The sequence below is a fragment of the Ferribacterium limneticum genome, assembly GCF_020510625.1.
GTDB classification, from domain to species: domain Bacteria; phylum Pseudomonadota; class Gammaproteobacteria; order Burkholderiales; family Rhodocyclaceae; genus Azonexus; species Azonexus limneticus_A.
The window spans coordinates 3,202,501-3,316,054 of record NZ_CP075191.1; the positions used below are offsets into that span (position 1 = coordinate 3,202,501).

Annotated in this window: 115 protein-coding genes, 4 tRNA genes and 1 rRNA gene (1 of these 120 cut by a window edge); 45 read left to right on the forward strand and 75 right to left on the reverse strand. The window is 57.8% G+C overall.

What is annotated here, in order from left to right; all coding sequences use genetic code 11:
- Positions 1-57: 57 nt before the first annotated feature.
- The 4 genes from KI617_RS15370 to KI617_RS15385 form a co-directional block, all read right to left on the reverse strand.
- Positions 58-134: transfer RNA gene (locus KI617_RS15370), tRNA-Ile, on the reverse strand.
- Positions 135-193: 59 nt separating this feature from the next.
- Positions 194-1,731: ribosomal RNA gene (locus KI617_RS15375) — 16S ribosomal RNA — on the reverse strand.
- Between the two features lie 283 nt (positions 1,732-2,014).
- A tRNA-Met gene (locus tag KI617_RS15380) sits at positions 2,015-2,090 on the reverse strand.
- A 67-nt stretch (positions 2,091-2,157) separates the two neighbouring features.
- On the reverse strand, positions 2,158-2,778 hold the full coding sequence (locus KI617_RS15385) for a ParA family protein (RefSeq protein WP_226447717.1): 621 nt from the start codon (positions 2,776-2,778) through the stop codon (positions 2,158-2,160).
- 68 nt (positions 2,779-2,846) lie between these two features.
- Between KI617_RS15385 and KI617_RS15390 the strand changes: the two genes are divergently transcribed.
- Complete coding sequence (locus KI617_RS15390; protein ID WP_226447719.1) at positions 2,847-3,674, forward strand: IclR family transcriptional regulator; 828 nt, start codon at positions 2,847-2,849, stop codon at positions 3,672-3,674.
- A 5-nt stretch (positions 3,675-3,679) separates the two neighbouring features.
- Here the strand turns inward: KI617_RS15390 and KI617_RS15395 are convergent.
- Positions 3,680-3,753 (reverse strand) — tRNA-Thr (locus tag KI617_RS15395).
- A gap of 45 nt (positions 3,754-3,798) precedes the next feature.
- Between KI617_RS15395 and KI617_RS15400 the strand changes: the two genes are divergently transcribed.
- The 11 genes from KI617_RS15400 to KI617_RS15450 all read left to right on the forward strand — a co-directional run bounded on the left by KI617_RS15400 (position 3,799) and on the right by KI617_RS15450 (position 13,807).
- Complete coding sequence (locus KI617_RS15400) at positions 3,799-5,556, forward strand: GGDEF domain-containing protein (RefSeq protein ID WP_226447721.1); 1,758 nt, start codon at positions 3,799-3,801, stop codon at positions 5,554-5,556.
- A gap of 48 nt (positions 5,557-5,604) precedes the next feature.
- Complete coding sequence (gene pseB, locus KI617_RS15405; protein ID WP_226447723.1) at positions 5,605-6,600, forward strand: UDP-N-acetylglucosamine 4,6-dehydratase (inverting); 996 nt, start codon at positions 5,605-5,607, stop codon at positions 6,598-6,600.
- Positions 6,597-7,739, forward strand: a complete 1,143-nt coding sequence (gene pseC, locus KI617_RS15410) for a UDP-4-amino-4,6-dideoxy-N-acetyl-beta-L-altrosamine transaminase (protein ID WP_226447725.1) — start codon at positions 6,597-6,599, stop codon at positions 7,737-7,739. The genes pseB and pseC overlap by 4 nt, the downstream gene beginning before the upstream one ends.
- 112 nt (positions 7,740-7,851) lie before the next feature.
- Positions 7,852-8,475, forward strand: a complete 624-nt coding sequence (locus KI617_RS15415) for a pseudaminic acid biosynthesis-associated methylase (protein ID WP_226447727.1) — start codon at positions 7,852-7,854, stop codon at positions 8,473-8,475.
- 19 nt (positions 8,476-8,494) lie between these two features.
- Complete coding sequence (pseF, locus tag KI617_RS15420) at positions 8,495-9,202, forward strand: pseudaminic acid cytidylyltransferase (protein WP_226447729.1); 708 nt, start codon at positions 8,495-8,497, stop codon at positions 9,200-9,202.
- On the forward strand, positions 9,199-10,224 hold the full coding sequence (gene pseG / locus KI617_RS15425; RefSeq protein WP_226447731.1) for a UDP-2,4-diacetamido-2,4,6-trideoxy-beta-L-altropyranose hydrolase: 1,026 nt from the start codon (positions 9,199-9,201) through the stop codon (positions 10,222-10,224). The genes pseF and pseG overlap by 4 nt, the downstream gene beginning before the upstream one ends.
- A 14-nt stretch (positions 10,225-10,238) precedes the next feature.
- Entirely contained in the window at positions 10,239-11,294 is a 1,056-nt protein-coding gene (locus tag KI617_RS15430; RefSeq protein ID WP_226447733.1) for an N-acetylneuraminate synthase family protein, read from the forward strand.
- Positions 11,291-11,752 (forward strand): acyltransferase, encoded by a 462-nt coding sequence (locus KI617_RS15435; RefSeq protein WP_226447735.1) that lies wholly within the window; start codon positions 11,291-11,293, stop codon positions 11,750-11,752. The genes KI617_RS15430 and KI617_RS15435 overlap by 4 nt, the downstream gene beginning before the upstream one ends.
- Complete coding sequence (locus KI617_RS15440; RefSeq protein WP_226447737.1) at positions 11,749-12,435, forward strand: WbqC family protein; 687 nt, start codon at positions 11,749-11,751, stop codon at positions 12,433-12,435. Before KI617_RS15435 ends, KI617_RS15440 begins: the two co-directional genes overlap by 4 nt.
- Positions 12,432-13,097, forward strand: a complete 666-nt coding sequence (locus tag KI617_RS15445) for a class I SAM-dependent methyltransferase (protein WP_226447739.1) — start codon at positions 12,432-12,434, stop codon at positions 13,095-13,097. The genes KI617_RS15440 and KI617_RS15445 overlap by 4 nt, the downstream gene beginning before the upstream one ends.
- Positions 13,094-13,807, forward strand: coding sequence for a PIG-L deacetylase family protein (locus tag KI617_RS15450; protein ID WP_226447741.1), 714 nt, complete (start codon positions 13,094-13,096; stop codon positions 13,805-13,807). Before KI617_RS15445 ends, KI617_RS15450 begins: the two co-directional genes overlap by 4 nt.
- Before the next feature lie 51 nt (positions 13,808-13,858).
- Here KI617_RS15450 and KI617_RS15455 read toward each other — a convergent pair whose 3' ends face one another.
- Positions 13,859-15,973: a tetratricopeptide repeat protein gene (locus tag KI617_RS15455; RefSeq protein ID WP_226447743.1), complete on the reverse strand. Its 2,115-nt coding sequence runs from the start codon at positions 15,971-15,973 to the stop codon at positions 13,859-13,861.
- A gap of 186 nt (positions 15,974-16,159) precedes the next feature.
- Between KI617_RS15455 and KI617_RS15460 the strand changes: the two genes are divergently transcribed.
- The 8 genes from KI617_RS15460 to KI617_RS15495 all read left to right on the forward strand — a co-directional run bounded on the left by KI617_RS15460 (position 16,160) and on the right by KI617_RS15495 (position 21,729).
- Positions 16,160-16,975, forward strand: a complete 816-nt coding sequence (locus tag KI617_RS15460) for a flagellin N-terminal helical domain-containing protein (RefSeq protein WP_226447745.1) — start codon at positions 16,160-16,162, stop codon at positions 16,973-16,975.
- A gap of 92 nt (positions 16,976-17,067) precedes the next feature.
- A complete protein-coding gene (locus KI617_RS15465) occupies positions 17,068-17,421 on the forward strand; it encodes a flagellar protein FlaG (protein WP_226447747.1) in 354 nt (117 codons plus the stop codon).
- Positions 17,422-17,451: 30 nt separating this feature from the next.
- A complete protein-coding gene (gene fliD, locus KI617_RS15470; RefSeq protein ID WP_226447749.1) occupies positions 17,452-18,792 on the forward strand; it encodes a flagellar filament capping protein FliD in 1,341 nt (446 codons plus the stop codon).
- Between the two features lie 8 nt (positions 18,793-18,800).
- Positions 18,801-19,217: a flagellar export chaperone FliS gene (gene fliS, locus KI617_RS15475; protein WP_226447751.1), complete on the forward strand. Its 417-nt coding sequence runs from the start codon at positions 18,801-18,803 to the stop codon at positions 19,215-19,217.
- A gap of 51 nt (positions 19,218-19,268) precedes the next feature.
- Positions 19,269-19,508 carry a flagellar protein FliT gene (locus KI617_RS20565; protein ID WP_226451894.1) on the forward strand — a complete coding sequence of 80 codons (240 nt, stop codon included), beginning with the start codon at positions 19,269-19,271 and terminating at the stop codon, positions 19,506-19,508.
- Complete coding sequence (fliK, locus tag KI617_RS15485) at positions 19,505-20,593, forward strand: flagellar hook-length control protein FliK (RefSeq protein WP_226447753.1); 1,089 nt, start codon at positions 19,505-19,507, stop codon at positions 20,591-20,593. The genes KI617_RS20565 and fliK overlap by 4 nt, the downstream gene beginning before the upstream one ends.
- Positions 20,574-20,867: an EscU/YscU/HrcU family type III secretion system export apparatus switch protein gene (locus tag KI617_RS15490; RefSeq protein WP_226447754.1), complete on the forward strand. Its 294-nt coding sequence runs from the start codon at positions 20,574-20,576 to the stop codon at positions 20,865-20,867. Before fliK ends, KI617_RS15490 begins: the two co-directional genes overlap by 20 nt.
- On the forward strand, positions 20,800-21,729 hold the full coding sequence (locus KI617_RS15495; protein WP_226447756.1) for a flagellar brake protein: 930 nt from the start codon (positions 20,800-20,802) through the stop codon (positions 21,727-21,729). Before KI617_RS15490 ends, KI617_RS15495 begins: the two co-directional genes overlap by 68 nt.
- On the opposite strand, the gene fliE is transcribed toward KI617_RS15495, so the two are convergent.
- From fliE to KI617_RS15510, 3 genes are read right to left on the reverse strand one after another with little or no spacing between them, the layout of a single operon-like run.
- A complete protein-coding gene (gene fliE, locus KI617_RS15500; RefSeq protein ID WP_226447758.1) occupies positions 21,726-22,049 on the reverse strand; it encodes a flagellar hook-basal body complex protein FliE in 324 nt (107 codons plus the stop codon). The genes KI617_RS15495 and fliE overlap by 4 nt on opposite strands.
- A gap of 49 nt (positions 22,050-22,098) precedes the next feature.
- Positions 22,099-23,460, reverse strand: a complete 1,362-nt coding sequence (locus KI617_RS15505) for a sigma-54-dependent transcriptional regulator (protein WP_226447760.1) — start codon at positions 23,458-23,460, stop codon at positions 22,099-22,101.
- Positions 23,453-24,625 carry a sensor histidine kinase gene (locus KI617_RS15510; protein ID WP_226447762.1) on the reverse strand — a complete coding sequence of 391 codons (1,173 nt, stop codon included), beginning with the start codon at positions 24,623-24,625 and terminating at the stop codon, positions 23,453-23,455. The genes KI617_RS15505 and KI617_RS15510 overlap by 8 nt, the downstream gene beginning before the upstream one ends.
- Before the next feature lie 182 nt (positions 24,626-24,807).
- Between KI617_RS15510 and fliF the strand changes: the two genes are divergently transcribed.
- The 13 genes from fliF (at position 24,808) to fliR (ending at position 35,474) form a co-directional block, all read left to right on the forward strand.
- The gene (gene fliF / locus KI617_RS15515) at positions 24,808-26,517 is read left to right on the forward strand and encodes a flagellar basal-body MS-ring/collar protein FliF (protein WP_226447764.1); all 1,710 of its coding nucleotides are present in this window, start codon (positions 24,808-24,810) and stop codon (positions 26,515-26,517) included.
- Positions 26,507-27,511 (forward strand): flagellar motor switch protein FliG, encoded by a 1,005-nt coding sequence (fliG, locus tag KI617_RS15520; RefSeq protein ID WP_226447766.1) that lies wholly within the window; start codon positions 26,507-26,509, stop codon positions 27,509-27,511. The genes fliF and fliG overlap by 11 nt, the downstream gene beginning before the upstream one ends.
- A 14-nt stretch (positions 27,512-27,525) precedes the next feature.
- A complete protein-coding gene (locus KI617_RS15525; protein WP_226447768.1) occupies positions 27,526-28,221 on the forward strand; it encodes a flagellar assembly protein FliH in 696 nt (231 codons plus the stop codon).
- Positions 28,206-29,624, forward strand: a complete 1,419-nt coding sequence (fliI, locus tag KI617_RS15530; RefSeq protein ID WP_226447770.1) for a flagellar protein export ATPase FliI — start codon at positions 28,206-28,208, stop codon at positions 29,622-29,624. Before KI617_RS15525 ends, fliI begins: the two co-directional genes overlap by 16 nt.
- Positions 29,625-29,630: 6 nt before the next feature.
- A complete protein-coding gene (gene fliJ, locus KI617_RS15535) occupies positions 29,631-30,083 on the forward strand; it encodes a flagellar export protein FliJ (protein ID WP_226447772.1) in 453 nt (150 codons plus the stop codon).
- Between the two features lie 21 nt (positions 30,084-30,104).
- A complete protein-coding gene (locus tag KI617_RS15540) occupies positions 30,105-31,166 on the forward strand; it encodes a flagellar hook-length control protein FliK (protein ID WP_226447773.1) in 1,062 nt (353 codons plus the stop codon).
- A gap of 29 nt (positions 31,167-31,195) precedes the next feature.
- On the forward strand, positions 31,196-31,759 hold the full coding sequence (locus KI617_RS15545) for a flagellar basal body-associated FliL family protein (protein ID WP_226447775.1): 564 nt from the start codon (positions 31,196-31,198) through the stop codon (positions 31,757-31,759).
- A gap of 6 nt (positions 31,760-31,765) precedes the next feature.
- Positions 31,766-32,782 carry a flagellar motor switch protein FliM gene (gene fliM / locus KI617_RS15550; protein ID WP_226447777.1) on the forward strand — a complete coding sequence of 339 codons (1,017 nt, stop codon included), beginning with the start codon at positions 31,766-31,768 and terminating at the stop codon, positions 32,780-32,782.
- The gene (gene fliN, locus KI617_RS15555) at positions 32,775-33,218 is read left to right on the forward strand and encodes a flagellar motor switch protein FliN (RefSeq protein ID WP_404826733.1); all 444 of its coding nucleotides are present in this window, start codon (positions 32,775-32,777) and stop codon (positions 33,216-33,218) included. The genes fliM and fliN overlap by 8 nt, the downstream gene beginning before the upstream one ends.
- A 119-nt stretch (positions 33,219-33,337) precedes the next feature.
- Positions 33,338-33,682, forward strand: coding sequence for a flagellar biosynthetic protein FliO (gene fliO / locus KI617_RS15560; protein WP_226447779.1), 345 nt, complete (start codon positions 33,338-33,340; stop codon positions 33,680-33,682).
- On the forward strand, positions 33,675-34,424 hold the full coding sequence (fliP, locus tag KI617_RS15565) for a flagellar type III secretion system pore protein FliP (protein WP_226451896.1): 750 nt from the start codon (positions 33,675-33,677) through the stop codon (positions 34,422-34,424). The genes fliO and fliP overlap by 8 nt, the downstream gene beginning before the upstream one ends.
- Positions 34,421-34,690, forward strand: a complete 270-nt coding sequence (gene fliQ / locus KI617_RS15570; RefSeq protein ID WP_226447781.1) for a flagellar biosynthesis protein FliQ — start codon at positions 34,421-34,423, stop codon at positions 34,688-34,690. Before fliP ends, fliQ begins: the two co-directional genes overlap by 4 nt.
- A 1-nt stretch (position 34,691) precedes the next feature.
- Complete coding sequence (fliR, locus tag KI617_RS15575) at positions 34,692-35,474, forward strand: flagellar biosynthetic protein FliR (protein ID WP_226447783.1); 783 nt, start codon at positions 34,692-34,694, stop codon at positions 35,472-35,474.
- Positions 35,475-35,482: 8 nt separating this feature from the next.
- On the opposite strand, the gene KI617_RS15580 is transcribed toward fliR, so the two are convergent.
- Genes KI617_RS15580 through flgB form a run of 12 tightly spaced genes read right to left on the reverse strand, consistent with a single transcriptional unit; the run spans position 35,483 to position 46,180 of the window.
- Entirely contained in the window at positions 35,483-35,956 is a 474-nt protein-coding gene (locus KI617_RS15580; RefSeq protein ID WP_226447785.1) for a hypothetical protein, read from the reverse strand.
- Positions 35,953-36,876 carry a flagellar hook-associated protein FlgL gene (flgL, locus tag KI617_RS15585; protein WP_226447787.1) on the reverse strand — a complete coding sequence of 308 codons (924 nt, stop codon included), beginning with the start codon at positions 36,874-36,876 and terminating at the stop codon, positions 35,953-35,955. The genes KI617_RS15580 and flgL overlap by 4 nt, the downstream gene beginning before the upstream one ends.
- A gap of 15 nt (positions 36,877-36,891) precedes the next feature.
- A complete protein-coding gene (gene flgK, locus KI617_RS15590; protein WP_226447789.1) occupies positions 36,892-38,907 on the reverse strand; it encodes a flagellar hook-associated protein FlgK in 2,016 nt (671 codons plus the stop codon).
- Positions 38,908-38,958: 51 nt separating this feature from the next.
- Positions 38,959-39,957 carry a flagellar assembly peptidoglycan hydrolase FlgJ gene (gene flgJ, locus KI617_RS15595; RefSeq protein WP_226447791.1) on the reverse strand — a complete coding sequence of 333 codons (999 nt, stop codon included), beginning with the start codon at positions 39,955-39,957 and terminating at the stop codon, positions 38,959-38,961.
- Positions 39,958-39,962: 5 nt separating this feature from the next.
- On the reverse strand, positions 39,963-41,057 hold the full coding sequence (locus tag KI617_RS15600) for a flagellar basal body P-ring protein FlgI (protein WP_226447793.1): 1,095 nt from the start codon (positions 41,055-41,057) through the stop codon (positions 39,963-39,965).
- A gap of 23 nt (positions 41,058-41,080) precedes the next feature.
- Complete coding sequence (locus KI617_RS15605) at positions 41,081-41,740, reverse strand: flagellar basal body L-ring protein FlgH (protein WP_226447795.1); 660 nt, start codon at positions 41,738-41,740, stop codon at positions 41,081-41,083.
- A gap of 9 nt (positions 41,741-41,749) precedes the next feature.
- Positions 41,750-42,532 (reverse strand): flagellar basal-body rod protein FlgG, encoded by a 783-nt coding sequence (gene flgG / locus KI617_RS15610; protein ID WP_226447797.1) that lies wholly within the window; start codon positions 42,530-42,532, stop codon positions 41,750-41,752.
- A gap of 20 nt (positions 42,533-42,552) precedes the next feature.
- Positions 42,553-43,296 carry a flagellar basal body rod protein FlgF gene (locus tag KI617_RS15615; protein WP_226447799.1) on the reverse strand — a complete coding sequence of 248 codons (744 nt, stop codon included), beginning with the start codon at positions 43,294-43,296 and terminating at the stop codon, positions 42,553-42,555.
- A gap of 19 nt (positions 43,297-43,315) precedes the next feature.
- A complete protein-coding gene (gene flgE / locus KI617_RS15620) occupies positions 43,316-44,632 on the reverse strand; it encodes a flagellar hook protein FlgE (RefSeq protein ID WP_226447801.1) in 1,317 nt (438 codons plus the stop codon).
- Positions 44,633-44,647: 15 nt separating this feature from the next.
- Entirely contained in the window at positions 44,648-45,328 is a 681-nt protein-coding gene (locus tag KI617_RS15625; protein WP_226447803.1) for a flagellar hook assembly protein FlgD, read from the reverse strand.
- A gap of 15 nt (positions 45,329-45,343) precedes the next feature.
- Entirely contained in the window at positions 45,344-45,757 is a 414-nt protein-coding gene (flgC, locus tag KI617_RS15630; protein WP_226447805.1) for a flagellar basal body rod protein FlgC, read from the reverse strand.
- 9 nt (positions 45,758-45,766) lie between these two features.
- Positions 45,767-46,180 carry a flagellar basal body rod protein FlgB gene (gene flgB, locus KI617_RS15635; protein WP_226447807.1) on the reverse strand — a complete coding sequence of 138 codons (414 nt, stop codon included), beginning with the start codon at positions 46,178-46,180 and terminating at the stop codon, positions 45,767-45,769.
- A gap of 152 nt (positions 46,181-46,332) precedes the next feature.
- On the opposite strand from flgB, the gene flgA reads away from it, so the two are divergent.
- The 3 genes from flgA to KI617_RS15650 all read left to right on the forward strand — a co-directional run bounded on the left by flgA (position 46,333) and on the right by KI617_RS15650 (position 47,825).
- Positions 46,333-47,010, forward strand: a complete 678-nt coding sequence (gene flgA / locus KI617_RS15640) for a flagellar basal body P-ring formation chaperone FlgA (RefSeq protein ID WP_226447809.1) — start codon at positions 46,333-46,335, stop codon at positions 47,008-47,010.
- Between the two features lie 63 nt (positions 47,011-47,073).
- On the forward strand, positions 47,074-47,361 hold the full coding sequence (flgM, locus tag KI617_RS15645) for a flagellar biosynthesis anti-sigma factor FlgM (RefSeq protein ID WP_226447811.1): 288 nt from the start codon (positions 47,074-47,076) through the stop codon (positions 47,359-47,361).
- Positions 47,361-47,825, forward strand: a complete 465-nt coding sequence (locus KI617_RS15650) for a flagella synthesis protein FlgN (RefSeq protein ID WP_226447813.1) — start codon at positions 47,361-47,363, stop codon at positions 47,823-47,825. Before flgM ends, KI617_RS15650 begins: the two co-directional genes overlap by 1 nt.
- A 77-nt stretch (positions 47,826-47,902) precedes the next feature.
- Here KI617_RS15650 and motD read toward each other — a convergent pair whose 3' ends face one another.
- From motD to motA, 24 genes are all read right to left on the reverse strand, one after another.
- Positions 47,903-48,682: a flagellar motor protein MotD gene (gene motD, locus KI617_RS15655; RefSeq protein WP_226447815.1), complete on the reverse strand. Its 780-nt coding sequence runs from the start codon at positions 48,680-48,682 to the stop codon at positions 47,903-47,905.
- The gene (locus KI617_RS15660) at positions 48,682-49,422 is read right to left on the reverse strand and encodes a flagellar motor protein (RefSeq protein WP_226447817.1); all 741 of its coding nucleotides are present in this window, start codon (positions 49,420-49,422) and stop codon (positions 48,682-48,684) included. The genes motD and KI617_RS15660 overlap by 1 nt, the downstream gene beginning before the upstream one ends.
- A complete protein-coding gene (locus tag KI617_RS15665; RefSeq protein WP_226447819.1) occupies positions 49,422-50,168 on the reverse strand; it encodes an RNA polymerase sigma factor FliA in 747 nt (248 codons plus the stop codon). Before KI617_RS15665 ends, KI617_RS15660 begins: the two co-directional genes overlap by 1 nt.
- On the reverse strand, positions 50,168-51,058 hold the full coding sequence (locus KI617_RS15670; RefSeq protein ID WP_226447821.1) for a MinD/ParA family ATP-binding protein: 891 nt from the start codon (positions 51,056-51,058) through the stop codon (positions 50,168-50,170). Before KI617_RS15670 ends, KI617_RS15665 begins: the two co-directional genes overlap by 1 nt.
- Positions 51,051-52,511 carry a flagellar biosynthesis protein FlhF gene (gene flhF, locus KI617_RS15675; protein ID WP_226447822.1) on the reverse strand — a complete coding sequence of 487 codons (1,461 nt, stop codon included), beginning with the start codon at positions 52,509-52,511 and terminating at the stop codon, positions 51,051-51,053. The genes KI617_RS15670 and flhF overlap by 8 nt, the downstream gene beginning before the upstream one ends.
- Positions 52,508-54,592 (reverse strand): flagellar biosynthesis protein FlhA, encoded by a 2,085-nt coding sequence (gene flhA, locus KI617_RS15680; RefSeq protein ID WP_226447824.1) that lies wholly within the window; start codon positions 54,590-54,592, stop codon positions 52,508-52,510. The genes flhF and flhA overlap by 4 nt, the downstream gene beginning before the upstream one ends.
- The gene (gene flhB / locus KI617_RS15685; protein WP_226447826.1) at positions 54,593-55,726 is read right to left on the reverse strand and encodes a flagellar biosynthesis protein FlhB; all 1,134 of its coding nucleotides are present in this window, start codon (positions 55,724-55,726) and stop codon (positions 54,593-54,595) included.
- A 179-nt stretch (positions 55,727-55,905) separates the two neighbouring features.
- Positions 55,906-57,828, reverse strand: a complete 1,923-nt coding sequence (locus tag KI617_RS15690; protein WP_226447828.1) for a chemotaxis protein CheA — start codon at positions 57,826-57,828, stop codon at positions 55,906-55,908.
- 11 nt (positions 57,829-57,839) lie between these two features.
- Entirely contained in the window at positions 57,840-58,700 is an 861-nt protein-coding gene (cheZ, locus tag KI617_RS15695) for a protein phosphatase CheZ (protein WP_226447830.1), read from the reverse strand.
- A gap of 9 nt (positions 58,701-58,709) precedes the next feature.
- The gene (gene cheY, locus KI617_RS15700) at positions 58,710-59,105 is read right to left on the reverse strand and encodes a chemotaxis response regulator CheY (RefSeq protein ID WP_011286501.1); all 396 of its coding nucleotides are present in this window, start codon (positions 59,103-59,105) and stop codon (positions 58,710-58,712) included.
- A 24-nt stretch (positions 59,106-59,129) separates the two neighbouring features.
- Positions 59,130-60,065 carry a chemotaxis protein gene (locus KI617_RS15705; protein ID WP_226447832.1) on the reverse strand — a complete coding sequence of 312 codons (936 nt, stop codon included), beginning with the start codon at positions 60,063-60,065 and terminating at the stop codon, positions 59,130-59,132.
- Between the two features lie 17 nt (positions 60,066-60,082).
- Complete coding sequence (locus KI617_RS15710; protein ID WP_226447834.1) at positions 60,083-61,051, reverse strand: chemotaxis protein; 969 nt, start codon at positions 61,049-61,051, stop codon at positions 60,083-60,085.
- A gap of 135 nt (positions 61,052-61,186) precedes the next feature.
- On the reverse strand, positions 61,187-61,492 hold the full coding sequence (locus tag KI617_RS15715; protein WP_226447835.1) for an STAS domain-containing protein: 306 nt from the start codon (positions 61,490-61,492) through the stop codon (positions 61,187-61,189).
- Between the two features lie 77 nt (positions 61,493-61,569).
- Positions 61,570-62,628: a protein-glutamate methylesterase/protein-glutamine glutaminase gene (locus KI617_RS15720; RefSeq protein WP_226447837.1), complete on the reverse strand. Its 1,059-nt coding sequence runs from the start codon at positions 62,626-62,628 to the stop codon at positions 61,570-61,572.
- A 60-nt stretch (positions 62,629-62,688) separates the two neighbouring features.
- Complete coding sequence (cheD, locus tag KI617_RS15725) at positions 62,689-63,294, reverse strand: chemoreceptor glutamine deamidase CheD (protein WP_226447839.1); 606 nt, start codon at positions 63,292-63,294, stop codon at positions 62,689-62,691.
- A 12-nt stretch (positions 63,295-63,306) separates the two neighbouring features.
- A complete protein-coding gene (locus KI617_RS15730; RefSeq protein ID WP_226447841.1) occupies positions 63,307-64,209 on the reverse strand; it encodes a CheR family methyltransferase in 903 nt (300 codons plus the stop codon).
- Between the two features lie 2 nt (positions 64,210-64,211).
- On the reverse strand, positions 64,212-67,049 hold the full coding sequence (locus KI617_RS20465; protein ID WP_319004119.1) for a methyl-accepting chemotaxis protein: 2,838 nt from the start codon (positions 67,047-67,049) through the stop codon (positions 64,212-64,214).
- Positions 67,050-67,088: 39 nt separating this feature from the next.
- Complete coding sequence (locus KI617_RS20470) at positions 67,089-69,467, reverse strand: methyl-accepting chemotaxis protein (protein ID WP_319004120.1); 2,379 nt, start codon at positions 69,465-69,467, stop codon at positions 67,089-67,091.
- Positions 69,468-69,498: 31 nt separating this feature from the next.
- The gene (locus KI617_RS15755) at positions 69,499-69,999 is read right to left on the reverse strand and encodes a chemotaxis protein CheW (protein ID WP_226447843.1); all 501 of its coding nucleotides are present in this window, start codon (positions 69,997-69,999) and stop codon (positions 69,499-69,501) included.
- A 22-nt stretch (positions 70,000-70,021) separates the two neighbouring features.
- Positions 70,022-72,373: a chemotaxis protein CheW gene (locus KI617_RS15760; RefSeq protein ID WP_226447845.1), complete on the reverse strand. Its 2,352-nt coding sequence runs from the start codon at positions 72,371-72,373 to the stop codon at positions 70,022-70,024.
- Between the two features lie 88 nt (positions 72,374-72,461).
- Positions 72,462-72,827, reverse strand: coding sequence for a response regulator (locus KI617_RS15765; protein ID WP_226447846.1), 366 nt, complete (start codon positions 72,825-72,827; stop codon positions 72,462-72,464).
- A gap of 18 nt (positions 72,828-72,845) precedes the next feature.
- Positions 72,846-74,063 (reverse strand): methyl-accepting chemotaxis protein, encoded by a 1,218-nt coding sequence (locus tag KI617_RS15770; RefSeq protein WP_226447848.1) that lies wholly within the window; start codon positions 74,061-74,063, stop codon positions 72,846-72,848.
- Between the two features lie 32 nt (positions 74,064-74,095).
- Positions 74,096-75,046, reverse strand: coding sequence for a flagellar motor protein MotB (motB, locus tag KI617_RS15775; RefSeq protein ID WP_226447850.1), 951 nt, complete (start codon positions 75,044-75,046; stop codon positions 74,096-74,098).
- A gap of 25 nt (positions 75,047-75,071) precedes the next feature.
- Positions 75,072-75,929, reverse strand: a complete 858-nt coding sequence (motA, locus tag KI617_RS15780; protein WP_226447852.1) for a flagellar motor stator protein MotA — start codon at positions 75,927-75,929, stop codon at positions 75,072-75,074.
- Between the two features lie 183 nt (positions 75,930-76,112).
- Between motA and KI617_RS15785 the strand changes: the two genes are divergently transcribed.
- Positions 76,113-76,646 (forward strand): NUDIX hydrolase, encoded by a 534-nt coding sequence (locus tag KI617_RS15785; protein ID WP_226451897.1) that lies wholly within the window; start codon positions 76,113-76,115, stop codon positions 76,644-76,646.
- A 9-nt stretch (positions 76,647-76,655) separates the two neighbouring features.
- Here KI617_RS15785 and KI617_RS15790 read toward each other — a convergent pair whose 3' ends face one another.
- The 11 genes from KI617_RS15790 to KI617_RS15840 form a co-directional block, all read right to left on the reverse strand.
- On the reverse strand, positions 76,656-77,303 hold the full coding sequence (locus KI617_RS15790) for a TonB family protein (protein WP_226447854.1): 648 nt from the start codon (positions 77,301-77,303) through the stop codon (positions 76,656-76,658).
- A gap of 108 nt (positions 77,304-77,411) precedes the next feature.
- A complete protein-coding gene (locus KI617_RS15795) occupies positions 77,412-77,513 on the reverse strand; it encodes a DUF3149 domain-containing protein (protein WP_404826734.1) in 102 nt (33 codons plus the stop codon).
- 68 nt (positions 77,514-77,581) lie between these two features.
- Positions 77,582-78,091, reverse strand: a complete 510-nt coding sequence (locus KI617_RS15800) for a FixH family protein (RefSeq protein WP_226452035.1) — start codon at positions 78,089-78,091, stop codon at positions 77,582-77,584.
- Positions 78,092-78,104: 13 nt separating this feature from the next.
- On the reverse strand, positions 78,105-79,529 hold the full coding sequence (gene ccoG / locus KI617_RS15805) for a cytochrome c oxidase accessory protein CcoG (RefSeq protein WP_226447859.1): 1,425 nt from the start codon (positions 79,527-79,529) through the stop codon (positions 78,105-78,107).
- Between the two features lie 134 nt (positions 79,530-79,663).
- Positions 79,664-80,563 (reverse strand): cytochrome-c oxidase, cbb3-type subunit III, encoded by a 900-nt coding sequence (gene ccoP, locus KI617_RS15810; RefSeq protein ID WP_226447861.1) that lies wholly within the window; start codon positions 80,561-80,563, stop codon positions 79,664-79,666.
- 15 nt (positions 80,564-80,578) lie between these two features.
- Positions 80,579-80,755, reverse strand: a complete 177-nt coding sequence (locus tag KI617_RS15815; protein ID WP_226447863.1) for a cbb3-type cytochrome oxidase subunit 3 — start codon at positions 80,753-80,755, stop codon at positions 80,579-80,581.
- A 5-nt stretch (positions 80,756-80,760) separates the two neighbouring features.
- The gene (gene ccoO / locus KI617_RS15820) at positions 80,761-81,396 is read right to left on the reverse strand and encodes a cytochrome-c oxidase, cbb3-type subunit II (protein ID WP_226447865.1); all 636 of its coding nucleotides are present in this window, start codon (positions 81,394-81,396) and stop codon (positions 80,761-80,763) included.
- Between the two features lie 16 nt (positions 81,397-81,412).
- Positions 81,413-82,840 carry a cytochrome-c oxidase, cbb3-type subunit I gene (gene ccoN / locus KI617_RS15825; protein ID WP_226447867.1) on the reverse strand — a complete coding sequence of 476 codons (1,428 nt, stop codon included), beginning with the start codon at positions 82,838-82,840 and terminating at the stop codon, positions 81,413-81,415.
- Between the two features lie 292 nt (positions 82,841-83,132).
- On the reverse strand, positions 83,133-83,324 hold the full coding sequence (gene ccoS / locus KI617_RS15830) for a cbb3-type cytochrome oxidase assembly protein CcoS (protein WP_226447869.1): 192 nt from the start codon (positions 83,322-83,324) through the stop codon (positions 83,133-83,135).
- Entirely contained in the window at positions 83,324-85,762 is a 2,439-nt protein-coding gene (locus KI617_RS15835) for a heavy metal translocating P-type ATPase (RefSeq protein WP_226447871.1), read from the reverse strand. The genes ccoS and KI617_RS15835 overlap by 1 nt, the downstream gene beginning before the upstream one ends.
- A 57-nt stretch (positions 85,763-85,819) precedes the next feature.
- Positions 85,820-86,587: a 3-hydroxyacyl-CoA dehydrogenase gene (locus KI617_RS15840; RefSeq protein ID WP_226447873.1), complete on the reverse strand. Its 768-nt coding sequence runs from the start codon at positions 86,585-86,587 to the stop codon at positions 85,820-85,822.
- Between the two features lie 148 nt (positions 86,588-86,735).
- On the opposite strand from KI617_RS15840, the gene KI617_RS15845 reads away from it, so the two are divergent.
- A complete protein-coding gene (locus tag KI617_RS15845) occupies positions 86,736-87,704 on the forward strand; it encodes a diguanylate cyclase (RefSeq protein WP_226447875.1) in 969 nt (322 codons plus the stop codon).
- Positions 87,705-87,772: 68 nt separating this feature from the next.
- Here KI617_RS15845 and KI617_RS15850 read toward each other — a convergent pair whose 3' ends face one another.
- Positions 87,773-88,126 carry a hypothetical protein gene (locus KI617_RS15850; RefSeq protein WP_226447877.1) on the reverse strand — a complete coding sequence of 118 codons (354 nt, stop codon included), beginning with the start codon at positions 88,124-88,126 and terminating at the stop codon, positions 87,773-87,775.
- 321 nt (positions 88,127-88,447) lie between these two features.
- Positions 88,448-88,523: transfer RNA gene (locus tag KI617_RS15855), tRNA-Thr, on the reverse strand.
- A 258-nt stretch (positions 88,524-88,781) separates the two neighbouring features.
- On the opposite strand from KI617_RS15855, the gene murJ reads away from it, so the two are divergent.
- Together murJ and KI617_RS15865 are read left to right on the forward strand one after the other, a co-directional pair.
- Positions 88,782-90,329 (forward strand): murein biosynthesis integral membrane protein MurJ, encoded by a 1,548-nt coding sequence (murJ, locus tag KI617_RS15860; RefSeq protein WP_226447879.1) that lies wholly within the window; start codon positions 88,782-88,784, stop codon positions 90,327-90,329.
- Positions 90,330-90,347: 18 nt separating this feature from the next.
- A complete protein-coding gene (locus tag KI617_RS15865; protein ID WP_226447881.1) occupies positions 90,348-90,977 on the forward strand; it encodes a YbhB/YbcL family Raf kinase inhibitor-like protein in 630 nt (209 codons plus the stop codon).
- 87 nt (positions 90,978-91,064) lie between these two features.
- Here KI617_RS15865 and KI617_RS15870 read toward each other — a convergent pair whose 3' ends face one another.
- The 3 genes from KI617_RS15870 to KI617_RS15880 all read right to left on the reverse strand — a co-directional run bounded on the left by KI617_RS15870 (position 91,065) and on the right by KI617_RS15880 (position 94,876).
- Entirely contained in the window at positions 91,065-92,912 is a 1,848-nt protein-coding gene (locus KI617_RS15870; RefSeq protein WP_226447883.1) for a TolC family outer membrane protein, read from the reverse strand.
- A 154-nt stretch (positions 92,913-93,066) separates the two neighbouring features.
- Positions 93,067-94,194, reverse strand: coding sequence for a HAMP domain-containing sensor histidine kinase (locus KI617_RS15875; RefSeq protein WP_226452036.1), 1,128 nt, complete (start codon positions 94,192-94,194; stop codon positions 93,067-93,069).
- Between the two features lies 1 nt (position 94,195).
- Entirely contained in the window at positions 94,196-94,876 is a 681-nt protein-coding gene (locus KI617_RS15880; RefSeq protein ID WP_226447886.1) for a response regulator transcription factor, read from the reverse strand.
- A gap of 327 nt (positions 94,877-95,203) precedes the next feature.
- On the opposite strand from KI617_RS15880, the gene KI617_RS15885 reads away from it, so the two are divergent.
- Positions 95,204-95,875, forward strand: coding sequence for an EF-hand domain-containing protein (locus KI617_RS15885; protein ID WP_226447887.1), 672 nt, complete (start codon positions 95,204-95,206; stop codon positions 95,873-95,875).
- A 30-nt stretch (positions 95,876-95,905) separates the two neighbouring features.
- Here the strand turns inward: KI617_RS15885 and KI617_RS15890 are convergent, their stop codons facing one another.
- From KI617_RS15890 to KI617_RS15910, 5 genes are read right to left on the reverse strand one after another with little or no spacing between them, the layout of a single operon-like run.
- A complete protein-coding gene (locus KI617_RS15890) occupies positions 95,906-96,139 on the reverse strand; it encodes a thioredoxin family protein (protein ID WP_226447889.1) in 234 nt (77 codons plus the stop codon).
- A gap of 12 nt (positions 96,140-96,151) precedes the next feature.
- Complete coding sequence (locus tag KI617_RS15895; protein WP_226447898.1) at positions 96,152-97,591, reverse strand: permease; 1,440 nt, start codon at positions 97,589-97,591, stop codon at positions 96,152-96,154.
- 30 nt (positions 97,592-97,621) lie between these two features.
- Complete coding sequence (arsB, locus tag KI617_RS15900) at positions 97,622-98,689, reverse strand: ACR3 family arsenite efflux transporter (protein ID WP_226447900.1); 1,068 nt, start codon at positions 98,687-98,689, stop codon at positions 97,622-97,624.
- Positions 98,686-99,180: an arsenate reductase ArsC gene (locus KI617_RS15905; RefSeq protein ID WP_226447902.1), complete on the reverse strand. Its 495-nt coding sequence runs from the start codon at positions 99,178-99,180 to the stop codon at positions 98,686-98,688. The genes arsB and KI617_RS15905 overlap by 4 nt, the downstream gene beginning before the upstream one ends.
- Positions 99,177-99,512 (reverse strand): ArsR/SmtB family transcription factor, encoded by a 336-nt coding sequence (locus KI617_RS15910; protein ID WP_226447904.1) that lies wholly within the window; start codon positions 99,510-99,512, stop codon positions 99,177-99,179. The genes KI617_RS15905 and KI617_RS15910 overlap by 4 nt, the downstream gene beginning before the upstream one ends.
- A gap of 254 nt (positions 99,513-99,766) precedes the next feature.
- On the opposite strand from KI617_RS15910, the gene KI617_RS15915 reads away from it, so the two are divergent.
- Both KI617_RS15915 and KI617_RS15920 read left to right on the forward strand, forming a co-directional pair.
- Positions 99,767-100,372, forward strand: coding sequence for a cytochrome c oxidase subunit 3 family protein (locus KI617_RS15915; RefSeq protein WP_226447906.1), 606 nt, complete (start codon positions 99,767-99,769; stop codon positions 100,370-100,372).
- A 2-nt stretch (positions 100,373-100,374) separates the two neighbouring features.
- Positions 100,375-100,683 carry a hypothetical protein gene (locus KI617_RS15920; RefSeq protein WP_226447908.1) on the forward strand — a complete coding sequence of 103 codons (309 nt, stop codon included), beginning with the start codon at positions 100,375-100,377 and terminating at the stop codon, positions 100,681-100,683.
- An 80-nt stretch (positions 100,684-100,763) separates the two neighbouring features.
- Here KI617_RS15920 and KI617_RS15925 read toward each other — a convergent pair whose 3' ends face one another.
- The 5 genes from KI617_RS15925 to KI617_RS15945 all read right to left on the reverse strand — a co-directional run bounded on the left by KI617_RS15925 (position 100,764) and on the right by KI617_RS15945 (position 106,608).
- Positions 100,764-101,261 (reverse strand): DUF934 domain-containing protein, encoded by a 498-nt coding sequence (locus tag KI617_RS15925; protein ID WP_226447910.1) that lies wholly within the window; start codon positions 101,259-101,261, stop codon positions 100,764-100,766.
- Positions 101,245-102,915, reverse strand: coding sequence for a nitrite/sulfite reductase (locus KI617_RS15930; protein WP_226447912.1), 1,671 nt, complete (start codon positions 102,913-102,915; stop codon positions 101,245-101,247). The genes KI617_RS15925 and KI617_RS15930 overlap by 17 nt, the downstream gene beginning before the upstream one ends.
- Positions 102,916-102,938: 23 nt before the next feature.
- On the reverse strand, positions 102,939-104,330 hold the full coding sequence (gene ccoG, locus KI617_RS15935) for a cytochrome c oxidase accessory protein CcoG (RefSeq protein ID WP_226447914.1): 1,392 nt from the start codon (positions 104,328-104,330) through the stop codon (positions 102,939-102,941).
- Between the two features lie 113 nt (positions 104,331-104,443).
- Positions 104,444-105,856: an aminotransferase-like domain-containing protein gene (locus KI617_RS15940; RefSeq protein ID WP_226447916.1), complete on the reverse strand. Its 1,413-nt coding sequence runs from the start codon at positions 105,854-105,856 to the stop codon at positions 104,444-104,446.
- 47 nt (positions 105,857-105,903) lie between these two features.
- A complete protein-coding gene (locus KI617_RS15945) occupies positions 105,904-106,608 on the reverse strand; it encodes a Crp/Fnr family transcriptional regulator (RefSeq protein WP_226447918.1) in 705 nt (234 codons plus the stop codon).
- A 236-nt stretch (positions 106,609-106,844) separates the two neighbouring features.
- Between KI617_RS15945 and KI617_RS15950 the strand changes: the two genes are divergently transcribed.
- Positions 106,845-107,318, forward strand: a complete 474-nt coding sequence (locus tag KI617_RS15950; RefSeq protein WP_226447920.1) for an ankyrin repeat domain-containing protein — start codon at positions 106,845-106,847, stop codon at positions 107,316-107,318.
- 19 nt (positions 107,319-107,337) lie between these two features.
- Positions 107,338-107,688 (forward strand): helix-turn-helix domain-containing protein, encoded by a 351-nt coding sequence (locus KI617_RS15955; protein WP_226447922.1) that lies wholly within the window; start codon positions 107,338-107,340, stop codon positions 107,686-107,688.
- Positions 107,689-107,702: 14 nt separating this feature from the next.
- Here the strand turns inward: KI617_RS15955 and KI617_RS15960 are convergent, their stop codons facing one another.
- From KI617_RS15960 to KI617_RS15975, 4 genes are all read right to left on the reverse strand, one after another.
- Positions 107,703-108,950, reverse strand: a complete 1,248-nt coding sequence (locus KI617_RS15960) for an NAD(P)/FAD-dependent oxidoreductase (protein ID WP_404826817.1) — start codon at positions 108,948-108,950, stop codon at positions 107,703-107,705.
- A 27-nt stretch (positions 108,951-108,977) separates the two neighbouring features.
- A complete protein-coding gene (locus KI617_RS15965; RefSeq protein ID WP_226447926.1) occupies positions 108,978-109,295 on the reverse strand; it encodes a c-type cytochrome in 318 nt (105 codons plus the stop codon).
- Positions 109,296-109,382: 87 nt separating this feature from the next.
- Positions 109,383-111,680: a Sec-dependent nitrous-oxide reductase gene (gene nosZ / locus KI617_RS15970; protein ID WP_226447928.1), complete on the reverse strand. Its 2,298-nt coding sequence runs from the start codon at positions 111,678-111,680 to the stop codon at positions 109,383-109,385.
- A gap of 293 nt (positions 111,681-111,973) precedes the next feature.
- Positions 111,974-113,554, reverse strand: the 3' portion of a protein-coding gene (locus KI617_RS15975; RefSeq protein WP_455550763.1) for a cytochrome D1 domain-containing protein. Its footprint extends 36 nt past the window's final position; the window shows 1,581 of its 1,617 coding nt (coding positions 37-1,617); its start codon lies off the right edge, out of view; its stop codon occupies positions 111,974-111,976.

The following is a 113,554-nucleotide window of genomic DNA, read 5'->3' on the forward strand; positions in this document are numbered from 1 at the left end:
TAGTTATTAGCTGCTAGCAAAAGCTAACGACTATTGACTACCGACTAACCACTGACTTGGTGGGTCTGGTTGGAATCGAACCAACGACCCCCGCCTTATCAAGACGGTGCTCTAACCGACTGAGCTACAGACCCTCGTCTGTTTGCTACTCATGAACAACCGATAAGTTGTGGGTGCCAGGATGCTTCTCTAGAAAGGAGGTGATCCAGCCGCAGGTTCCCCTACGGCTACCTTGTTACGACTTCACCCCAGTCACGAACCCCGCCGTGGTAAGCGCCCCCCTTGCGGTTAGGCTACCTACTTCTGGCGGAACCCGCTCCCATGGTGTGACGGGCGGTGTGTACAAGACCCGGGAACGTATTCACCGTGACATGCTGATCCACGATTACTAGCGATTCCGACTTCACGCAGGCGAGTTGCAGCCTACGATCCGGACTACGATCGGCTTTCTGGGATTGGCTCCCCCTCGCGGGTTGGCGACCCTTTGTACCGACCATTGTATGACGTGTGAAGCCCTACCCATAAGGGCCATGAGGACTTGACGTCATCCCCACCTTCCTCCGGTTTGTCACCGGCAGTCTCGTTAAAGTGCCCAACTAAATGATGGCAATTAACGACAAGGGTTGCGCTCGTTGCGGGACTTAACCCAACATCTCACGACACGAGCTGACGACAGCCATGCAGCACCTGTGTTCCAGCTCCCTTTCGGGCACACCCAAATCTCTAAGGGCTTCTGGACATGTCAAGGGTAGGTAAGGTTTTTCGCGTTGCATCGAATTAATCCACATCATCCACCGCTTGTGCGGGTCCCCGTCAATTCCTTTGAGTTTTAACCTTGCGGCCGTACTCCCCAGGCGGTCAACTTCACGCGTTAGCTCCGGTACTAAATGGTTTTACCCACCCAACACCTAGTTGACATCGTTTAGGGCGTGGACTACCAGGGTATCTAATCCTGTTTGCTACCCACGCTTTCGTGCATGAGCGTCAGTATTGGCCCAGGGGGCTGCCTTCGCCATCGGTGTTCCTCCACATCTCTACGCATTTCACTGCTACACGTGGAATTCCACCCCCCTCTGCCATACTCTAGCCTTGCAGTCACAAACGCAGTTCCCAGGTTGAGCCCGGGGATTTCACGCCTGTCTTACAAAACCGCCTGCGCACGCTTTACGCCCAGTAATTCCGATTAACGCTCGCACCCTACGTATTACCGCGGCTGCTGGCACGTAGTTAGCCGGTGCTTCTTATTCCGGTACCGTCATCCACACAGGGTATTAACCCATGCGTTTTCTTCCCGGCTGAAAGAGCTTTACAACCCGAAGGCCTTCTTCACTCACGCGGCATGGCTGGATCAGGGTTGCCCCCATTGTCCAAAATTCCCCACTGCTGCCTCCCGTAGGAGTCTGGACCGTGTCTCAGTTCCAGTGTGGCGGATCATCCTCTCAGACCCGCTACAGATCGTCGCCTTGGTGAGCCTTTACCTCACCAACTAGCTAATCTGATATCGGCCGCTCAATCAGCGCAAGGTCCTAAGATCCCCTGCTTTCCTGCTCACAGAATATGCGGTATTAGCGTAACTTTCGCTACGTTATCCCCCACTGAAAGGTACGTTCCGATATATTACTCACCCGTTCGCCACTCGCCACCAGGATTGCTCCCGTGCTGCCGTTCGACTTGCATGTGTAAGGCATGCCGCCAGCGTTCAATCTGAGCCAGGATCAAACTCTTCAGTTTAATCCAACAATATAACTCGCATTCTCACTGACGGTAGATTGCTCTACCTGAATGGATTTCTCCATCCTTACTTCAGTGCGTTTGCCTTTAATGCTTTTTTGTGACCAAAGTCACTTCGCATCAAGACACCCACACTTATCGGTTGTCCAATTTGTTAAAGATCAATTCCACCGCGCCATTTCGTTTGAAGCGTCAGCAGCAGAGAGGCGAGATTATGAAGCAAACCCCTTACCCCGTCAAGCACTTCAGCAAAAATTAACCTGAAGCTTTTTACTCTCTGGGTTGGTTGCGGGGGCAGGACTTGAACCTGCGACCTTCGGGTTATGAGCCCGACGAGCTGCCAACTGCTCCACCCCGCGTCCGTCAGAGGGGCGCATTATCCAGACACAGCCCCGGCGCGTCAAGGAGAATTTGGCGATATAGAGATTATTTCTTTTCCACCCACTCAATCAGCGATGACCACTGCCCCATATCTCGGCGATGCTTCGCACGCGGCGAATCAAATACAGTAGATCCCGCGGCTGCGACATTGACGTAATTCTGAGTATTGCGAAGATAGGCAACAATAGGGATATCAAAGTGCTTCAGGAACTCTTCAAGCATGGAGGCAGCTCGGGTGCGTGGATCAACACGCATAGCAACGATGCCAACTTTCATTCTCACCCCACGAACTTCATTGCGTATGGAGTTCAGAAAATCCTCGGTGGCCGCCATATCAAATACTGAGGGCACAAGTGGAACCAGCACTTTATCGACTACTTTTAAATAATCGGACAACTTGTAGCCCTGCAAACCAGCGGGCGCATCAACCACGACCCAGTCAGCCTCACGCGGCAAATTCAGGCTAATCTGGTTCCCAGCAAAATACCCCGTAATCGGCGGCAAGACTGGGTCACGAAAAGCCATCCAGCGCAGCGATGATTGCTGACGATCAAGATCACACAAGGTCGTTTTCTTGCCTTGATTCGCGAAATAGCCGGACAGATTCGTTGCCAGCGTTGTCTTGCCAGCCCCACCTTTCGGATTTGCAACCAGAACTGCCCGCATATGACCCCCTTATATATATTTGCGAGGGCATTATATTCGCCACCGCAAGGGCGTCATAGATGCATAGAATGGAGCTTTTATCTCACAAGAAAACCATGGTCACTAAAGTCGCAAGCGATCGTCAGGGAATCCAGTCTGTGGAGGTAGGCTTTCGCCTGCTTCGAGTACTGGCAGCCACCAATCGTCCGATGATGCTGCGGGACATTGCAAAAGGCGCCGGGATGCCGGCAGCCAAAGCGCACCGCTATATGGTCAGTTTTCTGCGTATCGGCATTGTTGAACAGGATGCCAGCAGCGGTCGCTACGACCTCGGCGCCTACGCACTGGAACTCGGTTTATCAGGCTTAGGACGACTTGACCCTGTCCGCTTGTCAGGCCCTATCCTTGAAGCGCTATGCGAAGAAATTCACGAGACCGTGGCCCTTGCTGTTTGGGGGACTCATGGCGCAACCATTGTGAGAATTGTTGACGCTGGCGGCCCGATCACAATCACGCTACGCCCTGGAACAACCTTGCCATTGTGCAATTCGGCAACAGGGCGAGCCTTTGCCACGTTCTATCGCTCACCCTTCCTCAAGAAAATGCTGGATGACGAACTGAAAGAAATTTCAGAATCCAGCAAAACGGCTATTACAACCCTTCGCCGGCAACTGGAAAAAAGCCTGACTGAAATCCGCTCCCACGGCATTGCACGCGCCACTGGCAGCCTTACACCGGGCATCAACGGCTTTAGTGCCCCTGTTTACGATCACACAGGAAGCATGGTCGCCGCGATCACCTCGCTTGGATCAATGGGGGAATTCGACGTGGAATGGGAGAGCCCTGTTGCCAAGGCAATGCTGGCAGCTTCGATGAGCCTGTCACACCGCCTAGGCTACGGCAGTATGGCCGAATAGCTTGCTGGTGCCCCCGAACGGAATCGAACCGCTACCTGATGATTACAAATCAACTGCACGACCTTCATGCTACGGGGGCCCGAGCAATGGGGCGAGATTATAGCCTGATCATCCGAATTTCAACATGACCACACTCACCAATCCTTTCGAGATTGCCCGGGAAACATTGCGCCTGCTGGCTACCCGCAGAATCCCCCCCTCTCCGGACAACTATCTCACGCTATACCATGAGATAGCAGGCACCAAGCCGGCAGGAAATTCATTCCCCGAATCACAACTACGCTCACTGGCTGCCGCGCTTCCCAAAGTATCACCGGACCAACTACGCCTGGCGCGACAACTGGACGAAGCAGTCAAGGCTGCCAACTGGGAAGATTACAAAAAATGCCTGACTGATTTCATCTCGGCCTTGGCCGAATCTCAAAAGCTAAGCTGGTCAGAACTCATCACTGACCTCCTGCGTCAGTGGGACGCCAAGCACCCAGGCCTGACTGCCGCCCGAAAGCGTGAATCGCTGGAACACGTATTAACCAATAGCGGGGCCAATCCGGACACTCTGTTCAATCGACTGCAAAGTCTCCTGCGCTCATGGGGTCACGGCAAGGAAATAGAAGCAGCCCCCACGGCCGAAGCAAATGCTTCAGAAACCACGCCAGTTACCGCATCGCCTGCAGCAGCGAGTGATCTTTTACCCGAACTGCGAGAACTATTCGCTTTCACCCTCGAAACCGCCATCGCCACCCAGTTGCTCGAAAGCCCCCAGCTTTCTAGCGATGCCAAGGTGCTGGCCAACGATATCCGGACTGCCGTCAGCCCGGCGCAGCTGCAGGAATTTCTCACCCGCCTCAAGCGCTTCGCCTTCAAGCTCGAACTGCTAGCCGAAGACCAGGCCGAGCTACGTCACAGCCTCCTTAACCTGCTCCGTCTGCTCGTTGGCAACATCACCGAACTCGTCCTCGACGACCACTGGCTACACGGCCAAATCGCCGTCGTGCGTGAAATCATCGACAAGCCGCTCTCCCAGCGCGCCCTTGACGATGCCGAAAGTCGCCTGAAAGAAGTCCTGTTCAAGCAAGCGCAACTTAAAGCCAGCCTGTCAGAAGCCCGCGATGCCATCAAACACATGCTGGCCGGTTTCGTCGACCATCTTGCCGACTTTGCCGAAGCCACCTCCGACTATCACGACAAAATTGAAAGCTGCGCCGAAAAAATAAGCTCAGCCAACGACATCTCCGAACTCGAAACCGTCCTCGGCGAAGTCATGCGCGAAACACGAACGATCCAGATCAACGCCCAGCGCTCGCGCGACGAACTGCAGTCCACCCGGCAAAAAGTGCAGGAATCCGAAGCGCGCATCCAGGAACTCGAACGCGAACTCGAAACCACCAGCGACCTCGTCCGCCACGACCAGCTCACCGGCGTACTCAACCGCCGTGGGCTGGAAGAAACATTCGCCAAGGAAGCCGCCCGCGCCACCCGCCACGATGCGACCCTCTGTGTGGCGCTGATCGACATCGACAACTTCAAGAAACTCAACGACTCAATGGGCCACGACACCGGTGACGAAGCACTCATCCACCTCGCCACGATCTGCCGGGAAACCCTGCGCCCACAAGACACCGTAGCCCGTTACGGCGGCGAAGAGTTCATCATCCTGTTGCCGGAGACCTCGCTCGATGACGGCGTGGTCGCACTGACCCGCCTGCAGCGCGAGCTCACCAAGAAGTTTTTCCTGCACGCAAACGAAAAAGTATTGATCACCTTCAGCGCAGGCGTGACACAGATGCGGCCCACCGACAATCAAGCCAGCTTGATCAAGCGGGCCGACGAAGCCATGTACGAGGCCAAGCGGAGCGGTAAGAACCGGGTACTTACTAGTTAGCCCCTTCAAATAACACCCAGAACCCAACAAACAAATTCGGGAGACAAAATGTTCGACAACAGCAGTGTCCTAGTCACCGGCGGTACCGGCTCCTTCGGGCGCAAATTTATTGCCACCCTGCTCAGCCGCTACAAACCGCGTCGGGTCATCGTCTACTCTCGGGACGAGCTAAAGCAATACGAGATGCAACAGGACTTTGCTCAGGAGCAGATGCGTTTCTTTATCGGCGATGTCCGGGATGGCGAGCGCCTGCGGCAAGCGACGCGCGATGTCGACTTCATTGTCCATGCCGCCGCCCTAAAACAAGTTCCAGCCGCCGAATACAACCCGGGCGAATGCATCAAGACCAACGTCGGCGGCGCCGAGAATGTCATCGCCGCTGCCGTCTCCAACGGCGTCAAGAAAGTAGTAGCCCTGTCCACCGACAAGGCAGCAAGCCCAATCAATCTCTACGGTGCCACCAAGCTTCTATCAGACAAACTTTTCATCGCTGCCAACAATACGGTAGGCAAGCAGGATACCCGCTTTGCCGTGGTGCGCTACGGAAACGTGGCCGGTTCGCGAGGATCTGTAATGCCCCTTTTCCGCAAACTCATCAGCGAAGGCGCCATGGAACTTCCCATCACCGATCCGCGCATGACGCGCTTCTGGATCACCCTACAGGAAGGTACCGATTTCGTCATAAAAGCTTTCGAGCGCATGTACGGCGGCGAACTCTTTGTTCCCAAGATCCCCTCTGCCCTAATCACCGACTTGGTCAAGGCTATGGCCCCCGATCTACCAGTGAAGCTCATTGGCATCCGGCCCGGAGAGAAGCTCCACGAACTAATGATTTCCAGAGATGATAGCCCGATCACTCTGGAATTCCCCGACCACTACGTGATCACGCCGTCAATCCGCTTCGTCAGCGGCCGTAACTACCAGATCAATGGGCGGAACGAAACCGGCACCCCCGTCGGGGAAGGCTTCAAATATGCTTCCGACACCAATCCGGTATTCCTCACGGTACCGGAAATCGAAGCCCTGAGCCGCCAGACCACATGATTCCCTACGGTCGACAATCCATCGACGACGCCGACATTGAAAGCGTCGTTGCGGTACTGCGCTCAGCGTGGCTGACTCAGGGGCCGGTGGTTCCGGCCCTGGAGGGAGCCTTTGCGAGACGCTGCGAAGTAAACTACGCGGTAGCCGTCAGCAATGCTACTGCCGCCCTGCATCTAGCTTGCACAGCCCTTGGCGTAAGGCCTGGCGACCACGTATGGACCAGCCCCAACAGTTTTGTTGCCTCCGCTAATTGCGCTCACTACTGCGGAGCCACCGCAGATTTCGTCGATATCGACCCGGTCACCCTCAACCTCAGCATTGCTAATCTCGAGGCCAAACTCAAAGTGGCGGCGGCCCAAAGAAAACTACCCAAGGTGATAATTCCCGTTCACTTTTCCGGCCGCACCTGTGACATGGCGGCCATAGCGCAGCTAGGACAACATTACGGCTTCCGCATTATTGAGGATGCATCTCATGCAGTAGGCGCCCTCTACGACGGAGAGCCGGTGGGAAATTGTCTCCATTCTGATATCACCATATTCAGCTTCCACCCGGTCAAGATCATCACCACCGGCGAAGGCGGTATGGCGCTCACCAACGACCCGGCCATTGCCACTCACCTGCAGCGCCTGCGCAGCCACGGCATCACCCGCGACCAGGACCTGATGCCAAGCCCCTGCGACGGCCCTTGGCACTATCAGCAGATCGAACTCGGATTCAACTACCGACTGACGGATATCCAAGCCGCGCTGGGACTAAGCCAGCTTCGTCGGCTTGATGAATTTCTCGCCCGTCGCCGATACCTGGCCCACCGCTATGCACAGATGCTGGATGGGCTACCAGTCAGACTTCCCATACCCAACAACGAATCTGCCTGGCATCTTTACCCAGTTCGCGTCGACGCCGTTCACCGCCGAGCCATCTTCGAAACCATGCAGGCGGCAGGGATCGGTGTTCAAGTGCACTACATTCCAATTCATCTGCAACCCTATTTCCGCCAACGGGGATTCAATCCCGGAGATTTCCCTGCAGCAGAGGCGTATTACAGCGAAGCCATATCGCTGCCGATCTATCCTGCGCTGACGGAGGGCGAGCAAGACAAGGTCTGCGTCATTTTGCGCAGAGCCCTCGGCGCCTAGAAAACGCTACCTACCCATACCCAGTTGCCGCAACTCAAGACAATGCGGAAAACTACCGCTATATTTGCATCATCGAAGTCCCCCGTCCTACTCATTCAAACTTGGTACGAACATGACAAAATCCTTTGCCACGGAACAAGAAGCCTTCTGGGCCGGTGAATTCGGCAACGCCTACTGTCAGCGAAATGACGACCGGTCCCTCGTCAGCCCCAATCTGTCCCTTTTTTCCCAGATCCTGCGGCGTACCATCGGCGTACGTAGTGCAATCGAGTTTGGAGCCAACATCGGTCTGAATCTCGTAGCCCTGCGGGCGCTGGTACCCGGCATCGAATTGGCTGCAATCGAGATCAACCCCAAGGCGGTCGATAAACTCTCATCGATCCCGGAACTAGACGTCCATGCGGCATCAATTCTCGAATTCAATACAAGCCGGACCTACGACCTCACCCTCATCAAGGGGGTATTAATCCATATCGATCCCGACAGCCTGAGCGAGGTCTACGACCGGCTCTACAAGAGCAGTTCACGCTACATCTGCCTTGCCGAGTACTACAATCCGACGCCAGTGGAAGTCTCCTATCGTGGCCATAGCCAGCGCCTCTTCAAACGAGACTTTGCCGGCGAAATGCTTGATCGCTTCCCTGATCTCTCCCTGGTCGATTATGGGTTTGCCTATCATCGCGATGCCAATTTCCCCCAGGACGACACGACTTGGTTCCTGCTGGAAAAACGCTGACAGCGGCGGCAGGCTCACGATGATCGTCGCCATCATTCCCGCCCGCGGCGGCAGCAAACGTATTCCGCGCAAAAATATCCGACCTTTCGCAGACAAGCCCATCATCGCCCATTCGATCGGCGCCGCCTTGGATGCGGGGATTTTTGACCGGATAATCGTTTCCACCGACGACGAAGAAATCGCCGCCGTCGCCCATTCTTGGGGTGCCGAAGCACCGTTCCTCCGGCCCCACCAACTAGCCGACGACCACGCCGGCACCAACGAGGTTGTGGCTCACGCTCTCGAATGGCTAGCCGCAGGCGGCACGCCGGCAACCCTGGCCTGCTGCATTTACGCCACCGCACCGTTCGTCACCGGCTACAACCTACGCCGGGGATTCGAGATATTGGAAGACTCCGGCAAGGAATTCGCCTTCTCGGTCACCAGCTTCGCGTTTCCCATCTTCCGCGCCATCCGGCTTCTGGCGGATGGCGGCGGCGTCGCTCCCTGCTTCCCAGAATTCATCGAGGCGCGCTCCCAGGACCTCGAAGAGGCTTACCACGACGCCGGTCAGTTCTACTGGGGGAAGACGTCTGCCTTCACCAACAGATTACCGCTCTTCGCCTCCCACTCCGCCCCCGTCATTCTGCCCCGGCATCTGGTCCAGGACATCGATACACTGGAGGACTGGGAACGGGCAGAACTGATGTATGCAGCCTGGCAAAGTCGGGCTGCCGACCAGGGATGAAATTCCTCATCCGGGCTGACTCCTCCACCAACATCGGCGCCGGGCATGTCGTCCGCTGCGCTACCCTGGCCGGCCAACTTCGGCTAAGCGGCCATGACACCACCTTTCTGAGCCGCCGGTGCCCTGGCAACTTGAATGACTGGCTCTCTGCAGCCGGCCACAAAGTTCTCGCCCTTCCCTCTGAATGGCACGACGAGCAAGCCGACGCCGCGGCCAGCCTGAATCTGCTCGGCGAGGAGGACTTTGATGGGCTGGTCGTAGACCACTACCACCTGGACACGGCCTGGGAAAAGCAGCTAGCTAACCGTGCCAGACGGACCATGGCCATCGACGACCTGGCGCGCCCCCACGCTGTCGATCTGTTGCTCGACCAAAACTTCCCCAACCAAGTGCAGGCCCGCTACCAGCAGGTCGTTCCCGCCACCTGCCGCCTGCTGCTCGGCCCGGCCTATGCCCTCGTCCGCCCAGAGTTCGCTGCTAGCCGCCCGGCAGCCCTTGCCCGCCGCCGAGGGCAACTGGAACGACTGCTCGTATGCATGGGCGGCTGCGATGCCGAAAACGAGACGACTAAGGTTCTTGCTGGCATTGCGCAATCGCGCCAGAGAGACCTCGCCATCGACGTCGTCATCGGGGCCGGTAACCCGCATCGCGCAGTCGTGGAAGCAGCCTGCCTCAAGCTTCCCAGGGTTCTGTTGCACGTCCAGACCAACCGCATGGCGGAACTGATGGTGGCGGCCGATTGCGCCATCACGGCCGGCGGCAGCACCACTTGGGAGCGCTGCACCCTGGGCCTGCCGGGTCTGGTCACCACGGTCGCCGACAACCAGATCGAGATCGCCCGTGCCGTCCACGACGCCCGAGGCCACGACCTGCTCGGCTGGTACGCAGACCTCGCCCCCTGGAACTACGCCTTAGCCCTCGACAATCTGACTGCAGACCATCTGTACCGCCTGTCGGCCGCCGCCGCCACCATCTGCGACGGACAAGGTGCGGCGCGGGTCGCCACCTGCCTGATAAACTGACCCCAGGAGACGCCATGCCTGAAATCCTCATCAACAACCGCCCCATCGGCCCCAGCCATCCGCCCTTCGTCATTGCCGAGGCCGGCATCAACCATAACGGCGAACTGGACAAGGCCCTGGCAATGATTACCGTCGCCAAATCAGCAGGTGCCGATGCGATCAAGTTCCAGACCTTCAAGGCCGAGGAATTTGTTGGCGATCCGGAGCAGACCTATACGTACCGCTCCCAGGGTAAGGAAGTGACTGAATCGATGCTGGCCATGTTCCGGCGCTACGAACTCGAACGCTCCTCCTGGTTCGCTATCAAGGCTGAATGCGAAAAACAGGGCATCACTTTCCTGTCCACACCCCAGAACCGAAGCGACCTGGACCTCCTGCTGGAAATCGGCATCGCTGCCGTCAAGGTCGGTTCCGATGATTTCACCAACCTGCCCCTGCTGCGCAGCTATGCGACAACCGGGCTACCACTCATCCTTTCCTGCGGCATGTCTGATCTCGGCGAAGTCTTCCGCTCCCTGGAGACCGTCGGCGCCCTTGATGGCTACCCGACTATCCTGCTGCTGTGCACCTCCCAGTACCCCACACCGCCGGAGGACGTAAACCTGCGCAAGCTCGTCACGTTTCAGGCCGCCTTCCCTTCACTGACTGTCGGCTTCTCGGATCACACGCAAGGGCCACTGGCTTCCTCCCTGGCTACGGCGCTGGGTGCCTCCGTCTTCGAGAAGCACTTCACTCTCGACCACGACCTGCCAGGCCCTGACCACTGGTTCTCCGAGAATCCGCAGGAACTATCCGCCTGGGTCGCTGCCATCCGCCAGTCCCATCGGATGCTGGGCTCGGCGACAGTTCGCCCGACTGCAGCCGAGCACTCGATGCGCCAGATCGCCCGTCGCAGCGTGGTGGCACTCAAAGACATCGCCGCAGGCCAGGCACTGACAACGGACAATGTTGCCCTGCGGCGCCCAGGAACGGGCTTGCCGCCAGAACTCTTCGATGCTGTCCTGGGCAAGACGGCAACCCGCGCCCTGACGCGCGGCGAGCCGCTGACCCTCGGAGATGTCGCCAAATGACCCCGGATGAATTCGCCCAGCACCTCGCGAACCTGACCCACATGCCGCGCAACCCTTATCACCCGTTCGTCTGGATCAACGGGGAGCCAGAAATTGGTGAGGGGGTCTATATCGGCGGATTTTCCGAAATTAATGCCAAGGGAGCCCGGGTGAGCATCGGCGACAGCTGCGACATCGCCTCCTTTGTCTCGATTAATTGTGCCGATTCCCACAAGCGCTGCATCGGCCTGCAGGAAGCCATCGAGCGCGCCGACATCGTCATCGAGGATCACGTCTTCGTCGGTTCCCACTCCTTCATTGGAGGCGGTGCAAGTATTGGCCATCACTCGGTCATCGCCGCCGGCACGATCGTCGGCACCGAGCCGATCCCGCCCTATTCGCTCGTTTCGGGCAACCCGATGCAAATCCGGGCCGGGTACTATCAGATCCGGCAGGACCATCACGAGGCCGAATCTTGATCGTCAGCATTCATCAACCCGCTTACCTTCCTTGGCTGGGCTATTTCGACAAGATCGCCAGCAGCGACTCACATGTTTTTCTCGACAATGTTCAACTGGAAAAGCGAGGCTTCACCCATCGCAACCAGATCAAGACGCCGCAGGGTCCGTTATGGCTGACCATCCCGCTGCACACACACGGTCATCGCGAGTCCCATCTCGGCGCCACGCTGATTGCGGAAGAGGGAGATTGGCGGGGCAAGCACCTCAAATCGATCGCCCAGAACTACGGCAAGGCCCCTTTTTTCACCCAGCGGTTTCCACGCCTCGAAAACTGGTACGAACAGAGCAACGGCATTTCCGGCCTGGCTGAACTCTGCTTCTCTCAATTACGTTTCTGGCTCGACGAGTTCGACATCGGGACCCGCATCGTGAAATCCAGCGAGATGGCTAGCTCTGGCTGCAAATCTGACCTCATGCTCGCCCTGTGCCGGGAACTGGGAGCCACCACATATATCTCCGGGGCCCTCGGAAAGAATTACCTGCAGGAGGCGGATTTCACCGCTGCCGGCATCGGCGTCATCTACCAAAACTACGCCCACCCCACTTACGCTCAGTTATATGGCGATTTTCTGCCGGCCATGTCAATCGTTGATTATTGGTTCAACAATCCGAATACCCAACTTTTCAAAGGCACATCATGACCTTCTCTCCCGAATGGGATCAGCTTTACCGTGAAAGCGCCCACATGAGCATCTGGCCCTGGTCAGACCTCGTGTCTTATGTGAACCGGTACGCGAAACCCAAAAACGGCTATCAGCGTGTCCTGGAACTCGGTTGTGGTGCGGGGGCCAATATTCCCTTTTTCATCAGGCTGGGCGTCGACTACAGCACCGTTGAAGGCAGCCCGGCCATTGTCGAGCAACTGCGGGAACATTATCCTGCCTTGAGCGAACGAATCCGGATCGGCGACTTCACCCGAGAATACCCGTTCCCCGGCCCTTTTGACCTGATTGTCGACCGCGGCTCCCTGATCCACAACACCACCGCCGGCATCCGTAGCGGCCTGGCTCTGGCTTTCCAGCACCTGCGCCCGGGGGGGAAGTTCATCGGCATCGACTGGTTCTCCAGCGCCCACGGCAGCGCTACCCTCGGCGCCCCGGCCGACAGCCATACCCGGACTGATATCGATAGTGGCCATCTCGCTGGCACCGGCAACGTCCATTTCTGCGATCGCGAGCACCTAGAAGAATTGTTGCAGCAGACCGGCTTCCGCATTGAGCGGTTGGAGCACAAGCAATACGATGTATTCACCCCTGCCAGCGAGCGTTTTGCCTGGTGGAATTTCGTGGCGGCCAAACCATGAGCGCCCCCCGGACCGAACTGGACGGAAAACGCATTGCCGTTATCGCTGCCCACCCCGACGACGAAATTCTTGGGTGCGGCGGCACCATTGCCCGGCACATTGCCGCTGGCGCCACCGTCAACGTGCTCATCGTCGCTGAAGGAGTAACGAGCCGGACACCGCAGCGCCAGCCGAAAGAACATGTATCGAACCTGCAACATCTGGCCAGCAGCGCCCAGGTTGCCCATCAGATCGTCGGCACCAGCCAGCTCACGCTGCTCGACTTCCCCGACAACCGCCTGGACAGCGTCGATTTCCTCGATATCGTCAAGGCGGTCGAGACCTTCATCGAAGCGACCGCCCCCGACACCGTCTACACCCACTTCCCCCACGACCTGAATATCGATCACCGGCTGGTGAGCGAAGCTGTGCAAACCGCCTGCCGCCCGCAACCAGGGTCGGGAATTCGCAAGATTCTGTTCTTCGAAGTACCGTCAAGCACGGGGTGGCGGATGGCTGGCCCGGCGGCAAGCTTTGCTCCGAATTATTTCATCGACATCGAAGCAACGCTAAAAAAGAAACTGGAAGCTCTAGCGGCCTACAGCCAAGAAATGCGGCCTTGGCCTCATGCACGCTCGCTGGAGGCCTCCGAACACCTAGCCCGCTGGCGTGGTGCCAGCGTCGGAACATCGGCAGCGGAAGCCTATGTCCTCGGGCAATACCTCGCCTAACACTCATCGCTGCTAGCCAAAAACTTCGAGCCGACTAGCAGAATAGTCGCATCAATCCAGCTTGAACCGGCTTCGGATATCTTGTGCCATCACTGAGAATATCTCCCCCCAAGACTGATTCCACTTACGCGGGTAACGCAGAAGCTGCCTGAACCAGAGATCCCGCCTGCGCCCCAAACAGGACCAATCGAAAAAGGTGGTAGCCAAGCATGTCGGTGTCCCGACTGCAGCCGCCAGCATGGAGACTGAGGTCGGCGCCGATATAACCAGATCAAGCTGGGACATCAAAGCGGCAGCCTCGTCCAAGTCGTCGAACATGTCGACTTCTTGAAAATTCAAGACGTCCTTTCCAAACAAGCTCTTTGCCTCCGCCAGTTCACTTTCGCAGCGATCGTATTGCAGATTGACAAGCCGAACACCTGGCAGTGCGAATATTTCCCCCCATTCGCTCAGCTTGGAATACGAGAGGTCGCGCCTTCCCTTCGATATCATGCTGCGCCAGCAGATGCCGACCTTTATCTCATCACCGGACGCACGTAGACGATCACGCCAGTAACTTGCCCTGAGCGGGTCAACGCGCAGAATCTCCCTCGGTGGTTTAGGGAAAGAAGCGAAGTTCGGGCGCCGGAATAAAGGCAAACTCCCTCCTGAACAATGGCAATCAAGTCCGTTTTGCCCCAAAGGATGGAGTTCTTTCAAATTGCGAGCCACCACCACCGCACCCGGAAAAGAACGGCGAAGCAACGGCAATAGCTTGCGGTCACATTCAAGGACAACAGCCTCTGCCTCATCGATAATTTCCTGAAAAAGCGTGGCAAAGAAAACCACATCTCCCACCCCTTGGTCTTGCCATATGAAGATCCTTTTGCCAGCCAGGGACTCTCCCCTCCACGCTGGCAGGGAAAATGATTTGCCGCGGTCACTGGATTGACGATGCTCGTAATACCGCCATCCTTCTTCAAGATTTCCCTGACGCAGGAGAATCTGGGCCAGATTCTGTTGGGCCAAGCCCACATCCTCGGAGTGGCAACCCAACTCAACCGCCCGCACCCCATGACGGGCAGCCAGCCTGAATTGACCCGTTTCCTGATAAGCCAGGGCCAGATTGGCATGAACCCGAAACTCGTCGGGCAAGCTGGTTTCGATCAGCCGGTATTGACTGATGGCTGCAACCACCTGTTCGAGATGCAGCAAAGCATTACCAATACCGACTTGACATGGAATGGAGTTCGGATCTAGCTCCAACCCTTTTTCATAATATCTCTTGGCTTCGTCATAGCGATTCATATGGAACACAGCCTCACCCAACTGCACCCAGGCATCTGGACGCTGGCCATCAATCGCCAGCGCTCCACGGAACGCCTCCTCCGCCGAGGAATACTTGCTTCCACGCAGACAGGCAACGCCGAGGCCGAAAAGTGCTTCCCAATACTCAGGGTCCGCGGCCAGCGCCTGACGGTAGAAGGTCTCTGCCGCAGCAAAATCCTTCTGCTCAAGGGCTATGGCCGCCAGTCCAGTCAAAGCTCCACGGTGCCAGCCATCGACCTGCAACAAGGCCTCAAACTCAGGAATGGCCGCCATGAACTGCTTCTGCAAGCGCAGTGTCTCAGCCAAGCCCAGTCGAGCATCACTGCTTTGGGGGTCAACTAGCAGGACTTCTCGAAAGGATGAAACTGCTTCTTCCAATTGCCCCAAATTTTTATATACCTCGCCCTTCATGAGCCAGGCCTCTCTGGATTTTGGATCTAGAAACACAGCCTCCTGCAACGGCGCCAGAGCCTCCCCATAACGCCCAGCACCGGCCAATGTCGCCGCCAAGTTGATACGACCATCCCTACTGCCCTTGTCCCGGTCGCACGCCATCTTCAAGATATCGATCGCCTGATCTATCCGACCCAGACGACGATAAACCTCCCCTAGGTTGACGAGAACGGCCACATCACCCAATCCGTCGGCGCGAGCCTGCTCAAGGAAGATGGCTGCAAGCTCCAGATCACCGATGCGCATGGCCAACACACCCAAGCCAAACCAAGCCTCGCCACATTCTGGATGGTCAACCACAATCCCCTGATAAAGCTCACCTGCTTCCTCCAGTCTCCCTTGCTCGTCTAAGCTTCGAGCCTTGGACAGACGGATAGAGAGCTTTTCTTTTGGCGCGGCAACCATGCCGAACTCCTTGCAAATTTGATGCTGGGAATACTCGTTTCCGGACACTTAAAACGTCAACAAAAATTTTCTAAAGTTCTGCGATGAGGTGCCGTAAATGAATTCAAGGGACGAAACCCGAGTCCCGCACCAGCCCCAAGGGCCAGCCAAGCGGGAATAGACATCAGGACACAACTGGAGATCATCATGGCACAAGTAATCAACACCAACGTCGCTTCGCTCAACGCACAACGCAACCTGCTTTCATCTAAAGGCGATCTGAGCCAAGCTCTGCAACGCCTATCTTCCGGCCTGCGCGTCAATAGCGCCAAGGACGATGCGGCGGGCCTCGCTATTGCCGAACGAATGAAGTCTCAGTCCATGGGCATGAACGTCGGTATCCGCAACGCCAACGACGGCATTTCGATGATGCAGACCGCCGAAGCCGGCCTTGGCGTCATGGCCGGCCACCTGCAGCGAATGCGCGAACTGGCCACTCAAGCCTCTTCCGGCCAGTACTCCGATACCGACCGCAGCAAGCTTGATGCAGAATTCCAGCAATTGCAGAGTGAAGTCGCACGTGTCGCCACTTCTACGAAATTCAATGGCAAGGCGATCATCGCTGGAAGCGCGGGCAGTTACACCTTCCAGGTTGGTGCCGCAAACGCAACTACTGATCAGATTAGCGCTACCACCTCCGACCTTTCGACTGTTTATAGTGGTAGTGCGATCGCCACATCAGCGGGGGCCGTATCTGCAATGGATGCTCTTTCTACTGCTATCGATACGCTGAATACCTCCCGGGCCAATCTCGGCTCCTACCAGTCCCGTTTCGAAGGCGTTATCTCCGCCCTGTCGGCCTCCGTGGAAAATACCGATGCCGCTCGTAGCCGGATCATGGATACTGACTATGCAGCTGAAACAGCTAAGTTGTCCCGCGCCCAGATCCTGCAACAAGCTGGTACCGCCATGCTGGCGCAAGCCAACGCCCTACCGCAGAACGTACTGTCTCTGATCCAGTAATGGAATAGGAGGGCTGCCCGCCAAGGTAGCCAAGAAGGGCGCGTCAGCGACATCGCTGTCGCGCCCCTTTTCCATGCAACGGGAGCAAGGCAATGAACATTCAATCTATCGGCAGTCCCCAGTTCGCCATACCAAAACCCCTAACCACAGGACAGGGGGCTTCCATTGTTCAGCCCCCCCCCCTGAACAACCTAAAAATCTCAAATCCAAAAGAAAAAGAGACACCCGAAGAACTGCAAGGCGCAGTCAGTGCGGTCAATGATTTCGTTAGCAACCTAAACAACTCCCTGCGCTTCAGCATAGATGAAGATACGGGCAATACAATCGTCAAGGTCGTCGACGTGACAACCAAGGAAGTCATCAAGCAGATTCCCTCCGAGGAAATGGTCGCTATTGCCAAGGCACTGGATAAACTTCAGGGAATGCTTCTCCATCAAAAGGCGTAAACTGCCGAAATTGAATTCAGGAGGTTGGCCATGGCAACCGTTACATCACTCGGCGTAGGTTCCGGCCTTGATCTAGAAGGTTTGGTGACGCAACTGATAGCTGCAGAGCGGCAACCGGTGACCGCCCTTCAGACCAAAGAAACGGCTGTCAGCACCAAAATCTCAGCGCTCGGCTCGCTGAAAAGCAAGCTGGCCGACTTGCAGACTGCCGCCAAGGATCTGATGCCAACTACCGGCCAGGCAGCATTGAGCAAGTTCGCCAGTTTCGCGGCCACCGTCACCGATGCCACCATTGCCTCTGCAACCGCCTCCACCGGTGCTGTCGCTGGAAGCTACTCACTGAACGTAAGCAAACTGGCCCAGGCTCAGCGTTTCGTCTCTTCCGCCCCCCCCGCTCTGAGCCCCGCTGCCGGTGACACCCTCTCCTTCAGCTTCGCCACCGATGGTACGACCCGCAATAAAACCATTACTTTGGACAGCACCAACGCCAGCCTCACCGGCCTGCGCAACGCGATCAATGATGCAAACATGGGAGTTTCCGCTACCATCGTCAATGGTAGCAACGGTGCTCAGTTGATCCTGACCGGAAGTGAGGGGCTGGACAACGAGATAACCCTAGGGGGCTCCCTCGCTTCTGCCCTGACGCAAACTGTCGCCGCTCAGGATGCCGAGTTTGAACTCAACGGCATTGCTGCCACCAGCAGCACCAACAAGGTTAGCGATGTACTGGATGGCGTCACACTGACTCTGACCAAACTTGGGTCGACAACGATCACAGTCACACAGGACAACACCACGGGGCTTACCACAGCACTAAATAGCTTCATCGATAAGTACAACGCAGCCAACACCCTGATGAAAACTCAGGGGGCCTATGACGAAAGCACCAAAAAAGCCGGCGCCCTGCAAGGCAACAGCACCCTGCGTGACACTCAAAGTGCTTTACGCAATCTCTTGTTCGGAACCACGGCAGGGGGAACCACCAAATATCAGCGCCTTTCCGACCTTGGTATTTCGGTCCAATCGGATGGCTCTCTGAAGCTCGACTCTAGCAAGCTGAGCACAGCCCTGACCGCTGATGCCAACGGCGTGGCGAATCTGGTAGCAAAAGCCGGCACGGCCTTCAGCGCCAGGCTTGAGTATGTCGTCGGCAGTTCAGGCAGCATCCAGATTGCCACCGACAGTGCAAACCGGATACTGAAAGACTATAAGGATCGGGAAGCTACTCTCGAACGGCGCCTGGTCACCATCGAAGCCCGTTATCGCAAGCAGTTCTCGTCCTTGGATACCATGTTGGCCAACCTGAACAAGACCAGCAGCTACCTGACCCAACAACTGTCCAGCCTACCCGGCGCATCTTCCAGCAATTAGGATCATCAATGTTCGGACTCCCTCGCAGCCCCGCAGCCACCTACGCCAGGCTTGGCGTAGAAACTTCGGTTCAGACGGCAAACCCACACCAACTCGTCGCCCTGCTCTTTGATGGCGCCCGGGCTGCGATCTCTATGGCACGCTTGTCCATGGAACAAAACAAGGTAGATTCGAGGGGCACCTCAATTTCCAAGGCCATCGACATCATCAGCAATGGCCTGCAGGTAAGCCTGGACCTTCAAAGCGGTGGCGACTTGGCAGCCAAGCTAAATGCGCTGTATAGCTATATGACGCTCCGCCTGATACATGCCAATGCCAACAATGATCGCCAGGCGTTGGAAGAGGTCGATAACTTGCTCGGTGAGATTCAAAGCGCCTGGATCGAAATCGCGGACAAGGTCCGCCAGCCCTCCGCTACGGTTTAATCAATGGATCGGCTAGCCTGCCTGCAAGCTATCGCGAACACCAGCGAAGAGATGCTAGCCGCAACCCGCGGCTCCCAATGGGAATTGCTACAGGCTCTGGAAACCAGACAACGGGAGTACGTCACCCACCTTGCCCCACTATCAACCTCAGCTGATAGAGGTACTGAAAACCGCCTTATCCGGGCGATTCTGGACAACCACTCGGCGATTACAGCCTTAATTCAGCCACTACACCAGAACACAAAAACACTACTGGAAGCCTTTTCAGAATCAGCCGGCACTGAAAAATGATTCCCGCCGACGTCGCCAGCGCCCTGCGGCTGAACCTGCCTGACCAGCATGCCTTAACCAGTGGGCAAACACAGCCTGTAGCAGCAACCTCGAAGATTAACGATGTCCTCAGCGACCTCGTACCGGGCCAGCGGGTTCTGGCCGAGATACAGGCATTGATGCCGAACGGCACTTACCGCGCCGTTGTGGCCCAGCGTGACGTTACTTTGGCACTGCCTTTTTCTGCCAAACCAGGCGATAGCCTTGAGCTTGAGGTGGTGGAAAATGAAGGCAAGGTTACGCTAGCAGTTGTAGCGAATCGTGGTGGTAGCGCTACGACTGCTAGCGAGTCTGTATCGACCAGTTTAAGCAACACAGGCAAGCTCATTGGCGATTTAATGAGCAACATTGACGAGCATGGAGGAAGAGCCCCTCCGGCATCACTCAACAGCAGCCAGGCCTTGGTCGAAAGCATGCCCAAAACAGCTGCAGACCTAGTGCCACTACTAAAACAAGCGCTAAGCGAGAGTGGTATGTTCTATGAGGCACATCAGGCGCGCTGGGTGGCAGGGGAGTTCCCTACTGAAGCACTCAAGCAGGAACCACAGGGAAAATATCCTGCCGCTCAGATCACGGATCAAAACGTCTCAAAAATCGCGAGCTCCAGCAATCCAGAGCAATCGACAATATTACCTTCCATGAAGGAGTCGGCGGCTGGCGGTCTCGTTCCCCGCGATTTGATGCCGATTGTCCAGCAACAGCTCGACGGCCTGGCCAACCAGAATTTTGCCTGGCAAGGCCAGGTCTGGCCGGGGCAACAAATGCGCTGGGAAATTGGTGAGAACCTGGACGACTCGCGCTCATCCAGCGTCGAAGAAATTCAGCGCTGGCAAACGCGCCTGAAACTCTCCCTGCCCTTGCTGGGCGATATCAACGTCGCCCTTAATCTGAGAGCGGGCGGGGAGGTCAGTATCGCCGTGACTGCCGGCTTGGAAAGCAGCGAAACTCGCCTGCGTGACGAGGCCATGCAGTTGCGCCAGCAATTTGAAGCGGCCGGTCTGAACTTAACCGAGCTACAGGTTCTGCATGGCGAAGCCGCCGAGTGACGCGACCCGCGAGGCGATTGCCCTCGCCTATAGCCAAACCGATGCCGCACCACGCGTGGTGGCCAAGGGCAAAGGCCTGATCGCCGAACAGATCATCGCCCGCGCCAGGGAACATGGCGTTTATGTGCATGAGTCACCCGAACTCGTTGCGTTGCTCACCCAGGTAGACCTCGACGAACACATACCGCCGCAGCTGTATATCGCTATTGCCGAACTGCTGGCCTGGCTTTATCGGATCGAACACGGCGGCTCTGCAACGGAGCAGCCTCGTTAAGTTTCTTCCGGCAACAGTAGGCTGCCGATGGATTACCATAACGGAATTCGCACATCGATTGCCCCGAATGCTTTCCGTCCAAGAAGACCAGCCCAACCCGGATTTCGAGATCGACCATCCGGAAGAATATGCCCAGTATTTCCTGACCACCCCGAGAGAGATTTCTTTCTACCTCAATCTTCTGGTCAAGCGCGGCAGCCTGCTCACGGCACATATCGATGACGGAAAAGAGTTTTTTCTGACGACCGTTATTGCGGTCGATGATGAAAAACAAGCCATTTTCCTCGATCTTGCACAGGCGAATGAACTCAACAACGCGACAAAAAATGCTCGCCAAATCACCCTGACGGCCAATCTCGACCGAGTCAAGATTCAATTCCGGCTTCCGCCGATGACGGAACAACTCGTCTCCGGGAGGAAAGCATTGGCGGCGCCTTTACCACCGACAATCCTGCGATTGCAGCGCCGGGAGTTTTTCCGCCTTGAGCCGTCATTGACCCACCCGGTTCTTTGTCAAATTGCCATGGCACAGCCGGATGGCTCACTGAAGACGTTTGAATGGAGCGTTGCCGACATCAGCGGCGGCGGTCTCAGCCTGAATGCCCCGACCAGCCTGGCTGACGACTGCCAGCGAGATACCCTGTTCAAGAATAGCCGGCTGGATATTCCCGACGAGGGCGTGTTGCTGGTCAATTTACGCGTCAGAAAAACAGTCGAGTTTTCTGCAGAAAATGGACTGCACCATTTGCGGGTTGGTTGCGAATTCGTTGAGTTACCGGGTTCCCGGCTAGCCATGATCGAGCGCTACATCGCCCGCATCGAACGCGAGCGCAAGGCCCGCGACTCGGGATTGGCGGATTAAACCTGCATGTTCATCACGTCCTGATAGGCCGTGACGAGCTTGTTGCGCACTTGAACCATTTCCTGGAAGGAGACGCTGGCAGTCTGCAGGGCAATCATGACCTCATGCAGGTTCTGGTTGGTATCGCCGGCGGCAAGTTTTTCCGCCATCAGGTCTGCCTGCTGCTGGGTTTGATTCACCTTGTCGATGGACCCCTGCAGAATCTGGGCGAAGTCGGCACCACCTGCTGCTGGCGCACTCGTCTCTGCCGCCTTGCCGGTAGCCTGCGCCGCGGTCGTACGCAGCGTGCTCAACATTTGCTCAATTCCTAGCGTATCCATTTTCAGCTCCTTAAACCCTGGGATTAAACAAGCAATTCTCAGGCCAGAATCAGTCCTGGAAATGCCCTTCATCCCGGTACTGCTGCAACTTGTAGCGCAAGGTGCGCTCTGAAATCCCCAGTCGCTCAATGGCCTTTTTGCGGGAACCACCCACCTCGGCCAAGGTACGCAGGATATGCTCGCGCTCCAAGTCTTTCATATTATCGACTTTTTCTTTGGCTTCCGTTAGCCCCGCCGCTGGCGAAACTGCTGGTACAGACGCTGTGTTTTCGCTACAGGGGCGAGGAGCGAGATTCAGGGTTTCCGGGCCGATGCTGCTCCCTGCCGCCATGATCAAAGCCCGCTGAATCACATTTTCCAGCTCGCGCACATTGCCAGGCCATGAATGCGCCCTCAGCGCGGTTTCTGCCTCGGGTGTCAGCGTCATGCCGGTCCGCCCGAAGCGCCCACCATGTTCGACGACAAAATGCCGGGCAATCGGCACGATGTCTTCCCTTCGTTGTCTCAAGGACGGAATGGCAACCGGGAAAACATTCAGGCGGTAATACAGATCCTCCCGAAAGACGCCCTTGGCAACGGCCTCAGCCATATCGCGGTTGGAGGTGGCGATGATCCGGATATTCAGGGCGACCGGCTTCTTGCCTCCAACCCGCTCCACCTCACGTTCCTGCAAGACACGCAGCAGCTTGGCCTGCAGGCTCATCGGCATTTCGGTCACTTCATCGAGCAGCAACGTGCCATCCTGAGCCTGCTCGAACTTGCCTGCCTGTGCTTGCTGGGCGCCGGTAAAGGCGCCCTTTTCATAACCGAACAAGGTCGCCTCAAGCAGGCTGTCGGGAATCGCCGCGCAGTTGATGGCAACGAAAGGGCCGTTCTTGCGGGCCGACTGACGATGAATGAAGCGAGCGACCACTTCCTTGCCAACCCCGGATTCGCCAGTCAGCAACACCGTGGCATCGGTCTGGGCAACACGCTGGGCAATGGAGAACAACTCCCGGCTGGCCGGATCGATCGCCACGACACCGGCACCGTCATCGGACGCGGGCAATTCGTACTTGTTGATATGGGCGAGCAATGCCTGCGGCTCAAAAGGCTTGAGCAAAAAGTCGCAAGCACCTGAGCGCATGGCATCGACAGCCTTATCCACCTCGGCGTAGGCTGTCATCAGCACGACCGGCAAATGCGGCAGACGAAGGCGGATTTCCTTGAGCAAGGTAATGCCATCCATCGGCATCATGCGAACATCACTGACAACGATGGAAAAAGCCTGCTCCGCCAGCACCTTGAGCGCAGCTTCGCCGCCATCAACGGCAACGCAAGGGCGCCCGGCCAGTTCCAGCGTATCGGCAATTGCTTCACGCAGACTGGGGTCATCTTCGACCACCAGAATTGGCAAATTATGTTCAGCCATTGTTTTCTGTTCCGCCCTCTGCTGACCCGACCGGCAGGGTCATAACGAACTCGGCACCAGCGCCGGATTCGGAAAAAAGTTCGATTGCGCCGCCATGCGCCCGAGCCACACCCAGCGCAATGGCCAACCCAAGGCCGGTACCCTGCCCCTTGGTCGTAAAAAATGGTTCAAAAATACGGGCCTGCGTTTCACGAGAGATACCAGGACCGCTGTCGCTCACACCAATGGCAATCAGATCACCGCGCCGCTTGCCGGTCAGGCAAATTTTGCCGCCTGCCGGGGTGGCCTGCATGGCGTTCTCCAGCAGATTGACCAGCGCCCCGAACAGGGCCTTGCGACTACCGACAATGATTGCGCCTTCACAATCGTCTACGACAGCAAATTCCAAACCATGCTCGCGCATCAGCGGCTCGACGGTTTGCGCCGCCTCCGCCAGCAGATCACCCGCCTCGATGACATCGCGCCCGATGCTCTCGCCGCGGGCGAACAACAGGACATCCTGAATCAATCGCTCCAGGCGGCGCAACTGGCCTGTCGCCTTTTCTGAAAACCGTGCACGCGCCTCATCCGCCACACCTGGCTGGCCGAGATTCGAGGTATAGAGGAGTGCGGCAGCGAGGGGGGTACGCAGCTGATGGGCCAGCGAAGCAGCCATCTCGCCCATTGCCGCTAGCCGCTGGTTACGCTCAAGTTCGGTTTTCATTCGATGTGCTGCGGTCACATCGTGGATTAGCAGGATTTTCCCGCCCGCCGACGGCAAGGCACTTTCAGCGATCGACACCCGGCCATCGCCGATCAGCCACTCGCCAACGGTCAGCGTCGGCTCCAGGTGGGCACGGGCAACATCGCCCCAGTGCTGACCAATCATCTCAGCACCAAATATCGCCATCGCAGCGGGATTCACCGCAGCCACCACCGCTGCAGCATCAAGCAGGACCACCCCGGCCGGCAAGGCGTCAAGCAAGGACGACAAGCGTTCGGAAAGCGCCTCTTTCTCCTGATATTGCCGCCGTAACTCGCCGTTGGCGACCGCCAATTCCTCGGTCAGCGAGGTGACCCGGGTCTGCAAGGCCTCATATGCCTGCGTCAACTCAGCCGAAACCTGGTTGAACATGGCAAAAGCCCGCTGTAACTCGGCGGTCTTGGTGTCGGAATCTGGCGTCACGGGTCTGGCCTGTACGGCTAACATCGAAAAAGATAGGGTGAATTCAGCGCGGGTAATAGTAGAATATTTCTAGGAAAATTTGGCTTCTCAATTGATTCTTCTTCTGTTTACCGTAATTCGACCGAGCATTAATGGCAGCAACGACTGAGACGACAGCAGGGAACGCACCGGAAGGAAACCCGGTGGACCGTCTGCGCGAGGCATTCAACCGACTCGGCAGCCAGCAGAAGATCGTCTTGATGGTGGCTATTGCTGCGCTCATTGCATTGGTCGTGGGCGCTATCCTGTGGAGCCGCCAGCCTGACTGGAAGGTGCTCTTCTCGAATCTCACGGAAAAGGATGGCGGTTCCATCGCAGCCGTTCTCGAGCAGCAAAACGTCCCTCACCGTTACAGCGATAGCGGCGCCTTGCTCGTGCCTTCGGAACGCGTCCATGAGGTTCGCCTGAAACTCGCTTCGCAAGGCCTTCCACGAGGTGGCATGGTCGGCTTCGAGTTGATGGAAAACCAGAAATTCGGGGTCAGCCAGTTCGCTGAGCAGGTCAATTACCAGCGCGGCCTTGAAGGCGAACTGGCGCGGACCATCCAGTCGATTGCATCGGTGCAGTCGGCTCGCGTTCACCTGGCCATTCCCAAACCGTCGGTATTTGTTCGCGAAGAGCAAAAACCGACCGCTTCGGTCATGCTCAACCTCTACCCCGGCCGTACGCTCGATGGAGGACAGATTGCCGGCATCACGCACCTGATATCGTCCAGCGTCCCCCAGTTGCCAGCCTCGAATGTGACGGTACTCGACCAGAGCGGCGCCCTGCTGTCGCAACTGAAGAGCAAGCTTACCGAGGCAGGACTGGACCCGACGCAAATCAAGTACGTGCGCGATGTCGAAAACAGCATCATCAAGCGTATCGACGAAATTCTCAGCCCGCTGCTGGGCAGCGACAATTTCAAGGTACAGGTCGCAGCCGACATCGATTTTTCACAAACCGAACAAACGGCCGAAAGCTACCGCCCAAACAACACGCCGGAAAGCAGCAGCATCCGCAGCCAGCAAAACAATGAAACCGCCAGCGTCAATCAGGCCGCAGGCGGCGTTCCTGGTGCGCTGACCAACCAGCCCCCGGTGCCGGCCACTGCGCCGCTGACGCAACCGGCAACCGGCACGACTCCAGGCCAGCCGGCCAAAGCCGGCGAGCCACAGGGCAAGATCGACGCCGCAGGGGTAACCGCCCCGCTCAATGCTGCCGGACAACCGATCAACACCAGCAAGAACGCGACGATCAACTATGAACTGGACAAGACCATCCGCCACACCCGGCAGGGGATGGGCAATATCCGGCGTCTTTCCGCGGCAGTCGTCGTCAATCATCGCAAGGATGTCGACAAGACGGGCAAGCCGATGACCAAGGCAGTTCCTGACGCTGAAATGAAGCAGATCAACGAATTGGTTCGCGAGGCAATGGGGTACACCAAGGAACGCGGCGATACGCTGTCGGTGGCCAACGCCCCATTTACCGCCATCGACAAGAGCGAAAACGAGCTACCGATCTGGAAAGACCCGGAGAGCGTTTCTTACGCCAAGGATATTCTCAAGTTCCTGCTGATCGCCGCCATCGTTGCCTTCCTCTACCTGAAGGTTATCCAGCCGTCCCTGAAAACCATGTTCCCGCCGCAGCATGAAGGCGACAGACGTGCGGGCGATGGCGCAGGAGGCGGTGCAGGCGGGATATTCGGTGGCACGCTCGGCAGCGACGAAGAAGCTGGCGAAGACGGCGCAACCCAGGTGCATATCGATCACTATGCCGTGAAGATCCAGAAGGCCAGGGATTTTGCCGCGAAGGATGCGAAGGCAGTAGCCAACATTATCAAGGACTGGATGGGCGTCAATGGCAACTAGCCCGGAAGAAGGCCTCGAAAAGAGTGCCACGCTACTCATCGCACTGGGTGCCGATCACGCCGCAGAAGTCCTCAAGCAACTGGGGCCGCGCGAGGTGCAGAAGCTTGGTCACGCCATGGCATCGCTCAAGTCTGTCCCACGGGCCAAGGTAGAGGCCATCCTGGACGAATTTCAGAAGATCGCCGAGGAACATTCGGCCATGCACGTCGATACCGATGATTACATCCGCTCGGTGCTGACCAAGGCGCTCGGCGACGACAAGGCATCGAACCTTATTTCGCGCATCCTGCAAAGCGGGGAAACCTCCGGCATCGAGGGCCTGAAGTGGATGGATGCCGGAACGGTAGCCGACCTGATCAAGAACGAGCACCCGCAGATCATCGCCACCATTCTGGTGCACCTCGAGCACGATCACTCCAGCGAAATCCTCAACCACTTCACCGAACGCTTGCGCAACGACGTCGTGCTGCGGATCGCCACGCTGGAAGGCATCCAGCCCACCGCCCTGAAAGAGCTGAACGACGCGATGGCGCGCATTCTGGCCGGCTCCACCAGCGTCAAGCGAACAGCGATGGGCGGGGTGCGGACGGTTGCCGAAATTCTCAACTTCATCGGCACAGCCAATGAAACCTCGGTCGTCGACGCCATTCGCGAGTACGACCCCGATCTCGCCCAGAAGATTCTCGACGAAATGTTCGTATTCGAGAACCTGATGGATATCGACGATCGTTCGATCCAGCTGATCCTGCGCGAAGTTCAGTCCGATTCGCTGATCCTGGCTCTCAAAGGCGCCTCGCCGGAACTGCGCGAGAAAATCTTCAAGAACATGTCGCAACGTGCCGCCGAAATGCTGCGCGAAGATCTCGAATCCAAAGGCCCGGTTCGCCTTTCCGAAGTCGAGGCCGAACAGAAGGAAATCCTCAAGGTCGTCCGTCGCCTTGCCGACGAAGGACAAATCGTCCTCGGTGGCGCCGGTGGCGAGCAGATGGTCTGATTCCGCCCTGAACCATGATCATTCCCAAAGAGGAACTCACCCACTATCAGCGCTGGCAGGCCGGATCTTTCGATGCCAAGCCCCAGGCAGTCGCCGAGACACGGACGCCGTCACCCGACGTTCATGCCCCTCCCGCCCAGGAGCTACCAGCGAGCGAAGAATTCAAACTGCCAACCGCCGAAGACATCGAGCGGATGCACGAAGAAGCTCGCAACACGGGCTATCAGGCCGGCTTTGAAGAAGGACAGGTGGCTGGCGAACAACAAGCCCGCGAAATCGCCGAAGCCCGGGCGCAGCACTTTCTCTCCCTGATCGGCAATCTGAAAAATTCGGTCGCCGACCTGGAACAAACCGTCGCCGAACAACTGCTCGCGCTGGCCATTGAAATCGCCGCTCAAGTCACCCGCAGCGCCATCAATATCAAGCCCGAGCTGCTGCTGCCGGTGATTCGTGAAGCCGTGAGTTCCTTGCCGATGCACCACGCCCACGTTGTGGTGCGCTTGAACCCGCTGGATATCGAGCATGTGCGCGCCGAAGCAGGTGAGCAACTTGCCCAGATCGGTGCTCAACTCATTGAAGACAGCTCGGTATCCCAGGGCGGATGCCTCCTGCAGGCGGGGGCCAGCGAAGTCGATGCCACCATCGAAACCCGCTGGAAGCGGGTTCTTGAAGCAATTGGAACAGAGCCTCAGGAATGGCTGAACCCCTGACCCCCTGCGAGTTGCCTGACCACCCGACGCGCTGGAACAGCTTTCTGCAAAATTGCGGCACGGCGGCCAGTAATTCCCAGCCGCTTTGGCCGGTTGGACGTCTGACTCGAATCAACGGTCTGGTCATGGAAGCGGCCGGCCTGAAGCTTCCGCTCGGCAGCACCTGCAAGATTTACCCGTCCAGTGGCGCACCGATTGAAGCCGAAGTCGTTGGCTTTGCCGGCGAAAAACTTTACCTGATGCCGTCCGACGACGTGTATGGGCTTGCTCCGGGCTCCAAGGTGGTCGCCGTCGAATCGCCCAATGCGCTGCCGAAGGTCGGTGGCCCACCGCCATTCCGCCGCCGCGCCATCGACCGGGCCAAGCAAGGGCCGGTCGGCGAGGAACTGCTGGGCCGCGTCTTGGACGGCGTCGGCCGCCCCCTCGACAACAAGGGGCCATTGATCACGGCCCAGACACGACCGCTGCAAAGCCGGCCGGTCAACCCGATGTCGCGCGCGGCCATCCATCAGCCGCTGGATGTCGGCATTCGCGCCATCAATGCGCTGCTGACCGTTGGCCGAGGCCAGCGCATGGGGCTGTTTGCCGGCTCGGGCGTCGGCAAGTCAGTGCTGCTCGGCATGATGGCCCGCTACACGGAAGCGGAAGTGATTGTCGTCGGGCTGATTGGCGAACGTGGCCGAGAGGTCAAGGAGTTCATCGAACAGATCCTTGGCGAAGAGGGCATGCGGCGTTCAGTCGTCGTTGCCGCCCCGGCCGATACCGGCCCCTTGATGCGACTGCAAGGCGCGGCCTACGCCACCACCATTGCCGAATATTTCCGTGACCAGGGAAGACACGTCCTGCTGATCATGGACTCCCTGACGCGCTACGCCATGGCGCAACGCGAAATCGCCTTGGCCATTGGTGAACCACCGGCCACCCGCGGCTATCCGCCTTCCGTATTCGCCCGCCTGCCCCAACTGGTCGAACGGGCCGGCAATGGCCAGGAAGGGGGCGGTTCAATCACGGCGTTCTATACGGTTCTGGCCGAGGGCGATGACCAGCAGGATCCGATTGCCGACTCGGCGCGAGCGATTCTTGACGGCCACATCGTGCTATCCAGAACCCTCGCTGATGCCGGCCATTACCCGGCGATCGACATTGAACAATCGATCAGCCGGGCCATGGTCAACCTGATCGACACACCCCATCTGGACCAGATTCGCAAGTTCAAGGTCTTGTTCGCCCGCTATCAACGGTCGCGCGACCTGATTTCCGTCGGCGCCTATGCCCCGGGTTCCGACCCCGTTCTCGACCAGGCAATCAGCCTCTATCCGAGGATGGAACACTTTCTGCAGCAGCAATTGATCGAGCAGGCCGATTTTCCCGGTAGCCTGGATGCACTGAAGTCGCTTTTCTGATAACCGATGACCCAGCCCTTCTCGCTCCTGCCGCTGCTTGAACTGATGCAAACCCGAACCGATGAGGCAACACGCCAACTCGGCCAGTTGATCGCAGCGGAACAAAACCAACGCAGCCGTCTTCAGATGCTCGAGCAGTACCGCGAGGAATATGCGCAACGCCTGCGGGAAGCCACTCAGCAGGGGGTTACCCGGATGATCCTGCGCAACTACCAGGATTTCCTGGCCCGCATCGATGAGGCAGTTGAGCAGCAGAAAGCCGCTGTCGAGAACTCCGAACGCAGCACAAAGGCAGGAAAAGAACACTGGCAGGCCCAGAACAAGCAATTGAAAGCCATTGATACGCTGTCGCAGCGTCACGACGCCCGTGAGCGCTATCGGGAAAACAAGCAGGACCAAAAACTCCAGGATGAGTTTTCGACCCGAAAATACGGAATCAGGGAAGATTCGGACAGCTAGGCGCCTTAGTGGGCACGTATATTGCTGAAAACTCCTCGATATTTCCATTCTCGAGGGGCAAGCATGGGCCTGAGTGTTATTTCCAACGTAGCATCCGCCACAAGTCTAAAGACATCGGCGGCGGCTCCAGAAGCCTCCGAAGGCCAGCCCGGCGAATTCGCTGCCCTGCTTTCCGGGCAAACCCTGGCGGCAATGATGGCATTGGCGGGTACCGAGGCAACCAAGAGCGCGACGACCCAGAGCAGCCAACAAGATGGCGGCGTGGAGAGCGGCGACTTGAAGGGGGATGAAAGCAGCTTGCCTCTTGACCCGGCGGCACTCGTCGCGATGATTGGCAATTCCCAACAGCAACCGGCGACAGTGCTTCCCGCTCAGGTTACGGGAGATGCGCTGAACTCTTCCTCGGACAAGAACCCGCTAATGGCAACCCTGCAACAACTTGGCGGAAAAACCCAGAATCCCGCCGAGGCAAGCGCAAACCAAGCTGCGACCACTTTGGCAGAAAGCGCAGTAGCTGCTGACAATCTCGCGACCGATGCGGCAAATATTGCCGCATCTTCAGAAAGCGCCGGCGAAACGATCAACTTCAGCGCCAGCCTGACCACTGCCTTGCAGCAGAAGGGCTCCACCTCCGGACAACAAGTGACGGTCAGCGCCCCCTTGCACACAGAAACCTGGCCACAACAGTTTGGCGAAAAAGTCGTCTGGCTAGCCAGGAATGATCAACAAACGGCACAGATCAACATCAACCCGCCACAACTCGGGCCGATACAAATCACCCTGAACCTGAGTGGCGATCAAGCCACCGCCGTATTTGCCTCGCCACACCCCGATGTCCGCCAGGCGATCGAATCCTCGATGCCGCAATTGAAAGAAATGCTTGCTACGGCAGGCATCAGTTTGGGTGACACCAATGTTGGTGCAAACCTGGCTCAGCAAAATCCGAACAACCCCTTCCCGACGCCAAACAAGAACCAATCGGTGCTTGAAAACGCTATACTCCCGGCCAATGACAATGCGCCAAACGCAGGCATCACTCAGGTTCTGCACAAGGGCCGTGGGCTGGTAGACCTGTTCGCGTGACAAACAAGGGTTTCTAGACAGGAGGACACATGGCCAAGGATGCCAAACCAGCGGAAGAGGGTGCGGAAGCCCCCAAAAAAAGCAAAAAACTGTTGATCATCATCCTGGCTGTGGTCTTGTTGGTGGTACTTGGTGGTGGTGGCGCGGCCTATATGTTGCTCAAGAAGGGCGAACCGGAAGAAGGTGACGAGGAGGTCGCCGAAGAAACCGCCAAGCCCAAAAAGAAAGACAAGAAAAAGGATGCTCACGCCGCGCCCGTTTTCGTCAATCTTGATCCGTTTACCGTGAATCTGGTTCCGGAAACCGGCGACCAGTATCTCCAGGTAGCACTCTCCCTCGAACTCGAAGACGCGTTGGAAGAACCGACTCTCAAGGCTCAGATGCCGAAGATTCGCAACAACCTGACCCTGTTGCTCTCCTCGAAAAAAGCATCCGAACTTTTGCCGAAGGAAGGCAAGGAACAGTTGGCTGAAGCGCTGAGGGACGAAATCAACTCGGTGATCGAGCCGCCCAAGAAAAACAAGAAGGGTGAAGTTGTCGCACCGGAAGGCCCGGTCAAGTCCGTCCTCTTTACTTCCTTCATCATCCAGTAAGGAGCCATGGCCGGCGACTTTCTCTCTCAGGACGAGGTAGACGCCCTACTCAAGGGCGTTACCGGCGAAACTGACGAACCCGAAGCAAGCGAGGGTGAAGGAGGGGGCGTTCGCGCCTACAACATCGGCACCCAGGAACGGATCGTCCGTGGCCGGATGCCGACCCTGGAACTGGTCAACGAACGCTTCGCTCGCTACCTGCGGATTGGCTTGTTCAATTACATGCATCGGAACGCCGAAATTTCAGTCGGCCCGATTCGTGTCCAGAAATACAGTGAGTTCATTCGCAACCTGGTCGTTCCGACCAACCTGAATCTGGTCATTGCCAAGCCCTTGCGGGGTACGGCCTTGTTCGTCTTCGATCCGAACCTGGTCTTTCTGGTGGTGGACAACATGTTCGGCGGCGATGGGCGCTTCCACACCCGTGTCGAAGGGCGAGACTTCACTGCTACCGAGCAACGCATCATCCAGGGCTTGCTCAATGTCGTCTTCACCGAATACAGCAAGTCCTGGAAACCGGTTTACGACATCAACTTCGAATACATCCGGTCGGAGATGAATTCGCAGTTCGCCAATATTGCGACCCCTTCGGAAATCGTTGTCTCGACCACCTTCACACTGGAATTTGGTGGTGCGACGGCAGACATGCATATCTGCTTCCCCTACTCCATGCTCGAGCCGATCCGCGACCTGCTTTACAGCACGATGCAGAGCGACCAGCTTTCATCGGACAAACGCTGGATCGGCACCTTGCGCAAGCAGTTGCAAGGCGCAGAGGTGGAGATCGTCGCACTACTCGGTTCGGGCAAGATAACACTCGGCCAGATACTCAAGCTGAAGGTGGGCGATGTCATCCCCCTTCATATCCCGGATAAGATTGAGGCCTTGGTCGACAGCGTCCCGCTGATGGAATGCACCTACGGGCAGCAAAGCGGCCAATATGCGCTGAAGGTCGATCGATTCATTGCCTCCTCGCCCGAAACACCGCAGGCCGAACCGGCAACAGGAGAAAAAAATGGCTGACGAAATGGAAAACATCGAGAATACGGCGACGGAAGATGACGGCCAGATCAGCGAGGACGATTGGGCTGCCGCGATGTCCGAACAGGCTATCAGCGATGCACCTGCCGCGCTGGCCGCGCAACCGGCTGATATCTTTCCATCATTCGGCGGCAACGCCGGCAATGCCGGCATGATGAACGAGCTCGACATGATTCTGGATATTCCCGTCCAGATCACCGTCGAACTCGGTCGAACCAAGATCACTATCAAGAACCTGCTTCAACTTGCCCACGGCTCGGTCGTTGAACTGGATGCCATGGCCGGTGAGCCGATGGATGTCATGGTCAATGGCACGCTGATCGCTCAGGGCGAGGTCGTGGTGGTTAACGACAAATTCGGTATCCGCCTGACCGACATCATCACGCCCTCCGAACGGATGCGTAAGCTCAATCGCTAAACGCCCTGCCGAGTTTCGATTAAGATAGCGGACTACTATCTCCGCACACGGGCTTGGCTTTGTCACGTTTCCTCCTCCCGCTCATTCCTTTTGCCGCACATGCCGGAGAGGCCGCTCCCGTGGGCGTTTCCACGGGCACATATTTTCAGGCAGGCCTCGCTCTTGCCCTGATTGTCGGCCTTCTGGCAGCCACCGCCTGGCTCGCCCGCAAGGTTTCCGGCGGCAAGGGATTTGGCCAAGGCGGCATGAAGGTGGTCGGCGGAGTGGCGCTCGGGCCGCGCGAAAGGATTGTTCTGCTCGAAGTGGGCAACGAGTGGCTGGTTATCGGCATCGTACCGGGCCAGATTCGCACCCTGCACCGGCTTGAGAAAGGCACTCTTTCCGATGGGGCGCTACCAGCCTCGGCCGACAAACCCTTTGCCCAGTGGCTGCATGGCATTGCCAACCGTCAAAGCCATGAATAAACGTCTGGCGCTCATAACACTGGCGCTCCTGTTGCCGACAGGACTCGCCTTCGCCCAGGCCGCTGGTGGCTTGCCGGCAGTGACCAGCACGCCCGCCGCGGGCGGTGGCACGACGTATTCGCTGACAATCCAGACGCTACTCTTGATGACGGCACTAACCTTCATCCCGGCCATCGTGCTGATGATGACAGGCTTTACCCGAATCGTGATTGTCCTTTCCCTGCTGCGCCACGCCATGGGAACCCAGACTGCCCCACCAAATCAGGTGGTCGTCGGACTCTCGCTGTTTCTCACTTTTTTTGTGATGAGCCCGGTGCTGGAAAAGGTCTATACGGACGCCTACGTTCCGCTATCGGAAAACAGGATCAACATCATGCAAGCGGCGGATCGAGCCGCCATTCCAATGCGTGGATTCATGCTCAAACAGACAAGGGAGTCCGACCTGGCCCTGTTTGCCGGCATCGCAAAAATCGACAAGATCGAAAAGCCCGAAGACACGCCGCTGCGAATTCTGGTCCCCGCCTTCGTGATCAGTGAATTGAAGACGGCGTTTCAGATTGGCTTCATCCTGTTTATCCCCTTCCTGGTCATCGACATGGTCGTCGCCAGCCTGCTGATGTCAATGGGCATGATGATGATGTCACCGGTCATGGTCGCCTTGCCATTCAAACTGATGCTGTTTGTTCTGGTCGATGGCTGGCATCTGGTCATCGGCTCGCTGGTGCAAAGTTTTTCGCCATGACGCCGGGAACGGTGATGGAAATCGGCCGGCAGGCCATCGAGGTCACGCTGTTGGTCTCTGCCCCCATGCTGATCACAGCGCTCGTCGTCGGACTGATCGTCAGTATTTTCCAGGCGGCCACCCAACTGAACGAATCCACATTGCAGTTCGTGCCCAAACTGGTGGCCATGTTCGTGGTGCTGCTGCTCACCGGGCCGTGGATAATCCAGTACATGGTCGACTACATCCAGCGCCTGTTCGGCAGCATTCCGCAACTGATCGGCTAGCATGATCAGCATCGGGTCAGCCCAGATCGATGCGTGGATTGTGGCCTTTGTCTTTCCGCTGGCCCGCATCCTGGGATTTATCGCCACGGCCCCGCTCTGGGGCACGGCCGGCATTCCGAGGCGAACTCGCCTGATACTGGCCATCTCGATCGCGGTGGCCATCACCCCCACCCTGCCGCCTATGCCAAGCGTTCAGCCGGGGTCGCTATCCGGCCTGTGGATACTGGCCCAGCAAATGCTGATCGGGATCGGCATGGGATTCGCTGCCAAGATCGTATTCACGGCCTTCGACTTGGCAGGTGAATTCATCGGCGCCCAGATGGGCCTGGGTTTTGCCACTTTCTACGACCCGCTCAATTCCTCACAAACGCCGGTCATCGCCGAATTCATCAACCTGATCGCCCTGCTCCTGTTTCTTTCCATGAACGGGCATCTGCTTTATCTGGCCACGCTAGCGCAAAGCTTCTCGGCTATCCCGGTGAGCGCCACGCCACTCGGTGCAGCATCCTGGCTGAATCTGGCCGAACTGGGGAGCAAGATATTCTCGGCGGGGCTGCTGCTGTCCCTGCCGATCGTCGTGGCACTGATGATCACCAACGTAGCCTTGGCCGTGCTGACCCGCGCCGCACCGCAGTTGAACCTGTTTGCCCTCGGCTTTCCGCTGACCTTGATGGGCGGCTTCGTTGCGCTGGCAATCAGCCTGAACTACCTGGCTTCCCCGCTGCAAGGCATTTTTGAATTCGGGATGAGTGCCATGCTTGGCTTTGCCACCACTCAAAACTGATGCCGCAACTAATTCTGCAGGAAAGAGTCAGCCTGCTGACGCTGGACCAGTCGGATCGTTCCTTCGGCCACTCGCCGGGCACCGATGGTCTGTGAGTCGATACCCTCCGAATACTCCATGATCTGATAACTGCCAAAGCCCTGCTCATATTGCAGCTGGGAGGCCCGACGCTTGAGAATCTGGATCGACTCTCCGGCCCCACCGGTGTGGTAACGCTTCATTTTCATCGAGAAACGATAGGTGCTGTCGTTCAGGCGGGACTCCTCGATTTCCCAGTTTGGGGCCAAGGGATCATAGACGACATAAGCCACCGCCCCCAGGGCCGCGGCGGCCACCAAGGTCGACATGGAAACGGCTGTGCCGGCAGTCAGCTGGATGGCCTTGTCAGGAATCAGGGGCGTACCTCCGCCGCTGGTCGAACTGCAGCCGGACAGGGCAAGCACTGCGCTCAACACGGCCAGCGGGACAAAACCGACTTTCATATGTAGCTGAACAGCGACAATTGCGCCGTTTTGGCAAAGGTTGCCTGCGTCGCCTCCAATTGCAGCTTCTTCTGGGAAATCTCGGTAATCGCCTTGGCGTAATCGAGATCTTCGATATCCGACAGTTGCTGGGCGTATTGCAGCGAGCGGTCCTCAGCGGTATTGGTCATGCTTTCCAACGAAGACTGGCGAGCACCGACGGTCGCCTGGTTGCGCAGGACGTTGTCGATCGAGGCATTGATGTTTTTCAGTGCATTGGTGTAGAGGGGGCTACCCGCCGATCCCCCCGGCGTATTGAGGAAGGTGATCATGTCCTGCACGGACTGGAACATCGACTGTCCAGTCGAAACACCATTCGAATCGACAACATTTACAAATACATCGTTGCCACTCAGGTTGGTCGTCACGAACTGGCTGGCCGTCACCTGCAGCTTTTGCTGGCCGTCATCGCCGTTATACGTTACCGGCGACCCGGTGAAGGGCGTAATCGTCGACTGGAAACCGGCAAAGACATAACGCCCGTTACCGTCCTGGGTATTGGCCAGGCTGACCAGGCTGTCCAGGCGCTCAGACAGCTCGGCGGCGATCGCCTTCCGGTTGGAATCGGAATAGGCGCCGTTACCGGCGGCAATCGACTTCTCGTAAATATTGACCAGTTCTTCGTTGATGCCTTGCAAGGTGCTGTCCAGCGCCGACAACTTGCTATCGGCCGCTCCCTGGTTTTTCAGGTACAACTCGTTGACTGCGGACGACTGGGTGACCATCAGGGCTTGGGCGGCGCCGATCGGATCATCCTTCGGCGTGACGATACGCCGCCCGGTGCTGACCTGGTTTTGTGCGGAATAAAGGTCGCTTTGCAGATTCTGGATACCGGCGGTTCCGCCGTTGTAAATCTGCATGGTGCTGATGCGCATGCTCATGACGTTCTCCTGCGATTACCGGCCGATCGACAACAGGGTGTCGAATAGATTGGACGCAATTTCAATAACCTTGGCCGATGCCTGATAAGCCTGCTGATACTCGATCAGCTTGGCTGCCTCTTCATCACTATTGACCCCGGATACCGCCTCACGGGCGGCGACGGCCTGATTAAGCAGGCTGGTCTGTGCCACCGACGAAATTTCCGCCGAGGCGGCCTTGTTGCCGACATCGTTGACGAAGGCGGCGTAGTTGTCCTGATAGGTCGCGTTGGCGCCCAGCATGGTGTTTTGCGTCTGCAAGTTGCCGAGCTTGACGATATTGCGGCCGTCTTCTACACCGGTCGCTGCCGCCAGGGTAAAGCTGTCTCCGTTGTTCGGAGCACCAGAAAGAACCAGCGACACCCCAGACCATCCCCCGCCGTTAATGGCGATGGTCGCACCAGCGGTGTAGGGCACCGAGGATGGCATGGTGTAGGTGTTAGTCGTCGCACCGGCAGTGACGGTAACCGTACCTGTTGCCGGAAAGCCGCTGAGCGAACCTGCGTTGTAGCTCAGTGACAGCGCACTGCCCGTAGTAAAGCCTGCGGAATAAGAAACAGAGCTCACGCTGCCCGTTCCTGTGTTGGCGGCCGCACCTCTGGCAACTGCCTCCGATAGCCCGGCGGCGATCAGTCGCGGATCGGCTGAAATTTTGTCGCTGATGGCGAAGTTACGCGCTGCATCACGTGTCGGCTGGATCAGGTAGCTGTCTCCATTGACAAAACCGACTGCTGGGTCAAGCGAAAACCCCTGAGGGTCTGTAGTCAGTTGGGTATTGATGGCCCCCACGTTGGCTCCGGTCCACGAGGTATTGTCCGACAGCCGGGTCAGGGTCAGGGCGCCGGACTCAAAAGACAGACGATAATCGCTGGCTGTCAGATTCGAGTAGTAGTTCGTCCCGTTGGTTGTAACCGGATCCAAGGTGATGGAAACAGTCGGGCTGCCAGTTGCGTTTTTCGAATTTGGGATGACATCGGGCGTGCCGACCGAAAAGAACTCGCTGACGAAATTGGCGCTGCCATTGGCGTTGCCGAGCAAATCCCGACCCAGCGCGTGCTGTGCATTGAAGGTTTGGGTGAAGCTCGTTGCCATCAGGCCCAGTTGATTGAACGAAGCGTCCAGCGCCTCGCTGCGGAAACTGAGCAAGCCACCGAGCTTGCCGCCGCTGATCAGCGACTCCGGCAATTCCTGAATGTTGCCCGTCGGCCCGACCAGGCCGATAACGTTACGCGACCGGTCGGCCGAGGCCGGTTCGGCCGACATCATGGTGACCTGCGAGCCAACGACGAGTTGCTGGCCGCTACCGACAAAAACGTTGTAGCTGCCATTAGTATTGCTCGTCACCGTTACCTTGACGAGTTCATTGAGGTCGGCAACCAGCTTGTCGCGCTTGTCGTAAAGGTCGTTGGCGGGCTGGCCGCCGATGGCGCCGGCAGAAATGATCTTTTCGTTCAGATCGGCAATCTGCGTGCTGTAGGTATTGATCTGACCGACGGTATCCCTGACCTGGGAATTGATCCCCGCCTCGATCTCGGTCAGGCGCTCGTACATGCTGCGATAACCGGTCGTCATCGTTTCGGCCGCCGAAACCATGGACTGGCGTGCCGAGATCGACGATGGATTGGTGGCCACGGACTGCGCCGCATCGAAAAACTTCTGCATCAGCGGCGTCAGCCCGGCCTCCTTGTCGGCCAGCATGTTGTCGATCTGCGAAACCTGGGCGTAATAGGTGTCGAGCGCACTGACGTTGGTCTGCGCATTGAGTACCTGGGTGGTCAGCGCCTGGCTGAACATGCGTTCGACCGTAACTACATGCACCCCCTGGCCAATGCCGCCGGCACCGGTCATCACACTCGGATTCGACGCCTGGAGGGTGCGCTGACGGGTATAACCTTCCGTGCTGAGGTTGGAAATGTTGTTTCCGGTAGTCAACAAGCCGGCCTGAGCGGCATTGATGCCGGTCATGGCGATACTGATCAAACCGCTGCCCATGAATTTTCTCCTTCCCGCCTGTTAACGGCACAAACGGGATTTACTTGACCCTTAGCCGACCAGCGCCATGCGCAAGGTCGGGCCGTTGATGATCCGGTTCAGCTTGTCGGCGTAGGCCGGATCAGTGGCATAACCTGCCCTCTGTAATCCTTTAGCAAACTCCGCGCCATCTTGCGAACCGATCACGCCGCCATAGCGCGGGTTGTTGCGCAGCAGGTTGGCATAGTCGCGGAAAGCCTCTTCGTACGAGCCATAGGAGCGGAAACGCTCGACCGTGGACTGGGCCTGGCCACCTACGTATTCGGTGGTCGCCGCCTCCACGGAGGAACCGTTCCAGCTCTTGCCGGCCTTGATGCCGAACAGGTTGTGGCTGGCCGAGCCATCGCTCTGGCGGATCTCGTTACGCCCCCAACCGCTCTCCAGGGCCGCATGGGCAACGAGGAACTGGGGAGAAATACCGGTGGAGCGCGAGGCTTCAACCGCATGCGGCCAGACACGGCCGACGAACTCGCGGGCCGACAGCGGCAGCTCGGCATCGCTCATCGCAGCACCAGCCGCCTGATTCGTCACTGGGGTCGTTGCCGACTGCGTGGCGGCATAGGCCGCCGAAGTCGGCACGGACGAGGGTACGGCCAGCGTGCGCAGATGACGCCCATCAGATCCCGACAAGGGCAGCGCATTGCCGGCAGCGGCAGCATTTGCCGGCACCGTCTGTTCGGCAGTTGCCTGGCTAGCCGCGAGGTTCTTGCCCAGTTGCTGCTCGATCAGGCGGGCAAAACCGATGCCCTTGCCGCTGCCAGCCATGTTCTGCGCCATCTGCTGGTCGAGCAGGCCGGTATAGAAGCGCGAACTGTCACTGTTGAGCAGGCCATCCTGCGGCACGGTGTCGCGCATGCTTTTCATCACCTGTTGCAGAAACAGGGCCTCGAACTGCTGTGCGGCTGCCTTCAGGCCCTCCTGCGGATTCTTGGCGAACTGGGTGCGCAGATCCTGCGCCGACTTGATGTCGAATGCCGCCCGGTTCGGCTGATTCTGGGTATTGATCGCCATCGCCGTCAGATCACTTCGAGTTCAGCGCGCAAGGCACCGGCGGCCTTCATCGCCTGCAGAATGGCCAGCAGATCCATCGGGTTGGCGCCCAGGGCGTTGAGGGCCTTGACCACCTCGGCCAGACTGGCGCCAGCCTTCACGTTCATCAGGCTGCCGTTGTCCTGCTTGACCTGGATATCGGCGCCCTGCCCGAACTGCGGTTGCGGCGCATCGACGACAACCGACAGGTTGCCATGCGCCACGGCACACGCATCCAGCGCCACCTTCTGGTTCATGACCACCGAACCGGTGCGCGAATTGACGATGACACGTGCCAGGCCGACGACCGGCTGGATTTCCAGGTTATCGACACGACCAAGGAAGGCGACCCGGGCATCGCTGTCTTCCGGCACTCGCACCGCGATGCGTCGACCATCGATGGCCTGCGCCGTACCCGGCTGGGTGATCTTGTTGATGGCATCGACCATTTTCTGTGCCGTGCCAAAATCGGTATTGGCCAGTTCGTAATAGACCATGCCACCCTGGCCGAGCGCCGTCGGAACCGCTCTCTCGACCGTTGCCCCGGCCGGGATGCGACCGGCCGACAAGTGATTGACCGTCACCTTAGAACCACCGGACGATGCGCCGGCACCGCCGACCAGCACATTGCCCTGGGCCATGGCGTAGACCTGGCCGTCGGCACCTTTCATCTGCGTCATCAGCAGGGTGCCGCCGCGCAGGCTCTTGGCGTTGCCCATCGACGAAACCGTCACGTCGATCGGCTGACCGGGCCGGGCGTAGGCCGGCAGGCTGGCGGTCACCATCACAGCGGCCACGTTCTTCAGCTGGAGTTTCTGGGACTGTTCAGCCGTCAGATTCACGCCCATCTGCGACAGCATGTTGCCGATGGCCTGGGTAGTGAACGGGGTCTGCGTCGTCTGGTCGCCGGTATTGTCGAGGCCAACCACAATGCCGTAACCGAGCAACTGGTTGCTACGCACGCCCTGGATGCTGGCCAAATCCTTGATGCGCTCGGCCAGAACAGGCTGGCTCCAGAGCGGCAGGATACAGACGACCAGAATTGCCGCCTGCCGGAACACTTTGCCGCTATTTGCCTTCATGTCACGCCTCCGCCATTTGATTCCTAGAATGGCAGTACATTAAGGAAGAAGCGTGCCAGCCAGCCCATGGCCTGCGATTCGGCCATCTGCCCGGAGGACTTGTACTCGATGCGGGCATCGGCAATCTTCGACGACTCAACCGTATTGGTCGCATCGACGAAGCTCGGGTTGACGACCCCGGAAATACGCACGAATTCCTGTTCCTCGCCGACTGATACCTGCTTCTCGCCGGATACCAGCAGATTGCCGTTGGGCAACACGTCAATCACGGTCACCGTCATGTTGCCGTTGAATATGTTGTTGCTGGCGGCCTCGCCCTTGCCGCTGAACGCCGTCGAACTGCCGGCCGACAGCTCGGCCGATCCCGGCATGATGCGGCTGAACAAGCCGGTAGAGGCGCCGATGGAAGCCTTCTGGGTATTCGACTTGTCCACCTTGTTGTTGGACTTGGTCGATGCCGTGGTGCTCTCGGTAATCTTGACCGTGATCGTGTCACCAACGTAACGAGCGCGCCGATCCTCGAACAGGGGACGGGCCGACACCGCCTGGTAGATGGCACCATTGGCATTGACCGCCTCGTAGCGCGGGGTCGGCCGCATGCTCATCGGCTGGTGCACGTTGGTCGGCGGCACCGTCGAACAGGCTGCCGTCGCCAACAGGAAGAGCCAGGACAGGTTTTTCATGGTCTTACCTCACAACTGGGTGAGCCGCCCCAGCATGGCGTCGGAGGTGGATACCACCTTCGAATTCAATTCGTAGGCGCGCTGCGTCTGGATCATGGTGACCAGTTCCTCGGCCACGTTGACGTTGGACGTTTCGACGTAGCCCTGATTGACAATGCCGGCACCGTTGGTGCCCGGGGTGTTCGGGGTCGGCGTGCCGCTGGCGGCAGTTTCCAGGAAGAGGTTCTGGCCGATGCTCTGCAGGCCGCCCGGGTTGATGAAGGTCGCCAGCTGAATGCTGCCGATCTGGGTCGTTGCGGCGGTACCCGACTGGGTGATCGATACCGTGCCGTCCGTACCGATGCTGACGCTCAGGGCATTGGCCGGAATGGTGATGTTCGGCTGCACCGGGTAACCGTCGGCCGTCACGATCTGGCCCTGGTTGTCTTTCTGGAAGGAGCCGTCGCGGGTGTAACCGGTGGTGCCATCCGGCAGCAAGACCTGGAAGAAGCCATTGCCCTGCACGGCAACATCGAGCGAGTTGTCGGTCTTCTGGATGTTGCCCTGCGTGAAGATGCGCGCCGTGGATACCGGGCGCACACCGGTGCCCAGCTGCAGGCCGGAGGGAATCTGCGTCTGTTGCGACGACTGGGCGCCCGGCTGGCGCAGGGTCTGGTACAGCAAATCCTCGAATACGGCGCGGCCGCGCTTGAAGCCATTGGTGCTGACGTTGGCCAGGTTGTTCGAGATGACATCAAGCTGGGTCTGCTGGGCATCAAGGCCGGTACGCGCAATCCACAGGGAACGGATCATGATTTTTTCCTATCGGGATATCAGGCATTCAGTGACAACAACTGGTCAGCGCGCTGGGCGTTGGTATCCGCCGTCTGCAACATCTTGACCTGCATTTCGAACTGGCGGGCCAGGCTGATCAGGTTGACCATCGAATCGGTCACATTGACGTTGCTGCCCTCCAGCGTGCCGGAAGCCACCTTGACCCGCTCATCGGCGGCAGCCGGCTGGCCGTTACGCTGACGGAACAGACCGTCAGCGCCGCGGACCAGATCGGCCTCTGGCGGATTGACCAGCTTGATCCGGCCGATGGCGTTGGCGTTGTTCGGCGTACCGAAGTTGGGCACCACCGACACCGTACCATCCGGCGCGATCTCGATGATGTTGTCGGGCGGGATGTTGATCGGGCCGCCGTCGCCGAGCACGGTATGGCCACTCTTGGTCTGCAGCAGGCCGATGACATCGACATCCAGGCTACCGGCGCGGGTGTAAGCCTCGCTGCCATCGGGCAACTGCACGGCGATCCAGCCCTTGCCATTGACCGCCACATCGAGGTTACGGCCGGTGAACATCAACGGCCCCTCGTCCATCACGTCGCTGACCGACGCATCCACCGTGAACGCCCGCGTCGGCATGCCTTCGCCGATCACCGGCACGGCACGGAAGCGATGCTCCTGCGCCTTGAAGCCGATGGTGCTGGCGTTGGCCAGGTTGTTCGCCGTACCGGCCTGCTGCATGAAGACATGCTTGGCGCCGGTCATCGCGGTGTAGATCAGGCGGTCCATGCGGTTAGCCTCGTCCTACTTAGCGAATATTGACCAGGGTTTGCATGATCTGGTCCTGGGTCTTGATCGACTGGGCGTTCGCCTGGTAGTTGCGCTGCTGGACGATCATGTTGACCAGTTCGCCGGTCAGGTCGACGTTCGACTCCTCGACCGCACCGGACTGAAGAACACCGAGCGTTCCGGTGTCGGGCGTACCGACCTTGGGCTGGCCCGAGCTTGCGGTTTCAATCCAGGCGTTGTTGCCGACCGACATCAGGCCGTTCGGGTTGGTGAAGTTGGCAAGGACGATCTGTGCCAGGTTCTTGGTCTGGCCGTTGCTGTAGTTGCCCTGGATGACACCATCCGGACCGATCGACAGGCCGGCCAGGTTGCCCGAGGTATAGCCGTCCTGGGTCAGCTCGTTGACGCTGAACTTGGCACCGAATTGGGTGGAATCGCGGTAGTCGATGGGGAAGGACAAGGTAGGGGTAGCGCTGTTGGTCAAACCATTGGCGTTCATTACCCCAGTCAAATCAATGGTGACGTTGCTGGCGGCAGTCGGAGAAATCAATGTCCCACCGGAATTGAAATTCAACCGGGTTGCACCCATCGATGGCGTCAGACTCTCACCATTGACCCCATCCACCTGGTAGTGAACATTCCAGGCGCCGGTCGTACCTGCCGCATCGGTACCCGCTACGGCATCCTTGGTGAAATACATCGTCATGCTGTGCGGATTACCCAGCGAGTCGTAGATCGTCAGTGCCGTCGAGTAATTGTAGGTATTGGTGTTCGGAGCTTGGGTGGCAGTCGCCGGCGTCACCCAGGTCTTCGTCGCCTGGGTTGAGTCCAGTTGCAGCGAGGCAAAGACCCCGGACCGGGACGAGCCGCTGGCCCCGGTCGCCACCGGATCGATACTGCGCGTCGAGATACGCAGGGACTCGGGGGTACTGGCCGTGATCAGGCCGGCGGCATCGGCGATGTAGCCGGTCACGTTGTCCTGTGTGTCATTGACCAGGAAACCGTTGGCGTCGATATGGAACTGGCCGTTGCGCGAGTAGGTCACCGCACCGTCCTGCGACATCCGGAAGAAACCGTTGCCATTGATCGCGATATCGAGCGAGTTGCTGGTCGTCGTGATGTTGCCCTGCGTGTATTGCTGCACGATGGCGCTGGCCGAGACACCGATACCGACCTGAGAGGCGCCGCCGCCCGACAGCGAGGCAGCATAGACGTCCGCGAAATGGGTGGCCGCTCCCTTGAAGCCGACGGTGCTGGCGTTGGCGATGTTGTTGCTGGTGACATCCAGCGCCTTGGAGGAAGTATTGAGGCCGCTCAGCCCTTGTTGGAATGCCATTGCTGTCTCCCGAAATTACATGAATTGCAGTACGTCATCGAAAGCGACCGTTTCGCCCGAGGAAAGCTCAAGTACGAAGGAGGTGCCGCTTCTTACTACAGCAGATACCGTGCCAAGTTGAATCGGCGTCGTGCTTACCTTGCTGCCATTGGCGCTCGCCTCGACCGAGAAGCTGTAGTTGCCGTCGGGCACTTGCGTTCCGTTGGCGTTCTTGCCGTCCCACTCGAAGGCGACGGTGCCGGCTGGCTGCTTGCCCAGCTCCTGGGTCTGCACGGTCTTGCCGGTGCTGTCCTTGATGGTGACGATGACCGAGGTGGCTGAACTGCCCAATGTTGCCGCGCCCTGTGCCTGACCGTTGGTCAGCGCCAGGCGATTGCCTTCGACCAGCACGTTGGAGCCGATGGCACCGGCCGCCTGCAGTGCTTGCGAGGTGTTGTACGAGGACAGCAGGGTGGTCAGTGTCGTGTTCAGCCCCTGGATACCTTCGAGCATGCTGATCTGGGCCAACTGCGAGGTCATCTGCGCGTTGTCCATCGGGTTCAGCGGATCCTGATTCTGCAACTGCGTGGTCAACATGGTCAGGAAGCTGTCCTGCATATCCTGGGCTGTCTTGCTCTTGCTGGTGCTCGAGCCATTGCTGCCGTTCAGCGTCTTGATCAGATCGTTGGTGCTGGAGGTCGAATTGACGGTGCTCATGGGGATGTACTCCGGTTAGCCTTGGCCGATGCTCAGGGTGCGCAGCAGCATGGTCTTGGCGGTGTTCATGACCTCGACGTTGGTCTGGTAGGAACGAGAGGCGGAAATCATGTTGGTCATTTCCTCGACCACGTTGACATTGGGAAAGGCGACATAACCCTTCTCGTCGGCAACGGGGTTCTTCGGGTCATAGACCATGCGGGGAGGCGAGGCGTCGTCGACTACTTGACGAACCCGAACGCCCTTGGACAACTCGCCGGTGTTGCCCATCGGCGTTGCTTCAAAAACCACCTGCTTGGCACGGTACGGCTTGCCATCGGAAGACACGACGCTGTCAGCATTGGCCAGGTTGGAGGCCACGGCGTTGAGGCGCATCGACTGGGCTGTCATGGCGCTCGATGAAACCTGGAAGACATTGAAAAGACTCATGATTGCACCTTAGGAGTTGGTTGAAGCCAGGGCGCTGCGTATGCCCTTGAACTTGTCGCCAATCAACTGGGTCAGGATCTGATATTGCATGGCGTTGTCGGTGATCTGGGCGCGCTCGACATCCATGTCGACCGTATTGCCATCGACCGCCGACTGGGTTTCCTTGCGGTACTGGAGTTGTGCAGTGCCGCTGCCACTGCCGCCGCTGATATGGCCGGCCGAGGTGGTGGCCAGTGCAATGCCGCCAACCTGCGCACGGCCGGACAGGGCGTTCTGCATGGCGGTCCCGAAGTTGAAATCACGCGCCTTGTAATTGGGCGTATCGGCATTGGCAATATTTGAGGCCAGAGCCTGATGGCGCTGCGTACGCAGATTCAGGGCCTGACTGTATACCGATAGGTGTTGTTCGAGATTTGCCATCATTCGCTCCAGAGTTCGGTCTTTTAAAAGCACGCTCCGTGCCACACCTCAGGTAAAGCTTTTTGCCGGGAGTTTTTGGCCTGAGCGGCAAGGTAATCGGCAAAACTTGCCGCAAGAGATGGTCAGGCCAACGGTGAGTCAGGCAAAATGGCCGCATGCTGCTTCGTTACCTCTGCCTCACCTTGATCCTGTTTTGCGCTGCCGGACTCCGCGCAGCCGAGATGGATATCGTCATCGACACCGCCGAACGTTTTGCCCGCCTGCAAACGCAGGGCTTGCCAGGCAAGGTTCAGCTGACCGTCGGCAAGCTTGATGTCAGCCGCCTGCCACCTTGTACGGCACATGAAGGTTTCCTGCCGCCAGGCACGCGCCTGAGTGGTCGTACGCATGTCGGCGTGCGCTGCCTTGGCCCCAATGTGTGGAGCGTCCTGGTCCCCGTTCAGATCGCCATTTCCGGCCACTATGTCACCACCGCCCGTCCGCTTGTCGCCGGGCAGACCCTGGCTGCGGCCGATCTGACGTTGATATCGGGCGACCTGGCCGCCCTGCCCACCGGCACCATCACCGACCCGCAAGCGGCGATCGGCAAGACCTTGCGCAATTCCCTGGGTACTGGCCAGCCCTTGCGCAGTGATCAGCTGCAGGCGCCGCTGGTCATCCGCCAGGGGCAGTCGGTACGCGTGGTGTCCCGCGGTAGCAGCTTCGCCGTGACGGCGGAGGGCCGCGCCCTGAACAATGCCGCGGAAGGCCAACTCGCGCAGATCCGCATGACCTCGGGGCAGACCGTCAGCGGTATCGCCCGTGCCGATGGCAGTGTAGAAATTTCCTTTTAGACTAAAGTTTTAAATGGCCATGCCGTTAAACTGGTCAAGTCCTAAAGTTTCGAGAAGATCGCCATGAAGATCGACAGCACCTACAAGCCCGCCAGCACAGCCGTTTCAGGCAATACCGCCAGCCGCCAGCAAGCAGCTCCCACCCCTGCCCAGGATGCAGTCAGCCTGAGCCAGTTGGCCGGCAGCCTGCAAAGCATGGAGCAGCAACCGGTGAATACGGCTCGCGTTCAGGAAATCAAGCAGGCCATTTCGGAAGGTCGTTTCAAGATCAATCCGGAGGCTATCGCTGACCGCCTGATCGAATCCGCCCGCGACCTGATCAGCAAATCAAGTAATCAGCGCCAGGCCTGATGTCAAGCATCGCCCAGCTGATCGAACGGGAAATCGTGCTGATTTCCCGTTTTGTTTCATTACTGCAGCAGGAGCAGGACACGCTAAAGCACGCACGCATCGCCGAGTTGCCGGCGTTGACGACAGAAAAATCCGCGCTGGTCGAACAGCTCAACACCCTGGAAGCCGACCGGCTGCTCGCCATTGGGGTCAAACAGAACGAGCGGGCGCCGTTGGCTATGGAAGCTTGGCTGAAGAACAACCCGGACGAACGCCTGGCTGCTGAAAGCTGGCTAAAACTACTGGAATTGGCTCGACAAGCCAAGAGCGCGCATCAGATTAACGCCCGACTGCTCGACATGCATGCCCGGCAGACGACCGAACTGCTGGCGGCCCTGACTCGTCAGGTCGAGAAACCGGCACTTTATGGCGCCAGTGGCCAGACCATGCCGGCGAGCGGCAGCCGGATTATCGATTCGGCCTGAAGCCCCGTGCGCGACGACTGCCCAGAAAATGGGACAGCAAGCGCCTCAAGCTGCCTCGGCAAAGCGCTCGCCGCCCGCTATGGCAAGCGAGCTTCTTTCAGTTCAGTCGGCTCTTCTGGTCGATTCGAATCGATCAGGATACTCACCCGGCGATTCCTGGCCCTTCCCTCCACCGTAGTATTGGTTTCGAGCGGGCGGGTTTCTCCGTAGCCAATCGCCGTCAAACGCTCGGCACCGACGCCACCGTCGTTGAATAAGCGCAATACCGTAGTTGCCCGCATGGCCGACAACTCCCAGTTCGAGGGAAATTGCGCGGTTGCAATCGGCACATTGTCAGTGTGGCCTTCAATCGTAATAGGAAAATCCGAAGCCGCCAGCACTTGTGCGATAGCCAACATTGCACTGATCGATGCACTCTGCAACTTGGCCTGCCCAGCAGGAAAAAGAATGCTGTCGTTGATTTCAATCGTCACGCCACGGCTGGTTTCCAGCAGGCGCACCTTGCCCTGAGCGACCAAGGGCTGAAGCGCTTCCATGATGTCGGAGGCGACATTTTTCATTTTATGCCGCTGCTCAACTTTCTTCTGTTCCTGCAATTTGTCCGGCTTGGCAATCGGCTTGACCGGCATCAGCGGGGCCCCCTGTATCACCGCAATCGGCTGCCCTCCGGGCTGGGCTGTCACATTCTTGAAGGCATTGGTCAGCGAATTGGACAGAACCTTGTACTTGCCCTCGTTAACAGAGGAGATGGCGTACATCACCACGAAGAAGGCAAACAGCAGGGTGATGAAATCCGCGTAGGAAACGAGCCAGCGCTCGTGGTTCTCGTGCTCTTCCTCGCGACGCCGCCGAGCCATTAGTTCAGGTAGCCTTTCAGACGGCCTTCAATGATCCGCGGGTTGTCCCCCACAGCAATGCCAACCAACCCGTCGACCAGCATTTCGCGAGTCGAGACCATCCGCATAATGTAGTACTTGAGCTTGGCGGCTATCGGCAGATAGACCAGATTGGCCAGCCCGACGCCATAGATCGTGGCGACGAAGGCGACGGCAATCCCCGCCCCCAATTTGGTCGGATCGGACAGGTTCTCCATCACATGGATAAGGCCCATTACCGCACCGAGAATCCCGATCGTTGGTGAATACCCCCCGGCCGCTTCCCAGATTTTTGCCGACTGACGCCACTCATCTTCGAAGGTATTGATCTCGACTTCGAGCAATTCGCGAATGCGCTCTGGATCGGCGCCATCGACCAGAAGCTGCAATCCCCGGCGGGCAAATTCGTCCTTGATCCCGGGAATATGATTCTCCAGAGCCAACAGGCCTTCCCGCCGCGAGAGTTGGCTCCAGTTCAATATTTGGTCGATCAGGCGCTTCTGTTCAATGACGGGCGGCACCCAGACCCATTTGACCATTTTCATGCCACGCCTGAAAACGTGGATCGGGCTTTGCAGCAAGACTGCCCCCAGCGTGCCACCGAGCACGATAAGCAGGGCAGTTGGCTGAACCAGGGAGCCGACATGGCCACCTTCGAGAATTTGACCGCCAATGATCGCAAAAAGGCCAATGGCGATGCCGGCCAGACTGATCTTATCCATCAAGCCTTCTCCTTGCGGCGTTTTGCGGCCTTCGGGATTTCTCCGACAATCTGGCTGCGCAGGCGAGCGATCGCCTGGCTATGCAACTGACAGACGCGAGATTCGGTAACGCCCATCACCTCGCCGATTTCCCGCAAATTGAGGTCCTGTTCGTAATACAGGGCCATCATCAGTTTTTCCCGCTCGGGAAGTCCGCCAATTGCCGCCACCAGCAAGGCCTTGACGCCCCGATCCTCGAGAATGGAGGCAGGGTCGGCTGCATTGTCAGTCAAGTGGCGCTCGAGAAAATCCTCCTCGCCATCGCCGGCCAAATCGTCGAAATAGACCAGTTGGTGACCGCGGGCGTCTTGCAGGGTTTTTTGGTAGTCAGCCAATGACATACCGAGCGCCTCGGCCAACTCCCTCTCGGAGGGTACTCGGCCACGCTCGTGCTCAAGCTGATTGATCGCTGCCTCAATGCGCCGCAACTCACGACGAAGATTGCGTGGCAACCAGTCGTTTTCCCGCAATCCATCCAGCATGGCGCCGCGGATACGCTGAGTGGCATAGGTTTCGAACTGGGCGCCAAAACCTTCCTGGAAGCGATCGATTGCATCAAGCAAGCCGATCATGCCGTTCTGAACCAGATCATCGAACTGAACGCTGGGCGGCAAACGCGCCATCAAGTGATAGGCGATACGCTTCACCAGCGGCGCGAAGCGCTGAACCAACTGATCCCTGTCTGGCTGCCCGGCAGCGTTATACATCAAGCTCGAAGTACGTTGGGTGTTATGCGTTGGCTCAAGTGTAACAGTTGCTGCATGAATTGCTCGACCCCTCCCGCTTCACTCTCGCTGCGCTGCCAGTACAGCATGTCGGATGCGATATCGCGGAAGGCCTCGGCAGCCAGTGAATCCGGCGCCTGAACAAGGACCGGGCGACACAACTGAGCGGACTGACGGAGCGCTTCATCAAGCGGGATTGCACCGGCATAATCCAGACGGGCAATACCTCGCTGGGCGGCTACCTGAGCGATATTTTCATAGATCGAACGAGCATCCGGCTGACTGCGCACCTTATTGACCAGGATACGGAAATGCTTGCGCGAAAATGCGTGGCTAACCTTTTTGATCAACGAGTAGGCTTCCGTGATCGAAGCACTGCTGCCCGACAGGACAACAACCGCCTCCTGAGCCGCCAGCCCGAATGGAGAAAAGCCATTCGGATGAGCCATGCTGGCGTCGACCAGAATCACATCAATGGGTCGCTCCAGCCCCGACATCGCGTCGAGCAGGGTTTGCTGTTGCGGCAGGGATAAACGACCGAGCTTTTTGACGGCACGCGCCGCCGGCAGAACCCGCAGGCCATGCATCGGTTGCAACAAAACCTGGGACAAAGGCAGTTCTCGTTGAACCACATTCAGCAAATCGTTCCGGGCGACCAAGCCAAAGGTGGCAGCAATGTCATCACCCGGCGCATGCTCGTCGATGATCAGCACTTCCTTGCCGAGGCGAGCCAGCGCCACGCCGATATTGGCGACGGCCACGCTACGCCCGACGCCCTCGCATCCAGCGACAAAAGTGACTACCTGCAGTTGCTGGCCACCGCCCAGCAGGCGCCGCAGGCCAGCGGCCTGATCGACACGAAAATCAGCCACGACGTCCTCCGACCGCAACCATGCCGGCGTTGGCCATCATCAGCGCAGGTTCCACACCATCGTATTTATGCGGAGAGCTTTCCGGCACATCCTTGAAGGCACGATGCAACAGGTAGCTTCGGTTTGGCAGATGCAGATCTTCCGGTACGCGCTGGCCATTCGATACGTACAGCAGCTTCAGGCTGTGCCGCATGATCACATCCAGGGCCGTTGCCAGACTGGCCGCTTCATCAATCTTGGTCAGAATGCAACCCGCCAGGGTATCGCCGGCATAGGCTCGCACGACATCGTCCAGCGTATCGCCACGCGCTGTCGAATTCAGCAGCAACAGACGCTTCACATCACAGCCGGCCAGCATGTCGGTCAATTCCGGCACCAGCTTGTCCTTCTGGCTCATGCCCATGGTGTCGATCAGGACCATGTGCTTGTGCTGCAATTCAATCAGGGTCTGGCGCAGTTCAGTCGCATCCTTGACCAGATGAACAGAAACACCAAGGATACGGCCGTAGATGCGCAGCTGCTCATGCGCCCCGATCCGGTAGCCGTCCGTGGTGACCAAGGCTACCTTGCTCGGACCATGCCGCAACACACAGCGCGCCGCCAGCTTTGCAGTCGTTGTCGTCTTGCCTACGCCAGTTGGCCCGACCAGCGCGTAAACACCGCCCCGATCGACGATATCGTTTTCGTTGCCGATGGTCATCAGTGAGCGGTCCGCAGCCCCCTTTACCCAGGCCATGGCCTCGATATTATTCATTTCGTGAGGCAAATCGGTGAGCAGATCGCGCGCAAATTGCGGAGAAAACCCGGCATCAAGCATCTGGCGCAGAATTTCTGTCTTCACCGGCTCGGAGCGAGCCGTCTCTCCCCAAGCAAAGCCGGCCAGATGCTGCTCGACAATCCGGCGCAGCGAACGAATTTCCTCCATCACCTCCATCGGCACCACGTCAGCCTCCGGGCGACGCTGCGGTGCAGCCTGGGTTGGTGCTGGAGCAGCCGGCGGCAGCGGATTCCCAACCGGGCGCTGCGGTGCAACCGGTATAGCCCCTGAACGGCCAAGGTCAAGATTGCGCAAGGCGCCATTTTTCGGAATACCGGCGTTCACCGTCCCTGCAGGCTTCTGTGCAGCCGCCTGAGCGATATTTTGCCGGGGCATCTGGGGCGCCTGGGACATGACCGGCGGGGGAGTCGGTTGCGAGATGCGAGCCCGTGCAGAATTCAACACAACACGGTAGTCGTCATCAAATTCGTTTTGTTGCGGCCGCCTTTCTGGCGGTGCGCGATCGGCCACCGGTGTGGGCACGATCATCGCCATGTCGCGGGCAGCAACAGCCATGATCTCAACCCCACCCGGAACCCCTCGGTTTGAAAGGATGATCGCGTCGTTACCGAGCGTTTCCTTCACTTTCCTCAAGGCATCCCTTGCATTGGCCGCGATGAATTTTCTGACGTTCATGTTCTACCTCCGATGATCGAGGTCACCTTGATAATTCGAGCTTCAGGCACTTCGTTGTGTGACAGCACCTTCAACTGGGGAATGGTGCGGCGCAGAAATTTGGAAAGGAGCAAACGCAGGCTACCCGGCACCAGCAATACCGCCGGCAGGCCAAGCCCCTCCTGGCGCTCGGCAGCAGCCGCAGTCTCGCGGACCAGCGTATCCGCCAGCCCCGGCTCGAAACTGGTGTTTTCAGAACCGCCGGCGACGGCTTGGGAGAGCAGGCGCTCAAGCGTCGGATCAAGCGACATGACCTGCATTTCGCTGCTTCCGGGGAAGATCTGCTGGACAATCGCGCGGCCAAGCGCCATGCGCACCTGGGTCGACAGGTCGTCGGCGTTCTGGGTACGCGTCGCGTGATCGGCCACCGTTTCGATAATGGTTCGCATGTCGCGGATATGGACGCCTTCCTCGAGCATCGCCTGCAAGACTTTTTGCAGGATGCCGAGCGGCAAAACCTTGGGCACCAGATCCTCGACCAGCTTGGGCATTTCCTTCGCCAGATGGTCGAGCAGTTGCTGCACTTCCTGGCGCCCCAGCAGCTCCGCCGCGTGGGTCAGAATCAGATGATTGAGGTGGGTCGCAACCACCGTCGAGGCATCAACGACGGTATAACCATAGGCTTGGGCCTGATCGCGCTGACCGGCATCAATCCAAGTAGCCGGCAAGCCGAAGGCCGGATCCTTCGTCGTCGCACCATTGAGGGTACCTGCGACACGCCCCGGATTGATGGCCAGATACTGTCCAGCATAGGCCTCGCCCTGCCCGACCTCCACGCCCTTGAGCAGGATGCGATAGGCGTTTGGCTTCAACTCCAGGTTGTCGCGAATGTGCACTGGGGAAACCAGAAAACCGACTTCCTGAGCAAATTTCTTGCGAATGCCACGGATACGGCGCAACAACTCGCCATCCTGCGACTTGTCGACCAGTGGAATCAGACGGTAGCCAACTTCCAGACCCAGCACATCCAGCGGCGCCACATCGCTCCAACTGGCCTCCAGGGCCTCCGGAACGGCAGCCGGCGCAACCGGCACCGGCGTCGCGACAACGAGCTTTTCACGCTTAGCCATTGTCCAGGCAAACCAGCCAAGCGAAGATGCCAGCATCAGGAAGACCAGATTCGGCATGCCCGGAATCAAGCCCAGGAAGCCCACAATGGCAGCCGTCACACCCAGGACTTTCGCGCTGCGGAACATCTGGCCCATCACCTGCTGGCCTATATCACGGTCATCGGAAACCCGGGTCACCACCATACCGGCCGCGATGGAAATGATCAGGCCTGGGATCTGGGCAACCAGACCGTCACCGATGGTCAGCAAGGTATAGTTCTTGGCAGCCTGCGCCAATTCCATGTTGTGCTGCAGCACCCCAACGATCAGGCCGCCAACGACATTGAGCAACATGATGATGATGCCGGCCACGGCATCACCACGCACAAACTTCGAGGCACCGTCCATGGAACCGAAGAACTCAGCTTCCCGTGAAATTTCGGTTCGCCGCTTGCGGGCCTCTTCCTCACCGATCAGGCCGGCATTGAGGTCGGCATCGATCGCCATCTGCTTGCCCGGCATCGCGTCAAGCGTGAAGCGCGCCGAGACTTCCGCTACCCGGCCGGCACCCTTGGTGATCACGACGAAGTTGATAACCACCAGGATCAGGAAAACCATGATGCCGACGGCAAAATTTCCACCGACCAAGAAGTGCCCGAAGGCCTCAATGACCTTGCCAGCCGCATCCGGCCCGTTGTGGCCCTCAAGCATGACGATCCGGGTCGAGGCCACGTTCAGCGACAGGCGTAGCAACGTAGTGACCAGCAGCACCGTCGGAAACACCGAAAAATCCAGCGTTTTCTGGGTATTGACCGCAACCAGCAAGACCAGCACCGAAATTGCGATATTGAACGTAAAGAACACATCCAGCACGAACGCCGGAAGCGGCAGCACCATCATCGCCAGGATCATCAGGATCAGGATGGGTGCCGCCAGCTGCGTGACGTTCATGCGTCCCAGAAGGCCTTGCATGCTGAGTGATGAGGCAGCCATTTACGCAGCCTCCGGGACAAGTTCGGGAGGCACCGACAAATCACGCGGTGGAACCGGATAGATGCCGCCTACCTGACGCCAGTTGGCGAGCTGATAGATATAAGCAAGAACCTCCGCGACTGCGTTATACAGGGCGGAGGGGATTTCTGCATCGAGTTCGGCGTGCTTGTACAAGGCGCGCGCCAAAGGCGGCGCCTCCATAATCGGCACCGCATTCTCGTTGGCAACTTCCTTAATTTTCAGCGCCACCGCACCAACGCCTTTCGCCACCACCCTGGGTGCCGCCATGCCCGTCTGATACGCAAGGGCCACGGCATAGTGCGTCGGGTTGGTGACCACGACATTTGCCTTCGGCACAGCCGACATCATGCGTTTGCGGGCAGCCTGCATCTGAAGGCTGCGGATGCGGCCCTTGACATGCGGGTCGCCCATCATTTCCTTCATTTCCTGCTTGACCTCTTCCTTGGTCATCTTCAGCTTGGCAAAGTACTGCCAAAGCTGGAAAGGCACATCGGCGGCCACAACCAGAACCAGAGTAGCCACCAGAATCAGGAAGGAAAAGGACACCAAGTTGCCCGCATGCGCCAGACCAGCCTCAAGCGGCTCTCCCAGCAAGCCAAAGATCTCATCGCGCTCTTTCCAGATCAACATCGCGGCAACGCCACCAACCAACACTGCCTTCAGAATCGCCTTGGCCAACTCCATCAGGCTATTCCAGGAAAACATCCGGCCAAAACCGGTCAGCGGATTCAAGCGATTCAGATCAGGCACCAGTGCCTTGGAAGAAAAAACCCAGGCGTTCAGGAAAAACGGGGGAAGGATGGCTGCGAACAGCAATAAGCCGAGCAGTGGCGAAAATACGAAAAGCGCATCGCCCGAGATTTCCGCAAGACGCGGCAGCATCAGGTCAGGATTCCTCATATACGGCGTCTCAACCGTAAACCCTTTCTGCATGATTATCAGGGAGCGTTGAACAAACCAGCCACCCATCATCCAAAAAGTAGCGCCGGCGACAACCAGAACCAGAAACGTAGCAAGTTCGCGGGAATGGGGGACCTGACCCTGTTCGCGGGCCTGCTCGATTCGCCTGCCTGTAGGCTCTTCAGTTTTCTCGAGGTCGCTATCTTCCGCCATAGCCATCTTTGGTTAGTGTTGTGGCTATTATAGGAAAAAACTAGAAAAATTAAAGAGGTACGTGAGTTTATTTAGCCTGTTTCTCAAATGCCGGTCGCAAGCACATGACAACAGAGTAAACCTGCAAAAAGCAAAGAGGGGGCAAAGCCCCCTCTCAACTCGTTGACTTGGAACGGTAATTAGACGAAGTCGAGCGACCTCATTCCGGAACCAATGTCGACATGCTGACCAATATCCGACAGCAACTCCTTCATGTCGAGAATCAGCACAATCTGGCCATTCGACAGCGTGGTGACGCCGGCAACGCCCTTGGGACGGAAATCTTCAAGAGACTTGATGACCGCATCGTCTCGCCCGGCGAAACTGTCGACCCCGAGAATGAAGCTGCGCTCCGCCGTCTGCATGAACACACCGTACTCCGGCTCATGCTCCTGTGGCCAGCCGAGCAGGCGCGCCAGCGTAATGACCGGCAACACCTCACCGCGAACCACCAGGGTTTCCTTGCCGCCCACTTCCTGAATACGGCTCTGCTCGATCGGCAAAATCTCGCGAACCATCGACAGCGGCAAGGCAAAGGGCTGATCACCCAGCAACACCAACAGGACCGGCAAAATGGCCAGCGTCAGCGGCAGGGAGATAATGAAGACCGAGCCCTTGCCTGGCTCGGAGCGAATTTCAATCGAACCGTTCAGCTTCTGGATGTTGGTCTTGACCACATCCATACCTACACCACGACCAGACACATCGGAAATCTGTGCCTTGGTGGAAAAACCAGGCAGGAAGATCAGATTCAAACTCTGGCGCTCGTCCAGCGTATTCGCCTCCTCCTCCGAAACCAGGCCCTTTTCGATGGCCTTGGCACGAATACGTTCGGCGCTCATCCCCTTGCCATCATCGGCAATGATCAGGACGATGTGGTCCCCCTCCTGGCGAGCCTCCAGGCGCACCAGGCTCTTTACCGGCTTGCCCGATAGCTGGCGCTCGTTCGGCATCTCGACACCGTGATCGACGGCATTCCGGATCAAGTGAATCAACGGATCGGCCAAGTCTTCGATCATGGTCTTGTCGACCTCGGTCTCCTCACCTGCCAGCACCAGTTCGACATCCTTGCCCAATTGGCGGGCGAGGTCACGGGCAATACGGGGATATTTCTGGAACAGACGACCGATCGGCTGCATCCGGGTCTTCATCACCGAGTTCTGCAGATCGGAAACCAGCAGATCAAGCTGACTGACCGCCTGATCAAGGGCGTGCAAGGTTTCCGAATCGTTTTTCCCGGCCAAGATATCGGCACGCAAACTGGTCAGGCGGTTCTTGGTCAAACCGATCTCACCGGAAAGATTCAATACCTGATCCAGTCGAGATGTATCGACACGTATCGTGTTTTCACGCGCACGTTCTTCCACGCGGCGAGCGTTGACCGGCGGATTACCCGGCTTGTCGCTGGCCCGGCGACCAAAAGGCGATGCTGCAGCCGGCTGTGCCACTGCGGTTGAGGACACCGCCGCCGCAGGGGTAACCGCGATCTCGACGGCCGCTGCCTCCGCTTTGGTAATCAATTCACTTTGTGGCGCCGCGCTTGGCGCCTGGCCAGTGACTGCCGCATGCAGGAGATTCCAGTCCGGCTCACCGGGCGCCGATGTCGCGGCTGCCGGTGGCACAGACTCAGCCGGGGCGGTCGGCGCCACAATCGGTGCAGCAACAGGCGCCTCGCCAGTCAGCGCCCCCTGCAATGCTGCGATAACCGCCGGGTCGGCTGGCTGAGGCTGAACCATCTGCCCCAGTTCGCCGAACATCTCCCGCACCCCCTTGGTGGCTGCCATGATGACATCCATCAATTCCGGGTTAAGTTCGAGTTCGCCATTACGCAGGCGGTCGAACAAATTTTCAGTCAGGTGGCAAAGAGTGACCAGCTCGGTGGCATTCAGGAAGCCCGCGCCTCCCTTGACCGTATGAAACCCACGAAATATGTCATTCAGCAAGCCACGATCGTCCGGCATCTTCTCGAGATCGACCAGTTTGTTGTCCACATCCGACAACAGGTCGTGAGCCTCCTGCAGGAAATCCTGCAGGAGATCTTCCATTCCGCCAAAATCACTCATATTGCCCCCCCTCAGAAACCGAGGCTATCGAGCAGGTCATCAACCTGCTCTTGGTTAACCACGACATCGGTTCGCCCTTCGGCATTGATTACCGGGCCATTCATCAGGCTGGCCACTTCCTCGGTACGTTTCGTTTCCGGCACAACTTCAATCAGCAGAGTCATCAACCCGGATTCAAGATCCTGGGCAAGAGAAACCACCTTCTTGATGACCTGCCCGGTCAAATCCTGAAAGTCCTGCGCCATCATGATCTCGGTAAGCTGAGCATGGGTGTCGCGGGTTTTCCTGGGCAACTGCTCGTTCAGGTAGGCGCGCGTTTCGGCAGCCAGCAACTTGAAATCCTGCGGCCCCATTTCGTTGGCAAAGACTTTGTCCCAACGCTGGCCAAGCGCACGAGCGCCATTTTCAATGTCGTCGACCAAGGGACTGGCAATATCCGTGGCATTCAAGACGCGACACGCCGCCTGTTCGGTCAGATTCGCCACATAAGTCAGGCGGTCCTTGGCATCGGGAAGTGCCGAAACGGTCTTCTCAAGCAGTTTGTCGTAGCCCAGTTGTCCCAACGTGTCGTGCAGGGCACGCGCCATATGGCCGATACGATTGAAGACAGCCTCTTGCTGGGACCATGCATCACCACCGGAGGCAGAAACGGCCTGTGCCATGTCGCTGCTACTTTGTGCAAGCGCCTGTTCAGCCTGGGTTTCGGCGGCGACACTGTCAAACAAATCCTGCAGGTCATCGGAGTCGCTACCTGTAGAAACTACCGGCGCAGGAGCAACAGGAGCTGATGGCGCAACTGGTGCCGGGGTGTAATCGGAAGCGATTGAGTCAAAGAGCGCTTCGAGGTCGTCGGAATCGTTGTTGGCAGACATGATTCCCCCTTAGGCCTGACCCATTTTTTCGAAAATCTTGTTCAGTTTTTCGGACAGGGTTCCCGCCGTGAAGGGCTTGACGATGTAACCACTCGCCCCGGCCTGCGCGGCAGCAATAATATTTTCCTTCTTCGCCTCGGCAGTAATCATCAAGACGGGCAGATGCTTGAGATTCGGGGTGGCACGAATGGTCTGCAGCAATGTCAGACCGTCCATATTTGGCATATTCCAGTCGGTCACCACAAACTCGAACCCGCCAGCCTGAAGTTTTTGCAGCGCGATAGCGCCGTCTTCGGCCTCATCAACGTTGGTATAGCCCAACTCTTTCAGCAAGTTACGGACAATTCGACGCATCGTGGAAAAATCATCCACAACCAGAAATCTCATTTTGGGATCAGCTGCCATGCAGTACTCCAGAAACTTTACTTGTTATCGTTCAATCAGCGGACGCAGCGTATCTGCCAACGCCTCAGCATCGAATTTTGCGACATATGCGTCCACACCCACCGACTTGCCCATCGCACGATTGGCTTCGGAAGAAAGTGAAGAGTGCATGACGACGGGCACCCCTTCGAAACGCGGGTCTGATTTGATATTTTTGGTCAGGACGTAACCGTCCATTTCCGGCATCTCGGCATCAACCAGTATCAGACGGACATCGTCACGGATATTGCGCCCCATCTGCAAGGCATGAGCAGCAATTCCCTGCAGGCGCGTCCAAGCTTCCATGCCATTGGTGGCATGCTTGTGGCGCACACCGAGTTTGTCGAGAACTTCGGAAATTTTCCGGCGGGCAACGCTGGAGTCATCGACAAAAAAGACGCTGGTCTCCGGATCGACCCTGGCCGGCGGAATATCGACAATCATCGCCTCGCCAAACGCATTGGCCAGAATCTGTTCAACGTCGAGAATGGATACCAGGCCACCGCTTTCGAGCTCGATCACGGCGGTGATCAGGCCCTGATTCGCACTCAGCACGCTTTCAGGCGCCTTTACCCGCTCCCAATCCACACGGATGATCCGATCAACATCATGGACAAGGAAACCGAGGGTACGCTTCGAGTACTCAGCGACCATCATTGTCTTACCCAGCCCGGGCTGAGTATCCAGATGCATGAACGGCGCCAGTGAAAGCACCGGAATAACATTGCCACGCAAGGAGATCAGGCCTTCGACACCGCGCGGCATGTTCGGCGTCTTGGTAATGTGAGGCGTCCGACCGACTTCGCGGACCTTAAAAACATTGATGCCGAAAATCTCGCGCGTACCGAGCGTAAACAGCAAGATTTCCATTTTATTGGAACCCGCCAATCGAGTCCGGGCATCAACACTATCCAGCAGATTTTTATTCTCAACGAGGTTCATCACCAACTCCCGCTATCTCAAGCCACGCTGACTGGCGACGTTTCGACGCCCAGGCGCCGCGCCAGTGTTTCGGACAAACGCATCGGCTCAAACTTGGGCACGTACTCATCCACCCCCACTGATGCACCAAGCTTCTGATTCGACATACCGGACAGCGACGAATGCATGATGACCGGTACGCCATTGAAGCGCGGGTCAGACTTGATTTTCTTGGTCAGGATGTAACCGTCCATTTCCGGCATTTCGATGTCGGTCAACACCAGGCTGATGATCGAAGAAGCCGGTTTGCCGATGGACTGCGCATAGGTAGCGACTTTTTCCATCTCTTCCCACATTTGGCGGCCATTTACCGCCGATATTCCCTTGACGCCCATGGCCGAAAGTGTACGCTCAATCTGCTTGCGGGCGACACTGGAGTCATCACAATAGAAAACCGTGCTATCAGGGCGATCCACAGTAACTACACCCCGATACATGATCTCGTTATCGATGCTGGTCGTTTCGGACAACACTTTCTCGACGTCCATCATCATGACCAGGCGGTTGTCTTCAAGCTCCGTCACCGCAGTCACCAAGCCACCGGTCTGCGAGGTCAACATTTCAGGGGGGACACGCATCTTGCTCCAGTCGAGCCTCAGGATTGTATCGACCCCTTCGACAAGAAAACCCTGCGTATGACCGTTGTACTCGGTGACGATCATGATTTCACGCGGCGTCTCCGGGGAAATCCCTGAATACTTGGCCAGATCAATCACTGGAACGAGAGCACCGCGCAGGCTGACCATTCCCTCGACCGAAGACGGCATATCGGGGGCCGCGGTAATGACCGGGGTACGCATGACCTCACGAACCTTGAAGACATTGATGCCATAAGTTTCGCGGCGCCCCGTACGCTGATCTACTCCGAGGAAAAAAAGGAGTATCTCAAGCTTGTTGGTGCCAGCAAGCTTGGTTCGCGCATCAATATTCTTCAGTAGTTCCGACATCTTCATCCTCTCGTGCGTTGCACATCGGGCTGTTTTACACACCCGAAGTGGGCGCCACCCTTGAACTGCAACGTACCACCCTTCACCACCCAGTGACCGCGTTTAGCAACATTAACGGCAGCCCACGCGGATTATTTAGGAAATTTGAAACAATTTACCAAAATTAGCAATATCTAGCACCTGTTTCACATTCCCACGAACACCGGTCAGGGCAACTTCTTTGTTTGCACCGCCCAATTTGTCACGCAACATCAACAACATACCCAAGGCGGAACTATCGAGATAGTCCACCCCTGAAAAATCCACAACAACAGATCTCACTGCGGCATCAGTAACCAAGGGCTCATAGGAGCCGCGAAACTCGCGGTGGGTGTTGAAATCAAAACGTCCGACCAGCTTGATAATCGCTTTGCCAGCCTCATTGACAATACTTGCTTGCATTTTTTTTCCTATTCAAATAACCCGGACTGCGCTCTAGTTTAATACTTTACTCATATGCGACAAGTCTGTCCTGTCGTTTACGAGTTGATGGCACCGATAACCCGCCGCGCCATGTCGTCCAGCGAACACTGCTCATCGACCGCGCCGATCAAAAATGCTTCGCGCGGCATCCCGTAAACAACACAGCTAGCTTCATCTTGTCCAAACGTTCTTGCTCCTGCCTGGCGCATGCGCAGCAATCCTTGAGCACCATCCTTACCCATGCCCGTCAGGATTACCCCGATCGCCTTGCGACCGACCAGTGCAGCTGCCGAATCGAACAACACATCGACGGCTGGGCGATGCCTATTGACGGGGGGCGTCGCAGCGAGCTCGGTCAGGAAACCGGAAGTACCACGCCGAATCGACAAATGGGAATGTCCTGGCGCGACATAAACGGTGCCAGGCTCAATTTTTTCATTTCCCTTGGCTTCGACGACGCGTGGCGCGCACAGACTATCCAGACGACGCGCAAAAGAGGCGGTAAACGTTTCGGGCATATGCTGAACGATCAGGATTGGTGGGCAATCCGCAGGAATACCGAGCAGGAAATCCTTGATTGCCTCCGTTCCTCCTGTTGAAGCGCCGACAAAAATGATTTTCCCGCTGCCCCCCAAGCCTGTTTTTGCCGGCGCCGATGCCGGAGCCGGTTTCGTTGCGCCCCCCCCATGCCCGGTCATTGTCCGGCGGAGTCGCGCCCCTTTGGCGGCGCGAATCTTTTCGACGAGTTCTTCTGCATAATTCTCCATGCTCCTTTCGCCATCAGCCTTGGGCTTGCCGATGAAATCGATGGCACCAAGCTCCAGTGCCTTCAGCGTCGTATCGGATCCAGCCTCTGTGTATGAAGAAACCATGACCACAGGCATGGGACGCAAGCGCATCAGACGCTCGAGAAACTCCAGGCCATCCATTTTCGGCATCTGAACATCGAGCGTCAGCACATCCGGATTCAGCACCTTGATCATTTCGCGTGCGCTTTGGGCATCCGGAGCCGCCCCGACCACCTCCATGTCGGGAGCAAGATTGATCATCTGGCTCAACAAGCCACGCATCAAGGCTGAATCATCAACCACGAGAACTCGAATTTTTATCGGCATTTATTCCGTAATCAAAGGCAAAATTTGCAGGATCTCAAGCTTGGCCCAGCCCATTCACATTCAAATAAACAGCTCGACGTCGCCTTCCATGCGCGCTCCAGCCAGGCGCACCTTGTAGTCGTTCTCGCGGCTGAACAAAGTATCGTTATGAACACGATGCAGCTTCTTGACCAGCACTTTCCCGGAGAAGGGAAAATAGTAGACTTTCCGTGGATAGGAATCCAACAAGTCCTTTGCCACGATAGGGATTTTTTCAGTTTTGAGAAAATCGAGTACGAATTCGGCATTTCTGGCACCGACATTGCTGCTGGCCAGACTGGCCAGTACAGCTCCGCCACCAAACACCTTGGCCTCCAGACGATTACGTCGCGCGCCCAGCTTGAGCAGGTGATTGATCAGTACCTCCATGGCGTAGGTGCCGTAACGCGCCGATGTGCCGACTGTTTCCCGTCCGCCGTCGTCAGGCAACATGAAATGGTTCATCCCGCCGATGCCGGAATCGCTGTCCCGAATACAGGCTGCCACACAAGACCCGAGCACCGTCACCAGCAATGCCTCCTGATTGGCGACAAAATACTCACCCGGCAGTATCTTGGCTGCTTCTAATCCAAATTTGCGATCAAAATAGCGGTTGGTAGCCAGATTTTCGTCGTAGGCGTGTGACACTTCGTCCTTTCGCTAGCGTGCACGGGCCAAGGCATAAACCGTCTTGCCTTGGGACTTGAACAGGTCTGCCGCATGCAGGAAGCTCTCCGAATGACCGGCAAACATCAGGCCATCCGGCTGCATCATCGGCGCAAAGCGGGAAAGAATCTTGTACTGGGTTGGCTTATCGAAATAGATCATCACATTTCGACAAAAGATCACATCGAGCGGCCCCTTGACCGAGTAACTCGCATCCAGAAGATTGATGCGCTGAAACTCGATCATCTTTTTCAACTCGGGACGAATCGACACATAGCCCTCCTGCGCCCCCGTTCCGCGCAAAAAGAATTTGCGCAGGCGCTCCGGTGAGAGCTTCTCGACCCGTTCAATCGGGTACACCCCCTTCTGGGCCGTTGCCAACACATTGGTATCGAGATCCGAAGCCATGATCGTGACGTGCGAAACGTTGGCGCCAAAGGTTTCTTGGACGGTCATTGCGATCGAATAAGGCTCTTCACCGGTCGATGCCGCCGAACACCAGACGCGAATTGGGCGCGTGGTGCCGATCTTGCGAAGATGTTCGGCAAAGATCGGAAAATGATGCGGCTCGCGGAAAAAGGAAGTGAGGTTCGTGGTCAACGAATTGACGAAACGCTCCCATTCATCGCCGCCATTTTTTTCCAGCGCATCCAGATATTCCGCGAAGGATGATTTGCCGGTCGCACGCAGGCGACGGGCCAGGCGGGAATAAACCATGTCCTGCTTGACCGGCGACAAGGAAATACCGGCGTGCTGGTAAATCAGCTTGCGCACACGCTCGAAATCCGTCGTCGAAAACGAAAACTCTCGATTGCTCGCCTCGCGCGACGGCAAACTTGCCGACAGTGAGGATCTAAGCGTAGATACAGGTGGTGCCGGCTTTCGCAGATCGGTCATGATCAGAACTCCTCCCACTCGTCATCCAGACTGGTTGGCAGTGCCGGCGATTTCTTGGCACTAATCCGCTCGTTACGCGGTGCCTGAGCAGCACCCCGCTGGCTGCTGCGCGGTGCCTCCAGACGAGCCATTCCGCCCCCTTCTGCGACCTTGAAAACCGAAACAGCCTGAGCCAGGTTGTGCGCCTGTTCCTCAAGGCTTTCAGCCGCAGCGGCGGCCTCTTCAACCAGCGCGGCGTTCTGTTGCGTCACTTCGTCCATCTGGCTGACGGCCAGGCTGACTTGCTCGATGCCCGAGCTTTGCTCACGGCTGGCATCGGAGATGTCGCCCATGATCTTGGCGACCCGCTTGATGCTCGAGACGACTTCTTCCATGGTCCGCCCGGCTTGATCAACCAGCTTGTTGCCGATTTCGACCTTTTCGACGGAATCGGAGATCAGCCCCTTGATTTCCTTGGCGGCGGCAGCGCTGCGCTGGGCGAGGTTGCGGACTTCGGTGGCGACCACGGCAAAGCCGCGGCCTTGTTCGCCGGCCCGGGCGGCTTCCACGGCAGCGTTGAGGGCGAGGATGTTGGTCTGGAAGGCGATTCCGTCGATGACGCCGATGATGTCGGCAATCTTGCTGCTCGACTGGTGGATGGCGTTCATGGTGTCGACGACCTGCCCGACGACTTCGCCGCCCTTGACGGCCACGTGCTGGGCGTTGCCGGCCAGTTCATTGGCCTGGCGGGCGTTGTCGGCGTTTTGCTTCACGGTGCTGGTCAGTTGTTCCATGCTGGAAGCGGTCTCTTCCAGGCTGCTCGCCTGTTCTTCCGTCCGGCTCGACAGGTCCTGGTTGCCCGAGGCAATTTCCTTCGCCGCCGTGTTTATCGCGTCGGTTGACTCCTTGATCTGCCCGACAATTTCCTGCAAGCGAGCGACGGTCGTGTTGGCATCATCCTTAAGTTGCCCGAAGGTACCGGCATATTCGGCTTCAATGGTCTTCGTCAGATCGCCATCCGCCATGGCCGAAAGCACGTTGGCAACATCCTCCAATCCCCGCTGGCTGGTATCGAGCAGGCGGTTGAGATCTTGAGCGAGGCTGCGGAAGAACCCATCCTTGCCCTCCTCACCGACGCGTACGGTGAAATTGCCGTTAGCGGCGCCCCCAACAATGGCGGCCACCTCCCGCTCTACTGCCACCTCATTCGTCCGGTCACGCCACTCGCCGACCGTACCGAGACGTTGACCTCGGTCGTTAATGATCGGATTGGTAGTCACCATGTAAACACGGTTCCCGATATCCATCTCCGAACGTCGCATCTCCGTCAAATTCTTCAGCTTGGCGATAGCTTCGTCACGACCGTCCCGATAGAAAATACCCACATCGTTGCCAACCAATTTGTCGGCACTGAACCCCGGAATATATGACCTCAGAACCTCCTCCATTTCTTCAACCGCTTTCAGGAGGGCCTTGTTGGCATAGATGATGCGCCCATCAAGATCAGCAATGCGCACAGGGCTGCTCACACAATCCAGACCAATCTTGATTCGCAGATTTTCGTCGCCGACGCGGCTCGCCTCGGCGACATTGAAGCCTTGCTGGATCTGCATCGACTGCAGCCCCTGCATCACCTTGCCCAGTTCGTCATTACGGGTGATATCGACGTTGCGTGTGTAGTCGCCGCGAGCCAGCGACTGGAAGGTCGCGATGATGTCCTCCAGCGGCCGCATGACGGAGCGCATGATGCTCCAGGCGACAAAGGCGCCGAAAGCCAGCGCAGCCAGGACGATGGCGATCACCATGATGCGGAACTGCTGGTATGCCTGGTCGGTCTCCGTCAGTTGCGCCTTGCCCCGATTAATCTGCAATTGGTAGAGATCGTCGGCGCGCTTCGAAGCTTCTTCATACGCCGGGTTGAGCTTCTTCAGGAGGATCACATTGGCTTCGTCGTAACGACCTGCCGCGATTGCAGCCTTTGCAGCCAACAGGCCTTCTGTGACGTAAACCTTGCGGGCAGCCACATAGGCATCTGCCAACTGGCGGTGTTCGTCAGAAGCAATTGCTTTCGAATAGCGCTCCCAATGGCCGGTGATGGTAGAGATATTTTTATCGATCGCGCCGAGGTGAGTATCTACGCCGTGCTCATGGGCTTTGGCATTGGGACTGGCCGGATCGTGCTGGAAAGCCAGAAGGATCTGCGAGCGATTGTCCGCCATCAGCTTGCCGATTGCTGCCAACTCCTGGACAGGCTCAAGGCGATTGTTGTAAAGCCGGGCAACCGCATCGTCGCTCCGCCCCATCCCCCAGAGACCAAGCCCTGCCACCAAGGCAACAGCCAGAAGAATGACCGCAAAGGCGGCCGTCATGCGGTTTTTCAGAGAAAGCCCCGAGAGCAGACCAGGACCACCCTTGACGGCAGCGCCATGGCGAATCTGCAGGCTGCCTTGGCGTTTTTCGCGGAACAGTCGGTAGGCTTCTTCGGCCGCCTGGATCTGCTGGGCAGAGGCCTTGCGACGCACCGACATGTAGCCGACAACTTCGCTGCCTTCACGGATAGGCGTCGCCGTAGCGAGAACCCAGTAGTAGTCGCCGTTCTTGCAACGGTTCTTGACCATGCCCGTCCAGGGGCGACCATCCTTCAGATCACGCCATAGATCCTCGAAGGCCTCCGACGGCATATCGGGATGGCGAACCAGATTGTGCGGCTCGCCAATCAGTTCCGCTTCAGTAAAACCACTGATGTCGAGGAAGTCCCGGTTGATATATGTGATCCGCCCCTTGAGATCGGTTTTCGATACGATCAGGGTGTCATCCCGCAAATGCTGCTCTACGGTGGTTACCGGCAAATTTGTTCTCATTGCTCCTCCTCGTCCGTTCTTTTCTCTGTGTAGCTGGGTCTAAAACTCTTCCCACTTGTCATCGTCCTTGGACGCGGCAAGTTTGGCCGAGGATTTTGCTGCAGGCTCGACCAGTCGAACCGGCTCCCGGTGCGGAAGCGCCATCTTGACCGACGATGGGGCAACGCGTGCGGTCGGTGATACTCGACGGGCGATCGGTTGATCTTTTGAAATGGCAAAAACAGAAACAGCCTGAGCCAGGTTGTGTGCCTGTTCCTCAAGGCTTTCAGCCGCTGCTGCGGCTTCTTCAACCAGTGCGGCGTTCTGTTGCGTCACTTCGTCCATCTGGCTGACGGCCAGGCTGACTTGTTCGATGCCCGAGCTTTGCTCACGGCTGGCATCGGAGATGTCGCCCATGATCTTGGCAACCCGCTTGATGCTCGAGACGACTTCTTCCATGGTCCGCCCGGCTTGATCGACCAGCTTGTTGCCGATTTCGACCTTTTCGACAGAGTCGGAGATCAGTCCCTTGATTTCCTTGGCGGCGGCGGCGCTGCGCTGGGCGAGGTTGCGGACTTCGGTGGCGACCACGGCAAAGCCACGGCCTTGTTCGCCGGCCCGGGCGGCTTCGACGGCAGCGTTGAGGGCCAGGATGTTGGTCTGGAAGGCGATGCCGTCGATGACGCCGATGATGTCGGCGATCTTGCTGCTCGACTGGTGGATGGCGTTCATGGTGTCGACGACCTGCCCGACGACTTCGCCGCCCTTGACGGCCACGTGCTGGGCATTGCCGGCCAGTTCGTTGGCCTGGCGGGCGTTGTCGGCATTCTGCTTCACGGTGCTGGTCAGTTGCTCCATGCTGGAAGCGGTTTCTTCCAGGCTGCTCGCCTGTTCTTCCGTCCGGCTCGACAGGTCCTGGTTGCCCGAGGCAATTTCCTTCGCTGCCGTGTTGATCGCGTCGGTGGCTTCCTTGATCGAGGAGATGATCTCCTGCAAATTGTCGACTGTCGAATTGGCATCGGTCTTGAGAACGCCGAGCACGCCTTGGTAGTCAGCGTCGATCTTCTCGGTGAGGTTGCCTTGGGCAAGACGCGCGAACATCGCGCCGATATCGCCAAGTGCGCGGGTATTGGCCTCAAGCAGGCTGTTGATGCCCTCGGAAATTTGCTTGAAGAAACCGGTCATCTTGCCGGCGTCGAGGCGGCGACTGAAATCGCCCGAGGCTGCGGCGCCGATGATCGTGGCGACTTCGTTTTCGATCAGCACCTCAGCGGTGCGATCCCGCCATTCGACGACGGTGCCAAGGCGCTCGCCCTGGTTATTGACAATCGGACAGGCCACCAGCGTGAAATAGCGGCCACCAATAGCAATTTCGGTGCGATGGATGCCTCTCAGTGCCGCCAGCATGTTGCGCTGGTGACTTGGCTGCTTGTGATAGATGTCGAAGTTTGAACCCAGAATGGCGTCAGCACGGAAATTCGGCAATTGTGTCCGCAGGTCCGCCTCCGCGTTGCGCATCATTTCGAGTACCGAGTTATTGCAGTAAATGATGACGCCATTTACATCCGCGACCATCACACTGGTGGATGAGACATCAAGCGCCACCTTGATTCGCGTCGTTTCTGCCGCCGCCTTGGACTCAGCGTCCACTCGCTGCTTCAGGTCTGACTGCATCTTGCCGAGGGCATGCATCAACTGCGCCGGTTCGTCGTTGCCGACATGGTCGATACGATTTTCCAGATTGCCCTGAGCCACCGACTCGGCAATTGAAACCGCCTCTTTCAGCGGCCGGGTGATTTGCCGTGTCACCCATATCCCGGCCGGAATCATCACGGCAGCAGCAAGCACTATCAACAGCAACATCGTGGTCTGCACACTGGACTTGACTGCACCGATCTCGGCCACGTCCCGGTCATTGTTTTCACGCTGCAGTTGGACATATTCGCCAACTGCATCAAACCATTCCTGCATCCTGGGGCGGAAATCGTTAAAAAATACTTTTTCGACTTCAGCTCGATCGCCCAGTTTGATGTTTTCGAACAACTGAGTGATTGACGGTTCGACCGCCTTGCGCGTGGCCAGAATGCGCGCCACGATCTCTTTTCCGCGCGGCGAGGTCGTTGTGTCCACAATCTGGGTCTCAGCCTCCAGATACTTGGCAAAATCGGCCTCGACCTTGGCCTTTTCCCCTAGCTGTTTGTCCACATTCGTATAGATCAACGCAGTCCGCGTGTGTCTGGCAATCAGCAGATTGCGCATGCGCATATCGACCGCCAGCGACGTCTTTCTGACGTTGTTATTGATGATGTGATCGACCTTCTCGCCGATTGTGTTCAGGCTATACAGCGCGATGCCGACGAAGACAATCATCAGGCCAAGGGCGCCGATGGTCGTCAGGATGAGTCGAGTTCCAATCTTGTAACTACGCAAGCTGAGCATTCCCTGTCCTCGTCAAATGGGCGTTATCGGATTATTCGGTCGCCGAATCGATCAATTCCATATCGGCACTGGACATCAGGCGCTCGATATCGGTCACGATCATCATGCGGGACTCCTGCGAAGCCAGACCGAGGATGTACTTGGTATCGAAGTTCCCGGAGAAATCAGGGGCCGGCCGGATCTGCGAGCGAGTCAGCGACATGACGTCGGAGACGCTGTCGACGACCGCGCCGATTACCCGCCCGGCAATATTCAGAATGATCACCACGGTGAATGGGGTGTATTCGATCTTGCCAAGATTGAACTTGATACGCAGGTCAACGATGGGCACGATGATGCCGCGCAGATTGATCACCCCTTTGATAAAAGCGGGTGAATTGGCAATCAGGGTCGGCTGTTCGTAGCCGCGAATCTCCTGCACCTTGAGAATGTCAATCGCGTACTCTTCGCTACCCAAGGTGAAGGTCAGGTACTCGCTGGCCACCAGATCCTCTTCGGCTGCAGCCGTTCCGCTTTGCGTTATCGCTTCCATCTTTTGCTCCTCGATCCAGCCGTTAGCCGGCTTTATGCATACTTGTCTTGGCCATTCCGGCAATTGCTGACACATCCAGAATCAAGGCGACATGGCCATCGCCCATGATGGTCGCCCCGGAAATCCCCTGCACCCGACGGTAATTGGCCTCCAGGCTCTTGATGACGACCTGATGCTGCCCCACCAGGGCATCGACGAACAGTGCCGCCTTGATACCATCGGCATCGATCACCACCATGATGCCCTGAGTAAAATCGCACGCCTTTGGCTTGATGTTGAATAGCTCGTGGAGCACGATAACGGGCAGATATTCACCCCGCACCTGAATCACCCGGGCCTGGTTGGAAAGGGTCTTGATGTCCCCCGTCCGCGGCTGGAACGATTCGATGACATAGGACAGCGGCAGAATGTAGGTCTGGTCCCCGACGGCAATCGACATGCCATCGAGAATTGCCAGCGTCAGGGGCAGACGAACTGTCATCCGGGTGCCGACCCCAAGCATGGATTCAATCTCGACCCGACCACCCATGGACTGGATGTTTCGGCGCACGACGTCCATGCCGACGCCTCGGCCGGACACATCGGTCACTTGATCCGCCGTCGAAAATCCAGCCTCGAAGATGAGGTTGAAAACTTCCGAGTCCGTCATCTGGTCCGAGACCTGGAAACCTCGTTCGCGGGCCTTGGCGAGAATCTTGTTGCGCGGTAAACCGCCACCATCGTCGCCCACTTCGATGACGATATTGCCGCCCTGGTGATAGGCCTTGAGGGTAATGGTTCCGACCGGGCTCTTGCCTGCGGCAATCCGCTTGTCGGGCAACTCGATGCCGTGATCAAGACTGTTGCGGATCAGGTGAGTCAGGGGGTCGGCAATCCGCTCGATCAGACTCTTGTCGAGTTCGGTGGTCTCCCCCGAAGTCTTCAGTTCGACCTGCTTGCCGAGCTTGCCAGAGAGATCGCGCACCACCCGCGGGAAACGGGAGAAAACGAAGGAGATCGGCATCATCCGAATGGACATCACCGACTCTTGCAGATCCCGGGTATTTCGCTCCAGTTGGGCCAGACCGTTTACCAGTCGCTCCGGCGCACTTTCCTGCATCTGGGTCGCCGTTTGCAGCAACATCGCTTGGGTAATGACCAACTCGCCAACCAGGTTGATCAACTGGTCGACCTTCTCGATGCTGACACGAATCGATGAATCACCCGCGGCGGCAGCGGGTGCTGCTGCTTTTGCGACTCGGCTCCGCGATTCAACCGGCAGATTTTCCGACACAACGCTTACCGGCGGCGAACTAATCTCTGCGACCGGCAGAGCTGCGGGCGCCAGAGGGGGGGCAGATACAACCGGCGCCGCTACCGGAACAAAAAACCCGAACCCATCTCCTTCTTCCAAGGCTTCCGCTGCTTTTTCAGCGGGCGCCAATGGCGCAAAAAATCCGTAGCCATCGCCTTCTTCGCCACCGCCCTCGGGTTTCGCCTCAGGCGCAACGGCCGCAGGCAGAGGCTCGAAGAAACCGAAACCTTCATCTTCGGCTGGCTCGGGGGGAGTGGAGGCCGGCGTAGGCAATGCGGTATCGAGCGGTGCAAAAAAGCCATAAGACGACTCATCATCCGGCACACCCGGCGAGTCATCAAAGAACCCGAATGCCGCTTCACCGGCACTATCGGCAAGGCGGCTCTCGACCACCCGCCAGGCACCGTTTTCAGCAATAAAATCGACCTGATCGGCAAACGCATCCTGCCCCTGCTCAGAGACAAGACGAACCTGCCAGTAACCCACATTCTGGGTATCAGCATCCGGCCGGTTCAACACCTCCAGTTGCCCAAGCGAACTCAACTCATCGAGCAGGTTTGTGACGCCATCGCCTTTTGCCGAAATCTCTGTCGGCACAAACTGAATATCAAAAACACGTTTATTTTCAGGCGCCCCGCCCACGCCCTGCGTTGCAGGCGTGCCCGTCTCAGCCGCAGCGGCGGACTTGCTATCCGTGGATAGCTCACGCAATCGGGCACAAATTGACTCAACAGCAGCTTGGTCTACGGCCTCACCTCTACCCTGGTGGGCCTCAAGCATCTCGCGCAGGCGGTCACCGCACTCCAGAAACGCGTCGACCATGTCGGCACGCAAGCCAAGCTCCTGCTTGCGGATGCGATCAAGCAAATTCTCAAGAATATGGGTGGTTTCCGCCAGGTCAGTGAAACCGAACGTTCCGGCACTTCCTTTGATCGAGTGTGCCGCACGGAAAATGGCATTGAGTTGCTCTGAATCCGGATTCTCTATATCCAGATCAAGCAGCAACCCCTCCATTGCCGCCAAGTGCTCCGCCGATTCATCGAAGAAGACTTGGTAGAACTGACTCATGTCGATAGCCATGCTACCCCCCGAGCACGCCGGCCAATGTACTGGCAGGCGAAAATGGTATGCGAACGACCTGCCCTGTTACAGGTCAGCCGGCTTAGTGTTAGCCGATCACCTTGCGCACAACTTCAATCAGTTTTTGCGGGTCAAACGGCTTGACCAGCCAGCCCGTGGCACCGGCCGCACGCCCTTGAGACTTCATGGCATCAGAGGATTCAGTCGTCAGCATCAGAATTGGCGTGGAAGCATACTGCGGCAGTCCACGCAGATTCTTGATCAAGGTAAGGCCATCCATGCGCGGCATGTTCTGGTCGGTCAGGATCAGATTGACACTTTTTGCCTTGGCCTTTTCGAGACCATCCATCCCATCGACCGCCTCAACGACGTCGTAACCCGCACTCTTCAGGGTAAATGACACCATCTGACGGATGGATGCGGAATCGTCAACTGCAAGAACGGTTTTTGCCATTTTTTCCTCGTGAAAAAATCAGAACAACTCAACTTCGCCGCTGGCGAAGCCGGTTTGATTGACGGGATTATTGTCTACTTTTTGTGAAATAACACTCATTTTTTGAGAAATCTGGTCAACGTGTTGGCAGAGATCGGCCAATGCCGCCAAGGTAACCGCGGAGTCCCCTCTGTTATTCAGCACGCCGGCCACCCGCTGTTCATCAGCTAGAATTTCATCTACCACATCCAGGCGCCGGGTGACATGCTCCAGGAGTTGGGTAACCATATCTTGAAACTGCAGGGACATGATTGCCTGATTGACCGCCAGCTCAACCTGCTCACCAATCATGTTCAACTCGCTGACCGTCTCGCCAGTACGACGATTCATATCGTTGATGCCACTCATCGCCTGCTCAACGTCACTCTTTGAAGTCAGGGCGAAGGTCATGTCCTGAGCAGCCATCTGGTTGATCGCCTGCTCCGTCGCCTCGATCGTCGTTTGCATCTTTTGCAGGGCACCACGAATCTGCAGACTGAAGTGATTGGTTCGACCGGACAGATCCCGGACTTCATCAGCCACAACGGCAAACCCGCGCCCAGCCTCGCCGGCCCGAGCAGCCTCAATGGCGGCGTTGAGCGCCAGAAGATTGGTCTGTTTGGCAATCCCCTCGATTTCACCCAGCCTGCCGCGCACTTCACTCATCTGGCTAATGATTCGGTCAGTCATCTCAACCAGGGACATGGCCAGACGGGAATTTTCGACAACGCTCTCGACAAACTGACGCAGGGTTTCAGACGTCTTGTTGGCAAATAGTTGAAACTCCGTCATCGTCCCACCATCGCCGCCCCCAGATACAACCTGTATACCCAGCTGTTGTTGACGCTGAATCTGGGCATTCATCCCCTGAAAACTGCCGACCAGCTTGCCGATCGCCTCGTTGAAGATATTTTGGGCTCGCGCAACCTCGCTCCGCATTTCCCCGACCTGACGCGACGCCTCAGTGGAGACACGGACGATCGCATTGCCGCTTTGCTCAATGATATCGCGCTCAATGCGGCTTGTTTCTGTAGCACTTTCACGCTCAGAAGACGGTGCTGCTGCAACTTTGCCTGCAATCAACCAGCCTGCAAGCATTGCCACCAAGGAAGAAATAACAACCGGCGAACGTGCTATAGGTTCTACAGCAAGGAGTGTGGCAGCGACCAGCACCGTCCAAGCACCGCCGATCAAGATCAACTTGCCATTACCGCTCATGCCATCTCCCTCTTCTCCCCCGCCTGAATAACTCAGCCAGCGGTTCCTTTTTTGCCTACCCCTGGGAGTTTCAAACCTTCGGGCACGCTTTCTTCATTCCCCACTTCTGACTCCGGCCCTTCCTCTTGCAGAATAGCCATTTCGGTTTTCTGATTGAGCACGACGATACTGATACGTCGATTGACCGAATTCAGGGGATCATTTTTGTCGAATAAAACGGTCGATGCCAAGCCGACAACCCTGAGCACCTTGCTGTCATCCATGCCCCCCACGACCAATTCACGTCGCGAAGCGTTGGCCCGATTGGAAGACAGCTCCCAATTGGAAAAGCCTTTTTCGCCACCGGAAAACTGTGCGGCATCGGTATGCCCCGCCAGGCTGACCCGGTTGGAAACACCATTCAGTGCCTTGCCTATCTGACGAAGGATATCCCGGGTATAGGGTTTGAGATCGGCGCTACTGGAATCGAACATCGGCCGATTCTGCTCATCGACAATCTGGATACGCAGGCCTTCCGACGTAATATCAAGCAGCATCTGTTTCTTGAACTGGGCCAACTGAGGGCTCTGTTCGATCATCTTTTCGATACTCGCCTTCAGGCTTTCCAGCCGCTCCTGCTCCTTGCGACGAAACTCGGCCTGAGCCTCCTTGGAAAAGGAAGTCGATTTTTTTGCTTCGACATCGCCCCGCTTGACCTGGCCGGACTGGCGGGTCAGATCCTTGCCGCCACCCTGCAACACGCTGCTCGCATCCCCGGAGCCGCTGCCCCCTTGCTGTGAAAGCTTCAAGGGATTCTGGAAAAAATCTGCGATGCCCTGCAAATCCCCCTTGGCCGTAGAGCCAAGCAGCCACATCAGCAAAAAGAACGCCATCATGGCGGTGACGAAGTCGGCGTAGGCAATTTTCCAGGCGCCACCATGCGCGCCCCCCGCCACAACCTTCTTGCGCTTGATGACTATGGGGCGTGTGGAATCGTCGCTCATTGAGTTCGTCTATGTCGAAGCAGGCTCACTTGCCCTTGCGCGCCTTAAGCTCTTCCTCAAGCTCGCGGAAGCTGGGACGGGAGTGTGCATCCAGCGTCTTGCGCCCGAACTCGATGGCAACCTGCGGGGCATAGCCCGACATCGAGGCAAGCAGAACCATCTTGATGCACTTGTAGATTGTTGCCTCCTCATTTGCCTTTTGTTCCAACAGTTTGGCAACAGGCTCAACAAAGCCATAGGCAATCAGAATACCGAGGAAAGTACCCACAAGCGCGCCACCGATCATCTTGCCCAGAACTGCTGGCGGCGAGCCGACGGAACCCATGACGTTCACCACGCCCATCACCGCCACCACGATACCAAAGGCAGGGGTCGCACCCGCAATATTCGACACTACGTGACCAGGCTCGGCGGCCTCGTGGTGATGCGTTTCCAGCTCGACATCCATCAAACTCTCGATCTCCACCGTATTCAGGTTACCGCCGACCATCATGCGCAGATAATCGGTGACGAACTCCATGATGTGGTGGTCGTGAACCAGATTGGGGTATTTGCTGAAAATCGGGCTCGCATCCGGATTTTCGATATCGCCTTCAATCGACATCAGGCCTTCCTTGCGAACCTTGGCCAGAATCTCGAAAAGCATGGCCAGGGCATCAATATAGAAAGCCTTGTTAAATTTTGAACCCTTGAGAATTCCAGGCACCGCCGCAACTGTGGCCTTGATGATCTTGATGTTGTTGGCTGCCACGAAGTAACCGATGGTCAGACCAACGATGGCCACATACTCGGTAGGCACCCAAAGGGCAAGCAGGCTACCGTGTATGGCGTACGTCCCTAACGCCGCTGCCAGAATGATGACGTACCCGACAATCAGAAACATGCAAAGCCCCCTATCGCGCCAGCGAGAACCGGCGCAGATCCGCCCAGTGAATGGTTTTCGCTATTGTAGCCACATGAATTGACGGTGTGCAAAGAAAGAAACAGGCCTCCACTGCGGAACACAGGATCATCAACGAGGCCAGGTGTTAAACTGGAAATCCCATTTTTTGCCAAAATCTCCGTGATCCAGTATTGCAACCGCTGCGGCTCAGGTGTTTCCTTTGTCATTCCAACCCGGGACTCGCTCCCCAGGCACGTCTGCAATGCCTGCGGACACATTCACTACGAGAACCCCCGCTTGGTCGTTGGCTGCGTTGCCGAGTGGGAAAACCGCATATTGCTCTGCCGGCGCGCGATCGAGCCACGTTACGGGTTTTGGACACTGCCTGCCGGCTTCATGGAAAATGGAGAAACCACGGCTCAAGCTGCAGTTCGTGAAACCCATGAAGAAGCCCGGGCCCAAATTCTTGTTGATGCTCCGTTTGCTTTAGTCAGCATTGCCCACATCAATCAGGTTCATCTCTTTTACCGGGGACGACTAAAAGAAGCAGACTATGCGGCAGGGGACGAAAGCCTGGAGGTGGCACTTCTTGCACCAGAGGAAATCCCCTGGGAAAGCCTGGCGTTTCGCAGTGTCGCCCTCTGCCTGGAACGTTATCTGGCCGATCGAAAAGAGGGTAACTTCGGCTTTCACGAAGCCCAGTTAGGACCGCTTTAACGTCCCCGACTAATCCGCCAGACGATATTCGATCGGCAGGCTAATCCCGAACCGCCGACCCTGCATAGCTACCGGCAAGGTTGCCTGCCTTGCCGCCGCCTGCATCATCTCCAGCGCCTGATGGTCCAGTTCATCATATCCGCTTGAGCGCTCCAGCGAAACGACAGGCGTGCCCGAACCCAGCGGCATTGCAACAGCAACAACGACCACCCCCTCCCAACCGCGTTCACGAGCGACCAGTGGATAACGCTTGAGTTTTCGCGCTTCGCGAGACAAGTTCAAACGGTATTCTTTCTCCTCTTCGGCAGATAGCGTTGACGCCTCAGCGAGTATCACCGGCTTGGGATCGCGTGCATTATTCAGTGAAAATCCGGCATCCGTTACGATGGGCTTTGAAGCTGGAGATTTGGCCTGAGTCCGTATTGGTTCATCGGGTTGCCGCACCCCCTTGCTATTTCGAGAAACCGATACTCCCTGCCGATGTCCGGCACTGTCGGCACCAATCGGGGCAGCACCGACTTCATATGCCTTGTGCAAGGTCGCAGCCAAGACACTATGCTTACCCTCAGACGACAGCAATGCCAACTCCTCCGGCTGAATTGGAGAAATGAGCACGGCCAGATGCAGGACAAACGAAATAATAAGGGCACGAAACATGCGCCAGTATTATCTGTTTCAGCTCAAAAAAACAAACCCCCGCCGGAAGAACCGAACGGGGGCCCGAGATCCACCACCGTTCTTAGAACGGCACGGCGGACGGCATCGTTACTTGCCCAGCTTGCGCGACTCTTCGTCCATCTTGCCAGCGTACATCTTGCCCATCACCACGCCGATAATCAGCACACCAACGATCACAACAAGGCTCATCAGACCAATATCGCTAGTAAACAAAAGTTCCCACGCCATAAGTCACCTCCCAGTAACAAACAAAGAAACTACTTATCCGCCTTCGCCACCAGGCGCAGCGGTTCCTCGGAATCAGTCAGCCAATCACCTTGAAGCCGCCATTGACCGGCAGGGTCCTCAATCGAAACAAGCCAACGCCCTGTCACTTCCGCAGCGAGTTTTCCGCTGAAAAAGCCCTGCCCTTCAGAAGTCATCTGCAACGCCTGATCCTGACCAGCCCGGGTCGGATGCGCCAATTTGAGCGTAATCGCTGTCGGCAACTTGGCATTTTCCTCCGCCCGGAGAAGCAGACGAACATTGGCTCCGGCCCGCATTACATCGGCTTGCAACCCCAGGCTCCCGGCCTGATGCTCCCGGCGCAATTGCTGATTAACTGCTAATCCCTGCTTGTAGTAATCATCCGTCACCAAGCCATCGTTGCTGACAACCGCCAGCCACAAGGTGATGATGCCGGCCACAACAACGACGGCCGGTCCCGCCATCAAAATCCACGGCCAGCGTTCCTTGTACCAAGGTTGATTATTGCTGCGTAAGGTCATCGAATTGCTCATATCAGGGCATCAGGAAAGAGGCCTTCTCGTGAACCGCGATCTTGTCGTGATTCTGGGCCTTAATATCAAAATAGATAGGATTGGCTCCCGTTTTGCCGGACTCAGGAGGGACACGAACCACGATGGTGATTTCGTGATTTTCTGCACTACCCACTTCGACAATCCGTTCACCGACGATCTCAATCCCGGCCATTCCATCGACAGAGAGCGCATAACGCTTGGGCTCTTCGGTAGTGTTCATGATCTTGAGATTGAACACGTTTTCAATCCGGCCATCATCCGCTTCACGCGCCAGGATCGAGCGATCTCGAATCACATCCACCTTCAGTGGAACACGCGTAGCCAAAGACCAAGCCGAGGCAAAAGTGATCGCCAACAGTATCGCCGTATAAAGAATGATTCTCGGCCGGAGGATATGGGCCAAAACATCCTTCGGACTGAAATGTTGCTCAAGGGCGTTTTCAGTCGTATAGCGGATAAGCCCCCGTGGCAATCCGACCTTGTCCATGACCGGATCACACGCATCAATACAGGCACCACAACCAATGCACTCGTACTGCTGCCCCTTGCGGATATCAATACCGGTAGGACAAACCACCACACACAGGCCGCAATCGACGCAATCTCCTGCGCCAGCAGCCTTGGCATCAACGCCCTTCTTGCGTGCGCCTCGTGGTTCGCCTCGCTCCGGGTCATAGGTAATGACCAGCGTATCCGGATCGAACATCACCCCCTGGAAACGGGCATACGGGCACATGTACTTGCAGACCTGCTCACGCAGGAATCCGGCCTGCATGTAGCAAAATCCACCGTAGAAAAATGTCCAGAACAACTCCCATCCCGAAAAATCAAACGGTAGGGCCACCAGAAGCTCGTCCACCGGCGTGAAATAAGCAACCAGCGTGAAACCTGTCCACAGCGAAATAAGCAGCCAGATTGCATGCTTGAGTGCCTTGAGACGGAACTTTCTTGCCGTCATCGGCCCTTTGTCAAGCTTCATCCGGGCCGAACGGTCACCCTCGATCCGGTTCTCGACCCACATGAATATTTCGGTGTAAACGGTCTGCGGACATGCATAACCACAGAACAATCGTCCCGCAATCGCAGTAAACAAAAACAGTGCGTAGGCCGAAACAATCAGCAACAACGCGAGATAAAAAACATCCTGCGGCCACAGTACCAAGCCAAACAAGTAGAACTTGCGTTCAACCAGATGCAAAAGAACCGCCTGGCGCCCATTCCACTCCAGCCACGGGGCTCCATAAAACAGAACCTGAGTAAACAACACCAGAATCCAGCGCCAGTTATTCCACCAGCCCTTGACCTCTCTGATGTACACCTTTTTGTGTTTCTCGTAGAAAGAAACAGGTGCCGGAGCGGGGGGAGTGCCGGATTTCGGCTGAGGAGTATTGTCAGATGGTTCCATAGTGTTCTTATCCGTATCGAAATTGCGCTAAGCGCAAACTGTTCGTCGTTTCAAACAACGCAATTTTGATACTGATCAGCGGTTACTTATCCATAAATAACAGAGGGGCGGCTTAGCCGCCCCTCTTCAGCCAATTACTTGGCGCCCTGGCTCACGCTGAGCACATAGGCAGACAAGAGATGAACCTTGGCGTCACCGAGGAATTCCTTCCAAGCCGGCATCTGGTTCTGACGGCCTTTGGTAATCGTCTCGGTAATGGTCGCTTCAGAAGAACCGTACAACCAGACCTTGTCGGTCAGATTCGGAGCGCCAACTGCAGCCATACCCTTGCCATCCATGCCGTGGCAACCAACACAACCGGCGGAGGTGAAGGCTTCTTTGCCCTTGGCTGAACGAACGGAATCATTCGGCAGACCGGACATGGAGCGAACGAAGTTGGCCAGATCCTTGATGGCATCAGCACCCAGTTGCTCATGCGGCGGCATAACGCCCATACGACCGTTGGCAATGGTTTCCTTGATCTGTTCCGGCTCACCGCCAAACTGCCAGTCAGCATCGGTCAGATTCGGGAAGCCCTTGGCGCCACGGGCATCTGCACCGTGACACTGCATGCAGTAGGTCAGATAGAGACGCTTGCCCATTTCCATCGCTTGCTTGTCGCCGGCAACAGCCTTCAGATCCATGGCCATGTACTTGTCGAACAGCGGCTTGACGGTAGCATCCATCTTGTCGACTTCAGCCTTGTGTTGGCCGACTGCCGTCCAGTTCAGCATACCCTTGAAGTTACCCAAGCCCGGATACAAAGCCAGGTAAACAAACGCGAAGACCACGGTAATGATGAACAACCAGCTCCACCACTTGGGCATCGGGTTGTTGTACTCCTCCAAGGTCTCATCCCAGACATGACCCATGGTCTTGCCCGGGGTGAAGGTCGCCTTGCCCTGCATGTAGAGAAGAAGTGCGCAGGCGAGAATACTACCCACCACGATCACAACCACGTACATGTTCCAAAAATCGCTAACGAAATCGCTCATTTGCTTTCCTTTATATCAGCGCGGGTGCGACGTTCTGGACGCCGCACCGTCGTCATCATGTTCTGCGAATGGCAGATTGGCAGCTTCTTCGAACCCCTTCTTGCTGCTCTTGCCATAAGCCCATCCAACAATTCCGAGGAAGCAGAGCAAACCCAGAACGGTCGTGATAGAACGCAGATCGTTGATGTCCATGGCTATTACTTGACGTTCTTCAGCGCCGTACCCATACCCTGCAGGTAGGCAATGAGGACATCCAGTTCGGTCTTGTCGCCGATGGCAGCCTTGGCACCCTTGATTTCCTCGTCCGTATAGGTCGGGATACCACGGGCATTGGCATAACCACGCATGACCTGCATCTTCTTCTCGATGTCGGCACCGACCGAGTCCTTGGCCTTGGTGTTCGCCAGGAAGGCAAATGCCGGCATGTTGGACTCAGGAACCACGTCACGCGGATTCATCAGGTGGGCACGCTGCCACTCGTCGGAGTAACGGCCACCAACGCGAGCCAGATCCGGACCGGTACGCTTGGAGCCCCACTGGAACGGGTGATCGTAGACATACTCGCCAGCCACGGAGTAATGGCCGTAACGCTCGGTTTCCGCGCGGAACGGACGAATCATCTGCGAATGGCAAAGGAAGCAACCTTCGCGAACGTAGATGTCACGCCCAACCAAGCGCACCGCATCGTAAGGCTTTACACCCTCAACCGGCGTCGTCGTCGACTTCTGGAAGAACAGCGGAACGATTTCGAGCAGACCGCCCCAAATCACGGTTAACAGCGTCAGCACAATCAACAGGCCTACGCTCTTTTCAATTTGCTCATGCTTAAGCATTGTTTTTTCTCCCTAATCAGGCGTGATGACCAACCGGAGCGACCACCGGCGAATCCTGAGTCTTGCCACCAGCCATGGTCTTGAACATGTTGTAAGCCATGATCAGCATGCCAGACAGGAACAGGACACCACCCAACCAACGGATTGCCCAGAACGGGTAGGAGCCCTTGACGGATTCGACGAAGCTGTAAGCCAGCGTACCGTCGGCATTAACTGCACGCCACATCAGGCCCTGCATCACACCGGCAATCCACATGGAAGCGATATACAGAACGGTACCGATGGTAGCGATCCAGAAGTGGGTCGTGACCAGCTTGGTGCTGTACATCTCGGTCTTGCCGAAGAGCTTGGGCAGCAGGTAGTAGATGGAACCGATAGAAACCATGGCCACCCAGCCGAGAGCACCGGAGTGCACGTGGCCGACAGTCCAGTCCGTGTAATGCGACAGGGCATTGACGGTCTTGATCGACATCATCGGGCCTTCGAAGGTAGACATACCGTAGAAGGACAGGGAGGTGATCAGGAACTTCAGGATAGGATCGTCGCGCAGCTTATGCCAGGCACCCGACAGGGTCATGATGCCGTTGATCATGCCACCCCAGGACGGCGCCAGCAGAATCAGCGAGAAAACCATACCAACGGACTGGGTCCAGTCAGGCAGCGCGGTGTAATGCAGGTGGTGCGGACCTGCCCACATGTACGTAAAGATCAGCGCCCAGAAGTGAACCACGGACAGACGGTAGGAGTAGACCGGACGGCCAGCCTGCTTCGGCACAAAGTAGTACATCATGCCCAGGAAGCCAGCTGTCAGGAAGAAGCCCACGGCATTGTGACCATACCACCACTGGATCATCGCGTCCTGCACGCCGGAATAGACCGAGTAAGACTTGGTCAGCGAGATCGGCACGGCGGCACTGTTAACCAGGTGCAGCAGCGCAACAGCGATAATGAAAGCACCAAAGAACCAGTTGGCCACATAGATATGGGAAACGGTACGCTTGGCGATTGTGCCAAAGAACACTACCGCGTAGGAAACCCAGACCAGCGTGATCAGGATGTCGATCGGCCACTCCAGTTCAGCGTACTCTTTGCCCTGGCTCATACCCAGCGGCAATGTGATAGCAGCCAACAGAATGACAACTTGCCAGCCCCAGAACGTGAAGGGAACCAGCGCCCCCCCCCAAAGACGGGCGTGACTGGTGCGCTGAACACACCAGTAAGAAGTTGCGAACAGCGCACATCCACCGAACGCAAAGATAACCGCGTTGGTGTGCAGCGGACGCAAGCGCCCAAAGTGTAACCAAGGACCGAAATTCAACTCCGGCCAGACCAATTGAGCCGCAATAATGACACCGACAAGCATGCCGACGATGCCCCAGATGACAGTCATGACGGCGAATTGCCGTACGACCTTATCGTTATATGTGGTTTGCGTTCCAGACATGAACCCACCTCTCGTTAATAAAAAACGGAATGCCCACCTCCCTGAAGCCAAGGGGGCACATGGAAACGGATGTTATTCTAGTTGAAAGGGCGCGTTTTGACCTAGATCAACCTACCGATTATCTAAGCGCAATTAGTTCAAATTAGCTAGCCACTGGGGCAATTGGGCTGCAAGTGGACAAAAAAAGGGTGCGTCGCAACGCACCCCAACCCCAACAGAGAATCGCAGCAAGGCTCGCGCCTCGCAATGGAGTCATATTGCCGCCGCAAACGCTGCGGCACGTTGACACAAGTCAAACTTTCCCAGCTTTGTCGGATTCAACCTGCTCTACCGGCTTTGGGGGCGGATTGTCATCCATCAAAACTCGAAACCCCGGCCCCTCAAGGTCGTCAAACTGACCGCTGCGAACAGACCACCAGAAAGCCAGGGCGATACCGAACACCAGGATCACCGAAACCGGAATCAGCAGATAAACACTTTCCATCAGTCAGTCTCCACGCGTTGAATACGCAGTGAATTGAGCACGACCAGCAAAGAGCTGGCCGACATCCCGATACCCGCCAGCCAAGGGGTCACATAACCGCCAATCGCCAAGGGCAGGGCAACGAAATTGTAAGCGAAGGACCACCAGAGATTCTGACGAATGACCAACAAGGTTTTTCGGGCACGGCGCAAACCCAAACGCAGATGGTCAAGATTTTCGGAAAGCAGCACGAAATCGGATTGCGTCCGAGCGAGCTGAGCGCCGCCGCCCATCGCCACGGAAACCTGAGCTTGAGCCAGAACCGGAGCGTCATTGACGCCATCGCCAACCATGGCCACCAGCGCCCCTTCGGCCTGCAAGGCTTTCACGCAATCATGCTTCCCTTGCGGGGTAATGTCAGCCCTCACGTCGTCAATACCCAAAGTCGCTGCCACCCGACTGACAACGGCGGCGGCATCACCACTCAAAAGCACCACCTTTTTGCCTGCAGCCCGTAATTCCGAAATCAAGGCTGCAGATTCCGGCCTCAGTTCGTCGCCGATCCGGAAAAGTGCCAAGCAGCCGCTTTCGTCGCCAAGAAAAACCACCGTGTCACCGCTCTCTAACCAACCATGCACCGCCTCTGGCAAGACACCCTGCCCCAAGGCCAAGGCATACCCCGGACGACCGATCCGGCATCGGCGACCTGCCACGATGGCCTCGATGCCCAGCCCCGGCTCACTCAGCACAGAAGAAGTATCTGGCAACTGCGCCCCAGCCGCACGTCGCAGCGCCGTGGCTACTGGATGCTCGGAGGCATGCTCCAGCGCAGCCGCCATCAGCAAACACTCATCTCTGTTTAAACCAGCAACCGGGAGTACATCGACCAAATGCATGCGGCCCGTTGTCAGCGTGCCGGTCTTGTCGAAGACGAAATGGGTCGCCCGGGCCAGCGTTTCTATGGCATGCCCACGCGTCACCAGCAGACCATCCTTGGCCAATGCACCGGCCGAAACCGTTAACGCAATCGGTGTCGCCAGCGACAAGGCACACGGGCAGGTAACAACCAGCACGGAAACCGTAATCCACAGTGCCTTGGACGGATCAACGAAATACCAGCCGACGGCAACAAAAATAGCGACAGCCAGAAGCACCGCAACGAAATAGCTGGCAATGCGGTCGGCCAATTCGACGATTTTCGGTTTCTCGGCGGCCGCGCGCTCCATCAACTGAATGATCGCCGACAAGCGCGTCCCTTCGCCCACCTGCTCGACCTGAACAACCAGCGGACTTTCCGCGTTAATCGCCCCGCCGGTCACGGTCTCGCCCGGCGCCTTGGGCACCGGTTTGCTTTCACCGGTCAACAGCGACTCGTTGGCACAACTGATGCCGTCGATGACCCGGCCATCAGCGGGCACGATGTCGCCGGCGCGGACCAGAACATAATCACCGGGACGAAGATCGGCCACGACACACTGCTCAGTAGTGCGGTCACCGGGAAAACCCGGCATTTTCTGGGCAAAGGCCGGCAATAGCTTGGCCAGCGCCTCGGTAACGCTCAGTGCCTTTTGGCGAGCTGTCATTTCAAGATAGCGCCCGCCAAGCAGGAAGAAAATGAACATTGTCACCGAGTCGAAATAAACCTCGCCCGCCTGCATGAAAGTCGCCCAGCAACTGGCAAGGAAGGCAGCCCCAACGCCCAGCGCGACAGGGACATCCATTCCGACACGACGCAGCTTGATATCCCGCCAGGCGTTGCGGAAGAAAGGCGCCGAGGAATAAAAAATGACCGGCATGGTCAGCAGCAGGCTGGCCCAGCGCATCAGGCTTTCGATGTCAGGCGCCATATCGCCGTCAGCGATGTAAACCGGGTAGGCGTACATCATCACCTGCATCATTCCGAATCCGGCAACCCAGAGACGCCACAGCGCGTCGCGCCGCTCCTTCTGGGAGATTTCCTCGTTTTTCGCGGCATCGTAGGGATAGGCCCGATAGCCGATGGCAGCGATGGCACCGAGGATGTCCGAAAGCTTGACGCGGGTTTCATCCCAACGCACGCGGGCCCGACGCGTCGCATAGTTGATATCCACCGCCGTCACGCCTGGCAGGCGGCCAACGTGCTGCTCATTCAGCCAGATGCAGGCAGCACAGGTAATGCCTTCAAGCAATAGGGAAGCCTCGCGCTCGTTCTGGCCGAGTTCCTTGACGAAACTTTTCTGGAATTCGGCATGGTCGAACAGAGCCAGTTGATCGAGCACCGCCGGCATGGCTTCACGCGGCGATTCCGGCAGGGAGTCGCGGCTGCGATAGTAATCTTCCAGCCCGTTCTCGACGATGGACTGCGCGACCGCCTGGCAACCAAAGCAACACATCGCCCGCTGCTCTCCACCAATTTTCACCGACAGATCGACATCGTCGGGAATGGGCAGACCGCAGTGATAACAGGAAGCTCGGGGCATAAACGCAAAAAAGGCACCGAAGTGCCTTTTAGATCAAGGGCGGAGCCGAAGTATAGTTTATTTGGCACCCATCCGGATCGCCCCATCCAGGCGGATCACTTCACCGTTCAGATAGGCGTTTTCAGCGATGTGCCGAACCAGCGCGGCGTATTCGGCCGGCTTTCCCATGCGGGTCGGGAAGGGAACCATCTTGTTCAGCCCATCCTGGACTTCAGGCGGCATGCCGAGCAGCATCGGGGTTTCCATGATGCCCGGCGCAATCGTCATGCAGCGGATGCCACTGCGAGCCAGTTCGCGGGCAACCGGCAGGGTCAGGGCAACAATACCGCCCTTCGACGCGGCGTAGGCCGCCTGTCCGAGCTGGCCTTCATAGGCGGCGACCGAAGCCGTATTGATGATGACACCACGCTCACCACCGGCATCCGGCGCATTCTTCATCATGGCATCCGCCGCCAGGCGAATCATGTTGAAGGTCCCGACCAGGTTGATATTGATGACCTTGGCGAAGCTCTCCAGCTTGTGCGGACCTTCCTTGCCCACCACTTTTTCGGCCGGCGCGACACCCGCGCAATTGACCAGACCATGCAGGGCGCCAAACTTGGCAATTGCCGTATTGATCGCGTTGACGGCGGAAGCCTCGCTGGCCACATCCGTTTCAACGAAGCAAGCACGCTCACCCAATTCAGCGGCCTGCTTTTCACCGGCCTGTCGATTCAGATCGACCAGTACCACCTTGGCCCCGGCATCCGCCAAAACAATCGCCGTCGCCGCGCCCAAGCCCGAACCAGCCCCTGTTACCAGAAATACCTTGTCCTTGATTTCCATTGTCACTCCTCCAAAAAACGAGCCAGCTTCCAGACGGTACCGTATGGAAAAAACGACATATTACTCCCGGAGACGCCAAAGGAAAAATCCCCCGTTTCATTCAGATGCTATGATCAAAGGATAGATTTATTACCAAGGCGCACCGACCATGTTCGATCAGCCAACATCAGGCAAACACAAGCCAACCGTGCTCGTTATCGCCCCTTCGGCGGCGAATCGCACGCAAATCTGCGAATGTCTGTATCAGTTGCCGGATATCCGGACGATCGCCACCGGTGACGGCAAGCAAGCCCTGACGATCATTCAGGAAACCTGGCCCAGCATGGTGCTGCTGGACGATACCTTGCAAGGCATGGATGGCATTTCTCTCACCCGTACCATCCGCAGCTGGGAACAATCACGGGACGAAGCCGATTTCTCGCCATGGACGCCTATCGTCTTGTTGTCTGCAGTCAACGACGAGGACATCCTGGCCCGGGGAATCCTGGCCGGCGCCGACGATTTTCTTTACAAACCAGTTTCGGAAGTTGTGCTGCTGGCCAAGGTGAGAGCCATGCTCCGCATCGCAACGAGACAGCAGGAAATCTGCGCCGTGCACCGCCAACTCAAGGAAATCGCCATTCTGGACAGCCTGACCGGCATCCCGAATCGCCGGCATTTCGATGACACCCTCGCTGCCGAGTGGAAACGCTGTATTCGCACCGAAAGCCCGCTCAGCATCGTCATCAGCGACGTGGACTTTTTCAAGCAATTCAACGATATATATGGCCACCAAGCGGGCGACGTCTGCCTCAAGGCAGTGGCCAGTTCGCTCAGCGAATCACTCTTCAGGGTTGAAGACACCGTAGCGCGCTATGGCGGCGAAGAATTTGTCGCGATCCTGCCGGGCACCGATGCCAACGGCGCTTACGCCGTGGCCGAACGCATGCGTCTGTCGGCCCGCGACCTGTGCATTCCCCATCAACAAGGCATCGGCGGCCGCATATCCTGCAGCTTTGGGGTTGCCAGCACGCGCCCCAGTATCGACAAGGCCCCGCAGCAATTGCTCAGAACCGCGGATGCAGGGCTATACGCCGCCAAACGAGCCGGCAGAAACCGCGTGGCCCTGAACCAATAGTGCGCAAATAAATTCATGGGTTAATCGCCCTTGGTCCGTTTCCGAGACGGACGGGACACCCAACGCAACTACCCGCCGCGCCCTGATTTCCCCAAGTCGAAATACTCCGCTGATGCGGCTGCCTGGGCGGCCAACTTCGCTTCCTTTTCCAAGCGTTTTTCCTCCAGGCGTTTCTGCTCCTCATCCCGCTGCGCATTGAGACGAGCGTAGCCCATGTAAGAGGTGAAAACGATTTCGCCCATGGCGTAAAAACAAGCCAGAACAAGCAAAGCGACAAAAGCCTTGCTCAGCGAGTCATAGACTATCGAGTACAAAGCCCAGAGACAGATGCACAGGCGAAATGCCATGTGTCGCCGAAAGATCACCAACTCTCCTTGAGAGAGCGAACTCAGCGCCTGAAAGTCGTTTTTGTCCCGCATCATCAATGCCGCCCAGTCGCTAACAACTCATTGCGGACATCAACAGAAACCCATGGCCAGAATCGCCGGATCGTCGATCAGGTTTAGCAGCGCATAGCCCGCCATGCGATGGACTCTTATCCATGCCTGAACGCAGACTCCAAGTATTGTTTCTGACATGGCCAACTTTTCATATCGCTCATCATTGCCCGATGAATATTAGCCGGGGAAACCAGCACCGCACCGGCAGGAAACCGGAAAGCTAAAAGGCCAACCTTGAAAGGAGAGAGATAGGCGTACTACGACAGACATGAAAAAGCCCACACGAGGTGGGCTAGATCAAGATGGTGCCGCTGACCGGAATCGAACTGGTGACCTTCGCATTACGAATGCGCTGCTCTACCAACTGAGCTACAGCGGCGTCCAAGAGGCAGCATTGTACAGAAGTCCCCTACGACGGGCAACAGGATCGCCCATCAGACCACGACTCATCAGGTCTTGATGAATTCGGTCTCAAGAGAGCAAAGCCTTCGAAGGTATCGCCAGAGATGTCGACAAGGGCATGTTCGACTTCAAACTCACCGAAGCAGGATGCTAGCATCTGGCCTTCGCTGCCGCCGGCGAAGCGCAGCGTAAAATCAATGCTTTTTCGATCCTTTTCAGGCAACGCCAAGACCCAATGAATCTGCTTCGTGCGCTGGCTACCGTCAGCGGAATGACCCTTCTGTCGAGAATTCTCGGTTTCGTACGGGATTTCGTGATTGCCCGTGCCTTTGGTGCAGGACTGGCGACCGACGCCTTTTTTGTTGCATTCAAGCTCCCCAACCTGCTGCGGCGGATGTTTGCCGAGGGGGCCTTTTCCCAGGCATTCGTCCCTATTCTTGGCGAATACAAGAACAAGCGCAGCGAAGAAGACACCCGCACGCTGGTCGACCACGTCGCCAGCCTGCTGTCGATTGCACTGTTTGCAGTTACCGCCATCGGCATTGCGGCAGCCCCCCTTCTGGTCTGGATCTCCGCGCCAGGATTTGCTGCCGATACGGGCAAGTTCGAACTGACGATCACCCTGACCCGCATCACCTTTCCCTACATTTTCTTCATGTCGCTGGTCGCACTGGCCGGCGGCCTGCTCAATAGCTGGAGCCGCTTCGCCCTGCCGGCTTTTACGCCGGTGCTGCTGAACATTTCCTTCATCGGCATGGCCCTGTTCGCCGCGCCTTATTTCGATCCGCCGGTTCTGGCGCTGGCCTGGGCCGTCTTTTTGGGTGGCGTGCTGCAACTGGCCATCCAGATCCCCGCCCTGAAGAAAATTTCGATGTTGCCGCGGCCCTCCCTGAATTGGCGGGCAGCCTGGGCCGATCCTGGCGTTCGCCGGATCCTGACGTTGATGGGGCCGGCGATCATTGGGGTCTCGGTGTCCCAGGTCAGCCTGCTGATCAACACCATCTTTGCGTCCTTCCTGAAAACCGGCAGCGTCTCCTGGCTGTACTACGCCGACCGCCTGATGGAGTTTCCATCGGGCATGCTCGGTGCCGCACTGGGCACTATCCTGTTGCCATCGCTGGCGCGCTATCACGCCAGTGACAACCAGCTTGAATACTCCCGGCTGCTTGACTGGGGCTTGCGCCTGACTTTGCTGCTCGCCGCGCCGGCTGCGCTTGGCCTGGCGATTCTGGCCGTACCGCTGATTGCCACGCTGTTTTTCCATGGCGCCTTTTCGACGATTGACGTATTCAGCACCCGCGAGGCGCTGGTCGCCTATACCGTTGGCCTGACCGGGATGATTCTGGTCAAAGTGCTCGCCCCCGGCTTCTATGCTCGCCAGAACGTCAGAACCCCGGTTCGTATCGCCCTGATCTCACTCGCTGCCACCCAGGTGATGAATCTAGCCTTCGTCGGCTGGATCGGCCATGCCGGGCTGGCGCTTTCCATCGGTCTGGCCGCCTGCCTGAACGCCGGCATGCTCTATCGCGGCCTGCGCCGCCTGAACATCTACGAGCCACAGGCTGGCTGGGGCAGCTTTGTGGCGAAACTGGGATTGGCCCTGATCATCATGGGCATCGTCCTCTGGTTCGGCATGGGCAAAGAAATCAGCTGGCTGCACAGCAGCTTCATCGACCGGATAATTCACCTTGCATGGCTGGTTCCACTTGGCGCCAGTGCCTATTTCGCTACACTATGGATTCTTGGCTTTCGCCTTGGCGACTTCAAGCGGCGCACGGCCTAATAATCAGGAGAGACGACGATGATATTGACGAGTAGCAGCTTTGCCGACGGGCAAAAAATCCCCGGAGATTACGCCTTCTGCACCCCCGATCCGGCTCATCACGTCTGCCTGGGACGCAACAGGAACCCTCAACTCGCCTGGACTGATGCCCCAAGTGCAAGCAAGTCTTTCGTCATCATCTGCCACGACCCTGATGTTCCGAGCCAAGGCGACGACGTCAATCAGGAAGGCCGAAGCGTCCCGGCCGCATTGCCCCGCGTCGATTTCTTCCATTGGGTTCTGATCGATCTGCCGGCGACGGTGAGCAGCCTTAAAGAAGGCGAATTCAGCAGCGATGTGAAGCCACGCGGCAAGCCTGGCCCACAGGCGGCATACAACAGCCGGCAGGGCATCAATAACTACACCGACTGGTTCGCCGGTGACAACGACATGCGCGGCGATTACTACGGCTACGACGGCCCATGTCCGCCGTGGAACGATGAAATCGTCCATCACTACGTATTCACCGTTTATGCCCTGGATATTGAAACTTTGCCGCTGGACGGCAGGTTTGGCGGCCCGGAAGTCCGCGCCGCCATTCAGGGGCACATTCTGGCTGAAGCCAGCCTGACGGGAACCTACACGCTGAATCCCCGCCTGCAGGGCTAAAACCGGCAGGCAGCAAAAAGGCCATGCTGCGGAGCATGGCCTTTTTCTTTATTTGGTCGCCGGCTGCCCGGCGGCAGGAAGCAAGACCTACTTGCCCAGCCCCTTGCAACCGCCCACGGTGTTCCCCGTACAAGGGACAGAGCTTTCGCGATTGATCAGCCACTTGCCGCCAACCCGGATCAGTTCGAGCGTCTTCTGGGTCGTGTCACGATAGCTATTCGACTGATAAACCTGACGGAATTCCGCGAAAGCCCGGTCATTCCCGTCCAGGCGAACCTTCAAGTCCTGTATTTCAACGCTGATCTCACCACGAGTCGCAATCCGGCTACGCCGAAGTTGCGCCCAGTCTTCGCGTGACAGACCGCCGTCAGGCGTGAAGGTCGGCGCGTAGAAGCCGCTGTAAGCGGAATAGTCGCGAGCCGACCAGGCGGCAGCCCAGGATTTCACCTGATCCTGGATGGCCGCTTCGCCCTCCACCGCAACAGGCACAGGCATCGGCTGGGCAGCATTCAGCGCGGCCGCCTTGGCGTTCAGCGCCTCGCGATCCGGCACGCTCAGGGCAATCGGGTCGTTCGGGCAGAGCTGGGACGGATCGATTTCAGCCAGATCCTTGCTGTTCGGCGTTTCCGCATCGAGGCGCTGCAGCCCGAGGTACTCAAGCAAGGTGCCCATGCCGGCATAGGTGCGCAGATAGGCCAGGCTCAGGTCGGTATCGGCATTGGCGGCCGAGCGACGGGCCGACAACAGTTCGTTTTCGGTATCGAGCAGATCCAGCAGGGTGCGTTGGCCGATATTGAACTGATCACGATAGGCGTTGCGGGTCTTTTCGAGCAGCGCAACCTGTCGCGCATGATGAAGCGACTGCTCCTTGAGGCGCAGCACATCGTTGTAGGCGATGAGCAGGGTCTGCCGGGTATCGCGGCAGGCTTTCTCGCGCAGATCGAAGGCCAGGTTCTTTTTCTCGATGGTCTGTTTTTCGCGGGCGCGGTCGGAACCGCCGTTGAAGAGGTTCCAGCTGACAACGAGTTCGGCCACCTTGTAGTCGCGCTGACCGGTATCGCCGAGATAGTTCTTGGTCTGGTCGGTGCGGGCGCGGAAGTCGAGCTTCGGCGAATAGGCGGCACGCCGGGTATTGATTTCGTACTGCGCCGCTTCGATATTTTCGGTGGCGGCCAGCAGTGCCGGATTCTTCTTGTGCAGGGTATCGAGCGCGACCTTGGCCTGCTCCGGGAAGGCCGAGCCGACCAGCGTCGGGGCGACAATGGCCGCCTCGGGCTGGGCGCCAACCAGGCGCTGGAAGCGGGCGGTGACGTCATGCAGATTGGCGCTTTCAGTCACCAGATTGATTTCGGCCAGCGCCAGACGGCTGCCGGCTTGTTCGAAGTCCACCCGACGGCCGACGCCGCTTTGGGTGCGACGCTGGATCTGGTCGTAAGTCGCCTTGTGCTGGACGTAGTTATCCTTGGCGAGATCGACGAGATGGCGGTAGCGCAGCACGTCGAGGTAGGCCCGCCCGGCTTCGAGCGCGACATTTTCGGAGGCATCGAGCAGTTCGTAGTAACGAACCAGCTTGGCCTTGTCGAGCCGGCGAACTTCATTGCGCGTGGCAAAGCCATCGAACAGCATCTGGTTCAGGCTGAGCATGTAGCCGCTGCGGGTATAGTCCCGCTCGGCGGCCGAAGGCTGACGGAGACTTTCGCGCCCCGAGCCGGCCGTCAGGTCAACGCGAGGAAAGTAGCCGCCGCGCGCCACGCCGATTTCTTCATCAGCCGCCTTGTAGTTGTGCCATTTGGAAGTCACTTCCGGGCTATTCAGGACGGCGCTCTGGGCAACATCCTTCAAGGTCGTCTGAGCGGGAGTCGGCGTGGATGGAACCTGGGCGATAGCCGGAATGGCTACCGCCAGGAGCAATGAGGCAACTGCATTGGATTTCATGATCGGCACTTGTGATTTGGTTGAAAAAGCCACCCTTGAACCCCAGGCAATCAAGCAGCCCGAAGCAGGAATAAGCCCTTCTAGAATTTGTGCCAATTATAGGTAGCGAGCGCTAGCTGATTGTAATAGTTAGTAAATCGAAAGGATAAATACGTCACGAAGACGCCAAAATTGGCAGCCGAATACTGACCGACAAGCCCGCATCTGCGGCATTACTGGCGCCGATCGTGCCGTTGCCGACCTGGACGACGCGGCGCGCTATGGCCAAACCCAGGCCATAGCCGTCATCATCGCCCGGCGCGGCACCCCGATAGAACGGGGTGAAGATGGCCTCGAGGTCTGCTTCAGCGACACCCGGCCCGTGGTCGAGAACAACGATATGAAAGGCCCCGTCACCCCCCACGCCGGCCTCGATCCGAACGATGCCGCCGGGCGGCGAGAAGCGAAGCGCATTGCGGACAACGTTTTCAATGGCCCGATGCAGCAATTCCGGATCGGCCAGAACCTCGGCCATTCTCCCCGGCTCGTAGCTGACCGTGACCCGCCGTGCCGTCCCTTCGAAGCGGGCATCCTCGACCAGTTGCGCCAGCAGTTCATCCATGTCGACCGGGCCGACCGCGCCGGCACTACCAGCCTCCAGTCGCGACAGGGTCAGCAATTCGCCGACCAGTTGATTCATGCGTTCGCTTTCGCGTTCGACACGCGCCAACAGCCCCTCCATCCGTTCCGGCTGCTGGCGGGCCAGCCCGACCGCGGCCTGCAGCCGGGCCAGCGGGGATCGCATTTCGTGCGACACGTCATGCAACAGGCGTTTTTGCCCCTCGACCACCGATTGCACGCGTTCGGTCATCCGGTCGAAATCACGCCCGAGGTCGGCCAGTTCATCACGGCGCTGCCCCATGCCCGGCGCGACGCGGACCGCCAGATCGCCATTGGCCGCTGCATCGAATCCCTGCCTGAGCTGGCGAATCGGCTTGGCGAAATACCAGGCCAGTCCGGCGGCGCAAAGCGCGCTGGCGAGCAGGCCAGCCAGAATGGCCGGTATCGGCAGGTGCATGCCGGGAGGTGGCGGTGGGTAGCCCCTATTTCTGGCGGGAGCCCCAGGGCCATCCGCCGGCAAAGCCCGGGGTTCAAATCGCTCATGGGGTGGCGGCGGCAAGCCTCGATCCAGCCTCGTCAGATAGCCATTCCGCTCGGCCCAGAACAGGGTGCCCGTGCCAAGCACGGCGGCCATCTGGCCCAGCCAGATGAACAGAAACAACTTCCAGAACAGCCGCCCCACGCTATTCCTTGATCAACTGATAGCCTTGCCGATACACCGTCTGGATGCAGGAGCGGCCATCAGGCAAGGTGCCGAGCTTGTGGCGGATGCTTGAAAGATGCACATCGATGCTGCGATCGAAACGCGCCAGCGGTCGGCCCAGAGCCTGTTCGCAGAGCATGTTTTTGCTGATCGGGCGCCCGGCATGGCGGGCCAGCACCTCGACAAGATTGAATTCAGTGCTGGTCACCTCGACCCGCCGGCCGCTCCATTCGACGCGGCGCTGTTCTGGATAAACTGTCAGCGGCCCGGCAACGATCGGCCCGCTGGCGGCTTCTGCCGGCTGGGTACGGCGCAGGATGGCCCGCAATCTGGCGGCCAGTTCGCGCGGCTGACAGGGCTTGGGCACGTAATCATCGGCGCCAAGCTCCAGGCCGACGATACGATCCATGTCGTCCCCCTTGGCGGTCAGCATCAGCACGGGCACGCTGCTGACGGCCCGAATGCGGCGCAGCACCTCGATACCGCTGACCCCGGGCATCATCACATCTAGGGCGATGACTGCGTAGCGGCCGGATAGCGCCTCTTCGACGCCTCGCTCGCCATCGTGAACCGCCGTTGCCTCGAATCCGTCCTGCGCCAGATAGTCGCGCAACATGCCAGACAGCTCGACATCATCGTCCACCAGCAGGATATGGGGCATAACTTACACACTTGATCGGCAAAGGATGATCATAGCCAAGCCCCCCCGGCGAAACCAGTCAAAGCCCCCGGGCTTTACAGTTTTTTACGGCTTGGCGGCAGCGGGCAGCCGCCGGCAAATATTGCCGCCAGCAAATAAATCCGCTTTTTGGGCAAGAAACTGGATTTTTTGACCAAAAAATCGGCGAGAAGCAGACTTTCTTAACGCAAATTTACCCGGATTAACGCAAAACACCGCCAATAATTGGCGTTTTTGGCCGATAACTTGCTCAAGGAGGGTAGCCCAGCCAGGGCATTCCTATTTTTGACCAACCAATCGGAGGTAATCATGGTCAGCAGCCTGAGTAGTGCCACATCGATCAGCCAGCTATTTGCCAAGCTCGACACCAAGAGCCAGGGCTATCTGGACAAGAGCGACATCATTTCGGCCTTCAGCAAGATCGAATCGGACAGCAGTTCATCCGCGGCCGAAGATGTCTTCGCGACACTGGATGCCGACAGCGACGGCAAGGTCACCGAGAGCGAGTTTTCAACCACCCTGTCGAAACTCCAGGAAGAGCTGGACAGCCAGTTCAACCAGATGCGGATGCAAGGGCATGGTGGCCAGGGCCCGCAAGGCATGGCCGGCATGCCGCCCCCGCCGCCGAAGGATGACGAGGGCTTCACCAAGGATGAGCTGAGCAGCCAGCTGGAGGAAATCGGCAGCACGGACAGCGAACGCGCCAGCTTCATTTCCAACGTGGTCGAGAATTTCGATGCGGCCGACACCAACGCTGACGGCAAGGTGTCGTTTGCCGAAGCCCAGGCGCTCAACAGCAGCCAGGACAGCACCTCGAGCACCGACAGCACCGACAGCACCACAACGAGCACGGCCACCAGCGCCAGCAACAGCGAAGAACAGGTGATGATGAAAATCATGCAACTGATGCACGCCTACGGCAGCTTCAGCGACAAGGCCAGCGATTCGTCGCTGAGCAGCCTGCTTTCCGTCTCGGCCTGAGCAAACCGCCAAGGCCGCTAACGGCCTTGGCTATCCTTTCAACCAGGCCGCGATTTCATCCTTGCTGGGAATCCGGCCGGAGACCCTGACCACCTCGTCCACCACCAGGGCGGGTGTGGTCATGATCGGGTAAGCCATGATTTCATCCATGGCCGTCACATGCTCGAAGCTGGCATTCAGCCCTTGTTCGGCGACGACTTCGCGGGTCAGCTGTTCCAGACGATTGCATTTGGCGCAACCGGAACCGAGGATCTTGATCAACATGGTGATTCCCTCTCAAACAGTCCGGGCACGAGAGGCCCGGTCCACAACATGCAGCGTGCTCAACAGCAGTGTAATGAATCCGCCGACCAGCAGCGCCAGCAGCCAGAGCGATGTTCCATCCACCCAGGCGCCGTAGGTCAGACCGGCCAGCGTCGAGAACAGGGCGACGAAACCGACATACGTCCAGGCCTTGAGCTTGCCGATGATCGCACTGGTGATCAGGATGCTCTGCAGCGAAAGCTCCGGATCGGCCATCAGGTAGGCGATCAGCGGCCCCGGATGCATGCCCAGCGACAAGAACATCTTGGCGATCGGCACTTCGACCAGGGTCGGAAAATACATGAAGACGCCGAACACGACGCCAGCCATGTTGGCCAGCACGGTATTGCTGCCGGCCACCGCCTGTATCCACTCCGGTCGGATGAAGACGCGGATGATGCCGACCAGGAAGACGCCGACCACCAGCAGCGGAAAGATCTGCTTCACGAAACGCCAGGTTTCCCACAACCATTGCTGCACATCCCAGGGGTCGAAACGCCTGGCCAGCGGCACGAGGCCGGCACACAGGGCAGCCACCGCGGCGGTTCGCACGCTCACTGTCAATAACAGAGCATTTTCCGAGACCCGGACACCCAGCGCCGCGACGATCAAGGTTAGCGCGGTCAGCCCCAGAGCCACCGGCGTCAGGCGGTTGAAGCCATTATCGACCTGCCCCAGGCCGCGCCAGGCCGCCACACCGATCAAGGCCAGCAGACCGATAAGAAACAGCCCCTGCACGCTCAGCCCTTCGGCGCCAACGGCTTCATCGACCGGCACCAGAACATCCAGCATCGCCTGCAGCCCCGCAACACCAGGCACCGGCAGTTCGATGCTGAACAGCACGGCTTTCAGGAAATCGAGCTTCAGCGTTCCGGCAATCAGCAAGGCGACCAGGGCGGCCAGGAAAACCAGCGTTTTCCGCGAAATGCCATCCCCTGCCGCAAACGCCTCGCTCTGCGCCAGCCGCGCCTCTTCGCCCCGTCGGAAAATGATGGCCATGATCATGCCGATCCCGATGCCGAAGGACAGGGCCAGCACGATGCGGGCGATGGCGAAGTCGGCGCCAAGGGCAACCCCGGTATAGGACAGCGCCAGAATGTTGGCGGCCGGCGCAAAGAACAGGAAGGTGATGGCCGGCCCCAGCCCGGCGCCTTTCTTGTAGATGCCGGCAAACAAGGGCTGGATGGTGCAGGAACAGACCGCCAGCAGGCTGCCCGCCCCGGCAGCCGCGGGGTAGGACACCCATTTCGAGGCATCCGGCCCGAGAAAGCGGATGATCGATTGCTGCGGCACCAACGCCGACAGGGCGCCGGCAATGAAGAAGGCCGGGACCAGACAGAGCAGCACATGGGCCGCCAGGTACGAGGCCAAACCACCTAATCCACCCTGCAGTGCTTCGATGATGATGTTCATGATCTCTTCCCTGCTGGCCCGGGCCAGCGACTATCCCGCCTCGTACCACCCCTTGCTGGCATTGACCACACGCACGACCAGCAACATGACTGGCACTTCGATCAGCACGCCGACCACGGTCGCCAATGCGGCGCCGGATTCGAAACCGAACAGGCTGATCGCCGCGGCCACCGCCAGCTCAAAGAAATTGGAAGCGCCGATCAAGGCCGACGGGCAGGCGACGTTGTGCTTTTCGCCAACCGCCCGGTTCAGCCAGTAGGCCAGCGCCGAATTGAAGAACACCTGGATCAGGATGGGCACTGCCAGCAGGGCAATGACCAGCGGCTGCCTGAGGATGGCCTCGCCCTGGAAAGCGAACAGCAAGACCAGGGTGGCGAGCAGCGCCGAGATGGACCACGGGCCAATCCTGGCCATGGCTGCATCGAAGGCATCCTGCCCCCTGGCCAGCAGGCTCTTGCGCCACAGTTGCGCCAGGACAACCGGGATGACGATGTAGAGCACAACCGAGGTAAGCAGCGTATCCCAGGGCACGGTGATCGCCGAGATGCCGAGCAGGAAGGCAACCAGCGGGGCGAAAGCGAAGACCATGATGGTGTCGTTGATGGCCACCTGCGACAGCGTGAATAACGGATGCCCGTTGGTCAGCCGGCTCCAGACGAAGACCATCGCCGTGCACGGCGCTGCGGCAAGCAGGATGAGTCCGGCGATGTAGCTGTCCAGCTGATCGGCCGGCAGGTAGGCGGCAAACAACTGGCGGACGAACAGCCAGCCGAGGAAAGCCATCGAGAACGGTTTGACCAGCCAGTTGACGAACAGCGTGACGCCGATGCCCCTGGCGTGCTGCTTCATTTCACTCAGCGCGCCGAAATCGACCTTGACCAGCATCGGGATGATCATCACCCAGATCAGCAGCCCGACCGGCAGATTGACCCGAGCAACCTCCATGCCGCCAACCGCCTTGAAGAAACCGGGAAACACCTGACCAAAAACGATACCGGTCACGATGCAGAGAAAAACCCAGATCGTCAGGTAACGCTCAAACCCGCTCATCGACAGGCCTTCCGCCTGTTTCATCGCCACTTCGCACTGCGCACTCATGCTGCAGCCTCCTTGTGAATCACCCGGGCCGCTTCGATGATCGCTGCGCTCGACATGGTTTCGAGAGGCAACTGCAAGAAGGCGGAAATCCGCTTCTCAAGTTCGCCATAGGCTGTTTCAAAGGCCGCCCGGCGTGCCGCCAGCGGCTCGACGTGGGCCGGATCGGCAATACCCCAATGGGCGGTGGCCGGATGCCCCGGCCAGATCGGGCAAGCCTCACCGGCCGCGCTGGCGCAAACCGTGAAGATGAAATCAAGTGCAGGCGCACCCGGCATGGCAAATTCGTCCCACGACTTGCTGCGCGCCTCGGGCAGTGGCACGCCGTGGTTTTCCAGCGTTTCCAGCGCCACCGGATTGACCTTGCCACTCGGCTGGCTGCCGGCCGAAAAGGCCCGAATCCGGCCTTGCCCGAGATGATTGAACAGCGCCTCGCCGAGAATCGAGCGGGCCGAGTTGCCGGTGCACAAAACCAGCACATTGAAAATTTTCATGCGCACTTCTCCGGGTTGCAGGATTCGACCACCTCGCCACAACCCAGACCGCCACAGCAGTCTTCAGTCAGGTAGCGGAGCAATTCGTTCATCGCCACATAGTCGGTCGAATAAATAACAAACCTTCCCTCCTGTCGCGAAGCCGCCAGACCGGAAGCAACCAGTTCCTTCAGGTGAAAAGTCAGGCGGCCATTGGCCTCAACGCCCAGCCCCTCGGCAATGCGCCCGACAGACAAACCTTCGCCCCCGGCGCGCACCAGCAAGCGGAAGATTTCCAGACGGGTTTCATGAGCCAGCGCACCGAGCGCGGCGACAGCAAGTTTCGATTCCATATTTCAATAATAATTGAAATATAAAAGTTGTACAGCGGAAAATCTGGACCGGCCTCTTGAGTTGTCTGGTCACAGTAGCCATATCCAGCGCGATCTCACCCGTTCGAGATTGCCTGTACTGAGGCTCAAACACGAGGCAAGGGTTTTCAGTAGCCGCCTCGACACTTCTGTGCCTATTCATATTCAACCGGGCTGTATCTGTTACCAAACACGAATTAAGCGAACAATCGGCTATCTATCCAAGTGGAGTAGCCATGAGTTCGCTAGCCATACCTTTGCCCGAAGACGCACCCGCAACCAACAACGCATATCGAATTCCTGGTAACAAAGGGATTTGGGTGGGAATCACCTGCGAGTTTGTGGAGTTCCTCGTTCTCTTTGTGGTCTATTTTGTTGCCCGAGCCCACTTTCCCGAGTCATTTGACGCGGGGAGCGAAAAACTGTCGCGTGTTGCCGGGACCGTCATTACCTTGCTGATGGTGACCAGCAGTTTCTTCATCGCCTGCTCCGTGGTCGCCATCCGCGCCAACAAACGCCGGCAATCAATCTACTGGCTGATTGCCGGGCTAGTCCTGGCCCTCGGTTATCCGGTCGCCAAGTACTTCGAAATCCAGTGGAATCTCAGTCATGGCATCAATGGCGAGTCCGGGATTTTCTTCACGGTTTATTACTACCTGACGTTCAACCATCTGGTGCATGCCACTTGGGGGATTCTGGGAATTCTCTGGGTTCTGGCCCGCCATCTGGCCGGAGGGTACACGGCTGAAGATTATGTCGGCCTGGAGGCACTCGCCAGCTATTGGCACGCCACGGACATCATCTGGCTTGTCATATTCCCCTTCTTCTACGTCCTGGTGTAACCATGAATCAGACCCAAATATCTCCATCGACCTCCTATCGCCCTTTGGTAACCACGTGGCTGACACTGGTTGGCTTGACCATCATCAGCGTTTTGCTTAGCCAATGGCTACACGGTGGCGCCTGGTTGCAACTACTGGTCGCTGCAATCGTCTGGCTCAAAGGCGATTTGATTGCCCGGCACTTCGTGGAAACACGCATCGCTCACCCCTTCATTCGCCGCGTCACCCATTACTTCATCGCATTCACGCCTGTCGCCCTGGTGTTGACTGCATTCTTTGGCAAGGAATTTGCCCGTTTCGCATCGATCTGAAACGACTTGGGGGAGGTCGGCTGATTCGCAGTGGAATCAGCCGACCTCCCCGTTTCTCTGTGCAGCATCAAAAACTACAGCTACTCCGCCCGGCCGCCAGCCTCCTGATACAGCCGGCTATTGGGTTGCCAGGCGTAGTCACTGAATGCCGCTAACGCCGCTTGCAGATCCTGGTCCTCACGCAGTTCAAAGGCGTTGAATCCACAGCGGCTCAGGAAATACAACTGATCGCGCAGAATATCGCCGACCGCGCGCAACTCCCCGGCGAATCCATGGCGTGTGCGCAGCAATTGGCCGCTTGAATACCCCCTGCCATCCGCAAAGCTGGGAAAGTGGATGGCGATGAGCGAAAGCTTGCCGAGATACGGCAACAGGCGTTCCGGCGCTTCATCCGGCAGCAGCAAGACGCCCGTGCAGAGAGCGGCGTTAGCCAATTGATGCGCATGTTCCTCCAGGAATTGGAGCGGCAGAATCACCTGACTTCTGCCGCCAATGATGTCGCTGACTGCGGCCCCCGATTCAGTCCAGTGCTGCCAGGCATTCTCGATAATCAAGCCATCTTTAATGATTTGCTTCATGGGCCCCTCCGTACACGGCAAGCTTGAACGGCGTTAGCCCGACTCGTTCGACGGTGTCGATAAACAGCTCGCCTTCGTGACGAAGTCGAACATACGTCTCAAGCAGGGTGTTGATCGTCTCGGGAATATCCGCCGCTGCGAACGACGGGCCGATGACTCGACCGATATTGGCGCGTTTTCCTTCCCGACCGCCCATCGTGATCTGGTACCACTCCTCGTTGTTTTTATCGACCCCGAGAATCCCGATATGCCCGATGTGGTGATGGCCACAGGCATTGACGCAACCCGAGATATTGAGTTCCAGCGGCCCCAGGTCGAACAGATAGTCGAGTTTGTCGAAGCGCTCCTGAATAGCGGTAGCGACGGGAATTGACTTGGCATTGGCCAGAGAACAGAAATCTCCCCCGGGACAACAGACCACATCGGTCAACAAGCCGATATTTGGCGAGGCCAATCCATAAGCACTGGCGATTGCCCACAGTTCGAACAAATCGTTTTTGGCGACATGGGGAAGGATAAGGTTCTGCTCATGCGTCACCCGAATCTCGCCAGCACTAAAACGATCCGCCAATACGGAAATGGCATCCATCTGATCCGCGGTCGCATCCCCCGGGGGAATGCCGGTTTTCTTGAGTGAGAGCGTGACGATCCGGTAACCGGGTTTGCGATGCAGAGCTACATTCCGCGCCACCCAGCGCGAATAGATGCGGTTGTTCCGCAAGGCATCGAGACTGGCCGGGTCGTGTGGAATACGTTCAAGATAGTTTGGGCCGGTAAAGAAGGCCTCCATGGCGGCAAAGCCTGCGTTGGAAATCGTATTGGGCCCGTTTCTCGAATAGGCCCATTCTTCCTCGACTTCCTGCGAGAATTTTTCCGGGGTCAGATCCTTGACCAGTATCTTGATGCGCGCTTTGTATTTGTTGTCGCGCCGGCCGTAGCGGTTGTAGACCCGCAAGATGGCCTCGAAATAATTGATCAATTCGGCACGAGGCAAGAAGGGCTTGATGCACTGCCCAAGCATCGGCGTCCGCCCCAGGCCGCCGCCGACATGAATTTCGAAGCCTGGTTGGCCATCGGCATCCAGTTTGGCCAGAGCACCGATGTCGTGGAAGCGAACCGCTGCCCGATCTTCCTTGCCGCCAGCGATGGCGATCTTGAATTTGCGTGGCAGGAAAAGGAATTCCGGCGCCAGCGTGGACCACTGGCGAACGATTTCACAGTAAGGCCGTGGATCGAAAATCTCGTCGGCGGCAACGCCGGCGAACTGATCGGTCGTGATATTGCGGATGCAATTGCCGGAGGTCTGGATAGCATGCATCTGTACCTTGGCCAACTCGGCCAGAATTTCCGGCACCTCGGCCAGGCGAACCCAATTGAACTGGATGTTGCAGCGGGTGGTGAAATGGCCGTAGCCCCGATCCCAGGTTCGGGCAATCCTGGCCAGAGCCCGCATCTGCTGGCTCGACAGCGTGCCGTAGGGAATGGCCACACGCAGCATCGGTGACTGGCGCTGGATGTACAGCCCATTTTGCAGACGCAGCGGACGGTAATCGTCCTCACTGAGGCTGCCGTTCAGGAATCGCCGGGTCTGATCGCGAAACAGGGAAACCCGGTCGTCCACCAGGCGTTGATCGATGTCGTTATAGATGTACATGATGTATTCGGGGGTTGGGGTATTCAGGGCAACGCGAAGCTGCTTCTCTCGACGACCTTGATCGCAGGGTCATCGACAGCCTCAATCAGGAAATCCATGGGCTGGATTCCAGACAGGCCGGCACCGGACGGCGCCGCCACCGTCAATGAAACCGGACGAATGCTGCCGGGTTCCGCGGTGAATCGTTCCTGACCGACGATTTGGGCGCCGGGGATGCCGGCGATGCGAACGACGAACTCTCGTGGCACCTCGGAGAGGTTCATCAACTTCAGGGTGTAGGCATTTTCGATCAGACCTTCGGAGGTCTCTCGCAACAATGCCCCACGATCGCGCAACACATCGACCAGCAGTAGCGAGCGTTGCTCCAGGGTCCAAAGGCCCATGCCGCAGAAAACCAGCAACAACGCCGCATAGACACCAACCCGCGGCCGATAATACCAAGGCCGATGACGGCCGGGGGAGGCCAGCTCGTTTTCGGAGGCAAAGCGAATCAAGCCGACTGGCGCCCCGATCTTTTCCATGACCTGATCGCAGGCATCGATGCACAGCCCGCAATTGATGCACTGATACTGCAGACCATCGCGAATATCGATGCCGGTCGGGCAAACCTGGACGCAGATGCCGCAATCGATGCAGTCTCCGGTTTGGCCAGCCTGACGCCGGTTGCTGCGGGGTTCGCCGCGCTGACGGTCGTAGGCCACATTGCTGGTTTCCGGATCGAACATGACGCCCTGGAAACGGGAGTACGGGCACATGTGCTGGCAAACCGCTTCCCGGGCCAGGCCGGCCTGAACATAGGTGAAGGCGGCGTAGAAGATGAGCCAGAAGGCCTCCCATGGCCCGGTGTCCAACTGGATAACGCTAGGCAACAATTCCCGGATCGGCGTGAAGTAGCCGACAAAGGTCACCGCCGTCCAGATGGCGACGATGGCCCAGATGCCATGCTTTGCCGTCTTGATCAGCAGCTTGCGGGGACTCATCGGACTGGCATCGAGCTTCAAGCGTGCCAGATGATCGCCCTCGACCCGCGCTTCAATCCAGGTAAAGATGCTCGTATAAACCGTCTGCGGGCAGGCAAAGCCGCAAAACAGGCGCCCGGCCAGAGAAGTGACCAGGAAAAGTGCCGTTGCCGCAATGATCAGCACGAATGCCAGCAGGAGCGCATCCTGCGGCCAGAGAACCAGGTCGAACAGATAGAGTTTTTCGTGGGCGATATCGAACAGGACCGCTTGGCGAACCGATCCTGCGCTCTCCCAATTGACCCAGCACAATCCGTAGAAGATAGCCTGGGTGAGCCAAACCATGCCCCAGCGCAGCGCGTTGAATCGCCCCGCTACCGCCTTGGCGTGGATTTTTCCCTTCTTCCGATAGAGTTCGAGTTTCGCTTCGCGAACCTTGCTGACCGGTCTGCCCATGTCGTTTTCCTTGCTATTTGACTGGGCATCAGTAAATCACCAAGGAATGATTGATAACAGTTGCAGCACCGCTTGTTTCCAATAGGCACAGATTTGACTCGGCGCCGCTTGACTCAAGACAAGGTGGAGACCAGATGGCCGAGTGTTGCCACAGCCTGCTGCATCCTTTCGGATTGGGGATGGCCGAAGTTGAGGCGGATACAGTTGTTGAACTCTTTTTTCGCCGAAAAGATCGGCCCGGGCGCGATGCTGATTCCTTGATCCAGCGCCATGCGATGCAGCTTGAGTGCATCGACGGACTCCGGCAGTTCGAGCCAAACGAAGTAACCACCGGTCGGTCTGGCCAGGCGGGTACTGGTCGGAAATGAGCGCTCTATCCCCTCGAGCAATAGCGATTCCTGCATCAGTAACTGCTGCCGCAGGCGCCGCAGGTGGTGATCGTAGCCGCCGTGCTTCAGATATTCCGCCACAGCGATCTGGACAGGAATCGTCGTCGCCAATGTCGTGGACAGTTTGAGCCGAATGATTTTCTCGGCATAACGGCCGGCGGCAACCCAGCCGAGGCGATAGCCGGGCGCCAGGCACTTGGAAAAGGAAGAAATGTGCATGACGTGATCGGCCCGGGAGGCCGATTTGCTGCACAAGGGCGGCTGCGGGCCGAAGTAGAGCTCGTTGTAGACGTCGTCCTCGATCAAGGGGACGTTATGGCGGCCAAGCAAATCGATCAGATACCGCTTCCGTTCATCGCTAACCAGACTTCCGGTCGGATTCCCAAAATTGAGCATCAGCAAGCAGGCCTTGATCGGGTGGTGCCGCAAAGCATCCTCCAGGGCCTGGATGCTGATCCCCTCGCGGGGGTGCGACGGGATCTCGATCACCTTGAGGCCAAGTCGCTCACTCGCCTGAAGTCCCGCATAAAACGTCGGCGACTCGATGGCGATCAGGTCGCCAGGCTGTGTCACTGCCTGCAGGCACAGGTTGATCCCCTCCATCGCACCGGAGGTCACCACAACCTCGTCCGTTGACACGACGGCGCCACGCGAGAGGTAGCGCAACACGATCTGGCGGCGCAATTCCTCGTTGCCGGGAGGGAGGTCGGTGACTGTCGACAGCGGATCGAAGCGCCGGGCTGCCTGGCTGAGAAAACGACCCAGCTTGTCGAGGGGAAAGAGGAAAGGACTGGGGAAACTGGAGCCCAGGGGCACGACGGCCGGATCCTTGACGCTGTACAGGATCTGGAAAATGAAGTCGCTGACCTGAAGTTCGGTCGAATTGCCCACCGGATGGCTCATCTCAGGTTCGTTAAGGCGCTGGCCGAGGCGAGCGCGAACAAAGTAGCCGGATTTGGGCCGGGCCTCGATCAAACCTCGGCTCTCCAGCAGGTAGTACGCCTGCGTCACGGTCACCGGACTGATGGTGTGTGTCCGACACACTTGCCGCACGGAAGGCAGGCGATCACCCGGCCGGAGAACCCCATCGACAATCAGTTTTTCTGTCTCGTACGCGAGACTCTGATAGCGCACCATGCTTACTCCTCCCCCTGGGTTCCGGTTGCCAGCACCTTGATGATGCCTCAGTGGGCAGCCTGCAAAATTGATTCATCCTTGCCAAAGCGCAGCCAACCATTCCTCAGGTTCTCCACAGAGGGAATATGGATGACAGGCCCATCGACCACAATGAGTCCTTTCTGCCGCAAATCCTGAAGGATGCGGGAGAAATGCTGCGGCGTCAGCCCCAGCCAGGAGGCAAGATCGATTTTCTTGATGGGTAGCGCGACACTCAAGGCCGCATCGTGCGGTGACATGTCTTCTGCCTGGGCAAGCAGGAAATCGGCGACCCGCTCGTGGCCGGCCTTGAAATTGGATTCGATATCCTGGATCAGGCAATGAACTTTGCGCACCATTCCACCCAGCAATTGCCTGCACAGCAGGGGTGACTCATGCAGCAATTCGGAGATGGTGCGTTCCGGGATATAGAACATCAGCGCATCCGAAACGGCTTGAGCCGTGGTGTCGTAAGCCCGGTTCAGCAAGACAGGCACCTCCGCCAGAAAGTCCCCTCGCGCCGCGACGTGGAGAATCTTTTCGTTCCCGGCGCTGCTTACTTTAGACACCTTTACCAATCCATCGATCATCAGGTAGACGCCTTGAGCCGGGTTGCCCGTATGAAATACATATCGATTCCGGAGAACAAGCTGCCGGCTGATTCCCTCCAAGGGGAAACGCGCCTGGAATGCAGTGATGCACGCCACCATCTCGTCGCACTGTTGTTCGGTCATCCGCCCTCCTGCACGCCATGCCCATGCGGAAACGCCGGGGCCATATTGCCAATGCCGGGCAGTACACCAGAACACGGACACCGATGACAGTTACAGTCATTATTGATTCGAATAGGAACAGTTGCTTCCTCGTTTATCGACTGTACCGCAAGACAAAGTTACAAGCTGTCATTACTACCCGTTCCCCGCTCAGACGAAAATTTCCCTAACAAGCTAATTTATTGAGGAAATGGAACGTGAGAGCTCTTGTCATCATTTTGGCCACACTCGCCTTCAACTGTGTCGCAAACGAAAATGCCAGCATCCTCGAACACCCGATCCTGGATGCTGCCCGGACAGGCACAGCGCAGGAAATCGTTGCCGCCCTCAAACCAGACGCCGGCAGCCGGGATATTCGGACAAACGTTGGCTCGACCCCGCTTCACCTGGCGGCAGCCAATGCCGACCCCGGGGCACTCAAGGCCCTGATCGATGCCGGTGCCGACCCCAATGCTCGCGACCACGACGGCATGACACCACTCCATGTCGCGGCTTATTCACAAAATGCGGCGCACGCTCAATTGCTGCTTGAAGCAGGGGCCGACCCCCACGCCTTGACAGCTTCCGGGCGCGACCCGACTTCCGTTGCCAGAAAAGCCATGGCCTATGAAGTGGCCGGAGTCATCTCCCTGTGGCTACTCAAGAAATGCGCCCCCGGAAAGCCCTGCTAATCGTGTTCTGGAGACAAACATGACTCAATCGATCTATTTGCGCCTTGAGGTTCCTTTCGAAAAAGGGACGGAGAAAGAAGGGATGGCAGGCAGTCACGCCGACTTGCAGCGACTGCTCGCCAAGTCGAGGCTTCGTGTGGTTTCCAGTAAAGCCGGCAAGCCACCGCAACAAAGCGCGCTCGACAAGTTGTCTCTCACGGTACCGGAAGGAGAGGATGACTTCGACCAACCGGTGAAATCACTCGAAGAAGTCGAGCGGGACTACATTGTCGAAATTCTTTCCCGCAGTGGCGGCAACCGTTCGAAGGCAGCCAAGATGCTCAATATCAGCCGACGAACCCTGCAGCGCAAGATGGCCCTGTTCGACTAGAGGGCGGCTTCGATTCAATAAACCGCCGAGAGGCTATCCGCCCAGATATTCCTTGCCCAGGCATGGGCATAGCGCCCCTCAAGTTCGCTGGCACGCTCTGACAGTCCGCCCGACTTGGGAATCGCCAGGAATGTCCCTTGCGGGTGGTTGTAGTCGAAAACAGTGGCCACATGCATGGCCTGGTCGAAGCTGACGAAGCTGTAGCAGGTGTTCATCACCTTGGGGCGGCTATTGATTTCCTGGCCGGCAAACAGATTGACCAGCGCCGCCGCCAGCACCTTGGCCTGCTGGTTGGCCATATGCCCCGACTTCGGCATCAGGGGCGCCGAGAGGGTGGCATCGCCAATCACATGGATGCCCGGATGGCTGATGGATTCGAGCGTCAGCCAGTCGACCTCGGCCCAGCGCCCATTGGCCAGTTTCAATCCAAGATCGCGGGCGATCTTGCCGACGCGTTGGGCTGGAATGACATTCCAGACATCGGCCTTGATCTGTTCGAAATCGAAGATCGCTGCACCGTTGCCGGCATCGACATCGCGTATCGGCATGTTGGGGCGATAGTCGATCAAATTGGGGTAATGCTCCGCCCAGGCCTGCAGGAACAAGGGGCGTTTCGAGGCCACGCCATCGTTGGCGTCCAGGATCAGCACTTTCGAACGCGGCTTGTCGCGGCGGAAGTAATCGGCAATCACCGATGCCCGCTCATAAGGCCCCGGCGGGCAAACGTAGGGAATTTTGGGAATCGACAGGGCATAGACGCCGCCGTCGGGCATGGCCTCAAGCTGTTTCCTGAGCTCCCCTGTCTGCGGCCCGGCCTTGTAGGCATGCGGGAACCGTCGTTGTGCCGTCTCGGAAGCCAGCCCGGGAATGTCCTCGGTGATGAAATCGATACCAGGCGCCAGCACACAGCGGTCGTATGGCAAGGCAATGCCGCCAGACAACAGGACTTTCCGTTTTTCCGGGTCGATCCGCTCGGCCTGGGCATGGATGACTTCCACCCCGAGTTGAGTCAGCCCCGCATAACCGAGAGTGATGTCGGCCAGCGAGCGCTCACCGGCCAGGACCAGGTTGGAAATCGGGCAGGAGACAAACTGCCGGTTCCGCTCGACTAGGGTGACGGCTACTTCACCTCGGCTCCAGATCCGCAGGTACTTGGCAAGCGTCGCGCCGGCAAAGCCGCCGCCAACCACGACGACACGCGCTTTGGCGCGCTCTTTCTGAGTAGCGCAAGCGCTCAGCAGAGCGAGTGCGCCACAGCCCATCGTTTTCAGGAATTTCCGTCGCACGGCTCACCCGCCATTGTTGGCCAGCCAGAGAACAATCAGTTCGATCTCTTCGTCGCTGTATCCCCTGACAATCTGCTGCATGACCGTCGATGGACGACCGTAGTTGCGGAAGGCCGTGATCTGTTGGCGAATCCACTCGGCTGAGCGGCCGGCAAGCGCCGGTACATCTTGCGCTGAAGGCAGACGACCGTTGGTGCCATGGCAATTGGCGCAGGTAGCGGCCAGTGACTGGGCAACGGACACCCCGTTGCCAGCCCCTGCAGCGGAGGCTAGAGAGAGCAAAACGCTGAAAGCAGTGACTTGGATAAGGTTCTTGAGCATGTCAAAAAAAATCGGAGGGCGTGCGAGGAGAGGGATTTTGGGGGGAACACGCCCTCCGATTGAACGGGTTGCAGACTACTTTATTGGCTACTTGATTTTCTTGGCTCCGTTCTGCTCAAGGTAGTTCTTGGCACGGATACCGATGTCAGCCGCCTTGACCTGGTATTGCCAGATCTGCTCGGCCCACAGTGTGGCCTGCTGCCAATCCTTCTTCTTGGCGGCATCCTCGGCCTTGGCGCGGGTTTCCTTGGTCTTGTTCAACTGATCGACCGCGTCGTCCATCAAGTTAACGACATCCGGGAAGTCGCGGTAATTGACACTGGTGATATAGGCGACGACCTGATCGATGACGACTTGGGTGTCAGCCACCTTCTTCAGCTGCTTCTTGTAGTCGTCCTCGGTATAGACGGCTTGCTCGGCCGCGGCCACCTTGGTCGGTTTCCAGCCCTTCGGCTTGATCAGGAGATAACCCTGCATTTCCAGGTGCAAGGCCGAGCAGAATTCCGTGCAGTAGTACGGATAGACGCCTTCCTTGTCGGCCTTGAACTTGACGGTCACCGTCTTGCCCGGTTCCACGGAAGCATGGACGTCGAAGGTATCGACGGCAAAGCCGTGGGTTTCGTCCTGGGCGCGCTCGAGGTTGGTCAGGTGCACCGTGATTTCGTCGCCGACTTCCACTTCGATCGTTTCCGGTGTGATGTGGGAACGGATCAAGGTGCCGAACACCTCGACCTTGTTGCCCTTCTTGACCGTTTTTTCCTCACCGGCCCGCACTGCGCCCGGATGCGGCTTGTCGGTACGCGAATCGGTACCCACCTTGTAGCGCACGCCCGGCTTGAGTTTCGACGCCTCGATGCCGACGACGTAATGCGGCTCACCCAAGGGCACCGGCATGTCGTAGAGCAACTGCATCTTGTCATCGCTGATATCGATGAGCTGGTGATTCTGCGGATGCAAAGGGCCGACCGGATTGAAACGATCGATGGAGAGCTTGTTCATTGCGACCAGATATTTGCCCTTAGGCTCGGTGCTGTCGCCTTCCATGGTCATCAAATGGCCGATGTTGTAATGGACGGCAAGTTTGTCGAGAACCCGGCCCTCGCAGTAGTCCCATTTGACGACCTGTGAATCGACATAGAGCGAGGTATAGGCGATGCAGGCCTTGGCGTCATATTGTGTATGCAGCGGCCCGAGTCCCAACTGCACCTGCTTGTGCAGGGTATCCTTCATGCTGATGACCGGAATGCCGTAAGAGTCCTTGCTCTCGAAGCGCCCGGCCTTGATGGCGGCCTGGATCTTTTCCCAGGAATAGACCGAAACGTGGGTATCCAGCTTGCCGGAGACGGTGATGAACTTGCCATCCGGCGAGAGCATGACGCCGTGCGGCGATTTGGGCTCCGGCACCAGGAAAAGGATGCCCTCCTTGATGGCGGTATCCATCATGATCACGTTGTGGCCGTTGATCTTCTTGGCCTTGCCCTGGGCGACCAGCTCGGCGGCCTTCCGCCAGTTAACGATGTGCATGTAGTCGGTATCCTTGGCCGAACAACCCGCCTCGTAGGGCGGACGGCCTTTCTCGATACCGCCGACGTAGCGCTCGGAACAGAAGGAGTTGGTGAAGGACCAGCCATCCGACGGTCCCTTGCCGGCATCGGACAAATCCTGCGAGTAAGGCGGCAGCTCGACGGAGAACGAGTCCTTGGGAATGATGCGGCCTTCCTTGCGGTCGAATTTCCAGTAGGTGATACCACCGCGATACTTCTCGTTGAATTCCTCGAGCGGCACGAACTTCTTGTTTTCGAACGGCGTGGCGTACTGGGCTGCCTCAATGACGTATTCGGTATTCGGCGTGACGAACGCACCGCCGTGCTCGGACTTGAAGATCGGGTTGGCAACCAGTTGCTTGGTCTCGAAATCCCGCAGGTCAATCACGGCAATGCGCGGGTTGGCCTTGTCGTTGATGAACAGGAACTGGCCATCGTACTTGCCTTGCGTTTCCGACATGGCCGGATGGTGCGAATCGCCCCAGGTAATCTTGCGGCCGTCAATATTGCCCTGGGCCAGCACGGCCTTGGAGCTTTCGTCGTAGCCGTAGCCTTGCCACGGTTCCGGCGTGAAGACGCCGATGTACTTGAGGATCCGCATGGACGGAATCCCATAAACGATAACCTGGCCCGACTGGCCGCCTGACGAGAATGCGACGAATTCGTCGCGCTTGCCAGTCGGCACGTAGGTTTTTGCGGCGGCCAGCAAATCCTGTTGCGACAGGCTGCGACGCTTCAAGACGTCCTGCAGCGACTCGGCTGCAACGGCAGTGCCGGACAGGCCGGCAGCAAGCCCGATGAGTATGAACAGCGCCAAGGGACGCCTGGTTATTGCACGCATTTTTCTCCCCTTAAGATTGCGTATCGATCGGCGTGCATCTGCACGCACTCGGGAGCGCGCCCTCTAACTGGAAGGCTGCTTCAAGCCGATTGCAGGCTTGCCCGACCGCGTCAGTAGAACATGGGGTAAAAGTGCGCTTTGGTAACAGTCGCCCGCATATTTGCCGCGCACAGTTACAGCCGAATCAGTTCCCGACCGGCACAGATCGAGGACGACGACAAAACACATAAATCACTGATCCAAAATGAAAAAGCCCCACTTTTCAGCGGGGCTTTCATTTGCTTGATGCCTAATTAATAAACGTCGTGCTGGGTGTTGAAGACGTTGAACTTGCCGGTCGGCGTGACGAGTCGTTTGTCCTTGATCACCGTCTTGACCTTGCGGGTCTTGTCGTCGATCACCACGATGGCCGATGGCTCCGTCTTGTTGCCGGTCCATACCGAGTACCAGATTTCGTCGCCGTTCTGGTTGTACTCGCCCTGCACGACACGCTGAATACCCTTGGTCTTGCCCAGGTTGGCCGCCGCGGCAATGTCGATCACCTCGGGCTGCGGATTCGGATTACCCAGTTCGGAGACGCGATAGACGGTGACCGAACCGGCCAGCTTCGAATCCGGGTTCAGCGGCGAATCGGCCCACAGGTTGTCGGACTTCGGATGGGTCTTCACGAACAGCGAGTTGGCCCCGTGGTTCTTGAGCTCCTGAACCACCTTCCAGGCATGCTGTGGGTGCTTCTCCGGGTCCGTACCGATCAGCGTGATCACATCGGCGCCGAGATGGGAGGTTGCCCAGACCGGACCGTACTTGGGATGCTCGATGTTGGCGCCGCGTCCCGGATGTGGAATCTTGGCGGTATCGACCAGCGCGGTGAATTTGCCTTCCTTGACGTCGACCACGGCGATCTTGTTCGACGCATTGGCCGCCACCAGGAAATAGCGCTTGGTTGCGTCATAGCCGCCGTCATGCAGGAACTTGGCGGTATTGATGGTCGTTTCCTTCAGGTTGGTCAGGTCGGAATAATCGACCATCTTGACCATCCCGGTTTCCTTGACGCTAACCAGAAATTCCGGCTTGGTCGTCGAGGCCACGATGGAGGCCACACGCGGCTCCTGGTGATAGTCGCCATCCACCGTCACGCCACGCGTCGAGACGTTCTTCAGGGGTTCCAGCGTCATGCCGTCAAGAATGGTGTACTGCGGCGGCCAGTAGGAACCGACGATCACATACTTGTCCTCAAAACCCTTGGCCTTCGAGGTTTCAACCGAGCGCGTCTCCATGCCGGCCTTGACCGTGGCAACCACCGTCGGCTTCTCGAACCACAGGTCGATCATGTCCAGGCGGCCATCGCGACCAACGACGTGGATGTACCGGCCGGACAGCGACAGGCGCGAAATATGCACCGCATACCCGGTCTTGACGATGCCCCAGATCTGCTTGGTATCGCCATCGATCAGCGCCACCTCGCCGGCATCGCGCAGCGTGACCGAGAAGATGTTGTTGAGATTGACGTTGTTCATCTTCCGGGTCGGCCGCTGGTCGACCGGCACATGCAGCCTCCACGTCCCGCGAATATCCTTCAGGCTCCATTCCGGCGGCGCGTCAGGCGACATCTGGATGTAGGAAGCCATGTTCTTGATTTCGTCTTTCGACAGGATATCGTCGAAGTTCGGCATGCCACCCTCGGTGCCGTAGCTGATGATCTTCTCCAGCCGGGTCTGACCGAGCTTCTGGGTGCCCCCTTCGACTTGACGGCCATCCGCCTCCTTGCGCGACCAGGCGGGTTCGAGGTTTTTCCCTGTCGCCCCCTTGCGCAGCATGCCGTGGCAACCGGCACAACGCTCGAAATAGATTTTCCCGCTGGCGCTTTTTGTTTC

Excerpts from the sequence above, each read along its gene's own strand:
- KI617_RS15415 (WP_226447727.1), top strand. The coding sequence starts at position 7,852 with ATGACAAAATCCTTTGCCACGGAACAAGAAGCCTTCTGGGCCGGTGAA.
- fliJ (WP_226447772.1), top strand. The coding sequence starts at position 29,631 with ATGACCCAGCCCTTCTCGCTCCTGCCGCTGCTTGAACTGATGCAAACC.
- KI617_RS20470 (WP_319004120.1), bottom strand. The coding sequence starts at position 69,467 with ATGCTCAGCTTGCGTAGTTACAAGATTGGAACTCGACTCATCCTGACG.
- flgA (WP_226447809.1), top strand. The coding sequence starts at position 46,333 with ATGCTGCTTCGTTACCTCTGCCTCACCTTGATCCTGTTTTGCGCTGCC.
- KI617_RS15390 (WP_226447719.1), top strand. The coding sequence starts at position 2,847 with ATGGAGCTTTTATCTCACAAGAAAACCATGGTCACTAAAGTCGCAAGC.
- KI617_RS15450 (WP_226447741.1), top strand. The coding sequence starts at position 13,094 with ATGAGCGCCCCCCGGACCGAACTGGACGGAAAACGCATTGCCGTTATC.
- murJ (WP_226447879.1), top strand. The coding sequence starts at position 88,782 with ATGAATCTGCTTCGTGCGCTGGCTACCGTCAGCGGAATGACCCTTCTG.
- arsB (WP_226447900.1), bottom strand. The coding sequence starts at position 98,689 with ATGAGTGCGCAGTGCGAAGTGGCGATGAAACAGGCGGAAGGCCTGTCG.
- ccoS (WP_226447869.1), bottom strand. The coding sequence starts at position 83,324 with ATGGAAAGTGTTTATCTGCTGATTCCGGTTTCGGTGATCCTGGTGTTC.
- KI617_RS15460 (WP_226447745.1), top strand. The coding sequence starts at position 16,160 with ATGGCACAAGTAATCAACACCAACGTCGCTTCGCTCAACGCACAACGC.
- KI617_RS15795 (WP_404826734.1), bottom strand. The coding sequence starts at position 77,513 with ATGAGCCTTGTTGTGATCGTTGGTGTGCTGATTATCGGCGTGGTGATG.
- KI617_RS15765 (WP_226447846.1), bottom strand. The coding sequence starts at position 72,827 with ATGGCAAAAACCGTTCTTGCAGTTGACGATTCCGCATCCATCCGTCAG.
- KI617_RS15430 (WP_226447733.1), top strand. The coding sequence starts at position 10,239 with ATGCCTGAAATCCTCATCAACAACCGCCCCATCGGCCCCAGCCATCCG.
- flgL (WP_226447787.1), bottom strand. The coding sequence starts at position 36,876 with ATGAGCATGCGCATCAGCACCATGCAGATTTACAACGGCGGAACCGCC.
- KI617_RS15940 (WP_226447916.1), bottom strand. The coding sequence starts at position 105,856 with ATGGTGCGCTATCAGAGTCTCGCGTACGAGACAGAAAAACTGATTGTC.
- KI617_RS15865 (WP_226447881.1), top strand. The coding sequence starts at position 90,348 with ATGATATTGACGAGTAGCAGCTTTGCCGACGGGCAAAAAATCCCCGGA.
- KI617_RS15945 (WP_226447918.1), bottom strand. The coding sequence starts at position 106,608 with ATGACCGAACAACAGTGCGACGAGATGGTGGCGTGCATCACTGCATTC.
- KI617_RS15505 (WP_226447760.1), bottom strand. The coding sequence starts at position 23,460 with ATGGCTGAACATAATTTGCCAATTCTGGTGGTCGAAGATGACCCCAGT.
- motD (WP_226447815.1), bottom strand. The coding sequence starts at position 48,682 with ATGGCTCGGCGGCGTCGCGAGGAAGAGCACGAGAACCACGAGCGCTGG.
- KI617_RS15755 (WP_226447843.1), bottom strand. The coding sequence starts at position 69,999 with ATGGAAGCGATAACGCAAAGCGGAACGGCTGCAGCCGAAGAGGATCTG.
- KI617_RS15690 (WP_226447828.1), bottom strand. The coding sequence starts at position 57,828 with ATGAGTGATTTTGGCGGAATGGAAGATCTCCTGCAGGATTTCCTGCAG.
- KI617_RS15920 (WP_226447908.1), top strand. The coding sequence starts at position 100,375 with ATGAATCAGACCCAAATATCTCCATCGACCTCCTATCGCCCTTTGGTA.
- KI617_RS15705 (WP_226447832.1), bottom strand. The coding sequence starts at position 60,065 with ATGAACCTCGTTGAGAATAAAAATCTGCTGGATAGTGTTGATGCCCGG.
- KI617_RS15890 (WP_226447889.1), bottom strand. The coding sequence starts at position 96,139 with ATGTTGATCAAGATCCTCGGTTCCGGTTGCGCCAAATGCAATCGTCTG.
- ccoN (WP_226447867.1), bottom strand. The coding sequence starts at position 82,840 with ATGTCTGGAACGCAAACCACATATAACGATAAGGTCGTACGGCAATTC.
- KI617_RS15910 (WP_226447904.1), bottom strand. The coding sequence starts at position 99,512 with ATGGAATCGAAACTTGCTGTCGCCGCGCTCGGTGCGCTGGCTCATGAA.
- KI617_RS15955 (WP_226447922.1), top strand. The coding sequence starts at position 107,338 with ATGACTCAATCGATCTATTTGCGCCTTGAGGTTCCTTTCGAAAAAGGG.
- KI617_RS15545 (WP_226447775.1), top strand. The coding sequence starts at position 31,196 with ATGGCCAAGGATGCCAAACCAGCGGAAGAGGGTGCGGAAGCCCCCAAA.
- KI617_RS20465 (WP_319004119.1), bottom strand. The coding sequence starts at position 67,049 with ATGAGAACAAATTTGCCGGTAACCACCGTAGAGCAGCATTTGCGGGAT.
- KI617_RS15790 (WP_226447854.1), bottom strand. The coding sequence starts at position 77,303 with ATGTTTCGTGCCCTTATTATTTCGTTTGTCCTGCATCTGGCCGTGCTC.
- KI617_RS15605 (WP_226447795.1), bottom strand. The coding sequence starts at position 41,740 with ATGAAAAACCTGTCCTGGCTCTTCCTGTTGGCGACGGCAGCCTGTTCG.
- flgB (WP_226447807.1), bottom strand. The coding sequence starts at position 46,180 with ATGATGGCAAATCTCGAACAACACCTATCGGTATACAGTCAGGCCCTG.
- flgG (WP_226447797.1), bottom strand. The coding sequence starts at position 42,532 with ATGATCCGTTCCCTGTGGATTGCGCGTACCGGCCTTGATGCCCAGCAG.
- fliS (WP_226447751.1), top strand. The coding sequence starts at position 18,801 with ATGTTCGGACTCCCTCGCAGCCCCGCAGCCACCTACGCCAGGCTTGGC.
- KI617_RS15525 (WP_226447768.1), top strand. The coding sequence starts at position 27,526 with ATGATCATTCCCAAAGAGGAACTCACCCACTATCAGCGCTGGCAGGCC.
- KI617_RS15715 (WP_226447835.1), bottom strand. The coding sequence starts at position 61,492 with ATGCAAGCAAGTATTGTCAATGAGGCTGGCAAAGCGATTATCAAGCTG.
- fliK (WP_226447753.1), top strand. The coding sequence starts at position 19,505 with ATGATTCCCGCCGACGTCGCCAGCGCCCTGCGGCTGAACCTGCCTGAC.
- KI617_RS15435 (WP_226447735.1), top strand. The coding sequence starts at position 11,291 with ATGACCCCGGATGAATTCGCCCAGCACCTCGCGAACCTGACCCACATG.
- cheY (WP_011286501.1), bottom strand. The coding sequence starts at position 59,105 with ATGGCAGCTGATCCCAAAATGAGATTTCTGGTTGTGGATGATTTTTCC.
- flgM (WP_226447811.1), top strand. The coding sequence starts at position 47,074 with ATGAAGATCGACAGCACCTACAAGCCCGCCAGCACAGCCGTTTCAGGC.
- KI617_RS15730 (WP_226447841.1), bottom strand. The coding sequence starts at position 64,209 with ATGACCGATCTGCGAAAGCCGGCACCACCTGTATCTACGCTTAGATCC.
- KI617_RS15835 (WP_226447871.1), bottom strand. The coding sequence starts at position 85,762 with ATGCCCCGAGCTTCCTGTTATCACTGCGGTCTGCCCATTCCCGACGAT.
- fliR (WP_226447783.1), top strand. The coding sequence starts at position 34,692 with ATGATCAGCATCGGGTCAGCCCAGATCGATGCGTGGATTGTGGCCTTT.
- KI617_RS15895 (WP_226447898.1), bottom strand. The coding sequence starts at position 97,591 with ATGAACATCATCATCGAAGCACTGCAGGGTGGATTAGGTGGTTTGGCC.
- flgK (WP_226447789.1), bottom strand. The coding sequence starts at position 38,907 with ATGGGCAGCGGTTTGATCAGTATCGCCATGACCGGCATCAATGCCGCT.
- motB (WP_226447850.1), bottom strand. The coding sequence starts at position 75,046 with ATGAGCGACGATTCCACACGCCCCATAGTCATCAAGCGCAAGAAGGTT.
- KI617_RS15445 (WP_226447739.1), top strand. The coding sequence starts at position 12,432 with ATGACCTTCTCTCCCGAATGGGATCAGCTTTACCGTGAAAGCGCCCAC.
- KI617_RS15925 (WP_226447910.1), bottom strand. The coding sequence starts at position 101,261 with ATGAAGCAAATCATTAAAGATGGCTTGATTATCGAGAATGCCTGGCAG.
- fliP (WP_226451896.1), top strand. The coding sequence starts at position 33,675 with ATGAATAAACGTCTGGCGCTCATAACACTGGCGCTCCTGTTGCCGACA.
- KI617_RS15880 (WP_226447886.1), bottom strand. The coding sequence starts at position 94,876 with ATGCCCCATATCCTGCTGGTGGACGATGATGTCGAGCTGTCTGGCATG.
- cheZ (WP_226447830.1), bottom strand. The coding sequence starts at position 58,700 with ATGTCTGCCAACAACGATTCCGACGACCTCGAAGCGCTCTTTGACTCA.
- KI617_RS15650 (WP_226447813.1), top strand. The coding sequence starts at position 47,361 with ATGTCAAGCATCGCCCAGCTGATCGAACGGGAAATCGTGCTGATTTCC.
- KI617_RS15770 (WP_226447848.1), bottom strand. The coding sequence starts at position 74,063 with ATGAGCGGTAATGGCAAGTTGATCTTGATCGGCGGTGCTTGGACGGTG.
- pseG (WP_226447731.1), top strand. The coding sequence starts at position 9,199 with ATGAAATTCCTCATCCGGGCTGACTCCTCCACCAACATCGGCGCCGGG.
- KI617_RS15660 (WP_226447817.1), bottom strand. The coding sequence starts at position 49,422 with ATGGATAAGATCAGTCTGGCCGGCATCGCCATTGGCCTTTTTGCGATC.
- KI617_RS15965 (WP_226447926.1), bottom strand. The coding sequence starts at position 109,295 with ATGCTCAAGAACCTTATCCAAGTCACTGCTTTCAGCGTTTTGCTCTCT.
- fliG (WP_226447766.1), top strand. The coding sequence starts at position 26,507 with ATGGCAACTAGCCCGGAAGAAGGCCTCGAAAAGAGTGCCACGCTACTC.
- flgE (WP_226447801.1), bottom strand. The coding sequence starts at position 44,632 with ATGGCATTCCAACAAGGGCTGAGCGGCCTCAATACTTCCTCCAAGGCG.
- KI617_RS15815 (WP_226447863.1), bottom strand. The coding sequence starts at position 80,755 with ATGGACATCAACGATCTGCGTTCTATCACGACCGTTCTGGGTTTGCTC.
- fliE (WP_226447758.1), bottom strand. The coding sequence starts at position 22,049 with ATGGATACGCTAGGAATTGAGCAAATGTTGAGCACGCTGCGTACGACC.
- KI617_RS15760 (WP_226447845.1), bottom strand. The coding sequence starts at position 72,373 with ATGGCTATCGACATGAGTCAGTTCTACCAAGTCTTCTTCGATGAATCG.
- fliN (WP_404826733.1), top strand. The coding sequence starts at position 32,775 with ATGGCTGACGAAATGGAAAACATCGAGAATACGGCGACGGAAGATGAC.
- KI617_RS15905 (WP_226447902.1), bottom strand. The coding sequence starts at position 99,180 with ATGAAAATTTTCAATGTGCTGGTTTTGTGCACCGGCAACTCGGCCCGC.
- fliI (WP_226447770.1), top strand. The coding sequence starts at position 28,206 with ATGGCTGAACCCCTGACCCCCTGCGAGTTGCCTGACCACCCGACGCGC.
- fliQ (WP_226447781.1), top strand. The coding sequence starts at position 34,421 with ATGACGCCGGGAACGGTGATGGAAATCGGCCGGCAGGCCATCGAGGTC.
- KI617_RS15930 (WP_226447912.1), bottom strand. The coding sequence starts at position 102,915 with ATGTACATCTATAACGACATCGATCAACGCCTGGTGGACGACCGGGTT.
- KI617_RS15615 (WP_226447799.1), bottom strand. The coding sequence starts at position 43,296 with ATGGACCGCCTGATCTACACCGCGATGACCGGCGCCAAGCATGTCTTC.
- flgJ (WP_226447791.1), bottom strand. The coding sequence starts at position 39,957 with ATGGCGATCAATACCCAGAATCAGCCGAACCGGGCGGCATTCGACATC.
- fliM (WP_226447777.1), top strand. The coding sequence starts at position 31,766 with ATGGCCGGCGACTTTCTCTCTCAGGACGAGGTAGACGCCCTACTCAAG.
- KI617_RS15625 (WP_226447803.1), bottom strand. The coding sequence starts at position 45,328 with ATGAGCACCGTCAATTCGACCTCCAGCACCAACGATCTGATCAAGACG.
- KI617_RS15720 (WP_226447837.1), bottom strand. The coding sequence starts at position 62,628 with ATGCCGATAAAAATTCGAGTTCTCGTGGTTGATGATTCAGCCTTGATG.
- KI617_RS15850 (WP_226447877.1), bottom strand. The coding sequence starts at position 88,126 with ATGATGCGGGACAAAAACGACTTTCAGGCGCTGAGTTCGCTCTCTCAA.
- KI617_RS15385 (WP_226447717.1), bottom strand. The coding sequence starts at position 2,778 with ATGCGGGCAGTTCTGGTTGCAAATCCGAAAGGTGGGGCTGGCAAGACA.
- fliD (WP_226447749.1), top strand. The coding sequence starts at position 17,452 with ATGGCAACCGTTACATCACTCGGCGTAGGTTCCGGCCTTGATCTAGAA.
- KI617_RS15455 (WP_226447743.1), bottom strand. The coding sequence starts at position 15,973 with ATGGTTGCCGCGCCAAAAGAAAAGCTCTCTATCCGTCTGTCCAAGGCT.
- flgC (WP_226447805.1), bottom strand. The coding sequence starts at position 45,757 with ATGAGTCTTTTCAATGTCTTCCAGGTTTCATCGAGCGCCATGACAGCC.
- ccoG (WP_226447914.1), bottom strand. The coding sequence starts at position 104,330 with ATGGGCAGACCGGTCAGCAAGGTTCGCGAAGCGAAACTCGAACTCTAT.
- KI617_RS15465 (WP_226447747.1), top strand. The coding sequence starts at position 17,068 with ATGAACATTCAATCTATCGGCAGTCCCCAGTTCGCCATACCAAAACCC.
- pseF (WP_226447729.1), top strand. The coding sequence starts at position 8,495 with ATGATCGTCGCCATCATTCCCGCCCGCGGCGGCAGCAAACGTATTCCG.
- ccoP (WP_226447861.1), bottom strand. The coding sequence starts at position 80,563 with ATGAGCGATTTCGTTAGCGATTTTTGGAACATGTACGTGGTTGTGATC.
- pseB (WP_226447723.1), top strand. The coding sequence starts at position 5,605 with ATGTTCGACAACAGCAGTGTCCTAGTCACCGGCGGTACCGGCTCCTTC.
- ccoG (WP_226447859.1), bottom strand. The coding sequence starts at position 79,529 with ATGGAACCATCTGACAATACTCCTCAGCCGAAATCCGGCACTCCCCCC.
- flhA (WP_226447824.1), bottom strand. The coding sequence starts at position 54,592 with ATGGCTGCCTCATCACTCAGCATGCAAGGCCTTCTGGGACGCATGAAC.
- flhF (WP_226447822.1), bottom strand. The coding sequence starts at position 52,511 with ATGAACGTCAGAAAATTCATCGCGGCCAATGCAAGGGATGCCTTGAGG.
- KI617_RS15845 (WP_226447875.1), top strand. The coding sequence starts at position 86,736 with ATGTTCGATCAGCCAACATCAGGCAAACACAAGCCAACCGTGCTCGTT.
- nosZ (WP_226447928.1), bottom strand. The coding sequence starts at position 111,680 with ATGCGTGCAATAACCAGGCGTCCCTTGGCGCTGTTCATACTCATCGGG.
- flhB (WP_226447826.1), bottom strand. The coding sequence starts at position 55,726 with ATGGCGGAAGATAGCGACCTCGAGAAAACTGAAGAGCCTACAGGCAGG.
- KI617_RS15580 (WP_226447785.1), bottom strand. The coding sequence starts at position 35,956 with ATGAAAGTCGGTTTTGTCCCGCTGGCCGTGTTGAGCGCAGTGCTTGCC.
- KI617_RS15915 (WP_226447906.1), top strand. The coding sequence starts at position 99,767 with ATGAGTTCGCTAGCCATACCTTTGCCCGAAGACGCACCCGCAACCAAC.
- KI617_RS15960 (WP_404826817.1), bottom strand. The coding sequence starts at position 108,950 with ATGGGCTGTGGCGCACTCGCTCTGCTGAGCGCTTGCGCTACTCAGAAA.
- KI617_RS15490 (WP_226447754.1), top strand. The coding sequence starts at position 20,574 with ATGGCGAAGCCGCCGAGTGACGCGACCCGCGAGGCGATTGCCCTCGCC.
- pseC (WP_226447725.1), top strand. The coding sequence starts at position 6,597 with ATGATTCCCTACGGTCGACAATCCATCGACGACGCCGACATTGAAAGC.
- KI617_RS15870 (WP_226447883.1), bottom strand. The coding sequence starts at position 92,912 with ATGAAATCCAATGCAGTTGCCTCATTGCTCCTGGCGGTAGCCATTCCG.
- motA (WP_226447852.1), bottom strand. The coding sequence starts at position 75,929 with ATGTTTCTGATTGTCGGGTACGTCATCATTCTGGCAGCGGCGTTAGGG.
- KI617_RS15885 (WP_226447887.1), top strand. The coding sequence starts at position 95,204 with ATGGTCAGCAGCCTGAGTAGTGCCACATCGATCAGCCAGCTATTTGCC.
- KI617_RS15710 (WP_226447834.1), bottom strand. The coding sequence starts at position 61,051 with ATGTCGGAACTACTGAAGAATATTGATGCGCGAACCAAGCTTGCTGGC.
- KI617_RS15400 (WP_226447721.1), top strand. The coding sequence starts at position 3,799 with ATGACCACACTCACCAATCCTTTCGAGATTGCCCGGGAAACATTGCGC.
- KI617_RS15665 (WP_226447819.1), bottom strand. The coding sequence starts at position 50,168 with ATGTATAACGCTGCCGGGCAGCCAGACAGGGATCAGTTGGTTCAGCGC.
- KI617_RS15800 (WP_226452035.1), bottom strand. The coding sequence starts at position 78,091 with ATGACCTTACGCAGCAATAATCAACCTTGGTACAAGGAACGCTGGCCG.
- KI617_RS15840 (WP_226447873.1), bottom strand. The coding sequence starts at position 86,587 with ATGGAAATCAAGGACAAGGTATTTCTGGTAACAGGGGCTGGTTCGGGC.
- KI617_RS15600 (WP_226447793.1), bottom strand. The coding sequence starts at position 41,057 with ATGAAGGCAAATAGCGGCAAAGTGTTCCGGCAGGCGGCAATTCTGGTC.
- KI617_RS20565 (WP_226451894.1), top strand. The coding sequence starts at position 19,269 with ATGCTAGCCGCAACCCGCGGCTCCCAATGGGAATTGCTACAGGCTCTG.
- ccoO (WP_226447865.1), bottom strand. The coding sequence starts at position 81,396 with ATGCTTAAGCATGAGCAAATTGAAAAGAGCGTAGGCCTGTTGATTGTG.